107 protein-coding genes and 1 riboswitch (1 of these 108 running past the window's edge) are annotated in these 114,197 nt (G+C 72.6%); of the genes, 72 read left to right on the top strand and 35 right to left on the bottom strand.

Annotated features, from left to right (window positions below; all coding sequences use genetic code 11):
* Together ACH4ZX_RS23745 and ACH4ZX_RS23740 are read right to left on the bottom strand one after the other, a co-directional pair.
* Positions 1-227, bottom strand: partial view of an Lrp/AsnC ligand binding domain-containing protein gene (locus tag ACH4ZX_RS23745; protein WP_324783783.1) — the 5' portion only. The gene continues 55 nt to the left of window position 1, outside the view; only the first 227 of its 282 coding nucleotides appear in the window; it begins with the start codon at positions 225-227; its stop codon lies beyond the left edge, outside the window.
* Positions 224-1,000 (bottom strand): rhomboid family intramembrane serine protease, encoded by a 777-nt coding sequence (locus ACH4ZX_RS23740; RefSeq protein WP_398276096.1) that lies wholly within the window; start codon positions 998-1,000, stop codon positions 224-226. The genes ACH4ZX_RS23745 and ACH4ZX_RS23740 overlap by 4 nt, the downstream gene beginning before the upstream one ends.
* A gap of 134 nt (positions 1,001-1,134) precedes the next feature.
* On the opposite strand from ACH4ZX_RS23740, the gene ACH4ZX_RS23735 reads away from it, so the two are divergent.
* From ACH4ZX_RS23735 to ACH4ZX_RS23715, 5 genes are all read left to right on the top strand, one after another.
* Entirely contained in the window at positions 1,135-1,377 is a 243-nt protein-coding gene (locus tag ACH4ZX_RS23735; RefSeq protein WP_398276093.1) for a hypothetical protein, read from the top strand.
* Positions 1,378-1,416: 39 nt separating this feature from the next.
* Entirely contained in the window at positions 1,417-2,760 is a 1,344-nt protein-coding gene (locus ACH4ZX_RS23730) for an NYN domain-containing protein (RefSeq protein ID WP_398276090.1), read from the top strand.
* A gap of 212 nt (positions 2,761-2,972) precedes the next feature.
* The gene (locus ACH4ZX_RS23725; protein ID WP_398276087.1) at positions 2,973-4,007 is read left to right on the top strand and encodes an NlpC/P60 family protein; all 1,035 of its coding nucleotides are present in this window, start codon (positions 2,973-2,975) and stop codon (positions 4,005-4,007) included.
* 186 nt (positions 4,008-4,193) lie between these two features.
* Complete coding sequence (locus ACH4ZX_RS23720) at positions 4,194-5,207, top strand: NlpC/P60 family protein (RefSeq protein ID WP_398276084.1); 1,014 nt, start codon at positions 4,194-4,196, stop codon at positions 5,205-5,207.
* Between the two features lie 32 nt (positions 5,208-5,239).
* Positions 5,240-6,430, top strand: coding sequence for a hypothetical protein (locus tag ACH4ZX_RS23715; RefSeq protein WP_398276081.1), 1,191 nt, complete (start codon positions 5,240-5,242; stop codon positions 6,428-6,430).
* Positions 6,431-6,510: 80 nt separating this feature from the next.
* Here the strand turns inward: ACH4ZX_RS23715 and ACH4ZX_RS23710 are convergent, their stop codons facing one another.
* Positions 6,511-7,740, bottom strand: a complete 1,230-nt coding sequence (locus tag ACH4ZX_RS23710; protein ID WP_398276078.1) for a glycosyltransferase 87 family protein — start codon at positions 7,738-7,740, stop codon at positions 6,511-6,513.
* A 190-nt stretch (positions 7,741-7,930) separates the two neighbouring features.
* On the opposite strand from ACH4ZX_RS23710, the gene ACH4ZX_RS23705 reads away from it, so the two are divergent.
* Complete coding sequence (locus ACH4ZX_RS23705; protein ID WP_398276075.1) at positions 7,931-9,073, top strand: glycosyltransferase family 4 protein; 1,143 nt, start codon at positions 7,931-7,933, stop codon at positions 9,071-9,073.
* Positions 9,074-9,112: 39 nt separating this feature from the next.
* Positions 9,113-10,744, top strand: a complete 1,632-nt coding sequence (locus ACH4ZX_RS23700) for a GMC oxidoreductase (protein ID WP_398276072.1) — start codon at positions 9,113-9,115, stop codon at positions 10,742-10,744.
* A 34-nt stretch (positions 10,745-10,778) separates the two neighbouring features.
* Here the strand turns inward: ACH4ZX_RS23700 and ACH4ZX_RS23695 are convergent, their stop codons facing one another.
* Positions 10,779-12,575, bottom strand: coding sequence for an AMP-dependent synthetase/ligase (locus ACH4ZX_RS23695; protein WP_398276069.1), 1,797 nt, complete (start codon positions 12,573-12,575; stop codon positions 10,779-10,781).
* A gap of 295 nt (positions 12,576-12,870) precedes the next feature.
* Here ACH4ZX_RS23695 and ACH4ZX_RS23690 point away from each other — a divergent pair, with 295 nt between their 5' ends.
* The 6 genes from ACH4ZX_RS23690 to ACH4ZX_RS23665 all read left to right on the top strand — a co-directional run bounded on the left by ACH4ZX_RS23690 (position 12,871) and on the right by ACH4ZX_RS23665 (position 18,039).
* The gene (locus ACH4ZX_RS23690) at positions 12,871-13,668 is read left to right on the top strand and encodes a metallophosphoesterase (RefSeq protein WP_398276066.1); all 798 of its coding nucleotides are present in this window, start codon (positions 12,871-12,873) and stop codon (positions 13,666-13,668) included.
* A gap of 117 nt (positions 13,669-13,785) precedes the next feature.
* Positions 13,786-14,253, top strand: a complete 468-nt coding sequence (locus ACH4ZX_RS23685) for an SRPBCC family protein (protein ID WP_398276063.1) — start codon at positions 13,786-13,788, stop codon at positions 14,251-14,253.
* A 69-nt stretch (positions 14,254-14,322) separates the two neighbouring features.
* The gene (locus tag ACH4ZX_RS23680) at positions 14,323-15,501 is read left to right on the top strand and encodes an ArsA family ATPase (protein ID WP_398276060.1); all 1,179 of its coding nucleotides are present in this window, start codon (positions 14,323-14,325) and stop codon (positions 15,499-15,501) included.
* A 57-nt stretch (positions 15,502-15,558) separates the two neighbouring features.
* Positions 15,559-16,146 carry a DUF5304 domain-containing protein gene (locus tag ACH4ZX_RS23675; RefSeq protein WP_398276057.1) on the top strand — a complete coding sequence of 196 codons (588 nt, stop codon included), beginning with the start codon at positions 15,559-15,561 and terminating at the stop codon, positions 16,144-16,146.
* Between the two features lie 122 nt (positions 16,147-16,268).
* Positions 16,269-17,222, top strand: a complete 954-nt coding sequence (locus ACH4ZX_RS23670) for an ROK family glucokinase (protein ID WP_351896891.1) — start codon at positions 16,269-16,271, stop codon at positions 17,220-17,222.
* Positions 17,223-17,292: 70 nt separating this feature from the next.
* Positions 17,293-18,039: an endonuclease/exonuclease/phosphatase family protein gene (locus tag ACH4ZX_RS23665; RefSeq protein ID WP_398276054.1), complete on the top strand. Its 747-nt coding sequence runs from the start codon at positions 17,293-17,295 to the stop codon at positions 18,037-18,039.
* Positions 18,040-18,308: 269 nt separating this feature from the next.
* Here the strand turns inward: ACH4ZX_RS23665 and ACH4ZX_RS23660 are convergent, their stop codons facing one another.
* Positions 18,309-18,878 carry a hypothetical protein gene (locus ACH4ZX_RS23660; RefSeq protein WP_398276051.1) on the bottom strand — a complete coding sequence of 190 codons (570 nt, stop codon included), beginning with the start codon at positions 18,876-18,878 and terminating at the stop codon, positions 18,309-18,311.
* On the bottom strand, positions 18,871-19,668 hold the full coding sequence (locus tag ACH4ZX_RS23655) for an alpha/beta hydrolase (RefSeq protein ID WP_398276048.1): 798 nt from the start codon (positions 19,666-19,668) through the stop codon (positions 18,871-18,873). Before ACH4ZX_RS23655 ends, ACH4ZX_RS23660 begins: the two co-directional genes overlap by 8 nt.
* Positions 19,669-19,802: 134 nt before the next feature.
* Here ACH4ZX_RS23655 and ACH4ZX_RS23650 point away from each other — a divergent pair, with 134 nt between their 5' ends.
* The 5 genes from ACH4ZX_RS23650 (at position 19,803) to ACH4ZX_RS23630 (ending at position 24,721) form a co-directional block, all read left to right on the top strand.
* Positions 19,803-20,561 carry a lysophospholipid acyltransferase family protein gene (locus tag ACH4ZX_RS23650; protein ID WP_398276045.1) on the top strand — a complete coding sequence of 253 codons (759 nt, stop codon included), beginning with the start codon at positions 19,803-19,805 and terminating at the stop codon, positions 20,559-20,561.
* 35 nt (positions 20,562-20,596) lie between these two features.
* Positions 20,597-21,856: a MacS family sensor histidine kinase gene (gene macS / locus ACH4ZX_RS23645; protein ID WP_398276042.1), complete on the top strand. Its 1,260-nt coding sequence runs from the start codon at positions 20,597-20,599 to the stop codon at positions 21,854-21,856.
* Complete coding sequence (locus ACH4ZX_RS23640; RefSeq protein WP_398276039.1) at positions 21,853-22,530, top strand: response regulator; 678 nt, start codon at positions 21,853-21,855, stop codon at positions 22,528-22,530. Before macS ends, ACH4ZX_RS23640 begins: the two co-directional genes overlap by 4 nt.
* Before the next feature lie 80 nt (positions 22,531-22,610).
* The gene (locus ACH4ZX_RS23635) at positions 22,611-23,636 is read left to right on the top strand and encodes a 6-phosphofructokinase (RefSeq protein ID WP_398276036.1); all 1,026 of its coding nucleotides are present in this window, start codon (positions 22,611-22,613) and stop codon (positions 23,634-23,636) included.
* 89 nt (positions 23,637-23,725) lie between these two features.
* Positions 23,726-24,721 carry a 2-hydroxyacid dehydrogenase gene (locus ACH4ZX_RS23630; protein ID WP_398276033.1) on the top strand — a complete coding sequence of 332 codons (996 nt, stop codon included), beginning with the start codon at positions 23,726-23,728 and terminating at the stop codon, positions 24,719-24,721.
* Here the strand turns inward: ACH4ZX_RS23630 and ACH4ZX_RS23625 are convergent.
* Positions 24,673-26,553 (bottom strand): anthranilate synthase family protein, encoded by a 1,881-nt coding sequence (locus ACH4ZX_RS23625; protein WP_398276030.1) that lies wholly within the window; start codon positions 26,551-26,553, stop codon positions 24,673-24,675. The two genes, ACH4ZX_RS23630 and ACH4ZX_RS23625, sit on opposite strands and share 49 nt — an antisense overlap.
* A gap of 108 nt (positions 26,554-26,661) precedes the next feature.
* Entirely contained in the window at positions 26,662-26,718 is a 57-nt protein-coding gene (locus ACH4ZX_RS23620; RefSeq protein WP_078912442.1) for a trp operon leader peptide, read from the bottom strand.
* Between the two features lie 237 nt (positions 26,719-26,955).
* Between ACH4ZX_RS23620 and ACH4ZX_RS23615 the strand changes: the two genes are divergently transcribed.
* Complete coding sequence (locus ACH4ZX_RS23615) at positions 26,956-28,311, top strand: class II 3-deoxy-7-phosphoheptulonate synthase (protein ID WP_398276027.1); 1,356 nt, start codon at positions 26,956-26,958, stop codon at positions 28,309-28,311.
* Positions 28,312-28,459: 148 nt separating this feature from the next.
* Positions 28,460-28,693 carry a bacterioferritin-associated ferredoxin gene (locus tag ACH4ZX_RS23610; RefSeq protein WP_398276024.1) on the top strand — a complete coding sequence of 78 codons (234 nt, stop codon included), beginning with the start codon at positions 28,460-28,462 and terminating at the stop codon, positions 28,691-28,693.
* Positions 28,694-28,744: 51 nt separating this feature from the next.
* Here the strand turns inward: ACH4ZX_RS23610 and bfr are convergent, their stop codons facing one another.
* Entirely contained in the window at positions 28,745-29,224 is a 480-nt protein-coding gene (gene bfr / locus ACH4ZX_RS23605; RefSeq protein WP_360745024.1) for a bacterioferritin, read from the bottom strand.
* 174 nt (positions 29,225-29,398) lie between these two features.
* Here bfr and ACH4ZX_RS23600 point away from each other — a divergent pair, with 174 nt between their 5' ends.
* Positions 29,399-30,046 carry a sulfite oxidase-like oxidoreductase gene (locus tag ACH4ZX_RS23600; RefSeq protein WP_398276020.1) on the top strand — a complete coding sequence of 216 codons (648 nt, stop codon included), beginning with the start codon at positions 29,399-29,401 and terminating at the stop codon, positions 30,044-30,046.
* Positions 30,047-30,062: 16 nt separating this feature from the next.
* On the opposite strand, the gene ACH4ZX_RS23595 is transcribed toward ACH4ZX_RS23600, so the two are convergent.
* The 6 genes from ACH4ZX_RS23595 to thiO form a co-directional block, all read right to left on the bottom strand.
* Complete coding sequence (locus tag ACH4ZX_RS23595) at positions 30,063-30,485, bottom strand: DUF4396 domain-containing protein (protein WP_398276017.1); 423 nt, start codon at positions 30,483-30,485, stop codon at positions 30,063-30,065.
* A 312-nt stretch (positions 30,486-30,797) separates the two neighbouring features.
* A complete protein-coding gene (locus tag ACH4ZX_RS23590; RefSeq protein ID WP_398276014.1) occupies positions 30,798-31,676 on the bottom strand; it encodes a deoxyribonuclease IV in 879 nt (292 codons plus the stop codon).
* Positions 31,677-31,710: 34 nt separating this feature from the next.
* Positions 31,711-33,678, bottom strand: coding sequence for a Stk1 family PASTA domain-containing Ser/Thr kinase (pknB, locus tag ACH4ZX_RS23585; protein ID WP_398276011.1), 1,968 nt, complete (start codon positions 33,676-33,678; stop codon positions 31,711-31,713).
* Between the two features lie 122 nt (positions 33,679-33,800).
* Positions 33,801-34,595, bottom strand: a complete 795-nt coding sequence (locus ACH4ZX_RS23580; protein WP_398276009.1) for a thiazole synthase — start codon at positions 34,593-34,595, stop codon at positions 33,801-33,803.
* Between the two features lie 3 nt (positions 34,596-34,598).
* On the bottom strand, positions 34,599-34,799 hold the full coding sequence (gene thiS, locus ACH4ZX_RS23575; RefSeq protein WP_398276006.1) for a sulfur carrier protein ThiS: 201 nt from the start codon (positions 34,797-34,799) through the stop codon (positions 34,599-34,601).
* Positions 34,796-35,950 carry a glycine oxidase ThiO gene (gene thiO / locus ACH4ZX_RS23570; RefSeq protein WP_398276003.1) on the bottom strand — a complete coding sequence of 385 codons (1,155 nt, stop codon included), beginning with the start codon at positions 35,948-35,950 and terminating at the stop codon, positions 34,796-34,798. Before thiO ends, thiS begins: the two co-directional genes overlap by 4 nt.
* A riboswitch (TPP riboswitch) is annotated at positions 35,948-36,059 on the bottom strand. (Overlaps the previous gene by 3 nt.)
* Before the next feature lie 53 nt (positions 36,060-36,112).
* Between thiO and ACH4ZX_RS23565 the strand changes: the two genes are divergently transcribed.
* The 6 genes from ACH4ZX_RS23565 (at position 36,113) to ACH4ZX_RS23540 (ending at position 41,201) form a co-directional block, all read left to right on the top strand.
* Positions 36,113-36,466 (top strand): hypothetical protein, encoded by a 354-nt coding sequence (locus tag ACH4ZX_RS23565; protein WP_398276000.1) that lies wholly within the window; start codon positions 36,113-36,115, stop codon positions 36,464-36,466.
* 28 nt (positions 36,467-36,494) lie between these two features.
* The gene (locus ACH4ZX_RS23560; RefSeq protein WP_398275997.1) at positions 36,495-37,724 is read left to right on the top strand and encodes an NAD(P)/FAD-dependent oxidoreductase; all 1,230 of its coding nucleotides are present in this window, start codon (positions 36,495-36,497) and stop codon (positions 37,722-37,724) included.
* 198 nt (positions 37,725-37,922) lie between these two features.
* On the top strand, positions 37,923-38,288 hold the full coding sequence (locus ACH4ZX_RS23555; RefSeq protein WP_398275994.1) for an Rv2175c family DNA-binding protein: 366 nt from the start codon (positions 37,923-37,925) through the stop codon (positions 38,286-38,288).
* Between the two features lie 155 nt (positions 38,289-38,443).
* Positions 38,444-39,124: a thiamine phosphate synthase gene (gene thiE / locus ACH4ZX_RS23550; RefSeq protein WP_398275991.1), complete on the top strand. Its 681-nt coding sequence runs from the start codon at positions 38,444-38,446 to the stop codon at positions 39,122-39,124.
* A 138-nt stretch (positions 39,125-39,262) separates the two neighbouring features.
* Positions 39,263-40,186, top strand: coding sequence for a methylenetetrahydrofolate reductase [NAD(P)H] (gene metF / locus ACH4ZX_RS23545; protein ID WP_398275988.1), 924 nt, complete (start codon positions 39,263-39,265; stop codon positions 40,184-40,186).
* 55 nt (positions 40,187-40,241) lie between these two features.
* On the top strand, positions 40,242-41,201 hold the full coding sequence (locus tag ACH4ZX_RS23540) for a hypothetical protein (RefSeq protein WP_398275985.1): 960 nt from the start codon (positions 40,242-40,244) through the stop codon (positions 41,199-41,201).
* 48 nt (positions 41,202-41,249) lie between these two features.
* Here ACH4ZX_RS23540 and ACH4ZX_RS23535 read toward each other — a convergent pair whose 3' ends face one another.
* The 4 genes from ACH4ZX_RS23535 to ACH4ZX_RS23520 all read right to left on the bottom strand — a co-directional run bounded on the left by ACH4ZX_RS23535 (position 41,250) and on the right by ACH4ZX_RS23520 (position 46,864).
* A complete protein-coding gene (locus ACH4ZX_RS23535) occupies positions 41,250-42,824 on the bottom strand; it encodes a phytoene desaturase family protein (protein WP_398275982.1) in 1,575 nt (524 codons plus the stop codon).
* A gap of 503 nt (positions 42,825-43,327) precedes the next feature.
* Positions 43,328-43,960: a TetR/AcrR family transcriptional regulator gene (locus tag ACH4ZX_RS23530; protein WP_398275979.1), complete on the bottom strand. Its 633-nt coding sequence runs from the start codon at positions 43,958-43,960 to the stop codon at positions 43,328-43,330.
* 47 nt (positions 43,961-44,007) lie between these two features.
* On the bottom strand, positions 44,008-46,092 hold the full coding sequence (locus ACH4ZX_RS23525; protein ID WP_398275976.1) for a YhgE/Pip family protein: 2,085 nt from the start codon (positions 46,090-46,092) through the stop codon (positions 44,008-44,010).
* Entirely contained in the window at positions 46,064-46,864 is an 801-nt protein-coding gene (locus ACH4ZX_RS23520; RefSeq protein WP_398275973.1) for an ATP-binding cassette domain-containing protein, read from the bottom strand. The genes ACH4ZX_RS23525 and ACH4ZX_RS23520 overlap by 29 nt, the downstream gene beginning before the upstream one ends.
* A gap of 173 nt (positions 46,865-47,037) precedes the next feature.
* Here ACH4ZX_RS23520 and ACH4ZX_RS23515 point away from each other — a divergent pair, with 173 nt between their 5' ends.
* From ACH4ZX_RS23515 to ACH4ZX_RS23505, 3 genes are all read left to right on the top strand, one after another.
* Positions 47,038-47,604: an SAV_6107 family HEPN domain-containing protein gene (locus ACH4ZX_RS23515; protein WP_398275970.1), complete on the top strand. Its 567-nt coding sequence runs from the start codon at positions 47,038-47,040 to the stop codon at positions 47,602-47,604.
* A gap of 174 nt (positions 47,605-47,778) precedes the next feature.
* On the top strand, positions 47,779-48,606 hold the full coding sequence (locus ACH4ZX_RS23510) for a methyltransferase (RefSeq protein WP_398275967.1): 828 nt from the start codon (positions 47,779-47,781) through the stop codon (positions 48,604-48,606).
* Positions 48,607-48,882: 276 nt separating this feature from the next.
* Positions 48,883-49,272, top strand: a complete 390-nt coding sequence (locus ACH4ZX_RS23505) for a DUF3040 domain-containing protein (RefSeq protein WP_324783737.1) — start codon at positions 48,883-48,885, stop codon at positions 49,270-49,272.
* A gap of 569 nt (positions 49,273-49,841) precedes the next feature.
* Here the strand turns inward: ACH4ZX_RS23505 and ACH4ZX_RS23500 are convergent.
* The 4 genes from ACH4ZX_RS23500 to ACH4ZX_RS23485 all read right to left on the bottom strand — a co-directional run bounded on the left by ACH4ZX_RS23500 (position 49,842) and on the right by ACH4ZX_RS23485 (position 55,510).
* A complete protein-coding gene (locus ACH4ZX_RS23500; RefSeq protein WP_398275964.1) occupies positions 49,842-52,268 on the bottom strand; it encodes a DUF3488 and DUF4129 domain-containing transglutaminase family protein in 2,427 nt (808 codons plus the stop codon).
* A complete protein-coding gene (locus ACH4ZX_RS23495; RefSeq protein WP_398275961.1) occupies positions 52,265-53,662 on the bottom strand; it encodes a DUF58 domain-containing protein in 1,398 nt (465 codons plus the stop codon). Before ACH4ZX_RS23495 ends, ACH4ZX_RS23500 begins: the two co-directional genes overlap by 4 nt.
* Positions 53,662-54,699 (bottom strand): AAA family ATPase, encoded by a 1,038-nt coding sequence (locus ACH4ZX_RS23490; RefSeq protein WP_398275958.1) that lies wholly within the window; start codon positions 54,697-54,699, stop codon positions 53,662-53,664. The genes ACH4ZX_RS23495 and ACH4ZX_RS23490 overlap by 1 nt, the downstream gene beginning before the upstream one ends.
* Positions 54,700-54,964: 265 nt before the next feature.
* The gene (locus tag ACH4ZX_RS23485; RefSeq protein ID WP_360744957.1) at positions 54,965-55,510 is read right to left on the bottom strand and encodes a carbonic anhydrase; all 546 of its coding nucleotides are present in this window, start codon (positions 55,508-55,510) and stop codon (positions 54,965-54,967) included.
* A 444-nt stretch (positions 55,511-55,954) separates the two neighbouring features.
* Here ACH4ZX_RS23485 and rsmH point away from each other — a divergent pair, with 444 nt between their 5' ends.
* From rsmH to ACH4ZX_RS23405, 16 genes are all read left to right on the top strand, one after another.
* Positions 55,955-56,914: a 16S rRNA (cytosine(1402)-N(4))-methyltransferase RsmH gene (gene rsmH, locus ACH4ZX_RS23480; RefSeq protein WP_398275955.1), complete on the top strand. Its 960-nt coding sequence runs from the start codon at positions 55,955-55,957 to the stop codon at positions 56,912-56,914.
* A gap of 61 nt (positions 56,915-56,975) precedes the next feature.
* Positions 56,976-57,599: a septum formation initiator family protein gene (locus ACH4ZX_RS23475; RefSeq protein WP_398275952.1), complete on the top strand. Its 624-nt coding sequence runs from the start codon at positions 56,976-56,978 to the stop codon at positions 57,597-57,599.
* 5 nt (positions 57,600-57,604) lie between these two features.
* Positions 57,605-59,575 (top strand): peptidoglycan D,D-transpeptidase FtsI family protein, encoded by a 1,971-nt coding sequence (locus ACH4ZX_RS23470; protein ID WP_398275949.1) that lies wholly within the window; start codon positions 57,605-57,607, stop codon positions 59,573-59,575.
* 161 nt (positions 59,576-59,736) lie between these two features.
* On the top strand, positions 59,737-61,257 hold the full coding sequence (locus ACH4ZX_RS23465; protein ID WP_398275946.1) for a UDP-N-acetylmuramoyl-L-alanyl-D-glutamate--2,6-diaminopimelate ligase: 1,521 nt from the start codon (positions 59,737-59,739) through the stop codon (positions 61,255-61,257).
* 4 nt (positions 61,258-61,261) lie between these two features.
* Positions 61,262-62,677 (top strand): UDP-N-acetylmuramoyl-tripeptide--D-alanyl-D-alanine ligase, encoded by a 1,416-nt coding sequence (gene murF, locus ACH4ZX_RS23460; RefSeq protein ID WP_398275943.1) that lies wholly within the window; start codon positions 61,262-61,264, stop codon positions 62,675-62,677.
* Positions 62,677-63,747 (top strand): phospho-N-acetylmuramoyl-pentapeptide-transferase, encoded by a 1,071-nt coding sequence (gene mraY / locus ACH4ZX_RS23455; RefSeq protein ID WP_324783879.1) that lies wholly within the window; start codon positions 62,677-62,679, stop codon positions 63,745-63,747. Before murF ends, mraY begins: the two co-directional genes overlap by 1 nt.
* Positions 63,729-65,153 carry a UDP-N-acetylmuramoyl-L-alanine--D-glutamate ligase gene (gene murD / locus ACH4ZX_RS23450; protein WP_398275940.1) on the top strand — a complete coding sequence of 475 codons (1,425 nt, stop codon included), beginning with the start codon at positions 63,729-63,731 and terminating at the stop codon, positions 65,151-65,153. The genes mraY and murD overlap by 19 nt, the downstream gene beginning before the upstream one ends.
* A gap of 187 nt (positions 65,154-65,340) precedes the next feature.
* Positions 65,341-66,705: a putative lipid II flippase FtsW gene (ftsW, locus tag ACH4ZX_RS23445; RefSeq protein ID WP_398275937.1), complete on the top strand. Its 1,365-nt coding sequence runs from the start codon at positions 65,341-65,343 to the stop codon at positions 66,703-66,705.
* Between the two features lie 6 nt (positions 66,706-66,711).
* On the top strand, positions 66,712-67,806 hold the full coding sequence (murG, locus tag ACH4ZX_RS23440) for an undecaprenyldiphospho-muramoylpentapeptide beta-N-acetylglucosaminyltransferase (RefSeq protein WP_398275934.1): 1,095 nt from the start codon (positions 66,712-66,714) through the stop codon (positions 67,804-67,806).
* A gap of 106 nt (positions 67,807-67,912) precedes the next feature.
* Positions 67,913-68,707 carry a cell division protein FtsQ/DivIB gene (locus ACH4ZX_RS23435; RefSeq protein WP_398275931.1) on the top strand — a complete coding sequence of 265 codons (795 nt, stop codon included), beginning with the start codon at positions 67,913-67,915 and terminating at the stop codon, positions 68,705-68,707.
* 289 nt (positions 68,708-68,996) lie between these two features.
* Entirely contained in the window at positions 68,997-70,193 is a 1,197-nt protein-coding gene (ftsZ, locus tag ACH4ZX_RS23430) for a cell division protein FtsZ (RefSeq protein ID WP_324783724.1), read from the top strand.
* 10 nt (positions 70,194-70,203) lie between these two features.
* Entirely contained in the window at positions 70,204-70,932 is a 729-nt protein-coding gene (gene pgeF, locus ACH4ZX_RS23425; RefSeq protein ID WP_398275927.1) for a peptidoglycan editing factor PgeF, read from the top strand.
* Between the two features lie 6 nt (positions 70,933-70,938).
* Positions 70,939-71,658, top strand: a complete 720-nt coding sequence (locus ACH4ZX_RS23420) for a YggS family pyridoxal phosphate-dependent enzyme (protein ID WP_398275924.1) — start codon at positions 70,939-70,941, stop codon at positions 71,656-71,658.
* A 129-nt stretch (positions 71,659-71,787) separates the two neighbouring features.
* Positions 71,788-72,429, top strand: coding sequence for a cell division protein SepF (locus ACH4ZX_RS23415; protein ID WP_398275920.1), 642 nt, complete (start codon positions 71,788-71,790; stop codon positions 72,427-72,429).
* 74 nt (positions 72,430-72,503) lie between these two features.
* A complete protein-coding gene (locus ACH4ZX_RS23410) occupies positions 72,504-72,788 on the top strand; it encodes a YggT family protein (protein ID WP_324783720.1) in 285 nt (94 codons plus the stop codon).
* A gap of 53 nt (positions 72,789-72,841) precedes the next feature.
* On the top strand, positions 72,842-74,041 hold the full coding sequence (locus tag ACH4ZX_RS23405; RefSeq protein ID WP_398275916.1) for a DivIVA domain-containing protein: 1,200 nt from the start codon (positions 72,842-72,844) through the stop codon (positions 74,039-74,041).
* Positions 74,042-74,314: 273 nt separating this feature from the next.
* Here the strand turns inward: ACH4ZX_RS23405 and ileS are convergent, their stop codons facing one another.
* Positions 74,315-77,452 (bottom strand): isoleucine--tRNA ligase, encoded by a 3,138-nt coding sequence (gene ileS / locus ACH4ZX_RS23400; protein WP_398275913.1) that lies wholly within the window; start codon positions 77,450-77,452, stop codon positions 74,315-74,317.
* A gap of 612 nt (positions 77,453-78,064) precedes the next feature.
* Between ileS and ACH4ZX_RS23395 the strand changes: the two genes are divergently transcribed.
* The 6 genes from ACH4ZX_RS23395 (at position 78,065) to ACH4ZX_RS23370 (ending at position 83,693) form a co-directional block, all read left to right on the top strand.
* A complete protein-coding gene (locus ACH4ZX_RS23395) occupies positions 78,065-79,111 on the top strand; it encodes a TraR/DksA C4-type zinc finger protein (protein WP_398275910.1) in 1,047 nt (348 codons plus the stop codon).
* A 59-nt stretch (positions 79,112-79,170) separates the two neighbouring features.
* Positions 79,171-79,746 carry a signal peptidase II gene (gene lspA, locus ACH4ZX_RS23390; protein ID WP_398275907.1) on the top strand — a complete coding sequence of 192 codons (576 nt, stop codon included), beginning with the start codon at positions 79,171-79,173 and terminating at the stop codon, positions 79,744-79,746.
* Positions 79,747-79,789: 43 nt separating this feature from the next.
* Positions 79,790-80,734: an RluA family pseudouridine synthase gene (locus ACH4ZX_RS23385; protein ID WP_398275904.1), complete on the top strand. Its 945-nt coding sequence runs from the start codon at positions 79,790-79,792 to the stop codon at positions 80,732-80,734.
* Entirely contained in the window at positions 80,731-81,201 is a 471-nt protein-coding gene (locus ACH4ZX_RS23380) for a GNAT family N-acetyltransferase (protein WP_398275902.1), read from the top strand. Before ACH4ZX_RS23385 ends, ACH4ZX_RS23380 begins: the two co-directional genes overlap by 4 nt.
* An 87-nt stretch (positions 81,202-81,288) precedes the next feature.
* Complete coding sequence (locus tag ACH4ZX_RS23375) at positions 81,289-82,875, top strand: Na+/H+ antiporter (protein WP_398275899.1); 1,587 nt, start codon at positions 81,289-81,291, stop codon at positions 82,873-82,875.
* Between the two features lie 77 nt (positions 82,876-82,952).
* Entirely contained in the window at positions 82,953-83,693 is a 741-nt protein-coding gene (locus ACH4ZX_RS23370; RefSeq protein WP_398275896.1) for an SDR family NAD(P)-dependent oxidoreductase, read from the top strand.
* 12 nt (positions 83,694-83,705) lie between these two features.
* Here ACH4ZX_RS23370 and ACH4ZX_RS23365 read toward each other — a convergent pair whose 3' ends face one another.
* Positions 83,706-84,848, bottom strand: coding sequence for a mechanosensitive ion channel family protein (locus tag ACH4ZX_RS23365; RefSeq protein ID WP_398275893.1), 1,143 nt, complete (start codon positions 84,846-84,848; stop codon positions 83,706-83,708).
* Positions 84,849-84,886: 38 nt separating this feature from the next.
* Between ACH4ZX_RS23365 and ACH4ZX_RS23360 the strand changes: the two genes are divergently transcribed.
* A complete protein-coding gene (locus tag ACH4ZX_RS23360) occupies positions 84,887-85,528 on the top strand; it encodes a dienelactone hydrolase family protein (protein ID WP_398275890.1) in 642 nt (213 codons plus the stop codon).
* Between the two features lie 4 nt (positions 85,529-85,532).
* Here the strand turns inward: ACH4ZX_RS23360 and ACH4ZX_RS23355 are convergent, their stop codons facing one another.
* The 4 genes from ACH4ZX_RS23355 to ACH4ZX_RS23340 form a co-directional block, all read right to left on the bottom strand.
* Positions 85,533-87,203: an alkaline phosphatase D family protein gene (locus ACH4ZX_RS23355; RefSeq protein ID WP_398275887.1), complete on the bottom strand. Its 1,671-nt coding sequence runs from the start codon at positions 87,201-87,203 to the stop codon at positions 85,533-85,535.
* 91 nt (positions 87,204-87,294) lie between these two features.
* The gene (locus tag ACH4ZX_RS23350; RefSeq protein WP_398275885.1) at positions 87,295-88,137 is read right to left on the bottom strand and encodes a thioredoxin domain-containing protein; all 843 of its coding nucleotides are present in this window, start codon (positions 88,135-88,137) and stop codon (positions 87,295-87,297) included.
* A gap of 77 nt (positions 88,138-88,214) precedes the next feature.
* Complete coding sequence (locus ACH4ZX_RS23345; protein ID WP_398275883.1) at positions 88,215-88,907, bottom strand: hypothetical protein; 693 nt, start codon at positions 88,905-88,907, stop codon at positions 88,215-88,217.
* Positions 88,908-88,974: 67 nt separating this feature from the next.
* Positions 88,975-90,324: a DUF2252 domain-containing protein gene (locus ACH4ZX_RS23340; RefSeq protein WP_398275880.1), complete on the bottom strand. Its 1,350-nt coding sequence runs from the start codon at positions 90,322-90,324 to the stop codon at positions 88,975-88,977.
* 257 nt (positions 90,325-90,581) lie between these two features.
* Between ACH4ZX_RS23340 and dnaE the strand changes: the two genes are divergently transcribed.
* Positions 90,582-94,121, top strand: coding sequence for a DNA polymerase III subunit alpha (gene dnaE, locus ACH4ZX_RS23335; RefSeq protein WP_398275877.1), 3,540 nt, complete (start codon positions 90,582-90,584; stop codon positions 94,119-94,121).
* Positions 94,122-94,198: 77 nt separating this feature from the next.
* Here dnaE and ACH4ZX_RS23330 read toward each other — a convergent pair whose 3' ends face one another.
* Positions 94,199-94,360 (bottom strand): hypothetical protein, encoded by a 162-nt coding sequence (locus tag ACH4ZX_RS23330; protein ID WP_360744872.1) that lies wholly within the window; start codon positions 94,358-94,360, stop codon positions 94,199-94,201.
* 225 nt (positions 94,361-94,585) lie between these two features.
* Between ACH4ZX_RS23330 and ACH4ZX_RS23325 the strand changes: the two genes are divergently transcribed.
* The 4 genes from ACH4ZX_RS23325 to ACH4ZX_RS23310 all read left to right on the top strand — a co-directional run bounded on the left by ACH4ZX_RS23325 (position 94,586) and on the right by ACH4ZX_RS23310 (position 98,543).
* Positions 94,586-95,797 carry an NYN domain-containing protein gene (locus tag ACH4ZX_RS23325; protein ID WP_398275874.1) on the top strand — a complete coding sequence of 404 codons (1,212 nt, stop codon included), beginning with the start codon at positions 94,586-94,588 and terminating at the stop codon, positions 95,795-95,797.
* A gap of 167 nt (positions 95,798-95,964) precedes the next feature.
* Complete coding sequence (locus ACH4ZX_RS23320) at positions 95,965-96,939, top strand: ABC transporter ATP-binding protein (RefSeq protein WP_398276159.1); 975 nt, start codon at positions 95,965-95,967, stop codon at positions 96,937-96,939.
* 61 nt (positions 96,940-97,000) lie between these two features.
* Positions 97,001-97,822, top strand: coding sequence for an ABC transporter permease (locus tag ACH4ZX_RS23315; RefSeq protein WP_398275871.1), 822 nt, complete (start codon positions 97,001-97,003; stop codon positions 97,820-97,822).
* A gap of 34 nt (positions 97,823-97,856) precedes the next feature.
* Entirely contained in the window at positions 97,857-98,543 is a 687-nt protein-coding gene (locus ACH4ZX_RS23310; protein WP_398275868.1) for an AAA family ATPase, read from the top strand.
* Between the two features lie 116 nt (positions 98,544-98,659).
* Here ACH4ZX_RS23310 and ybaK read toward each other — a convergent pair whose 3' ends face one another.
* The 4 genes from ybaK to ACH4ZX_RS23290 all read right to left on the bottom strand — a co-directional run bounded on the left by ybaK (position 98,660) and on the right by ACH4ZX_RS23290 (position 102,738).
* Complete coding sequence (gene ybaK / locus ACH4ZX_RS23305) at positions 98,660-99,166, bottom strand: Cys-tRNA(Pro) deacylase (protein ID WP_398276156.1); 507 nt, start codon at positions 99,164-99,166, stop codon at positions 98,660-98,662.
* Between the two features lie 28 nt (positions 99,167-99,194).
* The gene (locus tag ACH4ZX_RS23300; RefSeq protein WP_360744860.1) at positions 99,195-99,935 is read right to left on the bottom strand and encodes an LON peptidase substrate-binding domain-containing protein; all 741 of its coding nucleotides are present in this window, start codon (positions 99,933-99,935) and stop codon (positions 99,195-99,197) included.
* A gap of 11 nt (positions 99,936-99,946) precedes the next feature.
* The gene (locus ACH4ZX_RS23295; RefSeq protein ID WP_398275865.1) at positions 99,947-100,975 is read right to left on the bottom strand and encodes a hypothetical protein; all 1,029 of its coding nucleotides are present in this window, start codon (positions 100,973-100,975) and stop codon (positions 99,947-99,949) included.
* A 185-nt stretch (positions 100,976-101,160) separates the two neighbouring features.
* Positions 101,161-102,738, bottom strand: a complete 1,578-nt coding sequence (locus tag ACH4ZX_RS23290; protein WP_398275862.1) for an oxidoreductase — start codon at positions 102,736-102,738, stop codon at positions 101,161-101,163.
* Between the two features lie 225 nt (positions 102,739-102,963).
* Between ACH4ZX_RS23290 and hisD the strand changes: the two genes are divergently transcribed.
* The 11 genes from hisD (at position 102,964) to ACH4ZX_RS23235 (ending at position 110,679) form a co-directional block, all read left to right on the top strand.
* Positions 102,964-104,286, top strand: a complete 1,323-nt coding sequence (gene hisD, locus ACH4ZX_RS23285) for a histidinol dehydrogenase (RefSeq protein ID WP_398276153.1) — start codon at positions 102,964-102,966, stop codon at positions 104,284-104,286.
* Complete coding sequence (locus ACH4ZX_RS23280) at positions 104,283-105,392, top strand: histidinol-phosphate transaminase (protein ID WP_398275859.1); 1,110 nt, start codon at positions 104,283-104,285, stop codon at positions 105,390-105,392. The genes hisD and ACH4ZX_RS23280 overlap by 4 nt, the downstream gene beginning before the upstream one ends.
* Entirely contained in the window at positions 105,389-105,982 is a 594-nt protein-coding gene (hisB, locus tag ACH4ZX_RS23275) for an imidazoleglycerol-phosphate dehydratase HisB (RefSeq protein ID WP_015661105.1), read from the top strand. Before ACH4ZX_RS23280 ends, hisB begins: the two co-directional genes overlap by 4 nt.
* Before the next feature lie 2 nt (positions 105,983-105,984).
* On the top strand, positions 105,985-106,149 hold the full coding sequence (locus ACH4ZX_RS23270) for a hypothetical protein (RefSeq protein ID WP_360744845.1): 165 nt from the start codon (positions 105,985-105,987) through the stop codon (positions 106,147-106,149).
* The gene (gene hisH / locus ACH4ZX_RS23265) at positions 106,140-106,799 is read left to right on the top strand and encodes an imidazole glycerol phosphate synthase subunit HisH (RefSeq protein WP_398275854.1); all 660 of its coding nucleotides are present in this window, start codon (positions 106,140-106,142) and stop codon (positions 106,797-106,799) included. The genes ACH4ZX_RS23270 and hisH overlap by 10 nt, the downstream gene beginning before the upstream one ends.
* Positions 106,800-106,803: 4 nt before the next feature.
* A complete protein-coding gene (gene priA, locus ACH4ZX_RS23260; RefSeq protein ID WP_398275851.1) occupies positions 106,804-107,529 on the top strand; it encodes a bifunctional 1-(5-phosphoribosyl)-5-((5-phosphoribosylamino)methylideneamino)imidazole-4-carboxamide isomerase/phosphoribosylanthranilate isomerase PriA in 726 nt (241 codons plus the stop codon).
* Positions 107,526-107,918, top strand: a complete 393-nt coding sequence (locus tag ACH4ZX_RS23255) for a RidA family protein (RefSeq protein ID WP_398275848.1) — start codon at positions 107,526-107,528, stop codon at positions 107,916-107,918. Before priA ends, ACH4ZX_RS23255 begins: the two co-directional genes overlap by 4 nt.
* 84 nt (positions 107,919-108,002) lie before the next feature.
* Positions 108,003-108,758 (top strand): imidazole glycerol phosphate synthase subunit HisF, encoded by a 756-nt coding sequence (gene hisF / locus ACH4ZX_RS23250; RefSeq protein ID WP_398275845.1) that lies wholly within the window; start codon positions 108,003-108,005, stop codon positions 108,756-108,758.
* Between the two features lie 67 nt (positions 108,759-108,825).
* Complete coding sequence (locus ACH4ZX_RS23245) at positions 108,826-109,044, top strand: hypothetical protein (protein ID WP_398275842.1); 219 nt, start codon at positions 108,826-108,828, stop codon at positions 109,042-109,044.
* On the top strand, positions 109,041-109,418 hold the full coding sequence (locus ACH4ZX_RS23240) for a hypothetical protein (RefSeq protein ID WP_398275839.1): 378 nt from the start codon (positions 109,041-109,043) through the stop codon (positions 109,416-109,418). The genes ACH4ZX_RS23245 and ACH4ZX_RS23240 overlap by 4 nt, the downstream gene beginning before the upstream one ends.
* Before the next feature lie 10 nt (positions 109,419-109,428).
* On the top strand, positions 109,429-110,679 hold the full coding sequence (locus ACH4ZX_RS23235; protein WP_398275837.1) for an MFS transporter: 1,251 nt from the start codon (positions 109,429-109,431) through the stop codon (positions 110,677-110,679).
* A 2-nt stretch (positions 110,680-110,681) separates the two neighbouring features.
* Here ACH4ZX_RS23235 and ACH4ZX_RS23230 read toward each other — a convergent pair whose 3' ends face one another.
* Positions 110,682-111,317, bottom strand: coding sequence for a TIGR03085 family metal-binding protein (locus tag ACH4ZX_RS23230; RefSeq protein WP_398275835.1), 636 nt, complete (start codon positions 111,315-111,317; stop codon positions 110,682-110,684).
* A gap of 120 nt (positions 111,318-111,437) precedes the next feature.
* On the opposite strand from ACH4ZX_RS23230, the gene hisI reads away from it, so the two are divergent.
* The 3 genes from hisI to ACH4ZX_RS23215 all read left to right on the top strand — a co-directional run bounded on the left by hisI (position 111,438) and on the right by ACH4ZX_RS23215 (position 114,107).
* Positions 111,438-111,881 carry a phosphoribosyl-AMP cyclohydrolase gene (hisI, locus tag ACH4ZX_RS23225; RefSeq protein ID WP_398275832.1) on the top strand — a complete coding sequence of 148 codons (444 nt, stop codon included), beginning with the start codon at positions 111,438-111,440 and terminating at the stop codon, positions 111,879-111,881.
* Positions 111,882-111,892: 11 nt separating this feature from the next.
* Positions 111,893-113,389 (top strand): anthranilate synthase component I, encoded by a 1,497-nt coding sequence (locus ACH4ZX_RS23220; protein WP_398275829.1) that lies wholly within the window; start codon positions 111,893-111,895, stop codon positions 113,387-113,389.
* 76 nt (positions 113,390-113,465) lie between these two features.
* Positions 113,466-114,107, top strand: coding sequence for a TIGR02234 family membrane protein (locus tag ACH4ZX_RS23215; RefSeq protein ID WP_398275826.1), 642 nt, complete (start codon positions 113,466-113,468; stop codon positions 114,105-114,107).
* Positions 114,108-114,197 lie beyond the last annotated feature (90 nt).

Raw genomic sequence — 114,197 nt, 5'->3', positions numbered from 1 at the left:
CGGAAGGCGACGTGCGTGTCCGTCGCCTCCACGCCCGGGATCTTGCTGATGCGTCCCGGGATGACCTCCGCCAGGTCCTCGTGCTGCCTGACCCGCACCATGGCGATCAGGTCGTAGGTGCCGGTCACGGAGAAGACCTCGCTGACGCTCTCCAGAGCGGCGATCGACTCCGCGATCTCGGGGATCCGGTCCACGCTGGTCTTGATGAGGACGATCGCGGTGATCACGGCTGGTTCTCTCCCTCGGTGGCCGGAGCTCGGGCGGACTTCACTTTATCCCCACCCCCGAACCGCACCCAGGCCAGCACGAACCCCAGCCCGAAGCCCATCAGGTGCGCCAGATAGGCCACGCCGGGCCCCTCGGCCGCCCGCCCCGCCGCCACCCACTGCAGGGCCGCCCAGAACGGCAGCACGACCCACGCCGGGAACCGCAGCGGCAGGAACAGCAGGAACGGCAGGAGACTGGTCACCCGTGCCCCGGGGAAGAGGTACAGGAACGCACCGAGGACCGCCGAGATCGCCCCGGACGCGCCGACCAGCGACTGCCCGGAGGCGGCATTGGCCGCCGAGTAGCCCAGCAGGGCGAGGTAGCCGCAGCCGACGTAGAACAGGGTGAACCGCACGCGGCCCATCCGTTCCTCGGTCATCACGCCGAAGACGTAGAGGAAGAGCATGTTGCCCAGCAGGTGGACCCAGCTGCCGTGGACGAACAGGGCGGTGGCCGGGGTGAGCGCGGCCCGCGCCGAGCCCTCGAACAGCTGCGCGGGCACCACGCCCCAGCGGCGGAAGTAGGCCCGCTGGGCGGCGAGCAGTGTGTCCCCGGAGCCGTAGGCGGGGTTCAGGCCCGCCGCCGGGCCGATCAGGAAGATCAGGCAGCACAGGACGATCAGCCCGTACGTCACCGGGGCCGAGGGGGCCCGGATCGCTCTGCGGACGGTCCGGCTCCAGTTGCCGATGATGTCGCCGATCACGAACACAGAGCATGACGTAAGGGGACGCATCAGCCCAGACCGCCTCGCCGCCGTGGACGGACCAGCGGCGACTACCTGCCAGGCCGTAGGGTTACGGCCACACGCCCCGCCGGGCCGGGGCGTCGCCGACAATGGAAGACCCAGAAGGAAAGAGCACAGTCACGATGACGGTTCCCCTGCCGACCGCCACGACGCGGTGGCGCTGCACCCTCTGCGGCAACCTCACGCGTTTCGACGTGACCCGCTCGTCGAAGGTCGTCGAGTACCTCCACCTCGACCTTGCCGGTGAGCCGACGGTCGAGGAGCGCGAAGTGGTCAGTGAGACCATCGAATCGGTGCGCTGCCGCTGGTGCAACGCCGTGGACCAGGTGGAACTCGTGGACAGGCCGGGTGCCGGCTCCTCCTGAGGGGGAGCGGGCCCTCGCACAGCTAGTGGGGTGTGACCGATGGTGGAGACCGCAGGCGGGGGGCCGGGCGACGGCGCCGCTGAGGTGCTCGACCGTCCGCTGCCCGACGGAGTGCGCAAAAAGGTCGTACAGATCGTCTCGGACGGGTTCGGCGGGCTGACGCTCACCGAGCTGCCGGCGCAGCTCAGGCAGTACGCGCGGTTCGCGCCGAACCGGCGGGCGAAGTTCGCCGGCAACGCGATGGCGGCCGCTCTGGAGACCGATCCGCTGTTCCGCCAGCGCATCGGGGAGAAGTTCCGGGAGGCCCAGCCGGAGCTGGCCGGCGCTCTCGACTCCGGTTCCCCGCCCCCGGCCGCGGATCCGCTCGACGTGGCGGCCGCGGCCTATGTGCTGCGCCCCGCCGGCTGGGTGAAGCTGGTGACCGCGGCCGGCGAGGAGGCCCAGCGGGCCGACGCCGAACGTGCCGACGAGGAGAGCCGGGCCGAGCTGGAGCGGCTGCGCGAGGAGCTCGCCCGCGCCCGTGAGCAGACCCGGGCCGAGACCGAGCGGCTGCGCACCGAGCTGGACGCGGCCCGCAAGGAGGCCGAATCGCTTCACCGCAAGCTGCGCGCCGCCCTCAGCGACGTCAAACGCGGCGAGGCGGCGCTGCGCAAGGCGCAGGGCGAGATCGAGGCCGTGCGCGCCGACGGGCACGCCCAGGTGTCCGCCGCGGAGAGCGAGACGCGGCGGCTGAAGGCGCGGCTCGGCGAGGCGGAGGCGGCCCTGGAGGCCACGCGCAAGGCGGCGCGGGAGGGGCGCAGCGTCGAGGACATGCGCGTGCGGCTGCTGCTCGACACCGTGCTGGACGCGGCGCAGGGCCTGCGGCGCGAACTCGCCCTGCCGCCGGTGTCCGTGCGGCCCGCCGAGACCGTCGACGCGGTCGAGCCGGGACGGATGAGCCCGAAGGACATCGCCGCGCGGGCGCTGTCCGAGCACGACCCGGCGATCCTCGACCAGCTCCTCGCGCTGCCGCAGGCGCATCTGGTCGTCGACGGCTACAACGTCACCAAGACCGGCTATCCCCAGATGCCCCTGGAGAAGCAGCGGTTGCGGCTGCTCGGCCAGCTCTCGCAGCTGGCGGCGCAGACCGGCGCCGAGGTGACGTGCGTCTTCGACGGGGCCGAACTGGCCGCGCCGGTGCTGCTGGCGCCGCCGCGCGGGGTGCGGGTGCTGTTCTCCAAGCCGGGTGTCACCGCCGACGAGCTGATCCGCCAGCTGGTGCGCGCGGAGCCGCCCGGCCGGCCGGTCATCGTCGCCTCGACCGACCGCGAGGTGGCCGACGGGGTGGCCCGGGCCGGGGCGCGGCCGGTGGCTTCTGCGGTGCTTCTCAAGCGCCTGTCCTGAAAACGTCAAGGTCGAGGTTCAATGCCCGAATTGACGGGACCGTCACGCAACGTAGCGTCAACCGTGCATCACCTCATGTGAGTTGTGTGCAAAGAATGCATTGCGTGACGGGGTTTTTTGGTGTGAGGATTTGAACTGATCACAGGAACATCACTAGGGTCTGGCCTCGAACCTCCAAGCGGGTGATCCCTCGGAAGAAGGAGTTCGCCTCCGTGGCGTCCCATCGTCGACCCAAGCAGCCGAGCCGGGCACGTGTGACCGTGCTGACCACCGCGGCAGCCGCCGCCGTCGCCATCAGTGCGCAGGCCGCCAACGCCGCGCCGAGCGAGAAGCCGAGCAAGGACGAGGTCAAGGCGAAGGTCGACAAGCTCTACGAGCAGGCGGAGCAGGCCACCGAGAAGTACAACGGGGCCAAGGAGAAGCAGGAGAAGCTCCAGAAGGAGATCTCCACCATCCAGGACGACGTCGCCCGCGGCCAGGAGGAGCTCAACGAGCTGCGCGACTCCATAGGGCTGGCGGCCGCGGCGCAGTACCGCTCCGGCACCATCGACTCCTCCCTCCAGCTGTTCCTGTCGTCCAACCCGGACGACTACCTGGACAAGGCGTCCACCGCCGACCAGCTCAGCGCCCAGCAGGTCGAGGCGCTGAAGAAGATCCAGGAGAAGCAGCGCGAGCTCGCCCAGGAGCGCGCCGAGGCCTCCGACAAGCTCAAGGACCTCGCGGCCACCCGCACCGAGCTGGGCAAGAAGAAGAAGGAAGTCCAGAGCAAGCTCGCCGAGGCGCAGAAGCTGCTCAACTCCCTGACGGCCGCGGAGAAGGCGGCGATCGCCGCGGAGGACGCCCGCGCCAGCCGCTCCGCCAGCTCCCGGGTCGACCTCGGCAACTCCACCCCCGCCTCCAGCCGGGCCGCCGCGGCCTTCTCCGCCGCCCAGAGCAAGATCGGCTCGCCCTACGTCTACGGCGCCTCCGGCCCGAGCTCCTTCGACTGCTCCGGCCTCACCTCGTGGGCGTACGCGCAGGCCGGCGTCTCCATCCCGCGCACCTCGCAGGCCCAGGCCAACGCCGGCACCCGCATCTACAGCCAGAGCGACCTCCAGGTCGGCGACCTGGTCATCTTCTACAGCGACCAGCATCACGTCGGCTTCTACGCCGGCAACGGCCAGGTGCTGCACGCCCCGCGCACCGGCACCGTCGTGCGCTACGAGTCGATCAACAACATGCCGTTCCAGTTCGGCGTCCGGATCTGACACCCGCCTTCCGCCCGAACGGGCGAATCGCGTGATCCCGCGCTGACCCCCACGCCCCGCCCATGACCTGCGCGTCAGAGGCGGGGCGTCACGCTGTGTGGTCGCCCGGGTCTTTGGCCGGGGGCGGGCACGGGGCTACTGTCTGCCGCGTTTCCTCGTCCGCCAGCGGAAGGAGCGCGGCTTCCCGTGGGGTCACATCGCCGCCTTGCACCGTCCGGGTTCGACCGCGGGGCCTGTGTCGCCCTCGGCGTACTGTCCGCCGCGGCCGCCGCCCTCGGCCCCGTACCCGCGTCGGCCGCGCCGCACGACGACGTCCGCGCCGAGGTCGACAAGCTCTACGAGCAGGCCGAGAAGGCGACCGAGGCCTACGACAAGGCCGATGAGCGGGCCGACGCGCTGCGCGAGCAGGTGAGCACGGCGCAGGACCGCGTCGCCCGCGAGCAGGAGCGGATCAACCGCATGCGGGAGGCGCTGGGTGCGCTCGCCGGCGCCCAGTACCGCTCCGGCGGCCTGGACCCCTCGCTGGCCCTGCTGTTCTCCGACGACCCGGAGGACTACCTCGACAAGGCCTCCGTCCTGGACCGCATCGGCGCCCGCGAGGCCGGCGAGCTCAGGAGGCTGCGGTCGGCGATGCGCGAACTCGCCCAGGAGCGCGCGGAGGTGAGCGGGAAACTCGCCGAACTGGACAAGACCCGCAAGGCGGTCGTCGGACACAAACGGACGGTCGAGAAGAAACTCGCCCGGGCGCGGCGGCTGCTCAACTCCCTGCCGTACGCCGAGCGCGTCGCCTACCAGCGCGCCTCCCGCGGCGGCCGCACCGGCGTGCTGGGCCCCGGCGGCGCCGTCCCGTCCTCGGCCCGCGCGGCCGTTGCCGTCGCCGCGGCCCGCTCCGCCCTCGGCAGGCCGTACGTATGGGGCGCCAACGGCCCCGCCGGGTTCGACTGTTCGGGCCTGATGCAGTGGTCGTACGCGCAGGCCGGCGTCGCCCTGCCGCGCACCTCGCAGGCGCAGCGCCACGCCGGCCGGCTGATCCCGCTGTCCCAGGCGCGCCCCGGCGACCTGGTCACCTACCGGTCCGACGCCAGCCACGTGGCGATGTACGTGGGCAACGGCCAGGTGATCCACGCGCCCCACCCTGGCGCGCCGGTGCGCTACGACCCGGTGGACATGATGCCGGTCTCCTCCGTCACCAGGGTCTGACCGGGGCGGCGTCCCGGCCTTACGATCGGCGGGTGAGAGGTCGCGGACGGGCGCCGGCGCGCCAGGTGGTCGCGCTCGCGCTGCTGCTCGGCTGCCTGGTGTCCTGCGGCGGGCGGCCCGCGGCCGACAGCGCCCGGGCCGACGTGCAGCGGATCCTCGACCGGCGGGCGGCCGCGGTCCTCGACCGCGACCGGGCGGCCTTCCTGCGGACCGGCGCCCTGAGCTGGTTCGAGAACCTGCGCGGGGTGCCGTTCGCCGGCTGGTCCTACCGCATCACCGGCCTGCACCGCACCGGCGACCGGGCCACCGCCGACGCCGAGCTGCGCTACAGCGTCCTCGGCTACGACAGGGCCCCGGTCACCGCCGGCCGCACCCTGACGCTGTCCCGGCGGCCGGACGGGCAGTGGTACGTGGACGCCGAGACGCCCGCGAAGAAGTCCGCCCAGCAGTTGTGGGACCAGGGCGAGGTGGACGTCGTGCGCGCCCGGCGCGGGATCGTCCTGGGGGTCGGCCAGTCCGGCGAGGCGCTGCACAGGTACGCCGATCTGGCGGACCGCGCGGTGCCGGCGGTGTCGGCGGCCTGGGGCACCGACTGGGCCCGGCGCGTCGTCGTCCTGGTGCCGAAGTCGCTGGAGGGCATGGCCGGTCTGCTCGGCTCGCCCGCCTCCTCCTACCGCGGGATCGCGGCCGTCACCACGGGCGAGGTGGGCGGCCCGCCCACGGCGCCCGCGGACCGCATCATCGTCAATCCCGACGCCTACGCCGTCCTCGGCGGCCTCGGCAAGCAGGTCGTGCTCACGCACGAGACCACCCACGTCGCCACGCGCGCCCACACCTCCGCCGCGACGCCGCTGTGGCTGTCGGAGGGGTACGCCGACTGGGCCGGCTACCGCGGCACCGGGCGCACCGCCGCGCAGGCGGCGCCCGAACTGGCCCGCGCCGTCGCCGACGGGCACCTGCCGGCCGCGCTGCCCACCGACAAGGACTTCGCCTTCAGCGGGGACGCCGGCGAACTGGCGCGGGCCTACGAGAGCGGCTGGCTGGCCTGCCGGCTGATCGCCGAGCGGTGGGGCGAGGTGCGGCTGCGGGAGTTCTACCGCGCGGTGGGCGACCACGAGCGGCGGGCGGGCGCGGTCGAGGACGCGATGCAGAAGGTGCTGGGGACGACACCGGAGCGGTTCACCGCCCAGTGGCGGGCCTACGCGGAGGACCGGCTCACCTGACCCGCCCGGGCGCCGGCCTCCGCGAGCGGTCTCCGCGAGCCGTGTCCTGTCCGCTCCGGCCCACCCGGCCCGCGGCCCGGTCAGGAGGACGCCGACGTCTCCCGCGGGCGGGTGGTCTGGGCGGGGAGGGACGGGACGGGGGTGCGGGAGGCCGTCGACTGCCACAGCTCCAGGGCCGCCAGCAGGGTGGTGACCACCAGCAGGCCGTTGCGGGCGATCAGCAGGGTCACCCCGAGGGGGTCGCTCGCGACGACGTGCCCGAACCAGACCGGGAACTCCAGCGCCGTCAGGAAGGCCGCGACCAGGACCAGACAGGCCGGCAGCCCCATCCGGCTGCCGCGGAAGCACAGGCAGACGGCCGCCAGCCCGATCAGCCACACCATGTACTGGGGGCTGATCACCCGGCTGGTGACGGTGAACAGCAGCACCGCGGTGAACGCCGCGTCCGCGAGGGTGTGCGGCGCGAAGCGGTTCGCCCGCAGCCGCCACAGCAGCAGCCAGCCGAAGGCGGCCACCGCCAGCCCCAGGGCGGCCGTGCTGACGGCGCTCACGTACGGGCCGAGGAACTCCACCGAGCCGTAGTGGAGCAGCACCTCACCGCGCCAGCCGAACTGCCGGGCCAGGTGGAGGACCAGCGCGCCCAGCGACTCCACCTCCGTGCCGCGCTCCCGCTGGAAGGCCAGGAAGGAGAAGGCCCCGGGCATCGACACGGCGAACACGGCGGCCAGCGCGCAGCCGGTGGCCGCGGCCGCGCCCCAGGCGCTCCGCCCGCGCGCGCCGACCAGCAGCAGCACGGGCCACACCTTGAGCATCGCGCCGAAGCCGGCCAGCGCGCCCATCGCCCGCGGATGCCGGGCGCCCGCGAGCAGCGCGGCCACCGCCACCGCGGTCACCATCACGTCGTAGCGGGCGTACACCGTCGGTCCCAGCAGCGGGACGCCCGCCACCCACACCCAGGCCCCGCGCAGCCGCCTGCCGGGGCGCAGGCCCGCGTACAGCAGCAGGCACAGGACCGTGAGGTCGGCCAGGAAGGCGAGGACGAAGAAGGCCGCGGCGTAGCCCAGGAAGCCCAGCAGGGCGGGGGAGAGGATGGCGAGGGCGGCGGCGGGCGGGTACTGCCAGGTGACGTCGTCGAGCGGGAACGTGCCCTGGCGCAGCACCTCGTACCAGCCGCGGTAGATCACCGACACGTCGGTGGTGACGTCCGGCCCCGGGAAGCGCAGCACCCCGAAGACGAACAGCAGCAGCACCAGCCGGCTCACGGTCCAGGTCCCCAGCAGCCCGGCCAGGGAGCGCTTCGCGCCCGTCATGTCCACCTGTGCCCCTGTTCATCCGTTCCTTGCCCGGGGAGCCATGATGTCCCGCCGGCCTGTGCGCGAGCCATGGAACGCACCGGGAGTCGCGGGCCGCCGCCGGCGCTCGACTCCCAGGGTGGCCGAAAGCCCTGCGTCCGGCCGCCCGTGGGCGCCGTGCGGGTGGCGTTGGATAAGGTCGGCCGCGATGCACAAGACCCTGATAGTGACCAACGACTTCCCGCCCCGCCCGGGCGGCATCCAGGCGTTCCTGCACAACATGGCGCTGCGGCTCGACCCCGAGCGTCTCGTCGTCTACGCCTCCACCTGGAAGCGCGGGCCGGAGGGTGCCGAGGCGACGGCCGCGTTCGACGCCGAGCAGCCCTTCACGGTCGTACGGGACCGTACGACGATGCTGCTGCCGACGCCGGCCGCGACCCGGCGGGCGGCCGGGCTGCTGCGGGAGCACGGCTGCACCTCGGTGTGGTTCGGGGCGGCCGCGCCGCTCGGGCTGATGGCGCCGGCCCTGCGCAGGGCGGGCGCGCGGCGCCTCGTGGCCACCACCCACGGCCACGAGGCGGGGTGGGCCCAGCTGCCGGCCGCGCGGAGCCTGCTGCGCCGGATCGGGGAGTCGACGGACACCATCACCTACCTCGGCGAGTACACCCGCTCGCGGATCGCGGCCGCGCTGACCCCCGAGGCGGCCTCGCGGATGGTGCAGCTGCCGCCCGGGGTCGACGAGAAGGTCTTCCACCCGTCGTCCGGCGGCGACGAGGTGCGCGCCCGGCTCGGGCTGACGGACCGGCCCGTGGTGGTGTGCGTGTCCCGGCTGGTGCCGCGCAAGGGGCAGGACACCCTCATCCTGGCCATGCCCCGGATCCTCGCCGCCGAGCCGGAGGCCGTGCTGCTGATCGTCGGCGGCGGCCCGTACGAGAAGGACCTGCGCGGGCTCGCCGCCGAGACCGGCGTGGCCGGCTCCGTGCGCTTCACCGGCGCCGTGCCCTGGTCCGAGCTGCCCGCGCACTACGGCGCCGGGGACGTCTTCGCGATGCCGTGCCGCACGCGCCGGGGCGGACTGGACGTGGAGGGGCTCGGGATCGTCTACCTGGAGGCGTCGGCGACCGGGCTGCCCGTCGTGGCCGGCGACTCGGGCGGCGCGCCCGACGCCGTGCTCGACGGCGAGACCGGCTGGGTGGTGCCCGGCGGCTCCCCCGCGCAGGCCGCCGACCGCATCGTCACGCTCCTCGGCGACCCCGAACTGCGCCGCCGCATGGGGGAGCGGGGACGGGAGTGGGTCGAGGAGAAGTGGCGCTGGGACCTGCTGGCCGAGAAATTGAAGACGTTGCTCTAGGCACTGGCCGGAGGGCGCCATTCCGCCGATGCTGCGCGCATGACACCAAAACTGATGCAGCGTCAGCTGACGAGACGTCACATCCTCGGCATGGCCGCCCTGCAGACCGCCGCGGCCCTCGGCTTCACCCGCGTCGGCCTCCAGTCGGCCCGGGCCGCCGAGCCCGCCGCGGTCGAATCCGCCCCCGCCGTCGTGGTCGGCTCCGGCTACGGCGGCGCGGTCGCCGCCCTCCGCCTCGGCCGGGCCGGCATCCGCACCCTCGTGCTGGAGATGGGCAAGCTGTGGAACACGCCCGGCTCCGACGGCAAGGTCTTCTGCTCCACCATCGCCCCGGACGAGCGGTCCATGTGGTTCCGCACCCGCACCGAGGCGCCGCTGGCCACCTTCCTGTGGCTGGACGTCGTCGACCGCGACATCAGCCCCTACCCGGGGGTCCTGGACCGCGTGCACTTCGAGAACATGTCCGTCTACGTCGGCCGGGGCGTCGGCGGCGGCTCCCTGGTCAACGGCGGCATGGCGGTCACCCCGCCGCAGGCGTACTTCACCGAGCAGTTCCCCACCGTGGACGCGGCGGAGATGTACGGCACCTACTTCCCGCGCGCCCGCTCCATGCTCGGCGTGAACTCCGTCGACCCGGCGTGGTTCGAGTCGACGGAGTGGTACCGGTTCACCCGGACCTCCCGCAAGGCCGCGGCGAACGCCGGACTGAAGACCACGTTCGTGCCGAACGTCTACGACTTCGATCACATGCAGCGCGAGGCGGCCGGCACCGCCCCGAGATCCGCGCTCGCCCAGGAGGTCATCTACGGCAACAACCACGGCAAGCGCAGCCTCGACAAGACCTACCTGGCCGCGGCGCTCGGCACCGGGAACGTCACCCTCCACACCCTGGAGCGGGTGACCGGCATCAGCCGGGCGGGCGACGGGAGCTGGGTGCTGACCGCCGACCGCATCGACGCCACCGGCGCGGTCGTCGAGACCAAGCAGTACGGCTGCCGCTACCTCTTCCTCGGCGGCGGCAGCCTCGGCACCACCGAACTCCTGCTGCGGGCCCGCGAGACGGGCACCCTGCCGGAACTGGACGCGAGCGTCGGCACCGGCTGGGGCACCAACGGCAACGTCATGCTGGGCCGCGCCAACCACATCTGGGACACCGTCGGCGCCGACCAGTCGACGATGCCGGTCATGGGCATCGACGACTGGGACAACGCCGCCAACCCCGTCTTCGCCGAGATAGCCCCGCTGCCGATGGGGCTGGAGCACTGGGTCAGCCTCTATCTGGCGATCACCAAGAACCCGGAGCGGGGCACCTTCTCGTACGCGGACGGCTCGCTGCGGCTCGACTGGAGCGCCGCCCAGAGCGCCGTCTCCGTCGCCATGGCCAAGAAGCTGTTCGACTGGATCAACGCGGCCAACGCCACCATCTACCGGTACGACCTGTTCGGCTCGACCGGCAAGGCCTTCGCGGACGACTTCTGCTACCACCCGCTGGGCGGCTGCGTACTGGGGAAGGCGACCGACGACTACGGCCGGGTGAAGGGATACCCGAGGCTGTACGTCACCGACGGCTCGCTGGTGCCCGGCTCGATCGGGGTGAACCCGTTCGTGACGATCACCGCGCTCGCCGAACGGACGATGGACCGGGTCCTCGCCGAGGACGCCGCGGCGTGAGCCGCACGACGCGCTGCGAGCCCGGCGGCGCGCCTCACTTGGCGTAGAGGGCCTCGATCTCGTCCGCGTAGTCCTTCGCCACCACGTTCCGCTTCAGCTTCAGCGACGGCGTCAGGTGGCCCGACTCCTCCGTGAACTGGGAGGACAGAACGCGGAACTTCCGCACCGACTCCGCCTTCGACACCGCGGCGTTGCCGTCGTCGACCGCCGTCTGGACGGCCGCCAGCAGCTCCGGGTCGTCGCGCAGCGACGCCGCGGTGGAACCGGCCGGCTTGCCGTGCTCGGCGCACCAGCGGGCCAGGAACTCCTCGTCGAGGGTGATCAGCGCGCCGACGAACGGCCGCCCGTCGCCCACCACCATGCACTCCGCGACCAGCGCGTGCGCCCGGATGCGGTCCTCGATCACGGCCGGGGCGACGTTCTTGCCGCCCGCGGTGACGATGATCTCCTTCTTGCGGCCGGTGATCCTGAGGTAGCCGTCCTCGTCCAGGGTGCCGATGTCACCGGTGTGGAACCAGCCGTCCGCCAGCGCCTCGGCGGTCGCGGCCTCGTTGTTCCAGTAGCCCTTGAACAGGTGCTCGCCGTGCAGCAGCACCTCCCCGTCGTCCGCGATCCTGACGACCGAGCCCGGCAGCGGCTGGCCGACCGTGCCGATCTTCTGCCGGTCCCACGGGTTGAACGCGGTCGCGGCGCAGGACTCCGTCAGGCCGTAGCCCTCCAGGACGGTGAAGCCGATGCCGCGGAAGAAGTGCCCGAGCCGCTCGCCCAGCGGGGCGCCGCCCGAGACCGCGTACTCGCCCCGGCCGCCCAGCACCGCCCGCAGCTTGCCGTAGACGAGCTTGTCGAACGCCTTGTGCTTGATCTTCAGGCCGAGCGACGGGCCCGCCGGCGTGTCCAGCGCCTTGCTGTACGCGATCGCGGTGTCGGCGGCCTTGTCGAAGATCTTGCCCTTGCCGTCCGCCTGCGCCTTGGCCCGCGCCGAGTTGTACACCTTCTCGAAGACCCGCGGCACGCCCAGGATCAGCGTCGGCCGGAAGGCGGCCAGCTCGTCGGTGAGGTTCTTGATGTCGGGGACGTTGCCCAGCTTGATCGGCGCCATCATCGGCGCGATCTGGATGAGACGGCCGAAGACGTGCGCCAGCGGGAGGAACAGCAGCACGCTGCACTCGCCGGTGCGGAACAGCGGGCGCAGCCGCTCGACGACGTTCCCGCACTCGGCGAAGAAGCTGCGGTGGGTCAGCACACAGCCCTTGGGCCGCCCGGTCGTGCCCGAGGTGTAGACGATCGTCGCCGGGTCGTCGGCCTTGGCGAGCGAGCTGCGCTCCTCGACCGTGGCGTCGGTGACGTCCGCGCCGAGCGCGCCCAGCTCCTCGACCGCGCCGGCCTCGATCTGCCAGACGTTCTTGAGGGCGGGCAGCCGGTCGCGCACCGACTCGACGGCGGCCGTGTGGGCGGCCAGTTCCGTGACGCAGGCCGTCGCGCCCGAGTCGGAGAGGATCCACTCCACCTGCTCCGGCGAGCTGGTCTCGTACACCGGCACGGTGATCGCGCCCGCGCTCCAGATCGCGAAGTCCAGCAGCGTCCACTCGTAGCGCGTGCGGGACATCAGCCCGACCCGGTCGCCCGGCTGGACACCGGAGGCGATCAGCCCCTTGGCGGCGGCGCGCACCTCGGCCAGGAAGACCGTGGCGGTGACGTCCTGCCAGACGCCGTCCACCTTGCGGGCGATCACGGCGACGTCGGGATGCTGCGCGGCGTTTCTGCGGACGATGTCGGCCAGGTTGCCGTCCGCAGGGACCTCGTACAAAGCCGGAAGGCTGAACTCGCGCAAGACTGCTGCTCCTCATAGGGCGCCGGCGCCACGACGTTGTGCGATGCGACGGTGCGGTCCACGGCTCGGGCCGTGCTCAGGGATCCACTGGTTGAAATTCTGAGCACGACTGGACGGCCCGGACGTTACCCGCCGGTATAGCTCTTTCGACAGGGGGTCCCGACGATATGTTCGCTGCGTCACACAGATTGGTGTTCCTTTCTGCACGGTAGTCCACCGCCTTCCTGACTGGCCAGTAACCGCAGGTGACGGCGGCATTGTTCACCCGTGCCGCTCGGCCCTACTCTTGATCGCCATGGCAACCGCACCGTCCGGCAACCGAAGGACCCGAGTCCACGTGGTCAGCGACGTGCACGGCAACGCCCGCGACCTGGCCAGGGCCAAGGACGGCGCCGACGCCCTGATCTGCCTGGGCGACCTGGTCCTCTTCCTGGACTACGCCGACCACTCGCGCGGGATCTTCCCCGACCTGTTCGGCAAGGAGAACGCCGACCGCGTCGTCGCGCTGCGCACCGCCCGCCGCTTCGAGGAGGCGCGGGAGTTCGGGGCCCAGCTGTGGGCCGGCATCGGCGCGGACCGGGCCGCGGTGATAGAACGCGCGGTACGCAGACAGTACGCCGAGATGTTCGCCGCCTTCCCGGCGCCGACGTACGCCACCTACGGCAACGTCGACATGCCGCCCCTGTGGCCGGAGTACGCCGGGCCCGGCACCACGGTGCTGGACGGGGAGCGGGTGGAGATCGGCGGGTGGGTCTTCGGCTTCGTCGGCGGCGGCCTGAGGACGCCGATGCGCACGCCGTACGAGCTCACCGACGAGGAGTACGCGGCGAAGATCGAGGCCGTGGGCGAGGTCGACGTGCTGTGCACGCACATCCCGCCCGAGGTGCCGGAACTGGTCTACGACACCGTCGCGCGCCGCTTCGAACGCGGCAGCCGCGCCCTGCTGGACGCGATCCGCCGCACCCGGCCCCGGTACTCCCTGTTCGGCCACGTCCACCAGCCGCTGGTCAGGCGGATGCGGATCGGTCCGACCGAGTGCGTCAACGTGGGGCACTTCGCCGGCAGCGGGAAGCCGTGGGCCCTGGAATGGTGACCCGTCGCGGTGTGCCGGGTACACGGTGAAGTCGGCTGGTCGGAGCGCGGTAGCCTTCACGCTGCACACACGTGCGCACGACCTGATTTCCGGCCCGCATCTGGAGGAGCCACGGCGATGGCGGAACACACCAGCTCGAGCATCACGATCGAGGCGGCACCGGCCGATGTCATGGGGGTGATCGCCGACTTCGCCCGCTACCCCGACTGGACCGGTGAGGTGAAGGAGGCGGAGGTGCTCAAGACCGACGCCCAGGGCCGCGCCGAACAGGTCCGCCTCGTCATGGACGCCGGCGCCATCAAGGACGACCAGGTCCTCGCCTACACCTGGGGCGGCGGCGACGAGGTCTCCTGGACCCTGGTCAAGTCCCAGATGCTGCGCTCCCTCGACGGCTCCTACCACCTCAGGCCGGCCGGCCGGGGCGCCACCGAGGTCACCTACCAGCTCACGGTCGACGTCAAGATCCCGATGCTGGGGATGATCAAGCGCAAGGCGGAGAAGGTGATCATCGACCGCGCGCTGGCGGGCCTGAAGAAGCGCGTGGAGTCCGGGGAGACGTCCGGGGGGATGTTCGAGAAGAAGTAGCCGGAGCCGGGCCGGGAACCGCCCTCGCGGCAGCCCGGCCGGCCGACCGGGTACCGGTACCGTCACCCCATGCGCACCATCCTGATCACGGGCCCAGGCGGTTGTGGACGCACCACCGTCGCCGCCGCCACCGCCCTGCGTGCCGCGGGCGACGGCACCCGCACCCTCGTCCTGAGCGCCGACCGCACCGACACCCTCGGCGCGGCCCTCGGGGCGCCGACGGGCCCGGCCCCGCGGCAGGTCGCACCCAACCTCACCGCCTGGCGCCCCGACGCCGCGGCCGGCTTCCGGGACGACCTGGCCGCCTTCCAGGAGCGCGCCGCGAACGTCCTCGACCTCCTGGGCGCCTCCCGCCTGGACGCCGAGGAGGTCACCCCCCTGCCCGGCGCCGCCGAGCTCGCCCTCCTGCGCGCCCTGCGGGACGCCGCCCTCGCCGAGCGGGGCGAGGCGCACGAACTCCTCGTCGTCGACCTGCCGCCCACCCCGCAGGCGCTCGCGCTGCTGGCCCTGCCCGAGGAACTGCGCCGCTACCTGCGCCGCCTCCTGCCACCCGAGCGGCAGGCGGCCCGCGCCCTGCGGCCCGTCCTCGGCCGCCTGGCCGGCGTCCCCATGCCCGCGGAGTGGCTGTACGAGACCGCCGCCCGCTGGGACCTGGAGCTCGGCGCCGTCGAGGCGGTCCTCACCGACCCGGACACCGTCGTACGGCTGGTCGCCGAACCCGGCCCGGCCGGCGCCGACGCCGTACGCGCCGCCTGCCTCGCCCTCGCCCTGCGCGGTCTGCGCCCCGAGACGCTGGTCGCCAACCGGGTGCTGCCCGAGCACGCCGCCGACACCTGGCTCGCCGGCCCCCTCGCCCAGCAGCGCAAGACCCTGGCGGAGTGGCGGGAGTCCCACGACGTCCACCGCGTCGCCCACCTCGGCCGCGACCCGCGCGGCACCGACGACCTCGCCGCGCTCGCCGTGCCCGGCGTCCACGACACGACCTCCACCGTCGAGTGGCCCGTCACCGACCGGATCGCCGCGGACGGCGTGCTGGTCTGGCACATCCCGCTCCCCGGCGCCATACGCGAGGAGCTGGACCTCATCCGGCGGGGCGACGAACTCGTCGTCAGCGCCGGGCCGTTCCACCGCATCGTCACGCTGCCGTCCGCCCTGCGCCGGTGCACCGTCGACGGCGCCTCCCTGCGGGACGGCCGGCTGCTGATCCGGTTCGCGCCGGACCCGGAGCTGTGGCCCGGCAGGCCCTGAACGCCGTACGGCCATTCGGGTAACGTCGTAAGGACGAACCGTAGTCAGGAGTCCGTGATGAGCGAAGAGCTCCCCCCGTCGGATGCCGGTGGCCGCGAGGCCGACGACGAGGTGCGGGCGACCGACGCCGACGCCTGGGCGACGGCGTGCGCCGAGGACCTCGCGGCCGAGAAGGCCCGCCGCCGCGCGAGTTACGGCCCGCCGCCGGGCTCGGCCGCCGAGGAACTGCGCCGGCTGGTCGACACCGTCGCGGACCGGCTGTCCGCGTTCTCGGGGTTCTCCGGGCTCCGGTCGCCGCTGCTCGGCGCCGTCGCCGGCCCCGCCGCGCAGCAGGCGGTGCGGCAGGTCGTCCAGCAGGCCAAGGCCGCCGTCGAACCCGTCATCGAACGCAACCCGGACGTCTTCGACCACCTGGCCGCGGCCGGCAGCGAACTGCTCGCCGCCTACCGCTCCGCCGTCCAGGCCCAGGAACAGCGCTGGACCCACGGCACGAGCGACCCGCGCAGGGACCGCGAGGACCTGATGGGCAAGGACCGCGAGGACCGGACGGGCAAGGACCGCGAGGACCGGACGGGCAAGGACCCGGACGGGCGTCCCGGCCGGGACGAGGGCACCGGCCCCGGCCAGCGCATCGATCTCGACTGAGGGCCCCCGGGCAGCCCCGACCGCCCGATTCCGGCCTGTCCAGCGGCCGGACGACGGGGAACCGACGGCAGGGCCTCGGGTACGGTTGGCCGTAGCGGGGCTCGACCGGAACTGAGGGATTCATGGGACTCACCATCGGCGTCGACATCGGCGGCACGAAGATCGCGGCCGGCGTGGTCGACGAGGAAGGCAACATCCTCTCGACCTTCAAGGTGCCGACCCCCACCACGCCCGAGGCCATCGTGGACGCCATCTCCTCGGCGGTGGAGGGCGCGCGGGCCGGGCACGAGATCGTCGGCGTGGGCATCGGCGCGGCCGGTTACGTCAACCGGCAGCGCTCCACCGTCTACTTCGCGCCGAACATCGACTGGCGCCAGGAGCCGCTGAAGGACAAGGTCGAGGCGCGCGTGGGCCTGCCGGTCGTCGTGGAGAACGACGCGAACGCGGCGGCCTGGGGCGAGTACAAGTTCGGCGCGGGCAAGGGCCACCGCAACGTCATCTGCATCACGCTCGGCACCGGCCTCGGCGGCGGCATCATCATCGGCAACAAGCTGCGCCGCGGCCACTTCGGCGTGGCCGCCGAGTTCGGCCACATCCGCATGGTGCCGGACGGCCTGCTGTGCGGCTGCGGCTCGCAGGGCTGCTGGGAGCAGTACGCCTCGGGGCGCGCGCTCGTCCGGTACGCCAAGCAGCGCGCCAACGCCACCCCCGAGAACGCCGAACTGCTGCTGTCGCTGGGCGACGGCACCCCCGACGGCATCGAGGGCAAGCACATCTCCATGGCCGCCCGCCAGGGCGACCCGGTCGCCGTCGACTCCTACCGCGAGCTGGCCCGCTGGGCCGGCGCCGGCCTCGCCGACCTGGCCTCCCTCTTCGACCCGTCCGCCTTCATCGTCGGCGGCGGCCTCTCCGACGAGGGCGAACTGGTCCTGGACCCGATCCGCAAGTCCTACAAGCGCTGGCTGGTGGGCGGCAACTGGCGCCCGGTCGCCGACGTGATCGCGGCCCAGCTCGGCAACAAGGCCGGCCTGGTGGGCGCGGCCGACCTGGCCCGCGAGCCCGATCCCATCATGTGACGTCCTCCGGGACGCCCCGAGGGGCGCGGGGTACACCTCGCGCCCCGGCCTGCGGCGTAGATTGATCCGCATGGAGCCGCTTGCCAACTCCCGTACCGAACCCGACGGTTCAGCCGTCGTCCGGGTCCTGAGCTACAACGTCCGCTCGATGCGGGACGACACGGGCGCCCTCGCCCGCGTCATCGCCGCCTGCGCCCCCGACCTCGTCCTGCTCCAGGAAGCGCCCCGTTTCTTCCGCTGGCGCAAGAAGCTCGCCCGGCTGGCGGCGGCCTCGGGGCAGGTCGTCCTCGGCGGCGGCGCGACCGCCGCGGGACCGGCGCTCCTGTGCTCCCTGCGGGCCACCGTCGAGCGCACCGAGGACGTGCTGCTGCCCCTCACCCCGGGCCTGCACCGCCGCGGCCTCGCCACGGCGGTGGTCCGCTTCGGCGGCGCCCGCCTCGGCGTGCTGAGCTGCCACCTCTCCCTCCAGAAGGACGAGCGGTACGAGCAGGGCGGCATGCTGCTGGACCGGCTCGCGGGCATGGGCGTACGGCACGCGGTCGCGGGCGGCGACCTCAACGAGCCCCCCGACGGCCGCACCTTCCGGCGTCTCGCCGGCCCCCTCCAGGACTGCCGGGCCACGGCACCCTGGGGCGGCGAGCACACCTGGACGCGGACCGGGCCGCACCGCCGCATCGACGCGATCTTCGCCACGAAGGATGTCTCGGTGCTCGGCTGCGGGGTGCCTGTCGGTCACCCCGGCGTGACGGAGACGGACCTGAGGGCGGCCACGGACCACCTTCCGGTCCTGGCCGCCCTCAGAATCCCGGCGGGCTGAGCGGCGTCGTGCTGCGCGTGCGGGGCCGTACCGTCGTCGCCTGCCGCGCCGTGGTGGCTGGTCGCGCAGTTCCTCGCGCCCCTTTGGGGGGTGGTCGTCGAGGCTTCCGGTGGGCTGAGCGGTGTTGTGCTGGGCGTGCCGGGCGGTGCCGTCGGTTGCGTGCCGCGCCGTGGTGGCTGGTCGCGCAGTTCCTCGCGCCCCTTGGGGGCGCACCGCCGTGGGCTTCGCCCGGCCCGCTCAGAGTGTCGGAGCCCAGCCGGAGACGGGGCTCACACGACGGCGCCGCGGCCGGGGTCGCCGTCGTCCTCGTCGTCCGTCTTCATCCGCGTCACCAGCGTGGCGAAGCCGCCCAGGAAGCCGCCGATGCCGAGCGTGGCGAGCCACCAGGTCATGTCCCAGCCGAGCAGAACCGCCAGCAGGAGCAGCACCGGGCCGCCGATCACCGCCAGCCAGGCGAACTTCGCGGTCGCGTCCGCGGCGGGCAGCGGCGGCGGCTCCGGCGGGACGAAGTGGTCCTCGTCGTCCTCGTCGAAGTCGTCGTCGGACGCCTCGGGGACCGCCTGGTCCCGCGGGCCGACGCCCGGCGCGAAGGCCACCGACGCGCCCAGCGGCTTCGCGGGCTCGTCCTTCTTCGGCGGGTCGTCACCGCCGTCGCCGTCGTTCGTGACGGTCTCCAGCAGTGCCAGGTCCTCGACCGACTTGAAGGGCTTGGTGCCCGGCGGGTCCGGAGGCTCGTCGCCGTACCCGGCGACGATCGCCGCCCACGCGGCCTCCTCGTCGAACGGCACGCCCTGCTCCTCCGGCTCCCGGTCCTCCCGGTCGGAGTCGTGCTCAGCCACCTGCCGCCGTCCCTTCGTTGCCGACACCGGTCTCCTCGCCGACACCGGTCGCGAGCCGGCCGATGAACGCGAGGCTCTCCGCGAAGATCCGGTCCGCGTCATGGTCCAACGTCGCGACGTGGTAGCTGTGTTCCAGCAGGATCTCCGTCACGTCCAGCGAGGAGACGCGGCCCAGGATGCGCGCCGAGTCGGCCGGCGGCACCACGTGGTCCTGCGGGCTGTGCAGCACCAGCAGCGGCTGGGTGACCTGCGGCAGCTCGCCGTCGACCAGCCGGAAGAAGGCGCGCAGGGAGTGCGCGGCGCCCAGCGGCACCCGGTCGTAACCCAGCTCGGTACTGCCCTCCTTGGCGATGTCGCTGGCGATCCCCTTCGTCGAGCGGACCAGGTGGCGGACGACGGGGAGGGCGTGGGCGGCCAGGCCGTGCATCCGGTTCGCCGGGTTCACCAGCACCAGGCCGCGCACCGCGTCCCCGTGCTTCGCGGCCAGCCGCAGGGCCAGCGTGCCGCCCATGGACAGGCCCGCCAGGAACACCTCCGAGCAGCGCTCCAGCAGGCCGCGCAGCTCCCGGTCCACCTCCGCGTACCAGTCCTGCCAGCCGGTGAGCTGCATGTCCTCCCAGCGGGTGCCGTGCCCGGGCAGCAGCGGCAGTGAGACGGTCAGGCCGCGCGCGGCGAGATGCTCCGCCCAGGGGCGCAGCGACTGGGGGGAACCCGTGAAGCCGTGGCAGAGGAGGACTCCGACCTCGCCGCCCTCGTGGCGGTACGGCTCGGCTCCAGGAAGGACCGGCACCATCGGTCTCCTGTTCGTGGAATGGGGCTGGCACTTGAGGCACTGCAGGACCTTCACCGTACGCGACGGCACCGACACCGACCAGGCCCGTCGACGCCTTCCGGACGGGCCGGGTTAAGGTCTGACCCACGGACATGGGAGGCACTCGGTTGTTGTACGGCGCGATGAAGGTCGCCATCGGGGGACCACTGAAGGTCACCTTCAGGCCCTGGGTGGAGGGTCTGGAGAACATTCCCGCCGAGGGCCCCGCGATCCTGGCGAGCAACCACCTCTCCTTCTCGGACTCGTTCTTCCTGCCCGCGGTGCTGGACCGCAAGGTGACCTTCATCGCGAAGGCGGAGTACTTCACCACGCCCGGCGTGAAGGGCCGGCTGACCGCCGCCTTCTTCAAGGGCGTCGGCCAGCTCCCGGTGGACCGCTCCGGCGCGCGCGGCGCGGGCGAGGCGGCCGTCAGGAGCGGCATCGAGGTCCTTCAGCGCGGCGAACTGTTCGGCATCTACCCGGAAGGCACCCGCTCGCCCGACGGCCGCCTCTACCGCGGCAAGCCCGGCGGCCTCGCGCGGGTGGCGCTGGCGACCGGCGCCCCGGTCATCCCCGTCGCCATGATCGACACCGAGAAGATCCAGCCGCCGGGCAAGGTGATGCCCAAGCTGATGCGGCCCGGCATCCGCATCGGCAAGCCCCTGGACTTCAGCCGCTACCAGGGCATGGAGCACGACCGGTTCGTGCTGCGCGCCGTGACGGACGAGGTCATGTACGAGATCATGAAGCTCTCCGGCCAGGAGTACGTCGACATCTACGCGACCGCCGCCAAGCGGCAGCTCGCGGAGGCGGCGAAGGCCGGGAAGGAACAGGCCAGGGAACAGGCCAAGAAGGACAAGTCCGGGGCGTGACGCCCCGGGCCCGTCCTGGCCGGGGGGTGGGGGACGTGCCGAAGCGCGAGCGGGTCGTGAGAATGTCGGTCGAGCAGCCGCTGTGGCGTGCGCTGACCGCCTACCGGGTGCTGACCATGCTGTACGCGGTCGGCCTGTTCGTCACCGTCTACGACCGCTACGACCGCCCCGCCGTCGCCATCGCCTTCTACGCCGTGCTGTGCGTGTGGACGCTCGCCACCCTGCCGCGCGTGCAGAACGCGGCCGCCTGCACCAAGCGCTTCCTGGCCGTCGACCTCGCCATCGCGCTCACCGGCATCGTGCTCACCCCCCTCGCCGTCAGCGCGCAGCACATCGACGACGGCGGCCCGACCCTGCCGTCGATATGGACCGCCGGCTCGGTGCTCGCCTACGCCATCAAGGGCGGCTGGCGCTGGGCCGCGTTCGCCTCCACCCCGGTCGCCGCCGCCAACCTGATCGAACGCGGCACCCCGGCCCGCGACACCGTCCACAACGTCATCCTCGTCTGGGTCGCCTCCATCGCCATCGGCTACGTCGTCGAGGTCGCCCGCGCATCCGAGCGCACCCTCGCCCGCGCCCTGGAGATCGAGGCCGCGACCCGGGAACGGGAGCGGCTCGCCCGGGACATCCACGACAGCGTCCTGCAGGTGCTGGCCATGGTGCAGCGGCGCGGCGCGGTCATCGGCGGCGAGGCGGCGGAACTGGGCCGGATGGCGGGCGAGCAGGAGGTGGCGCTGCGCACGCTGGTCTCCGGCGGGCTGCTGCCGGCGCCGCGAGTCTCGGTGGACGCCGCCGAGGGCGCGCTCGTGACAGCCGTCGACGAGCCCGACGGACCGGACGGGCCCGGCGAGAACGGCACCGTCGACCTGCGCACGCTGCTCGCCCCGTACGCCGGCGCCAGGGTCAGCCTCGCCGAGCCGGGCGCGCCGGTGCCGCTGGCGCCCGCGGCCGCGCGGGAGCTGGCCGCGGCCGTCGGCGCGGCCCTGGACAACGTCCGCCGGCACGCCGGGGAGAACGCGCGCGCGTGGATCCTCGTCGAGGACGAGCCCGGCGAGGTCGTGGTGACCGTACGGGACGACGGGCCCGGCATCCCCGAGGGGCGGCTCTCCCAGGCCGAGGGGGAGGGCCGGCTCGGCGTGGCCCTGTCGATCCGGGGCCGGCTGCGCGACCTCGGCGGCACCGCCGAGGTGATCTCGGTGCCCGGGCAGGGCACGGAGGTGGAGCTCACGGTGCCGAAGGGCGCGAAGGGCGCGAAGGGCGCGAGGGACCCACGGGGGAAGGCGGAACAGCGATGAGTGAACAGCAGGACGCGATCAGTGTCATGGTGGTCGACGACCACCCCATGTGGCGCGACGCCGTGGCCCGCGACCTGGCCGAGGCCGGCTTCGAGGTGGTCGCCACCGCGGGCGACGGCGAGCAGGCCGTGCGCCGCGCCAAAGCCGCCGCGCCCGACGTCCTGGTGCTCGACCTCAACCTGCCGGCCAAGCCGGGCGTGCAGGTCTGCAAGGAACTCGTGGGCCACGACCCGGCGCTGCGCGTGCTCGTGCTGTCCGCGAGCGGCGAGCACGCCGACGTGCTGGAGGCGGTGAAGTCGGGCGCGACCGGCTACCTGCTGAAGTCGGCGTCCACCGAGGAACTGCTGGACGCGGTGCGCCGCACGGCCGTCGGCGACCCGGTGTTCACGCCCGGCCTGGCCGGCCTGGTCCTCGGCGAGTACCGGCGCCTGGCCGCCGATCCCGCGCCCGCCGCGGACCCCGGCCGGCCGGACGCGCCACGCCTGACCGACCGCGAGACCGAGGTGCTGCGGCTGGTCGCCAAGGGACTGAGCTACAAGCAGATAGCCGAACGCCTCGTCATCTCCCACCGCACCGTGCAGAACCACGTCCAGAACACCCTGGGCAAGCTCCAGCTGCACAACCGGGTGGAACTGGTCCGCTATGCGATCGAACGGGGGCTGGACGACGAGTGAACCGGCCGCCGCGAGCGGGGCGACGCCGATAGCGTGGAGCCACGGGAAACGGAAGCTGGGGCGAAGGGACGGGGAGATCCATGCGTGTCGGAGTGCTCACCGGAGGCCGTGACTGTCCGGGCCTGAACGCCGTGGTGCGGGCGGTCGTCCGCAAGGGCGTGCAGGAGTACGGCTACGACTTCGTCGGCTTCGTGGACGGCTGGCGCGGCCCCCTCGAAGGGGACACCGTCCCTCTGGACATCCCCGCCGTGCGCGGCACCCTGCCCCGCGGCGGCACCCTCCTCGGCACCTCGCGCACCCATCCCCTGGAGCACCCGGACGGCGTCCGCCGCATCCGGGACAACCTCGCCAAGCTGGAGGTGGAGGCCCTCATCACGATCGGCGGCCGGGACACCCTCGGCACGGCGGCCGTCCTCGCCCAGGACCACGGGCTGCCCTGCGTCGCCGTGCCCAAGACCATCGACAACGACCTGCACGGCACCGACCGCACGGTCGGCTTCGACACCGCCGTCGGCGTCGCCACCGCGGCCATCGACCGGCTGCACACCACCGCCGAGTCCCACAAGCGCGTGCTCGTGGTGGAGGTGATGGGCGGCGAGACCGGCTGGATCGCCGTGCACTCCGGCCTGGCCGGCGGCGCCAACGCCATCCTGATCCCCGAGCAGCCCTTCGACGTGGACCAGGTGTGCGCCTGGGTCACCTCCCGCTTCCGCGCGTCGTACGCGCCGATCGTGGTCGTCGCCGACGGTGCCGTCCCCCGGGACGGCAGGCCGGTGCTCACGCCGGTGGCGGGCCCCGCCTCCGGCGTGCGGCTGTCCGGCGTGGGGGAGTGGCTGGCCCGGGAGATCGAGCACCGCACCGGCAAGGAGGCCCGCACCACGGTCCTCGGCCACGTCCAGCGCGGCGGATCGCCCAGCCCCTTCGACCGCTGGCTGGCCACCCGGTTCGGCCTGCACGCCGTGGACGCCGTCCACGACGGCGACTTCGGCACGATGGTGGCCCTGCGCGGCACGGACATCGTCCGCGTCCCGATCACCGCGGCGGCGGCCGGCCCGAAGACGGTCGACCCGGCGCTGTACGACGAGGTCAGCGTGTTCTTCGGCTGATCACCGAGATCAAAGCCGGGCACATATGCCGGGCATATATTCGGTGGGGTGCCCCCGGCGGAGGGGCGCCCCAGCAGAACGGAGAAGTCGTGGAGATTCTCGCCTTCGGCGTGCAGGCGGACGAGAAGCCCCTGATCGAGCAGGCCTTCCAGGGCCACCACGAGGTCCGCTGCCTGGACGTCTTCCTCAACCAGGACACCGCCCCCATCGCGTCCGGCTACGAGATCATCTGCACCAGCGTCAACTGCACCCTGGACAACCACGTGCTGCAGACCCTGGCGGTCGGCGGGACGCAGATGATCGCCCAGCGCTCCACCGGCTTCAACAACATCGACCTCCCGGTCGCCGAACGCCTCGCCATGACGGTCGCCCGGGTGTCGTACTACTCGCCGTACTCCGTGGCCGAGTTCGCCTGGACGCTCGCCATGGCGGTCAACCGCCGCATCGTCCGCGCCTCCATCCGCACCCGCGACTTCGACTTCCGCCTCAACGGGCTGATGGGCCGCGACATGCACGGCCGCACCGCGGGCGTCCTCGGCACCGGCAAGATCGGCGAGGCGTTCGCCCGGATCGCCCACGGCTTCGGCATGCGGCTGCTCGGCTGGGACGTCGCCGAGAACCCGGCCTGCGTCGAACTCGGCATGGAGTACGTCTCCAAGGAGCGCCTCCTCGCCGAGTCCGACCTGATCACCCTGCACGTGCCGCTGATGCCCGCGACCCAGCACCTGATCGACGCCGACGCGCTGAAGACGATGAAGGACGACGCGATCCTGGTCAACTCCAGCCGCGGCGGCCTCATAGACACCGCCGCCCTCGTCGCCGAACTGCGCGAGGGCCGCTTCACCGGCGTCGGCCTCGACGTGTACGAGGCGGAGGCGGGCCTGTTCTTCCTCGACAAGTCCCTCCAGGCCATCGAGGACGACACGCTGGCCCGCCTGGTCACCTTCCCCAACGTCCTGGTCACCTCCCACCAGGCGTACTACACCGTGGACGCCGTCCGGCAGATCATCGACGCCACGGTGCGCAACGTCCTGGACTACACGGAGGGCCGCCGCTCGGAGAACGTGCTCGTGCCGCGCAGCTGACCCATCAGCCGGCCGACGACGGCGGCGCCGTCGAGGGTGAGGACGGACTCGGGGTGGAACTGCACGCCGGCGAAGCCGGGCCCGCGCAGGGCGTGCACCTCCCCGCCCGCGGTCCGCGACACCTCCACGCCGTGCGCGGCCAGCTCCTCGGCCGCCTCGTCGTCGCAGCGCGCCACGAAGCTGTTGTAGAAGCCGACGGTCTCGCTGCGCCCGAACAGGTCGATCGTCGTCTGCGCCCCCTGGTACGGCACCTCCTTGCGCACGATCTCCAGCCCCAGCTCGGCCGCGATCAGCTCGTGCCCGAGACAGACGCCGAGCACGCCGTGCCGGTGGTCGCGCACCACCCGCGCGGTCAGGTCCCGCAGGAACCGCATCTTGGGGTCGGCCAGGTCGGACGGGTCGCCGGGGCCGGGGCCCAGCACGACCGGGCCCGGGTGCGCGAGCACCGCCTCCCGCAGGCCGGGCTCGTCGTAACGCCGGACGGTGACCTCCAGCCCACCGGAACGCAGCACGTGGGCGAGCATCGCCGTGAAGGTGTCCTCGCCGTCGACGACCAGGGCATGACCCTCGAGTTCGTCCGACCGCTCCTGCATCCGCAGCCAGAACGGCGCCAGCGACGCCCGGCGCCCGTCCAGCGCCGCCCGCACCCGGGGGTCGTCGGCCAGCCGGGGGCGCGCGTGCTCCGACCGCGGCCGGGGCGGCCGTACGCCGAGGGCCGCCAGTACGCCCGCCGCCTTCGCGTGTGTCTCCGCGACCTCGCCCGCCGGGTCCGACCCGCGCACGAGGGTGGCGCCGACCGGCACCCGCAGCCGCCCCTCGGCGTCGATGTCGGCGGTGCGGATCAGGATGGGGGAGTCGAGGGTCTGGGCGCCGCCGGAGTCCCGGCCGAGCAGGGCCAGCGCGCCGGCGTAGTAGCCGCGCCCGCCGGCCTCGTGGCGCTCGATGACCCGGCAGGCGTTCTGCACGGGTGAGCCGGTGACCGTCGCCGCGAACATGGTCTCCCGCAGCACCTCCCGGACGTCCAGCGAGGACTTCCCGCGCAGCTCGTACTCGGTGTGCGCGAGGTGCGCCATCTCCTTCAGCCGCGGCCCGACGACGACCCCGCCCCGGTCGCCGACGGTGCACATCATCTTCAGTTCCTCGTCGACGACCATCGACAGCTCCTCGATCTCCTTGCCGTCGGCGAGGAAGCCGAGCAGGTGCTCGGGGGTGGGGCCCTCGGCCGGATACCGGTAGGTCCCGCTGATCGGGTTCATGACGACAGTCCCGCCGGACATCCGCACGTGCACCTCGGGACTGGCACCGACCAGCGTCCGGTCCCCGGTGCAGACGACGAACGTCCAGTACGCGCCGCGCTCCCCCTCCAGCAGGCGCCGGAACAGGGCGAGGGCGTCGGCCAGGCGGAAGCCCGGGATCTCGCCCTGGTACGTCCGCCGGATCACGAAGTTCGCGCCCTCGCCGCGCCCGATCTCCTCGCGGAGCACACGCCCGACGATCCGCGCGTACTCCTCGTCCGGCACGTCGAAGCCGCCGCCGCGGACCTCGACGTCGTGGGCGGGCAGCTGGGCGAGCGCGGTCTCCAGCGGCAGGACGTGCGTCTCCTCGGGCCTGAGCACCGCCAGCGGGGTGCCGTCGTCGCGGACGTCGAAGCCGCGCTCGCGGATCTGCCGGAACGGCACGAGCGCGAGGCCCTCGTCGGGGAGGTCGGCGAGGCGGTCGTGCACCGTGACCGGGCCGAGCAGCAGCTCGACGACGTCCTGGTCGTGGCCGGGGGTGCGGCGGCGCAGCAGGGCGAACGGGCGGGGGTCGTGCAGCAGGTCCGTCAGGTTCATGGGTCCGTGTCCTGTCCTTCTCGGTCTCGATCGACGGAGAGGAACGGCCCGGGAAACGCGGAAGGCCGCCCCTCGGGCGGCCTTCGCGAAGTCTGTGCGTACGCGCAGTCAGTGGGCCGCCGGATGAGCGGTCCACCACCAGTTCTGGGTCGAAAGCGCGAACATGCCAGGCACGCTACACGATGCGACGCGTGACGTGCGCGGCCCCGCGTCGTTGTACGTGGTGTTCCCCGCCGACACGGGGATGGTCCCTGAAGACATTGCTTCAGATGGGTGCGGTCTGCTCCCCGCCGCTGCGGGGACGCCGATCCGCCCGGCCGACCGGCCGGGGCGGATCCGGCTCTCGTCTCATCTGGTGAGCGCGGGAATGGACAGCCGACGTGACCGCGTAGTGTTGAGCGCGTGACCGTGAACGCTGATTCCCGAAGCGTCGCCACTCAGGCGACCTGGCGAAACCTGCCCGCGGCGCAGCAGCCCGAGTACCCGGATGCCGAGGCTCTGCGCGATGTGATCGCCGAGCTCGAAACGTATCCCCCGCTGGTGTTCGCCGGCGAGAGCGACCAGCTGCGCGCGCGCATGGCAGCCGTCGCGAGGGGAGAGGCGTTTCTGCTCCAGGGCGGTGACTGTGCCGAGTCCTTCGACGCGGTGTCCGCCGAGCAGATCCGGGCGAAACTCAAGACGCTGCTCCAGATGGGTGCCGTTCTCACGTACGCGGCCTCCGTGCCGGTCGTGAAGGTGGGCCGCATCGCCGGCCAGTACTCCAAGCCGCGCTCCAAGCCGGTCGAGACCCGCGACGGCGTGACGCTCCCCAGCTACCGGGGCGACTCCGTCAACGGCTTCGAGTTCACCGAGGCCGCCCGCATCCCCGACCCCGAGCGCCTGAAGCGGATGTACAACGCCTCCGCCTCCACGCTCAACCTGGTGCGCGCCTTCACCACCGGCGGCTACGCCGACCTGCGTCAGGTGCACGCCTGGAACCAGGACTTCGTGAAGTCCTCCCCCTCCGGCCAGCGCTACGAGCAGCTGGCCCGCGAGATCGACAACGCGCTGAACTTCATGCAGGCCTGCGGCGCGGACCCGGAGGAGTTCAAGACCGTCGAGTTCTACTCCTCGCACGAGGCGCTGCTGCTGGACTACGAGTCGGCGCTCACCCGCGTCGACTCGCGCACCGGGCAGCTCTACGACGTCTCCGCGCACATGGTGTGGATCGGCGAGCGCACCCGGCAGCTGGACCACGCGCACATCGAGTTCGCCTCGAGGATCCGCAATCCGATCGGCGTCAAGCTCGGCCCGAGCACGACGGCCGAGGAGGCGCTGCAGTACATCGAGCGCCTCGACCCGGACCGTGAGCCGGGCCGGCTGACCTTCATCGTCCGCATGGGCGCCGACAAGGTCCGCGACAAGCTCCCCGAGCTGGTGGAGAAGGTCACGGCGTCGGGCGCGACGGTGGCCTGGGTGACCGACCCGATGCACGGCAACACCTTCGAGGCGGCCTCCGGCCACAAGACGCGCCGTTTCGACGACGTGCTGGACGAGGTCAAGGGCTTCTTCGAGGTGCACAAGGCGCTGGGCACCCACCCGGGCGGCCTCCACATGGAGCTCACAGGCGACGATGTCACCGAGTGCGTGGGCGGCGGCGACGAGATCTTCGTCGACGACCTGCACCAGCGCTACGAGACGGCGTGCGACCCGCGTCTGAACCGCAGCCAGTCGCTCGACCTGGCGTTCCTGGTCGCCGAGATGTACCGGGACCAGTGACGGCTCACCCCGTCACCGGGACATGAGGTGGGGCGCGGATCACATACGATCCGCGCCCCACTCCGCTTTCGCGGGCCGACCCCGACAGGTAAGGTTAGGTTAGCCTCACCGATCAACGGGGGCGGCGTCATCTGGATCCCCTCGGGAAGTGAACCGCGTGTACGTCTGCAGTTGCTTCGGCATCACCGAACAGCAGGTCAAGCAGCACGCGGAAAACGGCGCCTGCACGCCCCGCCGGATCGCCTCGGCCTGCAAGGCGGGCACCGACTGCGGTTCGTGCGTACGGCGCATCCAGGCCATCCTCGGGCGGGGCGCCGTCCCGGAGCGCGAGACGGCCGTCCAGGGCGGACCGCTCCTCACCGGCCTCGACGAGGCGGCCTGACCGGCGCGGACGCCGCGGGCCGGTACACCCAGGCGCCGCGGGTCGGTACGCCTAGCTCTCCGGCTGTTCGATCACCTGGGCGATGTAGAGCGCCTCGCCCAGCTTCTCCACCAGCTCCAGCTGGGTGTCGAGGTAGTCGATGTGGTGCTCCTCGTCCTCCAGGATCGATTCGAAGATGTTCGCGGACGTGACGTCGCCCTTCTCCCGCATCATCCTGATGCCGCGCTTGAGACGGTCGATCGCCTCGACCTCGATCTGCCGGTCGGCCTGGAACATCTCGGTGACGGTCTGGCCCACCCGGACGTGGAAGAGCCGCTGGTAGTTGGGCAGCCCCTCCAGCAGCAGGATCCGGTCGGTCAGCACCTCGGCGTGCTTCATCTCGTCGAACGACTCGTGCCGGGTGTACTTCGCGAGCTTGGTCCAGCCGAAGTTCTCCTGCATCTTCGAGTGCAGGAAGTACTGGTTGATCGCGGTCAGCTCGCCGGTGAGCTGCTCGTTGAGGAATTCGATGACCTCGGGGTCGCCCTGCATCGCGAAGGCTCCTTCCAAGCCGGGGGTCAGGCGGAATGCGCCGCATGATTGCACCGGCGGCGAAGATCGTCCAGTAAGTCTGCGCTTACCACGTAGGTGCATACTTGGCGGTAGTTGCCCGAATTTGAGTGGGGCCCGTCAGGTGCAGCGTCCCCGGTCTGTCAGGATGGAGTCATGGGTCAGCCGGTGGAGCGCGAGTCGGGAGAGCGTGATTCGGGAGGAGTGGCACAGTCCGAGCTACCGCCCGGACAGCGCCTCCAGCGCGGCTGGCCGGTCACGCACTACGGGCCGGTTCCGAAGTTCCGCCCCGAGCGCTGGGAGTTCCGGGTCTTCGGCGCCACCGCGGGCGGCGAGAAGCACTGCTGGAACCACGAGGAGTTCACGGCGCTGCCGTACACCACCGTCGTGGCGGACCTGCACTGCGTCACGCGGTTCAGCATGCTCGGCGCCGAATGGGGCGGGATCCCGGCGCGCACGATCCTCGAGATCGCCCCTCCGGCGCCGGCCGTCACCCATGTGATGGTGTGGGCCGAGTACGGCTTCAGCGCGAACCTGCGCCTGTCGGACTTCGCCTCCGAGCGGACCGTCTTCGCCACCCACAAGGACGGCGAGCTGCTGACCGCCGAGCACGGCTTCCCGCTGCGCCTGATCGTCCCCCACCTGTACGCCTGGAAGGGCCCCAAGTGGGTGCGCGGTGTGGAGTACATGACCACCGACCGCCGGGGCTTCTGGGAGGAGCGCGGCTACCACAACATCGGCGACCCGTGGAAGGAACAGCGCTACTCCTACCAGGAGGAGCCCGGGGAAGGTCCCGAGCTCTGACTCCCGGCGTCCGCCGTCAGTGATGGTGGGCGTGCACCACCGCGTGGCCCTTGCCGCGGCCGATCATCCACTTGTTGACGGGTGTCGTGACCACGAAGGCGATCACCAGGGACAGGGCGAGGGAGATCCAGAACAGCCCGTCGGCGAGTTCCGCGTCCATCGCATTCGGCCACAGCACGATCACGCCGTTGTCGATGAGTTCCATCACGGCGATCGACACGGTGTCCGCGGCCAGTGCCACCCGCAGGGCCGCCCGGAAGCCGAGACCCGCCCGCAGTACCCCGCGCAGGGTGAGCGAGTAGCCGAAGAAGAAGGCCAGCACGACCGCCAGGACGGTCGTCGGGGCGTTGCCCCAGCCGAGCGCGGTGCCGATCACCATGCCGAGCACCTCGCCGATGGCGCACCCGGTCAGGCAGTGCAGGGTGGCCTGCGCGGCCATGGCCCAGCCGGCGGGGGAGCGGCCGTGGTCCGCGTGCGCCGCGTGGTCGTGCGCTGCGGGGTGGTGTGCCGTGCTCCGATGCGCTGTGTGCTGATGCCCCGTGTGCTGATGCCCCGTGTCCTCATGCCCCGTGTGCTCATGCCCCGTGTGCTGATGCGCCGCGTGCTGATGTGCCGCCGTCGCGTGCGTCGCGTGCGTCGCGTGCGCCTCGTGCGCGTGGTGCGCCTCGTGGTCCATGGGTGGCCCCCAATGCCGGGTGACGGTTTCTGTACCGGACAGGAACCAGATACCCCCAGGGGGTATTCCCACGCGTCAGGAGTCGCGGAGTTTTTTCAGCCGCTCCACGTCCGCCGCGTGCCCCTCCTTGCCGCCGGGCGTCTCGATGACCAGCGGCACGCCCGCGGTCGCGGGGTGGGTCATCAGCGCGCGGAAGGGGTCCTCGCCGATGTGGCCGGCGCCGATGTTCGCGTGCCGGTCCTTGTGGGCGCCCGCCACGTCCTTGGAGTCGTTGGCGTGGATCAGCTTCAGCCGCCCCTCGCCGACGGTCTCCACCAGCTGGTCCAGCGTCCGGTGCATGCCGTCGGGACCGGTCAGGTCGTGGCCCGCCGCGAAGACGTGGCAGGTGTCCAGGCAGACGCCCAGCTTCGGATGGGAGTCCAGCGCCTCGAAGTACGGCGCGAAGTCCGCCGTCCGCGAGCACAGGGAGGCGCCCTGTCCCGCGGTCGACTCCAGCAGCAGGTACGGATCGTCGTCGTGGGTCAGCTCGTCGAGCAGCGGCAGCAGGCGCTCGCGCACCTGCGCCAGGGCCACGGCCCGCTCCCGGCCGCCGGTCGCGCTGCCGGTGTGCACCACCACGCCGAGCGCGCCTATCTCCCGCCCGCGCCGCAGGGAGTGCCGCAGCGACCGCACCGAGTTGTCCACCGTCGCCTCGGTGTGCGAGCCGAAGTTGATCAGGTACGGGGCGTGGACGTACGCCGGGATCGACCGCGCCGCGCACGCCGCACGGAACTCCTCGTCCTGCCGCGGATTGCCGACGGGCGTGGCCCAGCCGCGCGGGTTGGCGACGAAGACCTGCACGGCCTCGGCCCCGAGTTCGCGGGCGTAGGCGAGCCCGACGGAGTGCAGACCGCCGGCCACCGGGACGTGGCTGCCGACGGGGTTGCGGGCGGGACCGGGGCGCTGGCTGTTCACCCGTTCAGGGTGCCACGCCGCCGGTCCCGCGCCGTCACCGGATCTCGATGGTGATCGTCGACCCCTTGGGCGCCTTCTCGCCGCCCGCCACGGACTGGCCCTTGACCGTGTCGCCGAACAGGCCCAGCAGACCGCGGTCCTCCTCGACCTTGAAGCCGGCCGCCTCGAGCGCCTTCGTCGCGTCGTCGACGCTGTCGCCGACCACGTCCGGGACCGGCACCATCTCCGGGCCCTTGGACACCGTGAGCGTCACCGTGTCGCCCTCGGCGACCTGCTTGCCGCTCGCCGGTGTCTGCGCGGCGACCTTGCCCTTGTCGTACTCGGAGTTGACCTGTACGGCCGCGACCTTCACCTTCAGGCCCGCGGCCGCCAGGTCCGCCTTCGCCTTCGCCAGGTCCTCGCCGGTGACGTCCGGGACGTCGACCGGGCTGCCCTTGCTGACGGTCAGCGCGATCGCCGAACCCGCGTGCCGGCTGGTGCCCGCCCCCGGGTCCGTGGAGATCACGAAGCCCTTGGGCAGGCTGTCGCTGAACGCGCTGGTGACCATGCCCGGCTCCAGCCCCTCGGCCTTCAGCCGGGCCTTCGCCCTGTCGAGCCGGTCGCCCTGCAGGTCGGGCACCCGCACCAGTTCAGGGCCGTCGGAGATGGTGAGCGACACCGAGGCGTTGTCCCGGACCCGGGCGCCGGGCGCCGGGTCCGAACTGATCACCGTGCCCCGCTTCACGGTGTCGCTGTAGGCGTGTCTGACCTTCCCGAGGTCGAGGCCGGCCTGCTGCAACTGCTGGGTGGCCTGCGTCTGGGTCTTCGCCAGCACCGCCGGGACCCTGGTGAACTGGCCGGAGTTGATGTACCAGACGCCCGCGGTGACGCCGAGCACCAGCAGCACGGCCGCGACGACCATGAGCGGGCCGCGCGCCAGGAGCCCCGGGCGGCGCCGCGGCGGCAGGGGCGGCGACTGCAGCCGGCTGGTGTGCTGCACGGGCCCGGCGGGATCCGCGCCGTTCCCGCCGGCCGGGAGCGGCCACGGCGGGGGCGGTCCCCCGGCGAGGCCGGGCGCGGGGGAGGTCAGCGGGCGCGGGATGACGCTCGTACGGTCGTCGGAGATGTCGCGGTCCTCCGGGCTGAGGGCCCCCGGCGGGACGGCGTCCAGCTGGTCCGCGCTCAGCGCGCCGCGCGCCTGACGGGCCAGCGCGAGCAGCGCCACCGCGTCGTGCGGCCGGGCGTCGGGGGTGCGGGCGGCGGCCGACGCGACCAGCTGGTCCAGCGCGTACGGCAGCCCCGGCACGGCGGCTGACGGCGGCGGGACGTCCTCGTGGATGTGCTTGTACAGCACGGTGGCGGTGGAGTCGCCGGCGTGCGGACGGTCACCGGTCAGCATCTCGTACAGGACGACACCGCACGCGTACACGTCGACCCGGGTGTCGGCGGTGCCGTGCTCGATCTGCTCCGGCGCGAGATAGGAGGCGGTGCCGAGCACGGTGCCGTTCGTGCTGGTGATCGTGTCCACGGCGCGCACCAGGCCGAAGTCGGCGACCTTGACCCGGCCGTCGTCCGCGATCAGCACGTTCTCCGGCTTCATGTCCCGGTGCACGAACCCGGCGCGGTGCGCGGCGCCGAGCGCGGCCAGCACCGGCTCCAGGATGTCCAGCGCGGCGCGCGGCTGCAGCGCCCCGCGCTCGCGCAGTACGTCACGCAGGGTGCAGCCGGGCACGTACTCCATGGCGAGGTAGACGTACGACCCGTCGGCGCCCTGGTCGAAGACCTGCACGACGTTCGGGTGCGCGAGCCGTGCGACCGACTTCGCCTCCCGGATGAACCGCTCGACGAAGGAGCCGTCGGCCGCGAGCGTCGGGTGCATCACCTTGAGCGCGAGCACGCGGTCGAGGCGGGTGTCCAGGGCCCGGTAGACCGTGGCCATCCCGCCGACCGCGATCCGCGCGTCCACGCGGTAGCGCCCGTCGAGCACCTGCCCGACCAATGGGTCCTGAAGGGTCGTATCCACGCAGGTGAGTGTACGAGCCGCAACCGACACGGCCGCCAATTCGCCCGATCCGGGGACGGAATGCAGCAGACCTGTGACTGTTGTGCGACGAGAGCGCCGGGGGTGCTGAGCGTGCGGGGTGTTCAGAACGCGGGGCGCTCGGGATCCAGGCGGGCGCGTCCCCCGGTGGGTGAGGACGCCTCGGCGAAGTGGCGTCGCGGGATGCGTCCCGCCCGGTACGCCAGGCGTCCCGCCTCCACCGCGTGCCGCATCGCCTCCGCCATCAGCCGCGGCTGGTGCGCCCGGGTCACCGCCGAGGCGAGCATCACGCCCGCGCACCCCAGCTCCATCGCCAGCGCCGCGTCGGAGGCGGTGCCGGCGCCCGCGTCCAGGATCACCGGCACGCCCGCGTGCTCGGTGATCAGCTGGAAGTTGTGCGGGTTGCGGATGCCGAGCCCGGAGCCGATCGGCGAGCCCAGCGGCATGATCGCCGCGCAGCCGGCGTCCTCCAGCTTCCGGGCGAGGACCGGGTCGTCGTTGGTGTACGGCAGCACCGTGAACCCGTCGTCGACCAGCGTCTCGGCCGCCTCCAGCAGCTCGATCGGGTCGGGCAGCAGGGTGCGCTCGTCGGCGATGACCTCCAGCTTGACCAGGTCGGTGCCGAGCGCCTCGCGCGCGAGGCGGGCGGTGAGGACGGCCTCCCGGGCGGTGAAGCAGCCCGCCGTGTTGGGCAGCACCCGGATGCCCAGCCGGGTGAGCACGGACAGCACCGAGCCATGCACCGAGGGGTCCACGCGCCGCATGGCGACCGTCGTCAGCTCCGTGCCGGACGCCACCAGGGCGCTCTCCAGCACCTCCAGGCTGGGGGCACCGCCGGTGCCCATGATCAGGCGGGACGTGAACGACGTGCCGCCGAGGACGAAGGGGTCGTCGGCCATGGGTCAGCCTCCTTGGACGGCGGTGAGGACCTCGACCCGGTCCCCCTCGGCGAGGGGGGTCGACGGCCACTGCGCGCGCGGGACGACGGTTTCGTTGAGGGCGGCGGCCACCCCGGAGGACGCCGGGGTGAGCGCCCTGACCACGGTGTCGAGAGCGGTTCCGGGAGCGACCTCGCGGGGCTCGCCGTTGACGGAGATGTTCATGCGGGCTGCTCCGTGCGGGCGAACCGCCGCGGGGTGAAGGGGCGTGCCTCCTCGGGGAGTTCGCCGGTGGTCAGGACGTGTGCCATGGCGTCGCCGGTGACCGGTGCGAGCAGCACGCCGTTGCGGTGGTGCCCGGTGGCCAGCAGCAGCCCGGACAGCCCGCTCGGGCCGAGCAGCGGCGCGTTGTCGGGGGAGCCGGGGCGCAGCCCGGCCCGGGTCTCGGTCAGCGGCAGCTCGGTGATGCCGGGGACCAGTTCGTGGGCGTCGCGCAGCAGCTCGTACACCCCGCCCGCGGTGACCGTGGTGTCCCAGCCCAGTTCCTCGCTGGTCGCGCCGACCACCAGCTCGCCGTTCTCGCGCGGCACCAGGTAGACGTGGCTGCCGCGCACCATGGCCCGGACGGTGCGGCTGAGGAAGGGCGCGTACCGCTGCGGCACGCTCAGCCGCAGCACCTGCCCCTTGACCGGCCGCACCGGCGGCAGCACGTCGGCCGGGACGCCCGCGAGCCGTCCGCTGAGGCTGCCGGCGGCCAGCACCACCCGGTCCGCGGCCAGCGCGGTGCCGTCCGCCGCGGTGACGCCGACGGCCCGGTCCCCGGCGCGGTCGAGCCGCTCGGCCCACACCCGGTGGAAGACCACGCCGGCCCGCTCGCAGGCGGCCACCAGCGCGCGGGTCAGCCGCCGCGGGTCGATCTGGTGGTCGCCGTCGACCCGGAGGCCGCCGCGTACGGCCGGTGCGAGCATCGGCTCCAGACGCCGGCACTCGCGCCCCGACAGCCATTCCGACCCCAGGCCGGACTGCTGCTGCAGGGTGTGCAGTTCGCGCAGGTGGGCGCGGTCGTCGGCGTCCAGCGCGACGGCGAGCGTGCCGCACCGGCGGTAGCCGAGGTCGTGGCCGGTGAGGTCGGCGAGCTCGGCCGCGAAGTCCGGGTAGCGGCGGGCCGAGGCGAGGTTGAGGCCGAGCAGGGTCTGCTCGCCGTGGTGCAGTTCGGTGACCGCGGCCAGCATGCCGGCCGCCACCTGGGCGGCGCCGCCGCCCGGTTCCGGGTCCACCACGGCGGTGGCGAAGCCGCGCTGCGCGGCGCGCCAGGCCGTGACCAGGCCGATGATCCCGCCCCCGACGACGAGGACGTCTGACGTACGTGACGGCATGGGCGTCCAGCCCCTCCCTTCGCCGGCATGACCCGGATCAGGTTCGTACGGTCGGAGGCCGCCAGCCTCCCTCTCAGCCCGGTGCGTCCGGGCTCCCGCGAGTGCTTGTACGGTGGCCACCCTAGCCCGCGCCCCGTCGCCGTCGTAAGGGAGCCTTCCCCCATGCCGCGCTCACTGGACGGCCTCGTCCTCGCCCCGGTCGCCGACCAGGCCCCCGGCCAGGTGGGCATGCGGACCCGCTTCACCTACCACGAGGCCGACGGCGCGATCTGGGCCGAGTACGCGGGCGGCGACGTCGTACACGGCCGTCTGGTGGGTACCCGGGAAGGTGACCGGCTCGACTTCCGCTACGTGCAGCTGAGGAACGACGGCACGACGTCCTCCGGGCACTGCGTGTCGACGGTCGTGGAGCTGCCGGACGGCCGGGTGCGCCTGGAGGAGACGTGGGAGTGGGAGTCCCGGCCGGGCGGCGGCACCAGTGTTGTGGAGCAGGTCACTGACGGGATCCGCGACTGACATGACGTCAGGTGTCTATGGTGATCAGGTGAGCGAGCAGACGCAGGAACGGCAGACGCCCCCGCACCGGCGAGTCGTCGTGGCCGGCGCGGGCATGGCCGGTGTGCAGACCGCGGTCGCCCTGCGCGAACAGGGCTTCGCCGGGCCGGTGACCCTCATCGGCGCCGAGCCCCACCAGCCGTACGACCGGCCGCCGTTGTCCAAGGCCGTCCTGCTCGGCAAGGCCGAGGGGTCCGCCTTCGACATCGACTTCGAGGCGCTCGGCATCGAACTGCGGCTCGGCCGCGAGGTGCTGGGCGTCCGGGTCGCCGACCACGAACTCGACACCGCCGAGGGGTCCGTGCCGTACGACGCCCTGGTCCTCGCGACCGGCGCCGAGCCGGTGCTGCTGCCGCAGACCCAGGGGGTGCCCGGCGTCCATCTGCTGCGCACCCTGGACGACGCCGAGCGGCTGCGGCCGGTGCTCGCCCGGCAGCACGACGTGGTGGTCGTCGGCGCGGGCTGGATCGGCGCGGAGTTCGCCACGGCGGCGCGCGAGGCGGGCTGCGCGGTGACCGTCGTGGAGGCGGCCGACCGGCCGCTCGCGGGCGCGCTGCCCGCCGAGGTGGCCGCCCCGATGGCCTCCTGGTACGCCGACGCGGGCGCCGTGCTGCGCACCCACGCGCGCGTGGCGCGTGTCGAGCCGGGCGAGGTCGTCCTCGACGACGGCACCCGGCTGCCCGCGGGCGCCGTCGTGGTCGGCATCGGCGCGCGCCCGGCCACCGGCTGGCTGGCCGGTTCCGGCATCGTGCCCGGGGCGCACGGCGAGGTCGTCGCCGACGACGGCCTGCGCACCTCGGCGCCGGACGTCTACGCGGTCGGCGACTGCGCGTCGTTCCCGTCCCGCAGGTACGGGGAGCGCCTGCTGGTGCACCACTGGGACAACGCCCTGCAGGGCCCGCGCACGGTGGCCGCGAACATCATCGGCGAGGAGCCCGCCGTCTACGACCCGGTGCCGTACTTCTGGTCCGAGCAGTTCGGCCGGTTCGTGCAGTACGCCGGGTACCACGCGGGCGCCGACACGACCCTGTGGCGCGGCGACCCGTCGGGCCCGAGCTGGTCCGTCTGCTGGCTGCGCGACGGCCGCCTGGTGGCGCTGCTGGCGGTGGGCCGGCCCAGGGACCTGGCGCAGGGCAGGCGCCTGATCGAGGCGGGCACGCCGATGGACCCGGACCTGCTGGCGGACGCGAGCAAGCCGCTGAAGGCCGCCACCGCGTAGCCGGGACGCGAGCGGACCGTGGCCGGGACGCGGCCGGACCGTGGCCGGGACGCAGCCGGACCGTGCCAGGACGCAGCCGGACCGTGCCAGGACGCAGCCGGACCGTGGCCGGGACCACCTGGTCGGACGGGAGCCGGGACCACCTGGTCGGACGGGCCTGGCTTCCGACTGTCGGTGCGGGATGGCAGGCTTGTTTCCGTGACCGAGATTGACGCAAAGATCGATGCTCTCGTCCCCGCCTGGCTCACCCTCCCCGACATCGCCGAAATGCTCGGCGTCGAGGTGACACGTGTGCGGCAGCTGGTCAAGGACGGCCAGCTCATCGCCGTACGCCGTGGTGAGAACCGCGCGCTGCACGTCCCCGCCGCCTTCATCGACGGGGACAAGGTCGTCAAGGGCCTGACCGGCACCCTGACGCTCCTGCGGGACGACGGCTTCACGGACGAAGAGATGATCGAGTGGCTCTTCACCCCCGACCCGACCCTGCCCGGCACCCCCGCGCAGGCTCTGAGCGAGAATCGCGGCACGGAGGTGAAGCGCCGCGCCCAGGCGCTCGCCGTCTGACCAGGTAAGGCCGAACAGCAGGCCCGACAGCGGGCCGTGAACCGTCCGGCGTACGGGCCGGGACGCGCCGGGCCCCGGCGCGGCCCGGCGCGGCCGGACCCGGCCCGCCGGGCCCGTCCCGGCCCGCACGCCGCCGACAACGGGGGGACACCACCATGCCCGGCACCGCCGCCACCGACGACGCCCGCGCGCACCTCGCCGACGCCCGCGTCTACCTCTGCACGGACGCCCGCAGGCGCCAGGGCGACCTGCCCGAGTTCCTGGACGCGGTCCTGGCCGGCGGCGTCGACATCGTCCAGCTCCGGGACAAGGGCATGGAGGCGGCGGAGGAGCTGCGGTGGCTGGAGCTGTTCGCCGACAAGTGCCGCGAGCACGGCAAGCTCCTCGCGGTCAACGACCGCGCCGACGTGGCCCACGCCGCCCGCGCCGCGCACCCCGCGGGCCCCTCGGTGCTCCACCTCGGCCAGGGCGACCTCCCGGTCCCCGCGGCCCGGGCGATCCTCGGGGACGACGTCCTCATCGGCCGCTCCACGCACGCGGAGGCCGAGGCGGAGGCCGCCGCCGTCCAGGAGGGCGTGGACTACTTCTGCACCGGCCCCTGCTGGCCCACCCCGACCAAGCCCGGCCGGCACGCGCCCGGTCTCGGTCTGGTGCGTCACACGGCGGCCCTCGGCACCGACCGCCCCTGGTTCGCCATCGGCGGCATCGACCTCGGCAACCTCGACGAGGTGCTCGACGCGGGCGCCCGCCGCGTCGTGGTCGTCCGCGCGATCACGCAGGCCGACGACCCGGGCGCGGCGGCGGCGGAGTTCGCCAAGCGGCTGCGGCAGCTCTAGGCCGCTCCAGGCCCCGTCCGGCGCCCCCGGGCCCCTGACGAGGGCGGATCTGTCCAAGGAGTGGACAACAAGTCGGCAAATCGGGCAAATGGTCCAGGTTTGGTTGGGTGGCCCGCGGCCCCTGGCTAACCTGCGAGTATGGCCCTCGGCACCGCATCCACCAGGTCGGACCACGCTCGCACCGTGCGCGACATGCTCGCCACGGGCAAGACGACGTACTCCTTCGAGTTCTACGCCCCGAAGACCCCGAAGGGCGAGCGCAACCTGTGGACCGCGCTGCGCCGCGTCGAGGCGGTGGCCCCCGACTTCGTCTCCGTCACCTACGGGGCGGGCGGCTCCACCCGCGCGGGCACGGTCAAGGCGACCGAGGCGATCGCCTCCGACACCACGCTGACGCCGATCGCCCACCTCACCGCCGTCGACCACTCGGTCGCCGACCTGCGCAACATCATCGGGCAGTACGCCGACGCCGGGATCCGGAACATGCTGGCCCTGCGCGGCGACCCGCCCGGCGACCCCATGGGCGACTGGGTGCCGCACCCGCAGGGGCTGACCTACGCCGCCGAACTCGTCGAACTCATCAAGGCGTCCGGCGACTTCTGCGTGGGCGTCGCCGCCTTCCCGGCGATGCACCCGCGCTCCACCGACTGGGACACCGACGTCCGCCACTTCGTCGACAAGTGCCGCGCGGGCGCGGACTACGCGATCACGCAGATGTTCTTCGACCCGGAGGACTACCTCCGGCTGCGCGACAAGGTCGCCGCCGCCGGCTGCGAGACCCCGATCATCCCCGAGGTCATGCCGATCGGCAGCGTCCGGACGCTGGAGCGCATCCCGTCACTGACCAACGCCGCGTTCCCGGACGCCCTGAAAGAGCGGATCCTCACAGCGAAGGACGATCCCGCCGCTGTACGCTCCATGGGGATCGAGTTCGCCACGGAGTTCTGCGCACGGCTGCTGGCCGAGGGAGTGCCCGGACTGCACTTCATCACGCTCAACAACTCCACGGCGACGCTGGAAATCTACGAGAACCTGGGCCTGCACCACCCCCCGCGGGCCTAGACCGGCCGCACGGGTGTACGACACACTCGTAGCGGCGACTGGGAGAGGGGCGTACATGGGCTATACGGTCCTCTACATCGCGTTCGGCATCGTCGCGCTGTGGCTGCTCGGTGAGGTGCTGCTGCAGTACAAGGCGCGCCTGCGCTGGAGGCTGATCGCGTTCGTCGGCTTCCTCGGCGTCGTGCTCGGGGTGATGATCCCGTCCGTCGTCGTCATCGGCCTGGGCGCGGCCGCCTTCGCGGTCGGACAGACCTACGTCACGCTGTCGTTCCGCCGCGGCTTCTCGTCCGGCTGGGCGGTCAAGCGCCCCGACGCGGACGCCGACGGCGGCGGCAGCAAGCGCCGCCGGGGCCGGGCGGACCGTCAGGACCCGACGCTGGAGGTCTCCGACCTGGACGCCGCCGACGGCGGATACGGCTCCTATGCCGGAAGCGACCCCGCCTACGGCCAGGGCGACGACTACGACCGCGACGACGTCTTCACCCCGGTCCGCCAGGCCGAGCCCGCCGCCGCCGAGAACACCGCGGTGTACGAGCCGCAGCCCCTGCCCGACGACACCGGCTCGTACGGCGTCTACGGCGACGACGGTTCGTACGCGGACGCCGACCAGCCCTTCGCCGCCGCCGGCCAGGCCCAGGACCAGTACGCGACGGCCGACCAGGGCTACGCCTACGACGGCTACACGGGCTACGACCAGCAGCAGTACGGCTACGACGCCGGCGGCCAGCAGCAGTACGCCGCCTACTCCGACCCCTACATCGGCACCCAGACCTACGGCGCCGGCTACGACGCGGGTTACGACCAGTACGGGCAGCAGGGCTACGGCCAGGACCAGTACGCCGCCGGCGCCTACGGCGGCGAGACCCCGGCCGGCGGTGTGTGGGTCCCGCAGCAGCGCACCGACGAGTCCTCCGGCGGCGACCTCCCGCCGGAGCAGCCCTACCCCTACCAGGGCGACGGCCAGGGCCAGGGCCCGGGGCAGGGCAACGGCTACGACGAGCAGTACCGCTACTGAGGACGTCCCGGCGGCGGGCGGCCCGCACCGCGGGGCGCCCGCCGCCGTTCACTGCGAGCCGCGGAACTCCGGTCCCTCCACGATCAGTCCGGCCACCAGCGCGCCCGACATGCCCGCGTGCGGGAGCCCCCCGCCGGGATGCGACCAGCCGCCGACCCGGTACAGCCCCGGCAGCCGGGTGGTGTTGGCCGGGTGCAGGAAGCGGGCCTGGCCGGCGGCGAGCGCCGGAGCGGACACGGCTCCACCGGGGGCGCCCGTGGCCTCCTCGCCGTCGAGCGGAGTGCGCACCTCACGCCAGAGCAGACGCTCCCGCAGCCCCGGAATCGCCGCCTCGGCCGCGGCGAGCACCAGGTCCGCGACGCGTTCGCGGGTCTCGGGGCGGCTCCAGTCGGCCCGCGCCGGCACCGTCGCCCACACGACCGCCGACTCGTGGTCCGCGTCGGGACGCAGGTCCGGGTCGTCCGGCCGCAGCACCGTCACCGTGGGCCGCACCGTCACCGTGGGCCGCACCGTCACCGTGGGCGGCACGGGCTCGTCGGACCGCGCGTGCAGCCAGTCCAGTTCGGCCTCCCGGTCGGGGGCGTGCACCACCGTGCGGTGCGCCGCGCCGGCCTCGCGCGGCCCGCGCAGGGCCAGCAGCACCCCGAACCGCCCGGCGCACGGCGCGGTGAGGTCGGCGGACACGTCGCCCGCGGCGTCCAGTTGACGCTCCGTCAGCGCGTGCAGCCGGGCGGGGTGCAGACCGGCGACCACGAAGTCCGCCTCCGCGACCGTTCCTCCCCCAGAGCCGAATGCCTGGGAGGTGCCCCCAGCGAGTTCCACGCCCGCCGCCCGGCCGTCCTTCTCCACGATCCCCGTGACCTCGGCGCCGAAGACGAACTCGACCCTCCGGGCCGTGCAGCGCTCGTACACCGCGCGCGCCAGCTCCCGCAGGCCGCCGCGCACGTACCAGGTGCCGAAGGCGTGCTCCAGATACGGCAGCACGGCCGCGCTCGCCGGGGTGACGCGCGGGTCGAGCCCGAAGGCGAGGGCGTGGCTCTCCAGCAGCGCGGTCAGCCGCGGGTCGCGCAGCTCCCAGGCGCCGACCTCGGCGAGCGTGCCGGCCCGGCGGGTGCGCAGCAGCCGCTTGTGCGGGACGGCGGGATACGGTTCCCGCCCGGCCAGCACCGCCCAGTCCGGCCACAGCGGTTCCTCCAGCAGCGGGCGGCGCGTGCGGTCCCAGGCCTCGCGGGCGCGCACCAGGAAGTCGCCCCAGCGTCCGCCCGCGCCCGCGCCGAGCGCCTCGTCCAGGGCGGCGACCACTCCCGCGCGCGAGGCGTTCGGCAGCGCGACCTCGGTGCCGTCGGCGAAGACGTGCCGCGAGGACGGGTCGACCTGGACCAGCTCGACGCACGCCTCCAGCGGCTCCTTGCCCGTCTTGACGAACAGGTCGCGCCAGACCGCGGGCAGCGGCAGCAGTCCGGGACCGGTGTCGAAGGCGAAGCCGTCCCGCTCGAAGCGGCCGACCCCTCCGCCGTAGGTCTCCGCCCGCTCGTACACCGTCACCCGGTGGCCCGCGACGGCCAGCCGGGCGGCGGCCGCCATCGCGCCCATCCCGGCGCCGATCACCGCAATCCGTCCCATGCCCGCGACTTTATCGACCGCCGCCGGCGCCCCGGCCGCCGAGGTCGGCGCGGCGACCGGCCCGCCGGGCACCGGTCCCGGGGGCTGCGCGCGGAGCTGAGTACCCGTACCTAGGACAGGAGATGAGTACGCGCGCGGATGGGGCCCGGCCCGCCGGGACGAGAGAGTGGGGGCACGGAGACGGGCACGGCCACGGCACCGGCGACACGGGGCGCCGGAACGCGGCGGCCCGCGATCCGCTCCTTCCGCCGGCCGGTGCCGGCGGGAGCGAGGCACGGGGGACCCGGGGGAACGACCACAACGGGGGTCCGACGGGGGAACACGGGGGAACACGGGGGAACACAGGGGGAGCACGGGAAGGCGCCGGTCCGAGGCGGCCCGCGGGGGACGCGGCCACAGCGGACCGGCGCCTTCCCGTGTCATGTCCGGCGGGTCATGTCCTGTGCGTCATCTCCGGTGTGTCATCTCCGGTGTGTCATGTCCGGTGTGTCATGTCCGGTCGGTCACGTCCAGTGGCCGCTCACCCTGCCCTGCAGCAGCCTGGACAGCGACGCGTGGACGTCGTCCAGGGAGCGCTCCGGCTGGAACGACTGCCAGTCCAGCGCGGCCACCAGGACCATGCCGACCAGTGCGGCCGCGGTCAGCGGGACGTCGATCTCGTCGCTGAACTCGCCGCCCGCCACGCCCTCGCGCAGCACGTCCTCGATGACGGCGACCACCTGCTGCCGCACCACCATGAGGGTGGACTGCCAGGCCCGGTTGGTGCGCCACAGCTCGGCCACGTACAGCTGGGTGAAGGACGGGTAGCGGGCGATGAAGGCGAGCCCGGCGCGGATCATCGCGTCCAGGGCGTCGACCCTGCTGCCGCCGTCGCGCGCCGTCTGCTCGGCCGCTTCCTTCAGGGACGCGGTCAGCAGCCCCACACCGTGCCGCAGCAGCTCCTCGAACAGGACGGACTTGCTCGCGAAGTTGTAGTAGACCGTGCCCTTCGCGACCCCGGCACGCTCGGCGATCTCGTCCACCGTGGTGGCGGAGAAGCCCTGTTCGGCTATGAGCGTGACGGCCGCCTCGTAGAGCTTCTGGCGGGTGGCCTCGCGGCGCGTGCTGCCGCCCGTCGTGGCGCTGCTGCTTTCCATGGTCCCGATTCTCACAGGAACCGGGCGCGCGGCACTCCTCTTGCGGATCACAGGCTCAGCTCCGGGTGCAGCCGGGCGGGCGTCCACACCTGCCGGCGGCGCGCCGCCAGCGCGGTGAGGGCCAGGGAGCCCGCCGTGAAGACGACCAGCACGGCGCACGCCGTCCACACCGGCGCCAGGCCGCCGCCGGTGACGAGCCTCCTGAGCGCCTCGACGATGTAGCTCATCGGCAGGAAGGGGTGGATGGCGTTGAAGAAGCCGGGACTGGTCTGTACGGGGTAGGTGCCGCCCGCGGACGTCAGCTGCAGCATCAGCAGGGCGAGCACCAGGATGCGGCCCGCCGCGTCGAAGCGCGCGTTCAGCCACTGCACGATCGCCGCGAAGCACGCCGTCACCAGGAACAGGAAGCCCACCGTGCCGGCCGCCCGCGCCATCTGCAGGCCGATCGCCCAGTGCAGCACCGACATCAGGGCCGCGGTCTGCAGCACCCCGATCGCCACCACCGGCAGCCAGCCCGCGAACGCGATCCGCCAGGCCGAGGCGCCCGCGGCGAGCGCGCGCCGGTTCATCGGCGGGATCAGCATGTACGCCACCATCGAGCCGACCCACAGCGACAGCGGGATGAAGTACGGGGCGAAGCCGGTGCCGTAGTTGGGCGCCCTGTGCAGGTCCCGGGAGGCGAGCCGCACGGGATCGGCCAGGACCTCGGTGCGCCGGTCGCGGTCCTTCCTGTCGTAGTCCGGGATCTTCGCGGCGCCGTCGTGCAGGCCGCCGGCGAGCTTGCCGGAGCCGTCGACGAGCTTGTACAGGCCGCCGTTCAGGTGCTCCGCGCCCGACTTCAGCCTGCCGACGCCCTTGTCGAGGTCCGCCGCGCCGCTGTCGGCCGTGCCGAGCCCCTTGTGCAGCTTCTTCGCGCCCGCGGCGACCTGTCCGGCGCCCTCGTTCAGCTTGTCGATCTTCTTGACCGCGTCGTCGAGGTCCTCGGACAGGTGCGGGGCGCGGTCGGCGAGTGCCTGGGCCTGCTCCTGGAGGACGGCCAGCCGGGCGTCGAGCTTCTTCAGGTCGCCGTCCTGGTCGCCGACCAGCGTGTTCACGTCGTCGGCGACCGTCGCCACGTCCGCGGCCGCGTCCCTGGCCTTCTTCAGGTCGGCGCAGGCGGCGTCCGGCGGTACGGCGTCCTCGCAGCGGGCCGTGTAGACGCGGTCCAGCGTGCGGGAGGCCGTGCGGGCGCCCTTCGCGGCGTCCGGCGCCGTCTTCACCAGGGTGCCGAGGTGCTCGCGGACGATCTTCGCGGAGTCGGCGACGAGCTGGGCGGTGTCCCCGATGGTCTTCTCGTTGTCCTTCAGGAAGGGCCCCACCTCGGCGCCGACCGCGTCGACCTCGTCCGCGAGCGTCTGCGTGCCGTCCGCGACCTGCCGGGAGCCGTCCTGGAGGTCGCCCGCGCCCTTGTCGAGCTTCTTCAGGCCCTTCGCCAGCCTGCCGCTGCCGTCCTTGGCGTCCTTCAGCCCGTCGGCGAGGGCCTTGGAGCCCTTCTCCGCCTTGTCGATGCCGTTCTTGAGCTTGTCGGCCCCGTTCGCGGCCTTCACGGTCGCGCCGTGGATGTCGGAGAAGGAGATGAAGATCCGGTCCAGGTACGACCGCGACGTCCTGGTGGACGCGGCCCGGCGGACCTCGCTGAAGACCGTCCGCGAGATCTGTCCGACGATGTAGTTGTTCGCGTCGTTCGTCCGCACCTGGAGCGCGCCCGTCTCGGGGGAGTCGCCGGCGCTGGAGGCGACGCGCCGGCTGAAGTCGGCCGGCATGGTCAGCGACAGGTAGTACGTGCCGTCCTCCACGCCCGCGCGTGCCCGGTCCGCGCTCACCTCGTGCCAGTCGAACGTCCCGCTGTTCCGCAGGCCCTCGGCGATGTCGTCGCCGGCCGTGATCCGCCTGCCGTCCACGGTGGCGCCCTCGTCGGCGTCGACGAGCGCCACGGGGATGCGGTCCAGCCGTCCGTAGGGGTCCCAGAACGACCACAGGTACAGGGCGCCGTACAGCAGCGGCAGCACCAGCAGCGCCACCAGGGCGGCCCGCGGCAGCCTGCCGCGGCCGAAGCGGCGCAACTCAAGCGCGGCCAGTCTCGGCGAGCGCATCGGCCTCCTCCTTTCCGCGGGCGGCGGATTCCCCGGTGGCCACTGTGACCGTGCCCCCGGCGTCCCCGGGCGCCTCGCTGCACACCGCCACGACCGTGGTGCCGGCCTCGGCGACCGACCTCAGCAGCGCCCACACCTGCGCCCGCTCGGCGTCCGAGAGCTTCAGGTCGGTGTCGTCGACGCCGAGCAGGCCCGGCCGGCCGATCAGCGCGAGGGCGACGGACAGCCGCAGCGCCTCCAGGCGCTCCAGGTCCCGTACGGCGGTGCGGGTGCCCTTGGGCAGGGCCCCGGGGTCGAGACCGGCCGCCTCCAGCGCGGCGTCGATCCGCAGTCTGGCCCGCAGGGCCCGTTCGCCGCGCGGCTGCAGCAGCCCGCGCAGCGAGTCGCCGAACCGCCGCTGCAGCAGCGCCCGTTCACCCAGGTGCTCGCCGACGGTCAGCGCCGGGTCGAGGTCGGTGACCCCGGCGACGTGCGCGAGCCCGCTGACCTGCCGCACGGCCGCCAGCTGCTTCGGCAGCCGCCACTCGCCCACCAGGGCCGACCCCTCCGTGGGCTTCATCCGGCCGGTGAGCGTGAGCAGCAGGCAGGTGCGGCCGGAGCCCGACGGTCCCTCGACCGCGATCAGCGAGCCGGGCTCCGCCTCGAACGTCACGTCGCGGAAGGCCCAGCCGCGCGGGCCCCGGACCCCGAGGCCGTGGGCCGTGACTCCGAGGCCGCCGTCCGTGACTCCGGCGGCCGTGACTCCGGCGGCCGTGACTCCGGTTCCGGGCACGGTCTTCCCCCCACCCCAATATTTGAACTGACTGGTCAGTGCAAAAACTAGCCCGAACTTCAGATCGATGCAAAAGCCCAGGTCGGATCGGATTGTCAGTGGCATACCGCACGATGGGCACATACGGCATCCCGTAGCAGGGCATGCCGTCCGTAGACGACAGGAGGTTCGTCATGGCCAGCTACCACGCAGCCGCCGCCCGTCGGCGCCGCGCCACCGGCCCTGCCCCCTCACTGACCGGACCGGCGAGCGACATCCACCCCGTGCTGCGCCGGGCCACCGCCCCGCCCGCGGCCCTGGACCTGCTTGCCCAGGCCCGCGCCGGACTCGACGAGGCCGCCGTCCTGGAGACGCCGAACGAGCGCTATGCGACGGCGCATCTCGCCGCCCTGCGCACCGCCGCCGCGGTGCTCGCCGCCCGCGGACGCCCGGAGACCACCGCCCGGCGCCGGGCCCGCATCCGGAGCGCCTGGGAAGTGCTCCCCGAGATCGCGCCCGAACTCGCCGAGTGGAGCGCGCTGTTCGCCTCCGGCGCCCGGCGCCGCGCGCTGGCCGAGGCCGGCATCCAGGGCGCGGCCAGCCGCCGGGACGCCGACGACCTGATACGCGACGTGGCGATGTTCCTGCGCCTCGTCGAGCGCATGCTCGTGCTGCAGCCCGTCCTGCCGCAGCCGCGCCAGGACGCCGACCGGCCGGAGCACGGCCCGGACGACCCCCGCGACATGCCGGACGCGGGGTGAGCGGCCCGCACCGGTGCGCGGCGCGGCCGGGCACGCCACCGCGGTGACCAGGGACGGCGGACAGGCAATAGGGTGGAAGACGCCTGAGGCCTTACCGTCCCGCCACCCCGGGCCGGAAGGCAGCCCGTTCGCTCCGCCCCGCACAGGCGGTGCCGCGCCGAGGAGTCAACTGCCGTGTCGGACCCGATGCGCCCGCCCGTCTCCCACCAGCACGCCCACACCGCGTCGCTGCGCTCCGATCCCCCTCGGCCGCGTGCCTCGCTGCGTACCGCCGTGGTCTGGGAGGTCCTCCAGGACGCCCTGGACCGCCTGGTCAAGACCACCGGACGGCAGACGCTGGACGTCCTCGACACCGGAGGCGGCAGCGGCAGGTTCGCGGTGCCCCTCGCCGGCCTCGGCCACCAGGTCACCGTCGTGGACCCCAGCCCGAACGCCTTGTTCGCGCTGGAGCGCCGGGCCGCCGAGGCCGGCGTCGCCGACCGCGTCCGGGGCGTCCAGGGCGACGCCCACGGCCTGTTCGACGTGGTCGAGCGCGGCGGCTACGACGTGGTGCTGTGCCACGGCGTCCTGGAGTACGTCGACGACCCGGCCGAGGGCCTGCGCAACGCGGTCGCCGCCCTGCGTTCCGAGGGCGTCCTGAGCCTCCTCGCCGCCGGCCTCGGCGGCGCCGTGCTCGCCCGCGCCCTCGCGGGCCACTTCAAGGAGGCCAAGCAGGCCCTGGAGGACCCGGCCGGCCGCTGGGGCCAGGGCGACCCGATGCCGCGCCGCTTCACCGCCGGGCAGCTCACGGAGCTGGTCGAGGGCGCGGGCCTGCGGGTGGGCGCGGTGCACGGCGTGCGGGTCTTCGCCGACCTCGTGCCCGGGGTGCTCGTGGACACCGAGCCGGGCGCCCTGGAGGCCCTGCTGAAGCTGGAGGAGGCGGCGGCCGAACTGCCCGCCTTCCACTCCGTGGCCACGCAGCTGCACGTGCTGGGGGAGACGCGGGGGGCAGGCGAGGCCTGAGTGGCTGTGGTGCCGCGCCGCTGATCAGGGACTTGTGTGCGGATGGAGTACGCCACAGGCCACCCGATCGGGCGGTCGGCGCCGTATGATCGGAGGAGACCGCCCGGCATGACGGGTCGGCCGCTGGGGAATGGAAGACTCAGCGAGCCGGGACGTCCATGGCGGGTTCCGGTTGGCCAATTGGCGCAGAGGGGCGGGTTTCACGGGGGCGATTCCCTGCCTATCCTGAAGGGACCCCCCGGGTCGCCCCGGCGACTGCACGATGAGGAGGACTCCGTGCCGCTCTCGGAGCACGAGCAGCGCATGCTCGAGCAGATGGAGCGAGCGCTGTACGCCGAAGATCCCAAGTTCGCGTCGGCGCTCGAGGGAAGCGGGCTGCGTACGTACACCCGGCGGCGGGTCTACCAGGCGGTCGCGGGCTTCCTCGTAGGTATCGCGCTCCTCATGGCCGGAATGGTCGCGAAGCAGGTCTGGCTCAGTGTGGTGGGGTTCCTCGTCATGCTGGGCTGTGCCGTGCTCGCCGTGACCGGCTGGCGCAAGGCCCCCAAACCGGGCGAACACCCCGCCGGCGCGCCGCACGGGCGCCGTCAGGGCCGGCCGAAGCGCTCCATGATGGACCGCATAGAAGAGCGCTGGCAGCGGCGCCGCGACGAGCAGGGCCACTAGCCGCTTCCGGCCGACACATCCCCAGACACCGCAGAGGGGGTGACCACCACGGTGGTCACCCCCTCACGCATACCCCGCCCCGCCGCCGGCCACGGGGACGGAACCCGCCCCGCACACGCAGGCGCGACATCACGCCGCCTACGGCCCGGCGCGAGCTTGTGGCTCGGTGCCTGCGATCCGGTGCCGGTGTTCTGGTGCCTCTGATCCCGTGATCGCGACCCGGCGCCCACGATGCGGATCCCGCAGGCCGGTGCGCTTCGGCCTGCTGCCCGCGATCTGCGTCCGCGGCCCGGACGTCTGCCGGCCCGCCGCCCGTGATGCGGCGCCTGCGGCTCGGTGGCCGTGGCCTGGTGCCTGCGGCCCGGGTGTCCGTGGCTGGCGCCGGCGGTCCGGCGTCGGCGGTCGGGCGCCTGCTGCCCCGGCGTCTGCGAGTCGGCGTCCGCGATGCGGCGCCTGCGGCTCGGGTGTTCGTGGCCCGGCGCCAGCGGTTCAGCGTCGGCGGTCGGACGCCTGCTGCCCCGGCGTCTGCGAGTCGGGGTCTGCCGGGGCGGTGGCCGGGGTGTTGGTGGTCAGTTGGTGTGTTGGCCTGAGAGGCGGTGGGTCAAGGTGGACCAGCGTTCGGCGGTGCGGGTCTTCAGGGCCGTCCATCGGTCGGTGAGTTCCCACAGGGCGCGGACGGCCGAGCGGGGTGCGATCACCGCCCGTACCCGCGTGGTGCGGTCGGCCCGGGAGCGCAGTGCCGCGCGCATGCGGTGGACGGCGTCGGGAAGGCCCGGCACGGCCTGCGGGCGGGGAGCGAACAGGACCTGCTCCACGGCGCCCGCGACCCGGTGCACCGACTCCGCCGCCGTCGGGTCCAGCTGTCCGAGCCGTACGATCCGCGCGGCCGCCTTGCGCGGGGTCAGCGCGTCGTCCGGCACGATGCCGTAGTCCCAGGCCGTGTCGACGAGCTCCCGCCAGACGGCCAGGACATGGCCCGCGGCCGCCTCCGCCGCGTACCCGGCATCCGGCTCGACGCCGCCCGACGCGGCGTGCTGGGCGGACGCCAGCCGCACCGAGCGCCGTCGCAGCCGCCAGACCACGGGCAGCAGCGGCACGGCGACCGCCAGCAGGCCCAGCAGGGCCCAGCCGCCGATCTGGTACCAGGGCGGGCCGGCGTCGTCCTTCTGCGCCGGCCCCGCCGGCAGCGCGCTGCTGCACGCCTCCAGCTTCTTGTCCTCCGCCCCGCAGCCTGCGCTCGCCGAAGGCTCCGCCGACACGGACGCGCCCGCCGACTGCGAGGGCCGCGCCACGTCGGGGAGACTGTTGCCCGGCGTGTCCGTCTGCGTGTACGAGGGAGTCGAGCCCCGGTTCGGGGTCGGCTCGAAGCGGGTCCAGCCCACGCCCTCGAAGTACAGCTCGGGCCAGGCGTGGGCGTCCTTCAGCCCCACCGACACCGAGCCGTCCGCCTGCGGCGTCCCCGGCGCGAAGCCCACCGCGACCCGGGCCGGTATGCCCAGGCTGCGGGCCATCGCCGCCATCGCGAAGGAGAAGTGGACGCAGAAGCCCTCCCTGTCCTTCAGGAAGCGGGCTATCGCCTGCGGCCCGGTGCCGACCTGCACCCGGGTGTCGTAGTCGAAACCGCCGGTCACGGCGAAGTAGTCCTGGAGCCTGACCGCCTGCTCGTAGTGGCTCGTCGCACCGTCGGTGACCTCGCGGGCGGTCCGGGCGACCACCGCGGGCACGGAGTCCGGCAGCCTGGTGTACTCGCGCTTCAGCTCCGCGGCCGGTTCGGGCGCCTCGGCCAGCTGCTGCGCCGTCGGCTCCACGTTCAGGCTCTTGACCAGGTAGGTCTTGCCCCGGGTGGTCTGGCCGTGGTCGCCGACCAGGGTCATGCCGACCGGTTCGTAGCGCCACCTGCCGTCGATCTCCACACCGCTGGGCGGGTAGGGCATCGGCAGCCAGTCCTGTGCGTACCAGTCGGCCGCCGTGATACGGGTCCGGATCTGCGTGCGCCGGACGTCCGCGCCCAGGCCGGCCGGCGTCGGGAACTCGTCCGGCACACCCTCGATGTGCCGCTTGGCCGGCTTCCACGTGCTGCCGTCGAAGTCGTCGAGGGAGACGATCCGCAGGTACAGGTTCGAGATGTCGTCGCTGTCGGTCTTCAGGGACAGGACCTGTCGGTCCGAGTCCACGTTCAGGCTGTCGCGCAGCGACACCAGCGGGTTCACCGCGGAGATCGTCCCGCCGCTCCCGCTGCCGGCGCCCACACCCGTGCCGGCGCCGTCCAGCAGACCGCCGTTCATCGCGGGCAGGGCCAGCGGCACCGCGAGGGCGATGCCCAGTGCGACCGCGCCGATGCGCCGTCCGGTGCGGACCGGCGCCACCGCGCCGCTGTCCCGGCCGGGCGTGCGCGGCACGGTGGCGAAGACGCGGCCCCACTGCGAGAGCCGGTCCCGGCCCTCGGCCAGCAGCAGCATCAGGTAGCCCGCGGCGGCGACGAGGAACCACAGCCAGTCGGCGCCGCCGTCGGACAGACCCGCGGCCACCGAGTACAGCGCCAGCAGCGGCAGTCCGGCCGGGGCGGCGCTGCGGAACGTCACCGCGACGGTGTCCACCGCGAGGCCGATCACCAGGACCCCGCCGATCAGCATCAGCCGTATGCCGGCGGACGTCAGCGGCGCCGGGACGGCGTAGCGCGCGATGTCGTCGGCGCCCTGCCGCAGCAGTTCGGCGAAGTGGCGGAAGGCCTCCGGACCCGGGACGAAGCCGGCCACGGCCTGCGCGCGTGCGAAGACCAGGGTCAGCAGCATCAGCGTCACCAGCGCCTGCGCCGCGATCGTCAGCGGCCGGGCCAGCGGCACCCGCCGGGTCGCCGCGCCCACGCCCGTCTGCACCGCCAGGAGGACGGCCGCCTGAAGGATCCAGGTGGCCGGGTCGACCAGGGGCAGCAGGGCGCACGACGCCATCAGCGTGGCCGCCCAGGCGCACAGCGCCAGTCGTGCCCGCCCGCTCATGAACCCGCCCCCTCCGTGCTTGTCCCGCCCGCCCCCTGCGGGCTCGTCCCGCCCGCCGCGGCCAGGCCCGTGCGCTCACGGTCCGCCTGCCGCCACAGCGCGTCCAGCGAGGCGCCGCGCGGCACGCCCAGCGCCGTCCAGCCCGCCTCCCGCAGCATCCGCAGCCGCTCCCCGCTCCGGTCCGACGCCCCGGGCACGTCGGTCGCCTCCCGCACCCACGAGCCGCTGTCCAGCACGAACGCGAGAGCGCCTCCGCTGCGCCGGCGCATCTTGGCCGCCACCGTGGCCTGCTCCTCGTCGAGGTCGCCGAAGAAGGCCACCAGCAGCCCCTCGTTCCCGCCGCGCAGCACCTCGTACGCCCGCGACAGGCCCGTGCCGTCCGAGTGGTCGATCACCGCGAGGGTGTCCATCATCATCCCGGCCGCGTCGGCCGTCTCCTGGCTCGCGCCGGCGAACCCGTCGGCGCCCTCCCCGGGCACCGAGTTGCCGGTGTCGGTCAGCAGGCGCACCGAGAACCCCCGCTCCAGCATGTGCACCAGGACGGACGCCGTGGCCGAGACGGCCCACTCGAAGGCCGAGTCCGGGCCCGCGCCGCGGAAGGCCAGGCCCCGGGTGTCGAGGAGGACCGTGCAGCGGGCGCGCTGGGGCTGCTCCTCGCGGCGCACCATCAGCTCCCCGTAGCGGGCGGTGGAGCGCCAGTGGACGCGGCGCAGGTCGTCGCCGTGGCGGTAGCCGCGCGGGATGACGTCGTCCTCGCCCGCCAGGGCCAGTGAGCGCTGCCGCCCGTCGCCGTACCCCTTGGACTCGCCGCTCAGCCGCACCGGCGACAGCGCCTCCACCCGCGGGATCACCGTCAGGGTGTCGTACGTCGAGAACGACCGGGTCAGCTCGCACATGCCGAACGGGTCGGTCAGGCGCAGCTGCAGCGGGCCCAGCGGGTAACGGCCGCGCAGGTCGGAGCGGACGCGGTAGGAGACCTCGCGGCGGCCGCCCGGTTCGACCCGGTCGAGCACGAAGCGGGGCCGCGGGCCGAGCACGTACGGCACCCGGTCCTGGAGCATCAGCAGGCCCGTCGGCAGCCGCGAGACGTTGTCCATGCGCAGGTGGACGCGGGCCTCGCTGCCTGCGGGCACACGCTCGGGGGACAGGCGCCGGCTGCCGGCCACCCGGTAGCGGGTGCGGTAGAGGACCAGCGTGCAGACCAGGGGCAGCGTGGCGAGCAGCAGACCGACCCGCAGCAGGTCGCTCTGCCCGAGCACGTAGGCGCAGACGGCGGCCGCGACACCGGCCGCCAGGAAGGAGCGCCCGCGGGTGGTCAGGCCCGCCAGGGCGGCCCGGACGCCGCCCTTCTCGCCGCGGTCGGCCTCCTGGTTCCCGGCCTGGCCGGTGGTCATCACAGCCTCCGCGGCGGCTGCTGGCCGTAGGCCGGGCCGTGGCCGAGACCGCCGAAGCCGTTCTGCTGCTGGGGCGCCGCGGGCACGGGCGTGCGCTGCAGGATCTCCTGGACGACCTGCTCCGCGGTGCGGCGGTTGAGCTGTGCCTGGGCGGTGGGCAGCAGACGGTGGGCCAGTACGGCGACGGCGAGCGCCTGCACGTCGTCCGGCAGCGCGTACGCCCGCCCGCCGAGGGCGGCGGACGCCTTGGCCGCGCGCAGCAGGTGCAGCGTCGCGCGCGGGGAGGCGCCGAGTCTGAGGTCGGGGTGGGTGCGGGTGGCGGCGACCAGGTCCACCGCGTACCGCCGGACCGTTTCGGCGACGTGCACGCCGCGGACGGCCTCGATCAGCTTCACGATGTCGTGCGCGTGCGCCACCGGCTGCAGGTCCTCCAGGGGGGACACCCCGCCGTGCACGTCGAGCATCTGCAGCTCGGCCTCCACGCTGGGGTAGCCCACCGAGACCCGGGCCATGAAGCGGTCGCGCTGCGCCTCGGGCAGCGGGTAGGTGCCCTCCATCTCGACCGGGTTCTGGGTGGCCACCACCATGAAGGGGCTGGGCAGCTCGTAGGTCTGCCCGTCGATGGTGACCTGGCGCTCCTCCATCGACTCCAGCAGGGCCGACTGCGTCTTCGGCGAGGCGCGGTTGATCTCGTCGCCGATCACGATCTGCGCGAAGATGGCGCCCGGCTTGAACTCGAAGTCGCGGCGCTGCTGGTCCCAGATGGACACGCCGGTGATGTCCGAGGGCAGCAGGTCGGGCGTGAACTGGATACGCCGCACCGAACAGTCGATGGACCGCGCGAGCGCCTTGGCCAGCATCGTCTTGCCCACACCGGGGACGTCCTCGATGAGCAGATGGCCCTCGGCGAGCAGCACGGTCAGCGAAAGCCGTACGACCTCGGGCTTGCCCTCGATCACTCCTTCCACGGAACTGCGGACCCGCTCCACAGTGGAAGTCAGATCACCAAGGCTCGCTCGATCGTCATAGGTCGTCACCCGGCCCTCCTCGGCCCGTTCTTTCTCCGGGCCGAAGCGCCGCGACGCGGACCGGCCCACCCCTGGAACACGGACACCACACGTGAATGGTTCCGTGTGACACCCCACCACGCATTCTTGCTGCCGTTACCGATTCGTGTCACTCGCCTGTGGACAAGTGCTTTCGATATGTCGGGTCTTACGACCTTTTGGGCAGCCCGTGGGTGGAATCGGCAACGGAACGACGACGGCGGTGGCGGACGGTGACGAGGGGTGGGAACGGTGCTCAGGACGGGTCGATCTCGCGCAGCAGGCCCGTCTTCACGTCGAAGACGAAGCCGCGCACGTCGCCGGTGTGCAGCAGGAACGGCGAGGTGCGCACGCGCTGCATCGACTGCCGCACGTCCTGGTCGACGTCCCGGAAGGCCTCGACGGCCCAGGCCGGACGCTGGCCGACCTCCATCTCCAGCTCGTGCCGGAACTCCTCGGTGAGGGACTCCAGGCCGCAGCCGGTGTGGTGGATGAGGACCACGCTGCGCGTGCCGAGCGCGCGCTGGCTGATGGTGAGGGAGCGGATCACGTCGTCGGTGACGACGCCGCCGGCGTTGCGGATGGTGTGGCAGTCGCCCAGCTCCAGGCCGAGCGCGGCGTGCAGGTCGAGGCGGGCGTCCATGCAGGCCACGACCGCGACCTGGAGGACCGGGCGGGCGTCCATCCCGGGGTCGGTGAAGGCGGCGGCGTACCGCTCGTTGGCCTCGACGAGGCGGTTGGTGACGGTGTCGCCCGTTATGGCGCTCTGGGGGTTTGCGGGAACCGATGCAGAAGTCGTCATACCCATGACGGTACTGGTCACCCGCTGTCCGGTCGCGGTGTGAGAGTGGGAAAAGAGCGTCATCACGTCCTCTTGTGAGGTAGCCCACAGGGGTGACGGGAGGGCGGCCGTGCGGGTGCTTTTCGCTGATTCGCCGCTTCGCGTGCCCGCCGGACCGCGACGCGCAGGCCGGTTGATTGACCGTGGGACCAGGTGGACTAAAGTGGCGCGAAAGCGGGAGGCGAGGCTCTCCCTGCTGGACTGAAACCCCGGAGACCCCGGCGACCACCCGGAGATCTCCCCACGTGCGCGGCGCGTACGTACGGCTCGGCCTCCTCCCGCTCTCCGGTCGGCTGACGCTTCCGGCGCCGGCGGGCCTCCCCTTCCCGCGGGGGTCCCCGGCGTCAGCCGGGGAGGGCGTGGACCCGGCGGTGCGTGCGGCCCCGCCGGACCTGAGAGGGCCCCTTGAGCAGCCAAAGTCGACACGTCCCGGTGATGCTCCAGCGGTGCCTGGACCTGTTGGCCCCCGCCCTGCAGCGGCCGGGAGCGGTGGTCGTCGACTGCACGCTGGGCCTCGGCGGCCACAGCGAGGCGCTGCTGACCCGGTTCCCGGAGGTTCGGCTCGTCGGTCTCGACCGCGACAAGGAGGCGCTGCGGCTGTCCGGCGAGCGGCTGGCCCCGTTCGGCGAACGGGCCACCCTCGTGCACGCCGTGTACGACGAACTGCCCGAGGTGCTGCGCCGGCTCGGCATCCCGCGGGTGCAGGGCGTCCTGTTCGACCTCGGCGTCTCCTCCATGCAGCTGGACGAGGCCGACCGCGGCTTCGCCTACGCCCAGGACGCCCCGCTCGACATGCGCATGGACCAGACGACCGGCATCAGCGCCGCCGAGGTCCTGAACACCTACCCGCCGGGCGAACTCGTCCGGATCCTGCGGGCCTACGGCGAGGAGAAGCAGGCCAAGCGGATCGTGTCCGCCGTGGTGCGCGAGCGGGAGAAGGAGCCGTTCACCACCAGCGCGCGGCTGGTGGAGGTGATCCGGGACGCGCTGCCGCAGGCCGCCAAGCGCACCGGCGGCAACCCGGCCAAGCGCACCTTCCAGGCCCTGCGCATCGAGGTCAACGGCGAACTGTCCGTCCTGGAGCGGGCGATCCCGGCCGCCGTGAAGGCGCTGGACGTCGGCGGACGGATCGCCGTGCTGTCGTACCACTCGCTCGAGGACCGACTCGTCAAGCAGGTGTTCGCGGCCGGAGCCGCCTCCACCGCGCCGCCCGGGCTGCCCGTCGTCCCGGAGCGCTACCAGCCCCGTCTCGAACTGCTCACGCGCGGCGCCGAACTCCCCACCGAGGAGGAGGTCGCCGAGAACCGCAGGGCGGCCCCGGCACGACTGCGCGGGGCCGTGCGGGTCCGGGAGGCCGCCGAATGAGCCGGGGCACGGGACACCTGAGGAGTGAGTACGGCGGGGAACCGGACTCACTGGAGGGCGCGTGAGCACGAAACCCGAACCCAGGAAACCCGAAGCAAGGAAACCGGAACGCAAGACCCCGGAACGCCGGAAACCCGAGGCGAACAAGCGCGAACCGGGGAAACGCGAACCGGACGAGCCGGGGGCCAAGAGGCCCGAGCCCGGCAGAACGGCGAAGAAGCCCGAGCTGCGCGGCCGGGCGGCCCGGCTCGCGCGGCTCATCCCGGGCGCGACCGCGCAGGGGCACGCCGCCCGCACCCCCTTCGTCCTGCTCGTGGTCGTCCTCCTCAGCGGCGGCCTGCTCGGGCTGCTGATGCTGAACTCCGCGATCAGCGAGGGCTCGTTCAAACTCGACGACCTGCAGAGGGACACCAAGAACCTCACCGACGAGCAGCAGGCGCTCCAGCGGGACATCGACTCCTACTCCGCCCCCGACGCCCTCCAGCGCCGTGCCCGCGAGCTCGGCATGGTCCCCGGCGGCGACCCCGTCTTCCTCGGCCCCGACGGCACCGTGAAGGGCGTCCCCTCCGCCGCCGCCCGGCAGTCCGCGGCCCGCGCGCCCGGCGTCGTGCTCCCGCCCGAGGCCCTCGCCGCGACCTCCGTCCCGGCGGCCGCCCCCGCCCCGACCACTAGCCCCGGCAGGTGACGGAAGTGTCCGACAGGCAACCGCCGCGCCGCCGGGTCCCCGGCCCCGCCCGGCCCGAGCGCTCCCCCCGGCCCGTCGTCGGCCAGCGCCGTCCGGGCCCCGGCGCCCGCCCCGCCCGCCGCCCGGCGCCGGGCCGCGCCACCGCCCCGCGTCCGCTGAAGCTGGGCAATCCCCGCCCCCGCCTGCGCATGGTCGGCGTCGCCCTGGCCCTGGTGCTGACTGCGTTCACCGTCCGGCTGTTGCAGGTGCAGGCCGTCGACGCGAGCACGTACGCGGCCAAGGCCGAGCAGAACCGTTACGTGGGCCACGTCCTGGCCGCCGCCCGCGGCGGCATCACCGACCGCAACGGGGTGGCCCTCGCCACCAGCGTGGACGCGTACGACATCACCGCCGACCCCACGATGTTCACCCGCAAGCAGTTGAAGGTCGGCGACGGCCCCGAGCAGGCGGCCGCGCTCCTCGCGCCGATCCTCGGCCAGGACCAGCGGACGCTCGTCAGGAAGCTGCGCCCGAAGAACAAGAAGCTGCAGTACGTCCTGCTGGCGAGCCGGCAGACCCCGCAGGTGTGGACCCAGATCAAGGACCTGAAGTCGGCGCTCGCCGCGAAGTCGGAGACGGACGCCTCCACCGTCAACGTCCTCGCCGGCGTCTTCTCCGACCCCAGCAGCAAGCGGGTGTACCCCAACGGCGACCTCGCCGCCGGGATCCTGGGCTGGGTCAACGCCGCGGGCAAGGGCGGCGGCGGCATCGAGCAGCAGCTCGACAAGCAGCTCACCGGCAAGGACGGCAAGATCCGCTACGCCCAGTCCGGCGGCCGTCAGGTGCCCACCGCGGGCTCCACCGAGACGCCCGCCGTGCCCGGGGCCGACGTCGAGCTCACCATCGACCGCGACATCCAGTGGGCCGCGCAGCACGCCATCACCGAGCAGGTGAAGAAGTCCAAGGCCGACCGCGGCTACGTCATCGTCCAGGACACCCGCACCGGCGAGATCCTCGCCATGGCCGACTCGCCGGGGTTCGACCCCAACGACCTGACGAAGGCCGACTCCTCCGCCATGGGCAACGCGGCCCTGCAGGACGCCTACGAACCCGGATCCACCGCCAAGGTGATGTCGATGGCCGCCGTGCTGGAGGAGAACGTGGCCACCCCGCTGACGCACGTCGTGGTGCCCAACCGGCTGCACCGCGGCGACCGCCTCTTCAAGGACGACATCGACCACGCGACGTGGAACCTGACGCTCAACGGCGTGCTCGCCAAGTCCAGCAACATCGGCACCATCCTGGCCACCGGCCAGCTCGGCAGCACCCAGCGGCAGGCCAACAAGGTCCTCTACGCGTACCTGCGCAAGTTCGGCCTCGGCAGCTACACCGGGCTGGACTTCCCCGGCGAGACGAAGGGCATCCTCGCGCCGCCGGACCAGTGGTCCACCTCGCAGCAGTACACGATTCCTTTCGGCCAGGGCGTGTCGATCAACGCGATGCAGGCGGCGTCCGTCTACTCGACCATCGCCAACGGCGGCGTACGCGTGGAACCCACCCTCGTGCGCGGCACGAAGGGAGCCGACGGACGCTTCGAGGCCACGCCGAAACCCGCGAAGACACGGGTCATCAGCGCGAAGACGGCCAAGACCCTCGCCGAGATGCTGGAGTCGGTGGTGGACGACCAGGAGGGCACCGGCACCAAGGCACGCATCCCCGGCTACCGCGTCGCGGGCAAGACGGGCACCGCGAACCGGGTGGATCCGGCCACCGGCAAGTACCGCGGTTACACCTCCTCGTTCGCCGGATTCGCCCCCGCCGACAAGCCCCGCGTCACCGTCTACTGCGCCATCCAGAACGCCACCGAGGGAAGCTACTTCGGCGGCCAGATCTGCGGACCCATCTACAAGCAGGTGATGGAGTTCGCGCTGAAGACCCTCCAGGTGCCGCCCACCGGGACCAAGCCCGCCAACCTGCCCGTCAGCTTCACACCCTGATCAGCGCCGACCAGCCAGGACCCTCCGTGACCATGATCACTCCCGACCCCGGGAACCAGACGCCGCCCACGCCCTCGCTTCGCCCGCAGCCGGGTGCGCCCGGTACGCTCACCGCCGTGCCACACGCTGATCAGTCCCAAACCACCCAGAAGGGCGTATCCGTGACATACCCGGGTCCGCCCAGACCGGTGCGGGTCACCGCGACACCCCTCGCGGAACTCGCCGGTCAGCTGGGTACCGCCGTGCCGGAGACGACCGCGGAGGTCACGGGCATCACCCACGACTCACGAGCCGTGCGCCCGGGCGACCTCTACGCCGCGCTGCCCGGAGCCCGGCTGCACGGCGCCGACTTCGTGACCCAGGCGGCCGGCCTCGGAGCCGTCGCCGTGCTCACCGACCCGGCCGGCGCCGAGCGCTCCGCCGCGACCGGCCTGCCGGTCCTGGTCGTCGACGACCCGCGGGGGCGGATGGGCGAACTGGCGGCCACCATCTACGGCCACCCGGGCCGCGACCTGCTCCAGATCGGCATCACCGGCACCTCCGGCAAGACCACCACCGCCTACCTCGTCGAAGGCGGCCTGCGGACCGCGCGGAAGACCGGCCTGATCGGCACGGTCGAGATGCGCGTCGGCGACGAGCGCATCAAGTCCGAGCGCACCACGCCCGAAGCGACCGACCTGCAGGCGCTGTTCGCGGTCATGCGGGAACGCGGCGTGGAAGCCGTCGCCATGGAGGTCTCCAGCCACGCGCTGGTCCTCGGCCGGGTCGACGGCTGCGTCTTCGACATCGGCGTGTTCACCAACCTCAGCCCGGAGCACATGGAGTTCCACTCCGACATGGAGGACTACTTCCGGGCCAAGGCACGGCTGTTCACCCCCGAACGCAGCCGCCTCGGCGTCGTCAACACCGACGACGAGTACGGCCGCCGGCTGGCGAAGGAGGCCGGCGTCCCGGTCGTCACCTACTCCGCCGAGGGCCACCCCGACGCCGACTGGCGCGCCGAGGACGTCGAGATCGGGCAGCTGGACTCGACGTTCACCGTGGTCGGCCCCCAGGGCGAGCGCATCGGTGCCAGGTCGCCGTTGCCGGGCCCCTTCAACGTGGCCAACACCCTCGCCGCGATCGTCGCCCTCGCCGCGGCGGGCCTCGACCCGCAGGCCGCCGCCGACGGCATCGCCGCCGTGCCCGGCGTGCCGGGCCGCCTGGAGCGGGTGGACGCCGGGCAGCCCTACCTCGCGGTGGTCGACTACGCCCACAAGACGGACGCCGTCGAATCGGTGCTGCGCGCGCTGCGCAAGGTCACCGAGGGCCGGCTGCACGTCGTGCTCGGCTGCGGCGGCGACCGGGACCGGACGAAACGGGCCCCGATGGGCGCCGCGGCGGCCCGGCTCGCCGACACCGCCGTACTGACCTCCGACAACCCCCGCTCCGAGGACCCCCTGGCGATCCTCGCGACCATGCTCGAGGGCGCGGCGTCCGTGCCGGCGCACGAACGCGGCGAGGTCCAGGTCTTCGAGGACCGGGCCGCCGCGATCGCCGCCGCCGTCGCCCGCGCCCGGCCGGGCGACACGGTGCTGGTCGCCGGGAAGGGCCACGAGCAGGGCCAGGACATCGCCGGGGTGGTCCGTCCCTTCGACGACCGCCAGGTGCTTCGCGAAGCTATCCAGAAGACCCAGGGATGAACTTGTGATCGCCCTCTCCCTCGCCGAGATCGCAGAAGTCGTCGGCGGGCAGACACACGACATACCGGACCCGTCCGTCCTGGTGACCGCCTCGGTCGTCCGGGACTCCAGGGAGGTGCGGCCCGGGAGCCTGTTCGTCGCCTTCGTCGGCGAGCGCGCGGACGGCCACGACTTCGCCCGGCAGGTCGTCGAGGCGGGCGCGGTGGCCGTGCTGGGCTCGCGCCCCGTCGGCGTGCCCGCGATCGTCGTCGACGACGTCCAGGCGGCCCTCGGCGCCCTCGCGCGGCACGTCGTACGACGCCTCGGCGCGACCCTCGTGGCCCTCACCGGCTCCGCCGGCAAGACCAGCACCAAGGACCTGATCGCCCAGGTGCTGCGCCGCAAGGCGCCGACGGTCTTCACCCCGGGCTCGCTCAACAACGAGATCGGGCTGCCGCTCACCGCCCTCAGCGCCACCGAGGAGACGAAGTTCCTGGTGCTCGAGATGGGCGCCCGCGGCATCGGCCACATCCGGTACCTGACCGGCCTGACGCCCCCCAGGGTCGGCCTGGTGCTCAACGTCGGCACCGCCCACATCGGCGAGTTCGGCGGCCGCGAGCAGATCGCCCAGGCCAAGGGCGAACTCGTCGAGAGCCTGCCCCCGGCGGACGAGGGCGGCACCGCGATCCTCAACGCCGACGACCCCCTCGTGCGCGCCATGGCATCCCGAACCACGGCGAAGGTGCTCTTTTTCGGAGAATCCGACGAAGCGGACGTGCGTGCCGAGAACGTGCGACTCACGGACAGCGGACAGCCCGCCTTCAGGCTTCGCACACCCTCCGGTGCAAGCGATGTGACCATGCGCCTGTACGGTGAGCACCACGTGTCGAACGCGCTCGCCGCGGCCGCCGTCGCCCATGAGCTGGGCATGTCCGCGCAAGAGATCGCCACCGCGCTCTCCGAGGCGGACTCCCTCTCCCGCTGGCGGATGGAGGTCACCGAGCGCCCGGACGGCGTGACCGTCGTCAACGACGCCTACAACGCCAACCCGGAGTCCATGCGGGCCGCGCTGCGCGCGCTGGCCGCCATGGGCCGGGGGCGGCGGACCTGGGCGGTGCTCGGCAAGATGGCCGAGCTCGGGGACGAGGCGCTCGCCGAGCACGACGCGGTCGGGCGGCTCGCCGTCCGGCTCAACGTCAGCAAGCTCGTCGCGGTCGGGGGCAGGGAAGCGTCCTGGCTGCAACTGGGCGCATATAACGAGGGTTCGTGGGGTGAGGAGTCGGTGCACGTGTCCGACGCACAGGCGGCGGTCGACCTGTTGCGCAGCGAGTTGCGCCCGGGGGACGTCGTACTCGTGAAGGCGTCCCGTTCGGTCGGTCTGGAGAGCGTCGCCCAGGCGCTGCTCGCGACCGGTACCGAGGGTGAGGTCGCCGCCCGATGATGAAGCAGATCCTGTTCGCGGGCGTCATCGGCCTCTTCCTGACCCTGATCGGCACCCCGCTGCTGATCAAGCTGCTGGCCCGCAAGGGGTACGGCCAGTACATCCGCGACGACGGCCCGCGCGAGCACGCCAGCAAGCGCGGTACGCCGACGATGGGCGGCATCGCCTTCATCCTGGCGACCATCGCCGCGTACTTCCTGAGCAAGGTCATCACCGGCTACCCCCCGACCTACTCCGGACTGCTCGTCCTCGGGCTGATGTTCGGCATGGGTCTGGTCGGCTTCCTCGACGACTACATCAAGATCGTCAAGCGGCGTTCGCTGGGTCTGCGGGCCAAGGCGAAGATGGCCGGCCAGCTGATCGTCGGCATCGCCTTCGCGGTGCTGTCGCTGATGTTCGCCGACTCGCGCGGCAACACCCCGGCGTCCACCAAGCTGTCGTTCATCACCGACTTCGGCTGGTCGATCGGCCCGGTGCTGTTCGTCGTCTGGGCGCTGTTCATGATCCTGGCGATGTCCAACGGCGTGAACCTGACCGACGGCCTGGACGGCCTGGCCACCGGCGCCTCCGTCCTCGTCTTCGGCGCCTACACGTTCATCGGCGTCTGGCAGTTCCAGGAGTCCTGCGCCAACGCCACCACGCTCACCAACCCGGGCGCCTGCTACGAGGTGCGCGACCCGCTGGACCTGGCCGTCGTCGCCTCCGCGCTGATGGGCGCCTGCCTGGGCTTCCTGTGGTGGAACACCTCGCCCGCCAAGATCTTCATGGGCGACACCGGCTCGCTCGCCCTCGGCGGCGTCCTCACCGGCCTGGCCATCCTCTCCCGCACGGAGCTGCTGGTGGCCATCATGGGCGGCCTGTTCGTCCTCATCACCATGTCGGTGGTCATCCAGGTCGGCTCCTTCCGGCTCACCGGCAAGCGCGTCTTCCGGATGGCCCCGCTCCAGCACCACTTCGAACTCAAGGGCTGGTCCGAAGTCCTCGTGGTGGTCCGTTTCTGGATCATCCAGGGCATCTGCGTCATCGTCGGACTGGGCCTCTTCTACGCGGGATGGGCAGCGGACAAGTGACCGAATGGCAGGGCAAGCACGTCACCGTCGCCGGACTCGGCGTCTCCGGCATCCCGGCGGCCAAGGTGCTGCACGGGCTCGGCGCGAAGGTCACCGTCGTCAACGACGGCGACGACGCACGCGCGCGTGAGCAGGCCGCGGAGCTGGAGGCGCTCGGCGTCACCGTCCGCCTCGGTGACGGCGCGACCCTGCCCGACGGCACGCAGCTCGTCGTCACCGCGCCCGGCTGGAAGCCGGACAAGCCGCTGTTCGCCGCGGCCCGCGCGGCCGGCGTCGAGATCTGGGGCGACGTCGAGCTGGCCTGGCGGCTGCGCGGGCCGGACGCCGCCCCCTGGCTCGCGGTCACCGGCACCAACGGCAAGACCACGACGGTCCAGATGCTGGCGTCGATCCTGAAGGCGGCCGGGCTGCGCACCGCGGCCGTCGGCAACATCGGCGTCTCGCTGCTGGACGCGGTGCTCGGCGACGAGCCGTACGACGTCCTGGCCGTGGAGCTGTCGAGCTACCAGCTGCACTGGGCGCCCTCGCTGCGCGCCCACTCCGCCGCCGTGCTCAACCTCGCCCCCGACCACCTCGACTGGCACGGCTCCATGGAGGCGTACGCCGCCGACAAGGGCCGCGTCTACGAGGGCAACCGGGTCGCCTGCGTCTACAACGCCGCCGACAAGGCCACCGAGGACCTGGTGCGCGCGGCGGACGTCGAGGAGGGCTGCCGGGCGGTCGGCTTCACGCTGGGCACCCCCGGGCCGTCCCAACTCGGCGTCGTGGAGGGCATCCTGGTCGACCGCGCCTTCGTCGAGAACCGGCACAAGAACGCCCAGGAGCTCGCCGAGGTCTCCGACGTCCGCCCGGCGGCCCCGCACAACATCGCCAACGCCCTTGCCGCGGCGGCCCTGGCGCGCGCCTTCGGCGTCCCCGCCAGGGCCGTACGGGACGGCCTGCGGGCCTTCACGCCGGACGCCCACCGCATCGCGCACGTGGCCGACGTGGACGGGGTCGCCTACGTCGACGACTCCAAGGCCACCAACACCCACGCCGCGGAAGCCTCGTTGGCGGCGTACGAGTCCATCGTCTGGATCGCGGGCGGACTCGCCAAGGGCGCCACCTTCGACGAGCTCGTCGCCAAGTCGGCAAAGCGACTTCGCGGCGTGGTGCTCATCGGCGCGGACCGCGCCCTGATCCGGGACGCCCTGGCGCGACACGCCCCCGAAGTACCCGTCGTCGACCTCGACCGGACCGACACTGGGGCGATGCTCCAGGCTGTCCAGGAGGCCGGTCGGCTCGCCGTCCGGGGCGACACGGTCCTGCTGGCCCCCGCCTGCGCCTCCATGGACATGTTCGCCAACTACAACAAGCGCGGTGACGCGTTCGCGGAGGCGGTTCGCGAACTCGGCGCGGGCACCTGACGACCGGCCTCGGCCACGGCGGGTGCCTCGGGACCCTTGGAGGGACGCGTGACTCGGATGTGGCCCGGGTGGGACCGGCGGTCGCCCGCCGGCGGTGCGGGGCGGCGGCCGGCCGCCGGCGTGCCGGAGGAGGGCGTCGCGGGGACCCGTGCGCCACGGTCCGCCGACGGCCGTCCGGGAGCCCGCCGTGCCCGGTAGCCGCACCGGCGGACGCCCGCCCGTCCAGCGGGCCGTCCGGCGCCCCGCCGCCTCCCGGCCGCCCCGCGACAACCCCGTGCGCCGCCTGTACGCCAGGGCCCGGCGCGCCTGGGACCGGCCGCTGACCGCCTACTACCTGATCCTCGGCGGCAGCATGCTGATCACGGTGCTGGGGCTGGTGATGGTCTACTCGGCGTCCCAGGTCACCGCGTTGCAGATGTCCCTGCCGGGCTCGTACTTCTTCCGCAAGCAGCTGCTCGCCGCCGTCATCGGCGGAGTGCTGCTGCTGGCCGCCTCCCGCATGCCGGTCGCCCTGCACCGGGCGCTGGCCTACCCGATCCTCGCCGGAGCGGTGTTCCTGATGGCCCTGGTGCAGGTCCCGGGGATAGGGATGTCGGTCAACGGCAACCAGAACTGGATCTCCGTCGCCGGCCCCTTCCAGCTCCAGCCCAGCGAGTTCGGCAAGCTCGCCCTGGTGCTGTGGGGCGCCGACCTGCTCGCCCGCAAACAGGACAGGAAGCTGCTGACGCAGTGGAAGCACATGCTGGTGCCGCTCGTGCCGGTCGCCTTCCTGCTGCTGGGGCTGATCATGCTCGGCGGCGACATGGGCACGGCGATCATCCTGACGGCGATCCTGTTCGGCCTGCTGTGGCTGGCCGGTGCGCCGACCCGGCTGTTCGTCGGGGTGCTGTCGGTCGCGACCGCGATCGGGCTGGTCCTGATCAGGACCAGCCCCAACCGCATGGCCCGCCTGTCCTGCATCGGCGCCACCGAGCCGCAGTCCGGACCGGTCGACTGCTGGCAGGCCGTGCACGGCATCTACGCCCTCGCCTCCGGTGGAATCTTCGGGTCGGGGCTCGGCGCGAGTGTGGAAAAATGGGGCCAACTCCCGGAAGCGCACACGGACTTCATCTTCGCCGTCACCGGTGAGGAACTGGGCCTCGCGGGGACGCTGTCGGTGCTCGCCCTCTTCGCGGCTCTAGGCTATGCGGGTATCCGCGTGGCCGGACGCACGGAGGACCCCTTCGTCAGGTATGCCGCGGGAGGCGTGACCACCTGGATCATCGCGCAGGCGGTGATCAACATCGGTGCGGTGCTCGGCCTGCTGCCGATCGCCGGCGTCCCCCTCCCGCTGTTCTCCTACGGGGGATCCGCCCTGCTGCCGACCATGTTCGCCATCGGGCTGCTGATCGCGTTCGCGCGTGACGAGCCCGCTGCGCGGGCGGCGCTTTCGATGCGGCAACCTCGCTTTGGTAGAAAGCGGGCGGGAGGCGCCGTGCCGGCACGGGGGCCTCGGAGATGGAACACGATGCGACGGCGTGCCTCGGCGGCGCGCACGTCCGGAGAGCGGTGAATTTCGGTGCATGTCGTACTCGCCGGTGGGGGGACCGCCGGCCACATCGAGCCCGCGCTCGCCCTCGCGGACGCCCTGCGCAGGCAGGACCCGACCGTGGGGATCACGGCCCTGGGCACCGAGCGCGGCCTGGAGACCACGCTCGTTCCGCAGCGGGGCTACGAGCTCGCGCTGATCCCCGCCGTACCGCTGCCCCGCAAGCCGACGCCCGAGCTGATCACCGTCCCGGGCCGGCTGCGCGGCACCATCAAGGCGACCGAGCAGATCCTGGAGCGCACCAAGGCGGACGTCGTGGTCGGCTTCGGCGGCTATGTCGCGCTGCCGGGCTACCTGGCGGCCAAGCGCCTCGGCGTGCCGATCGTGATCCACGAGGCCAACGCCCGCCCGGGCCTGGCCAACAAGATCGGCTCGCGCTACGCGGCCCAGGTCGCCGTCGCCACTCCCGACAGCAAGCTGCGCAACGCGCGCTACATCGGCATCCCGCTGCGCCACTCCATCGCCACCCTCGACCGGGCCGCGGCCCGCCCCGAGGCCCGCGCGCTGTTCGGCCTCGACCCCAACCTGCCCACGCTGCTGGTCTCCGGCGGCTCGCAGGGCGCCCGCCGCCTCAACGAGGTCGTCCAGCAGGTCGCCCCGTGGCTCCAGCAGGCCGGCATCCAGATCCTGCACGCGGTGGGCCCGAAGAACGAACTGCCGCAGGTACAGCAGATGCCGGGAATGCCCCCCTACATCCCGGTAAGTTATCTGGACCGGATGGACCTCGCGTACGCCGCGGCCGACATGATGCTCTGCCGCGCGGGCGCGATGACCGTCGCCGAGCTCTCCGCCGTCGGACTCCCGGCCGCCTACGTCCCGCTGCCCATCGGCAACGGCGAACAGCGGCTGAACGCCCAGCCGGTGGTCAAGGCCGGCGGCGGACTCCTGGTCGACGACGCGGAACTGACGCCCGACTGGGTGCGGGAGAACGTCCTGCCCGTGCTCGCCGACCCGCACCGGCTGTACGAGATGTCCCGTGCCGCCGCCGAGTTCGGCCGCCGGGACGCCGACGACCTGCTCGTCGGCATGGTGTACGAGGCGATCGCCTCGCACCCGCGCCGGTGACACACCGGCGAGCGAGCCGGAGGGGCGCGGGCTGAGGCGCCCCGGTGGTTCTCCCCCGGGCCGGAGGCGGCCGGGGGGAGGGCCGAGCCAGGGAAAGGGAGTGTGCGTGGCCGGATCGACCACCGCCGAACGCGGTGAACGCCAGCAGGAGTCGTCCGCTGCGCTCCTGGTCCGGCGGTTCGGGCCCGGCCGGCCCCGTACGGTCGTCGTCATCGCCGCCGTGGCCGTCGTCCTCGGCGCCGCCACGCTCTGGCTGCTGTACGGCTCGCCCTGGCTGCGCGTGCGGCAGGTGTCCGTCTCCGGGACGGCGGTGCTGACGCCCGCTCAGGTGCGCGCGGCCGCCGACGTCCCGGAAGGGGCGCCGCTGATCTCCGTGGACACCGCGGACGTCGAGGCGCGGCTGCGCCGGGAACTGCCGCGCGTCGACACCGTCGAGGTGGTCCGCTCCTGGCCGCACGAAATCGGGCTGAAAGTCATCGAGCGCACCCCGGTGCTGATGGTCCGAAAAGGTGGAAAATTCGTCGAAGTGGACCAGGAAGGCGTCCGTTTCGCCACCGTCTCCCGGGCCCCGAAAGGCGTTCCCGCGCTCGAATTGCACCTGTCCCGCCCCGGCTCGGCGGCCGCGAGCCTGCGGCGCTTCGACGGGAAGCGGCTGGTGCGGGAGGCGGTCCGGGTCGCGGACGCCCTCCCGGCCGCCGTCGCGCGCGGCACCCGCACGGTCAAGGTGCGTTCCTACGACGACATCTCGCTGGAGTTGGGCGACGGCCGCACCGTCGCCTGGGGGAGCGGCGAGCGGGGCGCCGCGAAGGCCCGCACGCTGGTCGCCCTCATGAAAGCGGCGCCCGGCGCACGGCACTTCGACGTCAGCGTTCCCACCGCCCCCGCGTCATCGGGGAGTTGACGCACATCCGCGCAGGCCAGCACCCTGGTTGGGCAGCGCTATGCCTGATCACATAGGGTGAAAAGAAAAACGGGAGGTTCGGCGTGTTCGTTGAACGCGCGCCACTTGTCGACTTAGTGTCCTGTTCGGAAGACTCCAGCGAACAGTCACACTGGTAACCCTAAACTTCAACGTTAGGGTTCGGGTCGGCGAAACGGACCGTCCCATTCGGCATCAGTCGTCGGATCACGAGGCGCAGCTGCGTCCCGGTGATCCGCCGACACGTAACTCGAGGCGAGAGGCCTTCGACGTGGCAGCACCGCAGAACTACCTCGCAGTCATCAAAGTCATCGGTGTCGGCGGCGGTGGTGTCAATGCCATCAACCGGATGATCGAGGTCGGTCTCAAGGGCGTCGAGTTCATCGCCATCAACACCGACGCGCAGGCGCTGTTGATGAGCGACGCCGACGTCAAACTCGACGTCGGCCGCGAACTCACCCGCGGACTCGGCGCCGGAGCCAACCCGGCCGTCGGCCGCAAGGCCGCCGAGGACCACCGCGAGGAGATCGAGGAGGTCCTCAAGGGGGCCGACATGGTCTTCGTGACGGCCGGTGAAGGCGGCGGCACCGGCACCGGCGGCGCGCCCGTCGTGGCCAACATCGCCCGCTCCCTCGGCGCCCTCACCATCGGCGTGGTCACGCGCCCCTTCACCTTCGAGGGCCGCCGCCGCGCCAACCAGGCCGAGGACGGCATCGCGGAACTCCGCGAAGAGGTCGACACCCTCATCGTCATCCCCAACGACCGGCTGCTGTCCATCTCGGACCGCCAGGTCAGCGTGCTCGACGCGTTCAAGTCCGCCGACCAGGTGCTGCTGTCCGGTGTGCAGGGCATCACCGACCTGATCACCACGCCCGGTCTGATCAACCTCGACTTCGCCGACGTCAAGTCGGTCATGTCGGAGGCCGGATCGGCCCTCATGGGCATCGGCTCGGCCCGCGGCGACGACCGTGCGGTGGCCGCGGCCGAGATGGCGATCTCCTCCCCGCTGCTCGAGGCGTCCATCGACGGCGCCCGGGGCGTGCTGCTGTCCATCTCGGGCGGCTCCGACCTCGGCCTGTTCGAGATCAACGAGGCCGCCCAGCTGGTGAGCGAGGCCGCCCACCCCGAGGCGAACATCATCTTCGGCGCGGTCATCGACGACGCCCTCGGCGACGAGGTCCGGGTCACCGTGATCGCGGCCGGCTTCGACGGGGGCCAGCCGCCTGCCCGCCGGGACACCGTCCTCGGCTCGTCCTCGGCCCCGGCCCGCCGCGAGGAGCCGACTCCGGTACGGCAGCCCGAGAGCCGCCCGTCGTTCGGCTCGCTCGGCAGCGTGACGCCGAAGGAGGAGCCGGAGCCGGTTCCCGAGCCGGTCGCCGACATCCCGGTCGCCCCGCCCGTTCCCCCGTCGCGGTCCTACTCGGACAGCGCGGCAGAGGAACTGGACGTACCGGACTTCCTCAAGTGATCCTTCAGACGTGACCACACAGCGCGACATCGTGAACGGCGCGCACTTCGCCTTCACCGACCGGTGGGGCGGGGTGAGCGCCGTTCCGTACGAGGAGCTCAACCTCGGCGGAGCGGTCGGCGACGACCCCGAGGCCGTGAGGACCAACCGGGCGCTGGCCGCCAAGTCGCTCGGCCTCGATCCGGCCCGGGTGGTCTGGATGAACCAGGTGCACGGGGCGGACGTGGCGGTGGTCGACGGACCGTGGGGCGAGCGGCCCGTGCCGGAGGTCGACGCGATCGTCACCGCCCGCCGCGGACTCGCCCTCGCCGTCCTCACCGCCGACTGCACGCCCGTGCTGCTCGCCGACCCGGTCGCCGGCGTCGCCGCCGCCGTCCACGCGGGCCGGCCCGGCCTGGTCGCCGGGGTCGTCCCGGCCGCCGTACGGGCCATGGCCGAGCTGGGCGCCGAGCCGTCCCGGATCGTCGCCCGCACCGGGCCGGCCGTCTGCGGACGGTGCTACGAGGTGCCGGAGGCGATGCGCGCCGACGTGGCCGCCGTCGAGCCGGCGGCGTACGCCGAGACGAGCTGGGGCACTCCGGCGGTCGACGTGACCGCCGGAGTGCACGCGCAGCTCGACCGGCTCGGGGTGTGCGACCGGGAGCAGTCGCCGGTGTGCACGCTGGAGTCGGGGGATCACTTCTCGTACCGCCGCGAGCGCGCCACGGGGCGACTCGCGGGATATGTCTGGCTGGACTGATGGGGCATGACGGACCGTAAGGACGAACTCGCCGCGAACCTGGCGAGGGTGGAACAGCGCATCGCCGACGCCTGCGCGGCCGCGGGCCGCGGGCGTGAGGAGGTGACCCTGATCGTGGTCACCAAGACCTATCCGGCGACCGATGTGAGGATTCTGTCGGAACTCGGTGTACGGAACGTGGCCGAGAACCGGGACCAGGACGCGGCGCCGAAGGCGGCCGCCTGCTCGGACCTGCCCCTGATCTGGCACTTCGTGGGTCAGTTGCAGACCAATAAAGTGCGTTCCGTGGTCGGTTATGCGGATGTGGTGCAGTCCGTCGACCGTTCCCGGTTGGTGACGGCCCTGTCGAAGGAGGCCGTGCGGGCCGGGCGCGAGGTGGGGTGCCTCATCCAGGTCGCCCTCGACGCCGGGGCGAGCGGGCGGGGGGAGCGCGGGGGCGTGGCGCCCGGCGGAATCGAGGAGTTGGCCGGTCTGGTCGCCGGCTCTCCCGGACTGCGGCTCGACGGGCTGATGACCGTCGCTCCGCTCACCGGCGAGTACGCGGGGCGTCAACGGGCGGCGTTCGAGCGGTTGATGGATTTGTCGACCGACCTGCGCCGAAGCCATCCGGCTGCGAACATGGTCTCGGCAGGGATGAGTGCGGACCTCGAACACGCGGTGGCCGCCGGAGCGACACATGTGCGCATCGGCACCGCGGTACTCGGAGTCCGCTCCGGGCTCGGGTAACGTCGCCAGGAAGTCGGACCACAGCAGAAAATATGGTCAATACCGCCGAAAGGCGGGTGTAAAGACCTCGTGGATCGCGGGCACTTGGCGGTCGTCAGCCGATCCACCACAGAGCGGAGGACTCAGAGCATGGCCGGCGCGATGCGCAAGATGGCGGTCTACCTCGGCCTCGTGGAGGACGATGGGTACGACGGCCGGGGATTCGACCCCGATGACGATTTCGAGCCCGAACTCGACCCCGAGCCCGAACGGGAGCACCGGCGGCACGAGCCGTCCCTCCCGTCACACGGCGCACACCAGTCCCAGAGGGACGAAGAAGTCCGCGTCGTGCAGCCGCCCGCGCCCCGTGAACCGGTCGCTCGGTCCGCTTCGCTGTCCGCGGAATCCGGCCGCCCGGCGCGTATCGCGCCCGTGGCGTCCATCACACAAGAACGCGCAAGCCTGGAGAAGAACGCACCGGTGATCATGCCCAAGGTCGTGTCGGAACGAGAGCCTTACCGGATCACCACGCTGCACCCGCGGACCTACAACGAGGCCCGTACCATCGGGGAACACTTCCGTGAGGGCACCCCGGTGATCATGAACCTCACCGAGATGGACGACACGGACGCGAAGCGACTTGTCGACTTTGCGGCCGGATTGGTGTTTGGTCTTCACGGCAGCATCGAGCGGGTGACGCAGAAGGTGTTCCTGTTGTCGCCTGCTAACGTCGATGTCACGGCGGAGGACAAGGCCCGCATCGCAGAGGGCGGGTTCTTCAACCAGAGCTGAGACGCACAACCGGAAACAGCAGTACACGAGCAGTACCGAGCAGCACGGAAACAGGGGAGAGGGAAGCACCGAACATGGGCGTGGTCCTGGATGTCGTCTACATCGCGCTGATGTGTTTCCTCATCGTGCTCATCTTCCGGTTGGTCATGGACTACGTCTTCCAGTTCGCCCGCTCGTGGCAACCCGGCAAGGCGATGGTGGTCGTTCTGGAGGCCACCTACACTGTCACTGATCCACCGCTCAAGCTTCTGCGGCGGGTGATCCCGCCGTTGCGTCTCGGGGGCGTGGCGCTCGACCTGTCCTTCTTCGTACTGATGATCATCGTCTACATCCTGATCTCGATCGTGAGCCGGCTGTGAGCGATGTGACCTACCGTCTTGCCGAATGCCGACGACTACGTTGAGGTGAAGAGATGCCGTTGACCCCCGAGGACGTGCGGAACAAGCAGTTCACGACCGTCCGCCTCCGAGAAGGCTATGACGAGGACGAGGTCGATGCCTTCCTCGACGAGGTCGAAGCCGAACTGACCCGTCTGCTCCGCGAGAACGAGGACCTGCGCGCCAAACTGGCCGCGGCCACGCGTGCCGCTGCCCAGAACCAGCAGAACATGCGCAAGCCCCCGGAGGGTCCCGGCGGTCCGCAGGATCAGCAGCAGGGTATGCCCCAGCAGGGCGGTATGCCTCAGCAGGGCATGCCTCAGCAGGGCGGTATGCCCCAGCAGGGCATGCGAGGACCCGGCGCTCCGGTGCCCGCCGGGATATCGGGCCCGCCGCAGCAGCAGATGGGTGGCCCCATGGGTGGCCCGCCCCAGCTGCCGAGCGGTGCACCGCAGCTGCCCGCCGGTCCCGGCGGTCAGGGCGGTCCGCAGGGTCCCGGCCCGATGGGTCAGGGTCCCGGCCCCATGGGCCAGGGTCCGGGCATGGGCCAGGGCCCGATGGGTGGTCAGCCCCCCATGCAGCAGATGGGCGGTCCCATGGGCGGCCCGATGGGCGGCCACGGACAGGGCCCCGGCGGCGACAGCGCCGCCCGTGTCCTCTCGCTGGCCCAGCAGACCGCCGACCAGGCGATCGCCGAGGCCCGCAGCGAGGCCAACAAGATCGTCGGCGAGGCCCGCAGCCGCGCCGAGGGTCTGGAGCGGGACGCCCGCGCCAAGGCCGACGCGCTGGAGCGGGACGCGCAGGAGAAGCACCGCGTCGCGATGGGCTCCCTGGAGTCCGCCCGCGCCACGCTGGAGCGCAAGGTCGAGGACCTGCGCGGCTTCGAGCGCGAGTACCGCACCCGCCTGAAGTCGTACCTCGAGTCGCAGCTGCGCCAGCTGGAGACCCAGGCCGACGACTCCCTGGCCCCGCCGCGTACTCCGGCCACCGCCTCCCTGCCGCCGTCCCCGGCGCCCTCCATGGCCCCGGCCGGCGCGAGTGCCCCGTCGTACGGCGGCGGCAACCAGGGGATGGGCGGTGCGCCGAGCCCCGCTGCTCCGTCCTACGGCGGCCAGCAGCAGATGTCCCCGGCGATGACCCAGCCGATGGCGCCGGTCCGCCCGCAGGGCCCGTCGCCGATGGGGCAGGCCCCCTCGCCGATGCGCGGCTTCCTCATCGACGAGGACGACAACTGACGGCGGCGTAGCACGCCTTAGGCGTCGGCAGCGTTCAACAGGGCGGGGCCCCGGATCTGATCCGGGGCCCCGCCCTGTTACGCGTGTTGATCCCTGTGCCGACGGGTGCCGTGCCGTGCCCCGGGGGCCGGTGTCCCGAGGCCGGTGTCGCGAGGCCGGTTGTGCCGACGGGAGCGGTGCCCCGGGGGCCGGTGTCCCGAGGCCGGTGTCGCGAGGCCGGTGTGCCGAGGGCCCGGGCTCCGTGGGGAGACCGGGCCCTCGGGCGCCGTGCGGTTACGCCTTGCGCAGGCGGAAGGTGAGGGACAGGCCCTCGTCGGTGAACGGGTCGCCGTAGGAGCCGTCCGCCTCGCCCTGGGCGAAGTCCGTGGCCAGGACCTCGTCGGCGATCAGGGCCGCGTGCTCGGACAGGGCCGCGATCACCGCCGGTTCCGTGGACGTCCAGCGCAGGGCGATGCGGTCGGCCACGTCCAGGCCGCTGTTCTTGCGGGCCTCCTGGATGAGGCGGATCGCGTCACGGGCGAGACCCGCCCGGCGCAGCTCTTCCGTGATCTCCAGGTCCAGGGCGACCGTGGCGCCCGCGTCGGAGGCCACCGACCAGCCCTCGCGGGGGGTCTCGGTGATGATGACCTCGTCGGGGGCGAGGGCGACGGTCTCGCCGTCGACCTCCACCGCGGCCGTGCCCTCGCGCAGGGCCAGGGACAGCGCGGCCGCGTCGGCGTTCGCGATGGCCTTCGCCACGTCCTGCACCCGCTTGCCGAACCGCTTGCCCAGGGCGCGGAAGTTGGCCTTGGCGGTGGTGTCCACCAGGGAGCCGCCGACCTCGGACAGGGTCGCGAGGGCGCTGACGTTCAGCTCCTCGGTGATCTGCGCGTGCAGTTCGGGGTGGAGGGACTCGAAGCCCGCGGCCGCCACCAGCGCGCGGGACAGCGGCTGGCGGGTCTTGACGCCCGACTCCGCGCGCGTGGCGCGGCCCAGTTCGACGAGACGGCGGACCAGGACCATCTGCTTCGACAGCTCCGGGTCGATGGCCGACAGGTCCGCCTCGGGCCAGGACGCCAGGTGGACGGACTCCGGGGCGCCGGGCGTGACCGGCACGACCAGGTCCTGCCACACCCGCTCGGTGATGAACGGGGTCAGCGGGGCCATCAGCCTGGTGACCGTCTCGACCACCTCGTGCAGGGTGCGCAGCGCGGCCTTGTCGCCCTGCCAGAAGCGGCGGCGGGAGCGGCGCACGTACCAGTTCGACAGGTCGTCGACGAAGGCCGACAGCAGCTTGCCGGCCCGCTGGGTGTCGTACGCCTCCAGGGACTGGGTCACCTGGTCGGTCAGCGCGTGCAGTTCGGACAGCAGCCAGCGGTCCAGGAGGGGGCGGTCGGCGGGGGCCGGGTCCGCCTCGGACGGCGCCCAGTCGGAGGTGCGGGCGTACAGGGCCTGGAAGGCGACCGTGTTCCAGTAGGTGAGGAGGGTCTTGCGGACCACCTCCTGGATCGTGCCGTGGCCCACCCGGCGGGCCGCCCACGGGGAGCCGCCGGCCGCCATGAACCAGCGGACCGCGTCGGCGCCGTGCCGGTCCATCAGCGGGATCGGCTGCAGGATGTTGCCCAGGTGCTTGGACATCTTGCGGCCGTCCTCGGCGAGGATGTGGCCCAGGCACACGACGTTCTCGTACGACGACTTGTCGAAGACCAGCGTGCCGACCGCCATCAGCGTGTAGAACCAGCCGCGGGTCTGGTCGATGGCCTCGGAGATGAACTGCGCCGGGTAGCGGCTCTCGAACAGCTCCTTGTTCTTGTACGGGTAGCCCCACTGCGCGAACGGCATCGAACCCGAGTCGTACCAGGCGTCGATGACCTCCGGCACGCGCGTGGCGGTCTTGGCGCACTTCGGGCAGGCGAAGGTGACGTCGTCGATGAACGGGCGGTGCGGGTCCAGGTCCGACTGGTCGGTGCCGGTCAGCTCGGTGAGTTCCGCGCGGGAGCCGACGCAGGTGAGGTGGTCGTCCTCGCACCGCCAGATCGGCAGCGGGGTGCCCCAGTAGCGGTTGCGGGACAGCGCCCAGTCGATGTTGTTGTTCAGCCAGTCGCCGTACCGGCCGTGCTTGACCGTGTCCGGGAACCAGTTGGTGTTCTCGTTCTCCTGCAGCAGGCGGTCCTTGATGGCCGTCGTGCGGATGTACCAGGACGGCTGCGCGTAGTAGAGGAGCGCGGTGTGGCAGCGCCAGCAGTGCGGGTAGCTGTGCTCGTACGGGATGTGCTTGAACAGCAGGCCGCGGCTCGCCAGGTCCTCGGTGAGCTTCTCGTCGGCCTTCTTGAAGAAGACGCCCCCTACCAGCGGGACGCTCTCGTCGAAGGTGCCGTCCGGGCGGACCGGGTTCACCACGGGCAGTCCGTAGGCGCGGCAGACCTTGAGGTCGTCCTCACCGAAGGCGGGGGACTGGTGGACCAGACCCGTACCGTCCTCGGTCGTGACGTACTCGGCGTTGACCACGTAGTGGGCCGGTTCGGTGAACTCCACGAGCTCGAACGGACGCCGGTACGTCCAGCGCTCCATCTCGGCGCCGGTGAAGGTCTGCCCGGTGCTCTCCCAGCCCTCGCCGAGCGCCTTGCCGAGCAGCGGCTCGGCGACGACGAGCTTCTCCTCGCCGTCGGTCGCGACGACGTAGGTGACCTCCGGGTGCGCGGCGACCGCGGTGTTGGACACCAGGGTCCAGGGGGTGGTCGTCCAGACGAGCAGCGCGGCCTCGCCGGCGAGCGGGCCGGAGGTGAGCGGGAAGCGGACGTACACGGACGGGTCCACGACCGTCTCGTAGCCCTGCGCCAGCTCGTGGTCGGACAGGCCGGTGCCGCAGCGCGGACACCAGGGGGCGACGCGGTGGTCCTGGACCAGCAGCCCCTTGCTGAAGATCTCCTTCAGCGACCACCAGACGGACTCGATGTACTCCGGGTCCATGGTGCGGTAGGCATCGTCGAGGTCGACCCAGTAGCCCATGCGGGTCGTCAGCTCGGTGAAGGCGTCGGTGTGCCGGGTCACCGACTCGCGGCACTTCGCGTTGAACTCGGCGATGCCGTACGCCTCGATGTCCTGCTTGCCGGAGAAGCCCAGCTCCTTCTCGACCGCCAGCTCCACCGGCAGGCCGTGGCAGTCCCAGCCCGCCTTGCGGGCCACGTGGTAGCCGCGCATGGTGCGGAAGCGGGGGAAGACGTCCTTGAAGACGCGCGCCTCGATGTGGTGGGCGCCCGGCATGCCGTTCGCGGTGGGCGGACCCTCGTAGAACACCCACTCGGGGCGGCCCTCGGACTGCTCCAGGGTCTTGGCGAAGATCTTCTGCTCGCGCCAGAATTCGAGCACCGCGTGCTCGAGCGCGGGCAGGTCGACCTGGGCGGGCACCTGGCGGTACGTCGGCGTTGTCATCAGCGAGCTTCCTCCGGCGGACTTGCTGCCTTCCGTCCGGAGGGACGAGAGCGACGACTGCGCGTACGTCCTGCCGTACGCCGTCCACGCCGGTCTCGGCGCGCTCCCGCGGTACCACCCTCCTTGGCTCCCGGCGCGTTCCGCACGCCGGTGAGCCCCCTCATTGGGGTCGCGATGCCGGTTCTACTGGCCTGTCGGGCGTTCTTCCGGCGGCTCCGGGGTGATCTTCACGTCGCGCTCGCCCCCGGGCTCCCACCGTCCCCGGGTCGCTCTGGGCTGCGTACGCCGCTACTCGTCCCCATCCACGCTTTTCGCTGCGCCCAGTGTACGGCGCCGCGGGGACAGCGGCCGACCGGTTTTCCGGCCCCGGGCACGGGGCGTGCCGCGGGGGCGGGGGCGACCCGAACGGGGGCGTGCGGGCCGGTCCGCGATGCGGGACCCGAGTCCCGGCGGATTACCCGGCGGGGAGCTGGGCACAACGGATGCAGGCTCGCCGCGCGCGTGTGCGAGCCGGGCGAATCGGGCGGTGTGCCCCGTTGCCGCGGGACGCAAGTCGATTTATCGTCCCAGCACGATTCGCGAGCTAGATCACGTATGTGAAGGGACGCGGCCATGGTGGCGAAGAAGACCGCCGTACAGCAGCCGGCGTCCGGCAGGTCCACACGTGCCTCCGGCCGTGCGGCCAAGGACGTGAGCGGGGCGAAGAGCGGGCGGGCGGGCGCCACGGCGGGTACGGCGAAGCCGGCCGCCGGGACGGCTCCCGCGAAGAGGACGGCGGCGGGGAAGGACGCCACGAAGAAGCCGGCGAAGAGGTCGGTGACGAAGGCCACGGAGAAGTCCGTGACGAAGGCCACGGAGAAGCCCGCGGCGAAGGCCACGGAGAAGCCCGCGGCGAAGGCCACGGAGAAGCCCGCGGCGAAGGCCACGGAGAAGCCCGCGGCGAAGAAGGCCGCCGAGAAGGGCGCGGCCGAGCGGAACGCGGTCGCCAAGGCCGCCACCGGGAAGGACGCGGCCGGGAAGAGCGCGGTCGCCGGGAGCGCGACCACGACGGCCACGGCAGGGAAGAGCAAGGCCGGGAAGAGCACGGCCGGGAAGAGCAAGGCCGAGAAGAGCACGGCCGGGAAGAGCACGGCCGAAACGGCGGGCGCGGCCGAGGCCGCGAAGCAGACGGGAGCCACGACAGTGGTTGCGAAGAAGACTCCTGGCACGGCCACGGCGGCGACGACCGGCCTGCCCAAGGCGCGGATCGCCACGGTGGAGCCGGGCGAGCTCGCGGTACGCCCCGGTGAGGACCCCTGGACCCCGGAGGAGGTCGAGGAGGCGCGCACGGAGCTGCTGTCCGAGGACGCCCGGCTGCGCGCCGAGATCAGCTCCTCGGAGGCCTCCCTCGCGGGCCTGATGCGGGACTCCGGGGACGGTGCCGGCGACGACCAGGCGGACACCGGCACCAAGAACATCACGCGCGAGCACGAGCTGGCCCTCGCGGCCAACGCGCGCGAGATGCTCATCCAGACCGACCGGGCGCTGGAGAGGCTCGAGGCGGGCACCTACGGCCTGTGCGAGAACTGCGGCGACCCCATCGGCAAGGCGAGGATGCAGGCGTTCCCGAGGGCCACGCTGTGCGTGGAGTGCAAGCAGAAGCAGGAACGCCGGTACTGAGGGCGCCCGGGGACGTGCCGTACCCTCGTCCTCAGTCAGGTACTAGGCGAGGGACTCACGTGGCAGAGGCGGAGCGCATCATCGGTACGCCGGACACCCCAGAGGCGGCGGGGACCGGGCCGGAGCAGGACGAGACCGCTCGCCCCCGGGGCAGGCGCCGGATCGCCGTGCTGTTCGCGGTGGCCGCCCTGGCGTACCTGCTCGATCTGGGCAGCAAGCTGCTCGTGGTGGCCAAGCTGGAGCACCACCCGCCGATCGAGGTCGCCGGCGACTGGCTGAAGTTCGAGGCGATCCGCAACGCGGGCGCGGCCTTCGGCTTCGGCGAGGCCTTCACCGTGATCTTCACGGTGATCGCGGCGGCCGTGATCGTGGTGATCGCGCGCCTCGCCCGCAAGCTCTACAGCCTGCCGTGGGCGGTCGCGCTCGGCCTGCTGCTGGGCGGCGCGCTCGGCAACCTCACCGACCGGATCTTCCGTTCGCCGGGGATCTTCGAGGGCGCGGTCGTCGACTTCATCGCGCCCAAGGGCTTCGCCGTCTTCAACCTGGCCGACTCGGCGATCGTGTGCGGCGGCATCCTGATCGTGCTGCTGTCCTTCCGGGGCCTCGACCCGGACGGGACCGTCCACAAGGACTGAGCGCGCGTACGGGACTGTCTCACCCGTCCGGCATACTCGACGGGTGAGCACGATTCCCGAGATCCGTACCCTGCCCGTGCCCGACGGCCTGGAGGGCGAGCGCGTCGACGCCGCCATCTCCCGCATGTTCGGCTTCTCCCGCACCAAGGCCGCGGAGCTGGCCGGGGCGGGCAAGGTGCTGGTCGACGGCGCGGTCGTCGGCAAGTCGGAGCGGGTGCGCGGCGGCGCCTGGCTCGAGGTCGAGATGCCGCAGGCGCCCGCCCCCGTGCAGGTCGTCGCGGAGCCGGTCGAGGGCATGGAGATCGTGCACGACGACGACGACGTGGTCGTGATCGTCAAGCCGGTGGGCGTGGCCGCGCATCCGTCGCCGGGCTGGACCGGGCCGACGGTCATCGGCGGGCTGGCCGCGGCCGGGTACCGCATCTCCACCTCCGGCGCCGCCGAGCGCCAGGGCATCGTGCACCGCCTCGACGTGGGCACCTCGGGCCTCATGGTGGTCGCCAAGTCGGAGTACGCGTACACCTCGCTCAAGCGCCAGTTCAAGGAGCGCACGGTCGACAAGCGCTACCACACGCTCGTGCAGGGCCACCCCGATCCCACCAGCGGCACCATCGACGCGCCCATCGGCCGCCACCCCCAGCACGACTACAAGTGGGCGGTCACCGCCGACGGCAAGCCCTCCGTCACGCACTACGACCTCATCGAGGCGTTCCGCGCGGCCTCCCTGCTCGACGTCAAGCTGGAGACCGGCCGCACCCACCAGATCCGCGTCCACATGGCCGCCCACCGCCACCCCTGCGTCGGCGACCTCACCTACGGCGCCGACCCGACCCTCGCCAAGCGGCTGCATCTGACCCGGCAGTGGCTGCACGCCGTGCGCCTCGGCTTCGAGCACCCCGGGGACGGGCAGTGGGTCGAGTTCGCCTGTGACTACCCGGCCGACCTGCAGAGCGCCCTCGACCAGGTCCGCGAGGAGACCTACCGGTGAGCCTGCCGGCGTACGAGGTGCGGGTCGCCGAGGACGCCGCGGACCGCGAGGCCTGCTTCGCCCTGCGCAAGGAGGTCTTCGTCCGCGAGCAGGGCGTGCCCGAGGACCTGGAGTACGACGAGTACGACGCCGTGGCCGTGCACCTGCTGGCGGTGCGGGAGGACGGGGTCGCGCTCGGCACGGGACGGCTGCTGTACGGCGAGGCGGCCGCGGCGAAGACCGGCGGCGATCCGTCGGTCGGGTCCCTGGGGCGGCTCGCCGTGGCCGCTCCGGCCCGCGGACTGGGCGTCGGCGTCGCGCTGGTGCGGGCCGTCGAGGAGGCCGCACGCGCGCGCGGGCTGGCCGCGGTGGATCTGCACGCGCAGACCCACGCCCTGGGGTTCTACGAGCGGCTGGGGTACGAGGCGTACGGACCCGTGTACCCGGAGGCGGGGATACCGCACCGGGCGATGCGGCGCCCGGTGTAGCCGGAAGGCCGAAATCGCTGGTCGCGGCGGCGGCGTGGCAGGCTGGAGGTCTGCCGTCCGCCCGTCGACCCGCCCGGAGCGCTGACCGTGGACCAACTGGCCCTGCTGTTCGTGCTCTTGCTCGGGGCCCTGGTGAGCGTCCCCGTCGGAGACCGGTTCGGTCTGCCGGCGCCGGTGCTGATGACGCTGCTCGGGATCGTCCTCGCCGTGCTCGACTTCGTCCCGAACGTCGACGTGCGGCCCGAGCTGATCCTGCCGCTGCTGCTGCCGCCCCTGCTGTACGCGGCGGTGCGGCGGACGTCCTGGCGGCAGTTCACGGCCAACCGGCGGCCGATCTTCCTGCTGGCCGTGGCGCTGGTGTTCGTCACCATGGCCGCGGTGGCCGGCGTGGCCGCCGCGATCGTGCCGGGGCTGCCGGTCGCCGCCGCCTTCGCGCTCGGCGCGCTGGTCGCGCCGCCCGACCCGGTCGCCGCGACCGCGGTCGCGGGACAGCTGGGGCTGCCGCGCCGGCTGGTGTCCATCCTGGAGGGCGAGGGCCTGTTCAACGACGTGACGGCGATCGTGCTGTACCACGTCGCGATCACCGCCGTCGTCACCGGTTCCTTCTCGCCCTGGCGGGCCGGGCTGGACCTGGTGCTGTCCGCCGTCGTGGCCGTCGTGGTGGGGCTGGCGCTCGGCTGGGGCGCCAACAAGCTGCTGGACCTGCTGGGGGACGCCACCCTGCAGATCGGGCTCACGCTGCTGGTGCCGTACGCCTCCTACGTGCTCGCGGAGGAGCTGCACGGCTCGGGCGTGCTCGCCGTGCTGACCACCGCGCTGTTCCTCGCCGAGTACGCCACCGACGCCGACGACGTGATGATCCGGCTCGCCGGGCACACCTTCTGGAACATCGTCGACACGCTCGTCACCGGTGTGGCGTTCGGGCTGATCGGACTGGAACTGACCACCGCGATCCGGACGGCGTCCGGACGGTGGGGCGAGATGCTCGGCTGGGCGGCGGCGGTCGTGGTCGTCGTGGTGCTGGTGCGGCTGGCCTGGCTGCTGCCGGCCACCTGGCTCACCAAGCGGCTGCACGCCCGGCGGGACCACGACGAGGACATCCCGGCGAGCTGGCGGGAGACCGTCGTCATGTGGTGGTCCGGGATGCGGGGCGTGGCCTCCGTGGCGCTGGCGCTGGCGATCCCGCTGACGACCGACGACGGCTCGCCCTTCCCGGACCGCGACGAGATCGTGTTCATCGCCTTCGGGGTGATCATGGCGACCCTGGTGCTCCAGGGGCTGACGCTGCCGTGGCTGGTGAAGCGGCTCGGGGTGCGCGCCGACACCGAACGCGAGAAGGACTTCGAGAAGGCGCTCGCGACCCGGGCGGCGAAGGCGGCGAAGCGGCGGCTGCGGGAGATCGAGCAGGTGGAGGAGTTGCCGGACGAGCTGTCCGAGCAGATGCAGCGGCGGGCCTTCGACATCGGACTGCGCATCAGCCCGGATATCGGGGAGGACGAACGCCGTGAGGACCACGAGATGCGGGTACGGCGGCTGAAGCGGGTGCGGCGCATCCAGAACGAGATGCTGAGCGCGGCGCGGCACGAGGTGCTGGCGGCGCGCAGCGAGCCGGGGGCCGATCCGGAGGTGGTGGACCGGGTGCTGCGCCACCTCGACGTGCGCAGCATGCGGTGAGGCGGCGGGCGCGGCACCGGCGTGGCCGACGGCGAAGGTGCTCGCCGTCGGCGGCCGGCCGTTTGTAGGGTCTGTCCATGGCTCGCAACGTGGTGATCAGTGGTGGCGGTACGGGGATCGGGCTCGCCGCGGCCCGCGTCTTCGCCGAGGACGGGGACCGGGTGCTGCTGGTCGGGCGACGGGGCGAGGTGCTGGAGCGGGCGGACGTGCCCGGCGCGTCCACGTACGCCGCCGATCTCAGCGATCCGGGCGCCGTGCGCGGACTCGCCGCCCACGTGGAGCGGGAGTTCGGCGCCGTCGACGTACTGGTGCACGGGGCCGGGGGCAACGGGCAGCTCGAGGAGCCGGCCGGCGGCGACGACCCGCTCGACCGCGTCGCGCACGAATGGACCGTCAACTTCCGGCTCAACACCCTGACCGCGGCGCTGCTCACCGAGGGACTGAAGGACCGGCTGGCCTCGCCCGGCGGACGGGTGCTGTTCATCAGCTCCATCGCCGCCTACCGGGGCTCCGGCAGCGGGGCGTACGGCGGGGCCAAGGCCGCGCTGCACCCCTACGCCCACGACCTGGCCCGCACGCTGGGGCCGCGCGGGATCACCGTGAACGTGGTCGCGCCCGGCTACATCGAGGGCACCGGGTTCTTCGGCCCGCGCATCGACCCGGCCCGCCGCGAACGGCTGGCCGGCGAAACCCTGGACAAGCGCGTCGGCACCCCCGGAGACGTCGCCGCGACGCTGCACTGGCTCGCCTCCCCGGGCGCCGGGCACATCACCTCGCAGATCGTCCAGGTCAACGGCGGCGCCGAACGCGGGCACTGAGCCCGCGCCCGCTCAGCCCCGGCCGGTCCGCGGCGTCTCGTGGGCGCGGCGCACGGCGGCGCCGTCCCGGGCCGCGCCGTCCCGGGCCGCCCGCAGGATCCCGTCCGGGGACGTCCGGGGCGGCGGCAGCGCCGCGTCGGCCGTGTTGACGCGGGGCAGCGCGTAGGGGTGGTGCTCGCTCAGCCAGGTGATCATCCGCTCGCGGACCGTCACCCGCACCGTCCAGATGTCGTCCGCGTCCTTGGCCGTCACCAGCGCCCGCACCTGGATGGTGTTCGGGGTGGAGTCCGTGACGGCCACGCCGTAGTCGCGGCCGTCCCAGGCGGGGCAGGAGCGCAGGATGTCGCGGAGCTGCTCGCGCATCGCCTCCACCGGCGCGGAGTGGTCGAGGTGCCAGTAGACGATGCCGGTCATCTGGGTGCTGCCGCGCGACCAGTTCTCGAACGGCTTGGAGGTGAAGTACGACACCGGCATGGTGATCCGGCGCTCGTCCCACGTCCGCACCGTCAGGAACGTCAGCGTGATCTCCTCGACCGTGCCCCACTCGCCGTCCACCACCACCGTGTCGCCGAGGCGCACCATGTCGCCGAAGGCGATCTGCAGCCCGGCGAACATGTTGCTCAGCGTGGACTGCGCGGCGACACCGGCGACGATGCCGAGGATGCCGGCCGAGGCCAGCAGCGAGGCGCCGGCCGCCCGCATCGCCGGGAACGTCAGCAGCATCGCGGCCACGGCCACCACGCCCACGATCGCGGAGACCACCCGCATGATCAGCTCGACCTGGGTGCGGACCCGCCGGACCCGCGCCGGGTCGCGGTGGACGCGGGCGTAACGGCTGTACGACGTCTCGACGACCGCCGCCGCGATCCGGATCACCAGCCAGGCCGCCGACCCGATCAGCACCAGGGTCAGGGTCCGGCCGACGCCGACCCGGTGCTGCGGCAGCAGGTCCGCCTGGTCGTAGGACCCTCTGAGCAGGGCCGCGCACAGCACGAGCTGGTAGGGCACGCGGGCACGGCGCAACAGACCCCACAGCGGGGTCTCGTGGTGCCGCCCGTCGGCCTTGCGCAGCAACTGGTCGGTGACCCAGCCGATGGCCAGCGTCAGCACGACCGAGCCGCCGAGCACGATCAGCGGACGCAGTACGTTCTCCATGCCGTCGAACCTAACCGGCACCGGGCGGGCACGAACATGTGAGTTTCACGCGTTCCTGGGTACGGCCGCGAGCACGCGTTGTCAGACCCCGCTGGCACCATGGCCCCATGAACCTCATGCTCTTTCACTCCACCTACGGCCTCCGGCCCGCGGTGCGCCAGGCCGCTGACCGACTGCGCGACGCCGGCCACGAGGTGTGGACCCCGGACCTCTTCGAGGGGCGCACGTTCGACACGGTCGAGGAGGGCATGGCCTGCAAGGACGAGATCGGCCAGGACGAGCTGCTGAAACGGGCCGTGCTGGCCGCCGCCCCCTACTCGGAACGGGGACTGGTGTACGCCGGGTTCTCCCTCGGCGCGGCCGTCGCCCAGACCCTGGCGCTCGGCGACGAGAAGGCGCGCGGGCTGCTGCTCCTGCACGGCACCTCCGACGTCGCGCCGAACGCCTCCGCGGACGGCCTGCCGGTCCAGCTGCACGTGGCCGAGCCGGACGCGTTCGAGCCCGACGACTGGCTGAGCGCCTGGTACCTGCAGATGGGCAGGGCGGGCGCCGATGTCGAGGTGTACCGGTACGCCGGGGCCGGTCACCTGTACACCGACCCCGGCCTGCCGGACTACGACGAGGAGGCGGCCGAGGCCACCTGGCGGACCGCGCTCGGCTTCCTGGACTCGCTCCGGTGATCCGCTACACCGGGTCGTAGGTCCGTTCCACCTTCTGCGTGCCGCTGCGGGTGCGGTACGAGCGGGCCCACGACGAGGTCGCGTTCGCGGACGTGCGGTCGGACAGGACGTAGTAGTCCATCTGCGCGCGCTCGGCCGTGACGTCCAGGACGCCGTAGCCGTGGCGGTCGGTGTCGACCCAGTGGACGTGCCGGTTGGCGGCCTTGATGACCGGCGCGGCGATCGCGGAGACCGTGCCCTCGGGGACCTTCACGATGTCGTCGAGGTTGTCGGAGGTCACCGAGGTGACCACGAACTCCGTGGCGGCCGAGGCGGACAGCGGGTAGGTGCCGGCGTCCACGGGCACGTCGTTGGCCCACGCCATGTGGATGTCGCCGGTGAGGAAGACGGTGTTGCGGATGGCGTTGGACCGCAGGTGGGCCAGCAGTTCCCGCCGGTCGTCGGTGTAGCCGTCCCACTGGTCGGTGTTGAGGGCGAGGCCCTCCTTCGGCAGCCCGAGCAGCTCGGCGAGCGGCTTGAGCAGGTCGGCGGAGAGGGAGCCGACGGCGAACGGCGAGATCATCACCGAGTTGCCGACCAGCCGCCAGGTGGTGTCGGACGTCTTCAGCCCCGCCTTCAGCCAGTCGAGCTGGGCGCGCCCGGTGATCGTGCGGTCCGGGTCGTCCACCGAGCCGTTGCCGACCTTGACCTGCTGCGAGCGGAACGAGCGCAGGTCGAGCAGGGACAGGTCGGCGAGTTTACCGAAGCGCAGCCGGCGGTAGGTGGTGCCGGCGGTCGCCGGGCGCACCGGCATCCACTCGAAGTAGGCCTGCTTGGCCGCCGCCTGACGGGCCGACCAGGTGCCCTCGGCGCCCTCGGTGTGGTTCTCGGCGCCGCCCGACCAGGCGTCGTTGGCGAACTCGTGGTCGTCCCAGATCGCGATGACCGGCGCCTTGTGGTGCAGCGCCTGCAGATCGGGGTCGGTCTTGTACCTGCCGTGGCGGGTGCGGTAGTCGGCGAGGGTGAGGATCTCGTGGGTGGGCGCGTGCGGCCGTACGACGGTCCCGCGCGTGCCGTAGTCGCCGCTGCCGTACTCGTAGATGTAGTCCCCGAGGTGCAGCCAGGCGTCCAGGTCGCCGCGGGCCGCGAGGTGGCGGTACGCCGAGAACCAGCCGGCCTCCCAGTTGGCGCAGGAGACCACGCCGAAGCGCAGGCCGGAGACCGCCGCGTCCGCGGCCGGCGCGGTGCGGGTGCGCGCCGGCGGGGAGTCGGTGCCGCCCGCGGAGAAGCGGAACCAGTAGTCGGTGGCCGGCTCCAGGCCGCGGACGTCGGCCTTGACGGTGTGGTCGGAGGCGGCGGTCGCGTTCACGGATCCCGTGGCGACGACGTCCGTGAACGCCTTGTCCCGGGCGACGACCCAGCCGACCTCGGTGTCCGGGCCGAGCCCGGAGCCGGGCACGGCCTCGGCGATGGGGGTCACCCGGGTCCACAGCAGGACGCCGTCGGGCAGCGGGTCGCCGGAGGCGACGCCGTGCAGGAAGGCGGGGGTGCCGGCGGCCGCGCGGGCGGGCAGCGCGGCGGCCAGCGGACCGGCCAGAACGGCGGTGGCCGCGGCGGCCTTGACGATCGTACGGCGGCGCGGCGAAAGCGAGTTGACGCTCTCGGCGGGCGCGGATGCTCTGTATCGACTGGTCACGACCGATCAGGTTACTGATCGGTATGAACGGGAGCGGGCGAACTCGGAAAGTTCGCCCGCTCTTCCGCTGAAAGTCGCCTCGGACGGTCCGTCAGCCCTTGAGGGCCGCGCCGACCACCTGGTTGAACTGGTCCACCGTCATGGGCGGGTTGCCGTTGCCGTCGGCGGTGAGCATCTTGCCGTTCATGACCAGGCTCGGGGTGCCGGTGACGCCGTCCTTGTTGGTGTCGAAGGTCTTCGACATGGCGAGCGCCCAGGCGTCGTAGGTGCCCTTCTTCACCGCGTTCTGGAAGCCGGCGTTGTCCTTCAGGGCGGGAACGGTCTGGGCGACCTTGATCAGGTAGTCGTCGCTCTTGAACTTGTCGTCCGACTCCTCGGGGTGCCACTTCTTGGAGTAGAGCGCGGTCTTGTACTCCAGGAACGCCTCGTCGCTGACGTTCAGCGCGGCGCCCATGGCGCTCATCGCGTTCTTGGAGCCCTCGCCGCGCGAGCCGATCTGGCCCTTGCCGAGGGAGTCGCCGTCGAGGAACGTGCCGCCGACGTACTGGAGCTTGTACTTGCCGCTGTCGAGGTCCTTCTTCACGGTCGGGCCCACGGTTTCCTCGAACTGGGCGCAGATCGGGCAGCGGGGGTCCTCGTAGATCTTCAGCGTCTTCTTGGCGCTCGCCTTGCCGATGACGACCGTCGTGCCGTTGGTGCCGGTGGTGTTGGCCGGCGCGACGACCTTGTCGTCCTTCACGGCCTCCCAGTGGCCGGGCTTGTTCGCCTGGACGAAGGCGTAGCCTATGCCGCCGGCCGCGGCCAGCACGGCGACGACCGAACAGGCCACGATGACCTGCCGCTTGGCCTTGGCCCGCTTGGCCTGGCGCTCGCGCTCCTGACGCAGCCGCTCACGGGCCGCCGTCTTCGCCGCCTGGCTGTTCCGATTGCTCATGTTGGTGATCTCCATGTGGGACGCGCATGTGTCGTGCGCGGGATACGTGTGGGGGTCTGCTGGTACTCAGCTGTGGTTCAGGCGAACGCGGCCGAGCACGGCGGTCCACGCCGCCCCAGGGAGTGCACGAGAAGCCGGTCGCGGACGACGGCGGACCGGCGGACGGGACGCCGCGGGCGCCCCTGCGCCTCGGCGGGCCGGACGGCCACCGCGGCCACCGCGAGCAGCAGCGGCCGGAACGTGGTCGCGGCGACCGCCCGCAGCAGCTGGGCCAGGGCCCGCTCACCGCGGCGCAGCCAGGCGGCGGCGAGCAGCCCGACGGCGACGTGCGCGCCGAGCAGCAGCCAGGCGGTCGCCGGGTCGGCGTGGGCGAGCAGCACCGCGAGCCGGTCGGCACCGGTGCCCGTCACGTGCGCCAGCGGGCTGCCGACCTCGGTGCGGTTGCCGCACAGCACGTCGAAGCCGACGGAGCGCAGGGGGCCCGCGACCGGGCCGCCCGCGCGGCCGTAGCAGAGGTGCTGGCCGGTGGTGAAGACCGTGTCGGCGGCCAGCTCCAGCGGGACCAGCGCGGCGGCGATGCGCCCGAAGCCGCGCTCGCCGCCGGCCAGCGCGTAGGCGGCCGTGAACACGGCGGCGGCGACCGCGGCCACCGTGCTCAGCGGCAGCGGGACCCGTGACAGCAGCACGTGCGACGCGGTGCTGAGCGTCACGACGAGCGCCGTGAACACGGCCGCGCGCACGGCTCTCAGCGGGGTCCCGGATATGTCCATAGCGCAGGAGAGTCTGTCACGCCGTGCCGTAAGGGACCCCTAAAGGGTCCCTGTGAGGCACGACCCGTCACAGACCCGGGATCCGGCCGTTGCGGAACAGGTCCACGAAGATCTGGTGGTCGGCACGCGCGCGTGCGCCGTAGTCGTGCGCGAAGTCCACCAGCAGGCCCGCGAAGCCGTCCTCGTCGGCGGCGATCGCCGCGTCGATCGCCCGCTCGGTGGAGAACGGCACCAGCGACTCGCCGGAGGTGTCGTCCGCCGCGGAGTGCATGGTCGCCGTGGCCCGGCCGAGATCGGCCACCACCTGGGCGATCTCCTCCGGGTCGTCGATGTCGCCCCAGTCCAGGTCCACGGCGTACGGCGAGACCTCGGCGACCAGCTGGCCCGCCCCGTCCAGCTCGGTCCAGCCCAGCCAGGGGTCGGCGTGCTGCTGCAGGGCGCGCTGGGAGATCACCGTGCGGTGGCCCTCGTGCTGGAAGTAGTCGCGGATCGCCGGGTCGGTCACGTGGCGGGAGACCGCCGGGGTCTGGGCCTGCTTGATGTAGATCACGACGTCGTTCTCCAGGGCGTCGGTGTGCCCCTCCAGCAGGATGTTGTACGACGGCAGCCCGGCCGACCCGATGCCGATGCCGCGGCGGCCGACGACGTCCTTGACGCGGTAGGAGTCCGGGCGGGCCAGGGACGCCTCCGGCAGCGTCTCCAGGTAGCCGTCGAAGGCCGCCAGCACCTTGTAGCGGGTGGCGGCGTCCAGCTCGATGGAGCCGCCGCCCGGCGCGAAGCGGCGCTCGAAGTCGCGGATCTCCGTCATCGACTCCAGCAGCCCGAAGCGGGTCAGGGAACGGGCGTCGCGCAGCGCGTCCAGCAGCGGGCCCTGCGCGGTGTCCAGGGTGAAGGGCGGCACCTCGTCGCTCTTGGCGCCCGTGGCCAGGGCGTGCACGCGCTCGCGGTACGCCCCCGCGTAGATCCCCACCAGCTCGCCGATCTGGCCGTCGCTGAGCGCCTTCGCGTAGCCGATCAGCGCGATCGAGGCGGCGAAGCGCTTCAGGTCCCAGGTGAAGGGGCCGACGTACGCCTCGTCGAAGTCGTTGACGTTGAAGATCAGGCGGCCGTTGGCGTCCAGGTAGGTGCCGAAGTTCTCCGCGTGCAGGTCGCCGTGGATCCACACCCGCGAGGTGCGCTCGTCCAGGTACGGGCCGCTGAAGGTCCGCCCGTCGCCGCGCCCGGCGTGCTCCGCGTCCAGGTCGTGGTAGAAGAGGCAGGCCGTCCCCCGGTAGAACGCGAAGGCCGAGGACGCCATCTTCCGGAACTTCACGCGGAACGCGGCCGGATCGGCGGCCAGGAGCTCGCCGAAGGCGGTGTCGAAGACGGCGAGGATCTCCTCGCCGCGCTGCTCGTCGCTGAGCTGGGGGACCGACATCGCTGGGTGCCTCCTGGTGCATGACATGGGTGACGAGAGAGTCGTCACGTCCAACGGGCGAAGATACGCGGGAGTGCCCGCGACCCACGCATGAAGGTACGCGGCGCGGGCCCGCGCGTGTCAGTGCCGGGGCATAGACTTCGACGCTGACCCCAGGACTGTCCGCCAGCCCGTCGCCTAGCGCCCACCCGTCGCCCGACCACCACCCCTCAACGAGGCGCTTCGCGCCGCAGCGCTTAACTTTTGGAGGCCGCCCCGTGTCGAAGCCGCCGTTCACGCACCTGCACGTCCACACCCAGTACTCGCTGCTGGACGGTGCCGCGCGGCTGAAGGACATGTTCAACGCCTGCAACGAGATGGGCATGACGCACATCGCCATGTCCGACCACGGCAACCTCCACGGCGCGTACGACTTCTACCACTCCGCGAAGAAGGCCGGGATCACCCCGATCATCGGGATCGAGGCGTATGTCGCCCCCGAGTCCCGGCGCAACAAGCGCAAGATCCAGTGGGGCCAGCCGCACCAGAAGAAGGACGACGTCTCCGGTTCCGGCGGTTACACCCACAAGACGATGTGGGCGGTGAACAAGACCGGCCTGCACAACATCTTCCGGCTCTCCTCGGACGCCTACGCCGAGGGCTGGCTGCAGAAGTGGCCCCGGATGGACAAGGAGACCATCGCCCAGTGGTCCGAGGGCATCGTCGCCTCCACCGGCTGCCCCTCCGGCGAGCTCCAGACCCGCCTGCGCCTCGGCCAGTACGACGAGGCGCTGAAGGCGGCCGCCGACTACCAGGACATCTTCGGCAAGGACCGCTACTTCCTGGAGCTGATGGACCACGGCATCGAGATCGAGCGCCGGGTCCGCGACGGCCTCCTCGACATCGGCAAGAAGCTCGGCATCCCGCCGCTGGTCACCAACGACTCGCACTACACGTACGCGCACGAGGCCGGCGCCCACGACGCCCTGCTGTGCATCCAGACCGGCAAGAACCTCTCCGACCCCGACCGCTTCAAGTTCGACGGCACCGGCTACTACCTGAAGTCCACCGACGAGATGTACGCCATCGACTCCTCGGACGCCTGGCAGGAGGGCTGCCGCAACACCCTGCTGGTGGCCGAACAGGTCGACACCACCGGCATGTTCGAGAAGCGCGACCTCATGCCCAAGTTCGACATCCCCGAGGGATACACCGAGGTCACCTGGTTCAAGGAGGAGGTCCGCCGCGGCATGGAGCGCCGCTACCCGGGCGGCATCCCCGAGGACCGCCAGAAGCAGGCCGACTACGAGATGGACGTCATCATCTCGATGGGCTTCCCCGGCTACTTCCTCGTCGTCGCCGACTTCATCATGTGGGCCAAGAACAACGGCATCGCGGTCGGCCCCGGCCGAGGGTCCGCGGCCGGCTCGATCGTCGCCTACGCCATGGGCATCACCGACCTCGACCCGATCCCGCACGGTCTGATCTTCGAGCGGTTCCTCAACCCCGAGCGCATCTCCATGCCCGACGTCGACATCGACTTCGACGAGCGCAGGCGCGTCGAGGTGATCAGGTACGTGACGGAGAAGTACGGCGCCGACAAGGTCGCCATGATCGGCACCTACGGCACCATCAAGGCCAAGAACGCCATCAAGGACTCCGCGCGCGTGCTGGGCTACCCGTACGCGATGGGCGACCGCATCACCAAGGCCATGCCCGCCGACGTCCTCGGCAAGGGCATCCCGCTGTCCGGCATCACCGACCCCGCCCACCCCCGCTACTCCGAGGCGGGCGAGGTGCGGGCGATGTACGAGAACGAACCGGACGTGAAGAAGGTCATCGACACCGCCAAGGGCGTCGAGGGCCTGGTGCGGCAGATGGGCGTGCACGCCGCCGGCGTGATCATGTCCAGCGAGACCATCACCGAGCACGTGCCCGTCTGGGTCAGGCACACCGACGGCGTGACCATCACCCAGTGGGACTACCCGAGCTGTGAGTCGCTCGGCCTGCTGAAGATGGACTTCCTCGGCCTGCGCAACCTGACGATCATGGACGACGCCGTCAAGATGGTGAAGTCCAACAAGGGGATCGACATCGATCTCCTGTCCCTCCCGCTGGACGACCCCACGACCTTCGACCTGCTCCAGCGCGGTGACACGCTCGGTGTCTTCCAGTTCGACGGCGGCCCCATGCGCTCGCTGCTGCGCCTGATGAAGCCGGACAACTTCGAGGACATCTCCGCCGTCTCGGCCCTGTACCGGCCGGGCCCGATGGGCATGAACTCCCACACGAACTACGCGCTGCGCAAGAACAAGCAGCAGGAGATCACGCCGATCCACCCCGAGCTGGAGGCGCCCCTCGAAGAGGTCCTGGCCGTCACCTACGGCCTGATCGTCTACCAGGAGCAGGTGCAGAAGGCCGCCCAGATCATCGCCGGCTACTCGCTCGGCGAGGCCGACATCCTGCGCCGCGTGATGGGCAAGAAGAAGCCCGACGAGCTGGCCAAGAACTTCACCATCTTCCAGGCCGGCGCCCGCAAGAACGGCTACAGCGACGAGGCCATCCAGGCGCTGTGGGACGTACTGGTCCCCTTCGCCGGCTACGCGTTCAACAAGGCGCACTCGGCCGCGTACGGCCTGGTGTCGTACTGGACCGCCTACCTCAAGGCGAACCACCCCGCCGAGTACATGGCGGCACTGCTGACCTCGGTGAAGGACGACAAGGACAAGTCGGCGGTCTACCTCAACGAATGCCGCCGCATGGGCATCCGGGTGCTGCCGCCGAACGTCAACGAGTCCGAGGCCAACTTCGCCGCCCAGGGCGACGACGTGATCCTCTTCGGCCTCTCCGCCGTCCGCAACGTCGGCACCAACGTCGTCGAGTCGATCATCAAGTGCCGCAAGGCCAAGGGGAAGTACGCCTCCTTCCCCGACTACCTCGACAAGGTCGAGGCGGTGGTCTGCAACAAGCGCACCACGGAATCGCTGATCAAGGCCGGCGCCTTCGACTCCCTGGGCCACACCCGCAAGGGGCTGACGGCGCAGTACGAGCCGATGATCGACAACGTGGTCGCGGTCAAGCGCAAGGAGGCCGAGGGACAGTTCGACCTCTTCGGCGGGATGGGTGAGGAGCAGAACGACGAGCCCGGCTTCGGGCTGGACGTGGAGTTCGGCACCGACGAGTGGGACAAGACGTACCTGCTCGCCCAGGAGCGGGAGATGCTCGGTCTCTACGTCTCCGACCACCCGCTGTTCGGCCTGGAGCACGTGCTGTCGGACAAGGCGGACGCGGGCATCGCCCAGCTCACCGGCGGTGAGCACGCCGACGGCGCGGTCGTGACGATCGGCGGCATCATCTCGGGCCTGCAGCGCAAGATGACCAAGCAGGGCAACGCCTGGGCGATCGCCACGGTCGAGGACCTCGCCGGCTCCATCGAGTGCATGTTCTTCCCGGCCACCTACCAGCTGGTGTCGACCCAACTCGTCGAGGACGCGGTCGTGTTCGTCAAGGGCCGCCTCGACAAGCGCGAGGACGTGCCCCGGCTCGTCGCGATGGAGCTGCAGGTCCCCGACCTGTCCAACGCGGGCACCAACGCGCCCGTGGTGCTCACCATCCCGGCGGTGAAGGTGACCCCGCCGATGGTCAGCCGCCTCGGCGAGATCCTCAGCCACCACAGGGGCGACAGCGAGGTCCGCATCAAGCTTCAGGGCCCGACCAGGACGACGGTCCTGCGCCTGGACCGGCACCGGGTGAAGCCGGACCCGGCGCTGTTCGGCGACCTGAAGGTGCTGCTCGGGCCGTCCTGCCTGGCGGGCTGAGCGATCGAAGCGCGCGAGGGGCGCACCCGGTGCGGGTGCGCCCCTCGTCGGCCATGCCCGGGCGGGGGCGGGCCCGGCTAGTTGTGGCCGAGCTTCTTCGGCTTGCGGCCGTGCTCGACGACGTCTGCGGGGCTGGACGCCTCGGTGGCCACCGCGGTCTGCTGCTCGGCGCGCTCGGGAGCCTGCCGCTGGCTGCGCATCTGGTTCCCGCCCTGCTTGCGGTTCTTGTTCTTGGCCATGGAAATCTGCCTCCTTGTGGGGCATCTGGGGGCCAGGGACGGGATCAGATTCACATAGCCTTACAAGGCGCGCATGTCGGACAATTACCGTGCGTGACAGGGGTCATGGGAGCGCGCGGCCCCGAAACGCCACGCCGAAGATCGAGTTCCGGCCGTTTACCCCCGTGCTGTCGGGCAGACTCGAAGCAAGCCCGAAGCAAACCTCCCGGAAAGAGGGTGGATCGCGTGGACCGCTGCATCGTCCTGGTGGACGCCGGGTATCTGCTGGGGGCCGCCGCCAGTCTCCTCGCCGGGGAGCCCTCCCGGTCGCGGATCACCGTCGACCACACCGCTCTCATCCAGGGGCTGCGCGAGCGCGCCGAGTCCGAGACGGAACGGCCGCTGCTGCGCATCTACTGGTTCGACGGCGCCCCCGACCGCGTCCCGCAGCCCGAGCACCGCAGACTGCGCGTGATGCCCCGGGTCACCGTCCGGCTCGGCGCGCTGACCCGCAGCGACGGACGCTGGGCCCAGAAGGGCGTCGACGCCGCCATGCACGCCGAGCTGACCGAGCTGGCCCGCAACCGCGCCTGCTCCGACATCGTCCTGGTCACCGGCGACGGCGACCTGCTGCCGGGCATGATGGCGGCCAAGGAGCACGGGGTCGCCGTGCACCTGTGGGCCGTGCAGGCGGCCGACGGCGACTACAACCAGTCCGAGGACCTGGTCGCCGAGGCCGACGAGCGGCGCGTCCTGGACCGCACCTGGATCACCAAGGCCTTACGGGCCAAGGAGGTCGGCGGGGTCTGCGCGCCGCCGCCCGCGCCGCGGCCGGAGATCGCCGCGATCCTGTCCGCGCCGCTGCCGGAGTCCGCGCTCGGGGCCGCCGAGCGGCCCGCCGAGGCGGGCGAGCACCCCCCGGCGGCCGCCGCCTCCCGGAACGGCACGCAGGAGCGGGCGTCCGCGCCCAAGGGCGTGCCGACCCCCAAGGACCTGGCGGCGATGCGCGCCCCCGGCGTGCAACCCGCCCCGCAGCCCGCGAGCGCGACGCTGCGCTGGTCCTCCGACCGGGGGTGGGTCGACCGGCCGGCCGTCGAGCCGCCCGAGGCCGCCTCCATGCCGACCCTGGCGCAGCTGACCACGGCGGAGCAGCGGTGGGCCGACCGGGAGGAGGACATCACCACGGTCGGCGGCGATCCCTACGAGGTCGGACAGGTGTTCGCCCGGCGGTGGATCGGGCGGCTGGGGGACCAGAGCCATCTTCAGCGGCTGTCCGGCATGTACCCGCGCATCCCGCACCGGATCGACGGGGAGCTGCTGCGCTACGCGGCGCGGTTCGGGCTGCTCGCCCACAAGGACGACCAGATCGACGAGCACGACCGTTACGCCATCCGGGCCGGCTTCTGGCGGGAGCTCGACGCCCGGACGGGCACCGAGCGCGCGCCGGCGGCCGAGTAGTTCTCCCCCCGTGCCTCCCCGTTCTGGACCGCCCTCCACCGGCGGTTCTTTACCGGCGCATGCGCTGTTGTCGACCGACCCGAGACCTGGTGGGGCGCGCCGACCACGTACCCTCGTCCTTTGTGAGTACGCGCGCGGCACAGGCACTTCGGCACGGCGGCGATGTCGTGTGCGCGGTGCGCGGGCTGACCAAGACCTACCCGGCGGTGCGCGGACGGCGGGGCGCTCCCGGAACACCCGCGGTGCGGGCCGTCGACGACGTGCGGCTGGACATCCGGGGCGGCGAGATCTTCGGGTTCCTCGGGCCGAACGGCGCCGGCAAGTCCACCCTGGTGCGGCAGCTGACCGGGCTGATGCGTCCCGACGCGGGGAGCGTCGAGATCCTCGGCCACGACATCGTGCGGCACCCGGAGCGGGCGGCGCGCATCCTCGCCTACCTCGGGCAGGAGTCGACCGCCCTCGACGAGCTGACCGTGGCGCTGGCCGCCGAGACGACCGGGCGGCTGCGCGGGCTCCCGGCCCGGCAGGCGCGGGCCGAGCGGGACGACGTCCTCGACGAACTGGGCCTCGCGCCCATCGCCGGGCGGCCGCTGAAGAAGCTCTCCGGCGGGCAGCGGCGGCTGGCGTGCTTCGCCGCCGCGCTGGTCGGCAGGCGGCCGCTGCTCGTGCTGGACGAGCCGACCACCGGGATGGACCCGGTCGCGCGGCGCGCCGTGTGGGCCGCCGTGGACCGGCGGCGGGCCGAACACGGGGCGACCGTGCTGCTCGTCACCCACAACGTCATCGAGGCCGAGACCGTCCTCGACCGGGTCGCCGTCCTCGACCGGGGACGGGTGATCGCCTGCGACACCCCCGTCGGGCTCAAGGAGCAGGTCGCCGGGGAGGTCCGCGTCGACCTGGTGTGGCGCGAGAAGGCCCCGCTGCACGTGCCCGAGGTCGCCGCGCTCCGGGAACGGGCCACCGAGTCCGGCCGCCGCTGGACCCTGCGGCTCGTGCCCGAGGAGGCCCGCGCGGTCGTCGCCACCGTCACCGGCGGGGCCGCCTTCGCCGCGCTGGACGACTTCACGCTGGCCACCCCGAGCCTGGAGGACGTGTACCTGGCGCTCGGCGGCGCCGCGCGGCAGGGACTGGTGAAGGCATGAGCACACGGGCCGTCGCATCCGTAGTCGACAGGGCCGCCGGAGCGAAGAGGAGCAGCACGACGTGAGTGTCGTACCCGCCGATGTCGCGCCGGGCGCGGCCGTGGGCGAGCAGGAGTCCGCCCGCGGCGCGGCCGAGCTGGGACCGCGGGCGCGGCTGTGGCCGTCCCTCGTGGCCGTGTACCGGGCGCAGCTGTCGCGCGCGCGGGTCGCGCGGATCCCGCTGCTGTTCGTGGCGACCTTCCAGTCGGTCGGGATCATGATCCTGATGCGGGGGGTGGTGAGCGGCGGCGGTGAGGCCAGGTCGGTGGTGGCCGGGTCGTCGGTGCTCGTCGTGGCGTTCGTCGCGCTGAACCTGCTCGCGCAGTACTTCGGGCAGCTGCGGGCCGGCGGCGGGCTCGACCACTACGCCACGCTGCCGGTGCCGCCGGCGTCGGTGGTGCTGGGGGCGGCGGGGGCGTACGCGTCGTTCACCGTGCCGGGGACCGTGGTGACCGCCGTGTTCGGCTGCGTGCTGTTCGGGCTGCCGCTGACCCACCTGTGGGTGCTCGCCGCCGTGATCCCACTGGCCGGGGCGGCGCTGGCCGGGCTGGGTGCCGCGCTGGGGCTGCTCGCGCCGCGGCCGGAGCTGGCGACGCTGCTCGGCCAGTTGGGCATGTCCGCGGCGCTGCTGCTCGGGGTGCTGCCGGCCGACCGGATGCCGGAGGTGGTACGGCTCGCCCGCGACCTGCTGCCGTCGACGTACGGGGTGGAGGCCCTCGCCCGGACCTTCGGGGCGCACCCCGACTGGGCGTTCGTCCTCGGCGACCTCGCCGTCTGCGGGGTGGTCGGCGTCCTGTCGCTGGCGGTGGCCACCTGGGCGTACCGCAGGGCGGCCGTCCGGTGACGCGCCGTCCCGACACGCCTGGCACGATGGCGGGGTGACCGCACCGTTGACTCCGCCTCCACCGCCGCATGAACACTCCCCGCACGACGCATGGCAGGCCTCGCCTCCCGGACGCACGGCTTCGGCGCCCGAGGCCGCCGGGTACGGCACGTACGGACAGGACGGCCCCGGAATGAAGACCGAAGTGCGGGAGGCCGCCGTCGTCGCGGTGGCGGTGGCGCTCGGCGGGGTGCCGCTCGGCCTGCTGTGGTGGTGGCTGGCGCCGCACGTGCCCCTGGTCGGGGACGCCGTCGACAAGAGCTGGGTCGTCTACCTCGCCGACAGCGAGGGGGAGCAGGCGATCGGCGTCGACGGAACGTTCACCCTGCTCGCGCTGGCGTTCGGCGCGGTGAGCGCCGCCGCGGTGTTCCTGGCGCGCAGGCGCGGCGGAGTGCCGCTGACCGTGGGGCTGGGGGTCGGCGGGCTGCTCGGCTCCCTGCTCGCCTGGCGGCTCGGCGTCTGGCTCGGGCCCGCCCAGGACGTGATCGCCCACGCCAAGCAGGTGGGCGAGGGAGTCAGGTTCTCGGCGCCGCTGAAGCTGGGGGCGAAGGGAGCGCTGCTGGCGTGGTCGCTGGCGGCGCTGCTGGTGCACCTCGGGCTGACGGCGCTGTTCGGGCCGCGGGACCCCGAACCGTACGAGCAGGGCCCCGCCCGGAAGGACCCGTACGCTCCGCAGCCGTGAGTCGGGCGGGCGGGCGGGCGGCGCCCCCGTCCAGGGGTCACGCCCGTCCAGGGGTCATGCCCAGGGGGTCACGCTCGCCCAGGGGTCATGCCCAGGGGGTCACGCTCGCCCAGGGGTTACGCCCGCCCGATCGGCGCCACGACCGCCTCCGTGAGCCCGGCCAGGTCCGCGGGGGACAGCTCGATCTCCAGGCCGCGGCGGCCCGCCGACACGCAGATCGTGGCGTGGCCGTGCGCCGAGGCGTCCAGGACCGTGGGCAGCTTCTTGCGCTGGCCCAGCGGGGAGATGCCGCCGCGGACGTAGCCCGTGGTGCGTTCGGCGAGCGCCGGGTCCGCCATCGCGGCGCGCTTGCCGCCGACCGCGGAGGCGAGCGCCTTGAGGTCCAGCTGGCCCGCGACCGGGACGACGGCCACCGTCAGCCGGCCGTCCACGTCCGCCACCAGCGTCTTGAACACCCGCTCCGGCGACACGCCCATCGCCTCCGCCGCCTCCTGCCCGTAGGAGGCGGCGGAGGGGTCGTGGTCGTAGGAGTGGACCGTGTACGGCACGCCCGCGGCGGCGAGGGCCACCGTCGCGGGCGTGCCTCCGGACTGCTGTTGCTGTTTCTTCGACTTCTTCGCCATCCCGGCCTTCACGGTCCTCAGGGTTTCGTCAGTTGAGGCTGGTCGGACCACGGGTGAGGTCCGCCGCCGGCAGTGACGGCAGACTACGGAGGACCGCCGTCTCGGAGCGAAGCAGTTTCAGCTCGTCACGCAGCCGGGACGCGGTGTCCGGAGCCTGCAGCAGCCGCTGCTTGGTCGGCGTGTCCAGCACCATCGCCGCCGCCACCAGGTACGACACCACGGACGGCTCGTCCGGCAGCTCCGCACCCGTGGCCAGCGACCGTTCCCGGGCGCCCGCCAGGCGCTTCTGGTACTGCCGGAAGGCGCGCAGCACGCCCTCGGCCAGGGCCCCGGCCTCGTCGCCAGGCTGCTCCTCGAGCGTCTCCAGCTCCGCCGTCAGGAACGGACCCGACGCGTCCACCGACAGCAGGCGCACCCGGGTGGTGCCCGTCGCCAGCACCTCGAAGGTGCCGTCGGCGCGTTCGCGGACGGTCGCCGCGTCCGCCACACAGCCGATCCGGTGGAACGACTTCGCCGGGTCGGGGCCGAAGCCCGCCGTCGGGCCGCGCTCCGGCAGCGCGGTGGGGTCCGGCATGCCGGGCGCGCTGAGGGCCACCTCGTGGCCGTCGCGGATCGCCACGACGGCGAACCGGCGTGGTTCCTCCTCGGGCGTCTTCAGCAGTTCGCGCATCATGGCGCGGTAGCGCTCCTCGAAGACGTTGAGAGGCAGCACCAGCCCCGGGAACAGAACCGAGTTCAGGGGGAAGAGCGGAAGCCGGACGGTGGTCACGGCGCAGAAGCCTAATGGCCGCGGGGGCGTGCGCGTCCGGCACGCCCACCGAGTGGATGCCCGGACGGCTGTGCGGGACCCGCCGAATGGATCTCGTCGCGTGCTCTCAGGAAGGCGGCCAGGGGGTCGTCCGAGACCCGGTCCCAGGGGTAGGACGTGGCGTACGGGCCGATCAGGCCGAGCTGGGCGCGGGCGTCCTCCCAGCGCTCCAGCCGGAGCAGGACGTACATCAGTTTGTTACGGATCTCGGCCGGCCAGGGGTCGGCGGCCGGGAAGCGGGCGGACAGCGCGATCGCGCGGTCGGCCGCCGCGTCCAGCCGCTCCCGCGCCACCCCGGAGCCCGAGCCGTCGGCCAGGTACGACAGGGCCGCCCGCGCGGGCAGCGCCTGCACGAGGGAGTCCGCGGGGGCGTCCTGGGCGGCCAGGTCGGCGAAGTCGAAGCACTCCGGGTGGGAGCCGCGCCAGGAGTCGGCGAGGTAGCACAGGGCCGCCACGTGGCAGCCGTAGTGGAGCGGGGCGCGGCGGATCGCGGCCTCCCACAGCTCCTCGAAGTACGTGTGCCCGGCCCGCGCGCCGCGCGCGTGGTCCAGTGCGATCCGCCAGGGCACCGGGTCGCGGTCGTCGCCGCGCGCGGCGGCCGTGATCAGCGGGCTCACCTCGCGCAGCAGCTCAGCCCGCGCCGGGGAGTCCCAGGCGCGGTCCACCGCCAGCTGGGCCTCGACGAGCAGCGCGTCCGGGTCCTGCGGGGCGGCGGCGCGCCAGGCCTCCAGCCACTCGCCGCGGGAGCGCGCGAAGCCCGCGAGCCGTCTCGTGTACCGGTCGCGGCTCTCCCAGTCGGCGTCCGCGCGGGTGGCGGCGAGCAGCGCGGAGGCGGGTCCGTGCTCGCCGCGCGCGGCCGCGACCAGCGCGGGTGCCAGCCGGTCGTCCGGCACGTCGAGCAGCACCTCGTCGTCGGCCGGCACCGCGGTGGCGGGGCGGGGGGTCCGGTGCATCCGGCCCGGGCGGATGAACGGGGGGAGCGCAGCCATGGTGTCGACCATTGAAAGACCGCAGGTCAGCCTCGCGCCAGAGGGCATCGGCAAGTCATGGAAGGTTGTACACGAGAAAGTCAAGGGAGGGTAAAGGGTGGCTGTTGGGTGCCTCTCCGGTGCCCTTTCGGTGCCTGTGCGGCGCCTGTTCGCCACCTGTGCGGGCCCGTTCTCGGCTCCGCTGTCCGGGCGTGCCCTCAGTTCCGGCGCAGCATCCGTGTCGCGCCCGCCGCCACCGTCGTCGCCAGCACCCAGCCCAGCAGGATCATCGCCGCCGCCAGCCACTGCCAGCCGCCGTGCAACTGCCAGGAGCCGGCCTGGCCGAGGTCGATCACCGGCAGCAGCAGGTCCAGGGCGAACAGGGCGGGGTTCCAGACCGGGGACTCGGCACCCCCGGCCGGCGGATGGCTCGCGTGCGCGAAGGCCAGGGACCCCGCCGCCCACAGCACCGCCATCCACACCGCGGCCCGGCCGGGGCGGTAGCCGTAGGCCACCGTCCAGTCCTGCGCGTAGCCCCACAGCTTGGCCGCGGGCGGCAGGGTCTCGCGGCGCCGGCGCTGCTTGGCCAGCAGCACCTCGCGGGCGTCCTCGTCCTCGCCGCCGGCCCGCAGTACGGAGGCCAGCCGCTCGTACGGCTCCGGGTTGTACTCGGCGGTCGCCGCGGCCACCCAGTCCAGCCGCTCGGCCAGCGGGAACGTGCCCCTGGGCACCAGGTTCTCGTACGAGAAACCGCCCATCTGCAGGTTGCCCGGGCCCGGCCAGGCGCTCGCCCGGTCGACCAGGTTGACCAGCCGCGCGCCGGACAGCACGACCTTGCCCCGTGACGGTGCCTCGCCGAGGAAGCGCAGCTCGGGCGTCTGCACCCGGCGCAGCGACAGCTCCTGGTCGTCGGTGAAGACGAACCGGGCCCGCTCGAAGTCGACCGCGTCCCCGAACCGCCCGTCGTCCAGCCGCACCCCGCCCAGGCACTCGAACCGCTGGATCCGGGTGCCGCGCTCCGGGGTCGTGCCGCTCAGCAGCGGGCTGCCGACGCCCGCCGGGGTCAGGTACAGCGTGCGCTCCACGGTCAGCTGCGGGGCGTTCAGCGCCAGCCGCGCGGTGGGATTGGCCAGCCTCGCGCCGCGCAGGCTCAGCGACACGCCGATCTTCGCGCTGCGCAGGCTCAGCTCGCCGTGCGACTCCAGCAGCTCCGCCTGCAGGTCCTGGCCCACCGACAGCCCGTCCCCGGCGATCGAGCGGCCGCTGCGGTCGCGGTGCACGACGGCCTGGTTGAGCATCAGGTCCGTGCCGATCCGGGCGTCGGTGAGCCGCACCCCGCCGCGGAACCGGCACCTCGGCAGGTGCAGGTCGCCCTCCGTGTGCACCCGGGCGGCCTCCAGGCGGGGCACGGAGCAGTCGATCAGCCGTACGGTCGTGAAGCGGGCCTCCGGCAGCAGGACCTCCCGCTCGAATCGGCAGCCGCGCATCTCCACGTACGGCACCACTATGCCGCCGGCGAGGTCCAGGGTGCCGCTGATCCGCACCCCGGACAGCTTCAGCGAGGACACCCGGCCGGCCAGCGCGGGCGGGCCGTCCAGCAGCAGCCAGCACACGATGCGCGCCCGGACGGTCCGCTCGGGCCCCCACGGGTGCCCGCCGTGCGGGTCGTCGACGACCGCGTCCCCGCTGCTGAGGTCGTACATGCTGCCGTTGCGGAAGGCCTGCCACATGCCGGCCTCCGCGACGCTCAGGTCGTCCGGTAATTCTCCGGCGCGCACACCGGCCCCTTCGGTCACGTCCGTCGCATCTCCCTCGTCCCGCTCCATGGACACCGCACATCTGTTCCTGCCTCCGTGATGCCCGTTCCGTGACCGGACGAACACTCAAAGTGACACTCGAAGTGAGGAAGAATGCCGGGGATCCGTCACGGTCTGTAGCAGCCTCCGTATCAGCCATTGATACGCGCGGACGACGCCCGACGCGGGTCTGCGAGAATTGACCCCGTGCTGCAACATTCCTTCCTGGCCCGAATCGATCTGCGCGGCGACGCCCTTCCCGAGGGCCCCGCCCTGCGCGACCTGCTGCCCCGAGCCGACTTCGATGTTCAGGCCGCCCTCGAGAAGGTGCGTCCGATCTGCGAGGCCGTGCATCATCGGGGCGACGCGGCGCTGATCGACTTCGCCGAGAAGTTCGACGGCGTCAAACTCGACCGGCTCCGGGTTCCCGCCGAGGCCCTCACTCGCGCCCTGAAGGAACTCGACCCGGCCGTGCGCGCGGCCCTGGAGGAGTCCGTGCGGCGCACCCGGCTCGTCCACCGCGCCCAGCGCCGCTCCACCCACACCACCCAGGTCGTGCCCGGCGGCACGGTCACCGAGAAGTGGGTGCCGGTCGGGCGGGTCGGCCTGTACGCGCCCGGCGGCCGGTCGGTCTACCCCTCCTCCGTGATCATGAACGCGGTGCCCGCGCAGGAGGCCGGCGTCAAGTCCATCGCGCTCGCCTCCCCGGCCCAGGCCGACTTCGGCGGACTGCCGCACCCCACGATCCTCGCCGCCTGCGCGCTGCTCGGCGTCGACGAGGTCTACGCGGCCGGCGGCGCCACCGCCGTCGCGATGTTCGCCTACGGCACCGAGTCCTGCCCGCCCGCCGACATGGTCACCGGCCCCGGGAACATCTGGGTCGCCGCCGCCAAGCGGTACTTCACCGGCAAGATCGGCATCGACGCCGAGGCCGGTCCCACCGAGATCGCGATCCTCGCGGACTCCACCGCCGACCCGGTGCACGTCGCCTCCGACCTGATCAGCCAGGCCGAGCACGACCCGCTCGCCGCCGCCGTCCTCGTCACCGACTCCGTGGAACTCGCCGAGGCGGTGGAGAAGGAACTCCAGCCGCAGGTGGCCGCCACCAAGCACGTCGAGGACCGGATCCGCCCGGCCCTGGCCGGCCGGCAGTCCGCGATCGTGCTGGTCGACGGCGTCGAGGAAGGCCTCAAGGTCGTCGACGCCTACGGCGCCGAGCACCTGGAGATCCAGACCGAGCACGCCGTCGAGGTCGCCGACCGGGTGAAGAACGCCGGCGCGATCTTCGTCGGGCCCTGGGCGCCGGTGTCGCTGGGCGACTACGCGGCCGGCTCCAACCACGTCCTGCCCACGGGCGGCTGCGCCTGCCACTCCTCGGGCCTGTCCGTGCAGTCCTTCCTGCGCGGCATCCACATCGTGGACTACACCAAGGACGCCCTGGCCGAGGTCGCGCACCACGTGGTGACCCTGGCGGAGGCGGAGGACCTGCCCGCGCACGGCGCGGCGATCAAGGCGCGGTTCGGATGGAAGGTACCGGCGAGCAAGTGAGCTTCACCATCGACGACCTGCCCGTACGGGACGAACTGCGCGGCAAGTCCCCCTACGGCGCGCCCCAGCTGGACGTGCCGGTACGGCTGAACACCAACGAGAACCCCTACCCGCTGCCCGAGCCGCTGGTCGAGCGGATCGCCGAGCGGGTGCGCGACGCGGCCCGCGACCTCAACCGCTACCCGGACCGCGACGCCGTCGAGCTGCGCACGCGGCTCGCCGAGTACCTCACCGACACGACCGGCTACCAGGTCGGCCCGGCCAACGTCTGGGCCGCCAACGGCTCCAACGAGGTCATCCAGCAGCTGCTGCAGACCTTCGGCGGGCCGGGCCGCACCGCGCTCGGCTTCGAACCGTCGTACTCGATGCACAGCCTCATCGCGCGCGGCACCGGCACCGGCTGGGTCTCCGGTCCGCGCCACGAGGACTTCACCGTCGACCTGCCCGCCGCCGAGCGGTGGATCGCCGAGCACGCGCCCGACGTCGTCTTCGTCACCACGCCCAACAACCCCACCGGCAACGCGGTCGCGCCCGAGACGGTCGTCGCGCTGTACGACGCCGCGCAGGCGGCGAAGCCGTCGATGGTGATCGTGGACGAGGCGTACGTCGAGTTCAGCCACCACCCGTCGCTGCTGCCGCTGCTCGACGGCCGGCCGAACCTGGTGATCTCCCGGACGATGTCGAAGGCGTTCGGCGCGGCCGGCCTGCGCCTGGGCTACCTCGCCGCGCACCCGGCCGTCGTGGACGCCGTCCAGCTCGTCCGGCTGCCCTACCACCTCTCCGCCGTCACCCAGGCGACCGCGCTCGCCGCGCTGGAGCACACCGACACGCTGCTGGGCTACGTCGAGCAGCTGAAGGCGGAACGCGACCGGCTGGTCGCCGAGCTGCGCGCGCTCGGCTTCGAGGTCACCGAGTCCGACGCGAACTTCGTGCAGTTCGGGCGGTTCGAGGACTCCCACGCCGCCTGGCAGCGGATCCTCGACCGAGGTGTCCTGGTCCGGGACAACGGCGTACCGGGATGGCTGCGGGTCACCGCCGGCACCCCGCAGGAGAACGACGCGTTCCTCGACGCGGTACGTGACATGAAGAAGGAGCAGAGCGCATGAACCGCGTGGGACGCGTGGAACGGGTCACCAAGGAGACGTCGGTGCTCGTCGAGATCGACCTCGACGGCAGCGGCAAGGTCGACGTGTCGACCGGCGTCGGCTTCTACGACCACATGCTCGACCAGCTCGGCCGGCACGGCCTGTTCGACCTCACCGTGAAGACCGAGGGCGACCTGCACATCGATTCGCACCACACCATCGAGGACACCGCCCTCGCCCTGGGCGCCGCCTTCAAGCAGGCGCTCGGCGACAAGGTCGGCATCTACCGCTTCGGCAACTGCACCGTCCCGCTGGACGAGTCCCTCGCCCAGGTCACCGTCGACCTCTCCGGCCGCCCCTACCTCGTGCACACCGAGCCCGAGAACATGGCGCCGATGATCGGCGAGTACGACACCACGATGACCCGGCACATCCTGGAGTCCTTCGTCGCCCAGGCCCAGATCGCGCTGCACGTGCACGTGCCCTACGGGCGCAACGCCCACCACATCGTGGAGTGCCAGTTCAAGGCGCTGGCGCGGGCCCTCAGGTACGCCTCCGAGCGCGATCCGCGCGCGGCGGGCATCCTGCCGTCCACGAAGGGCGCGCTGTAGCCGTGAACGGACTGTCCACCGTACTGATCGTCGTCGGCCTGTTCCTCATCGGCGGCGTCATCTCCTTCGTCAAGCAGCAGATGCCCAAGAGCCTGATCGTGCTGCTGTCCATCGGCGCCGCCATGTGCCTGGCCGCCGGAATCCTGCGGCTGGAGGTGTGGAGTTGAGCACGCCATCGACCAAGGCGAAGAAGGTCGTCGTCTTCGACTACGGCTTCGGCAACGTCCGCTCCGCCGAGCGCGCCCTCGCACGGGCCGGCGCGGACGTCGAGATCACCCGCGACTTCGACCGGGCCATGAACGCGGACGGCCTGCTGATGCCCGGCGTCGGCGCCTTCGCCGCCTGCATGCGGGGTCTGAAGGACGCCCGCGGCGACTGGATCATCGACCGCCGGCTGGCCGGCGGCCGCCCGGTCATGGGCATCTGCGTCGGCATGCAGATCCTCTTCGCGCGCGGCATCGAGCACGGCGTGGAGACCGAGGGCCTCGACGAGTGGCCCGGCTCGGTCGAGCCGCTGCAGGCCGACATCGTGCCCCACATGGGCTGGAACACCGTCGACGCGCCGGCCGGCTCGGAGCTGTTCGCGGGCCTGGAGGCGGACGCGCGCTTCTACTTCGTGCACTCCTACGCCGTCCACGACTGGTCGCTCGAGACGCACAACTCCACGATGCACGCCCCCAAGGTCACCTGGTCGACGCACGGCAAGCCCTTCGTGGCGGCCGTGGAGAACGGCGCCCTGTGGGCCACGCAGTTCCACCCCGAGAAGTCCGGCGACGCCGGAGCGCAGCTGCTCACCAACTGGATCGGAACCCTGTAGAGACATGGCCAAGCTCGAACTCCTCCCCGCCGTCGACGTCCGTGACGGCCAGGCCGTCCGCCTGGTGCACGGCGAGTCCGGCACGGAGACCTCGTACGGCTCCCCGCTGGAGGCGGCCCTCGCCTGGCAGCGGTCGGGCGCCGAGTGGCTGCACCTGGTCGACCTGGACGCCGCGTTCGGCACCGGCGACAACCGCGCCCTGATCGCGGAGGTCGCCGGGGCGATGGACATCAAGGTGGAGCTGTCCGGCGGCATCCGGGACGACGACACCCTCGCCGCGGCCCTCGCCACCGGCTGCACCCGGGTCAACCTTGGCACGGCCGCGCTGGAGACCCCCGACTGGGTCGCCGGGGTCATCGCCGAGCACGGCGACAAGATCGCCGTCGGTCTGGACGTACGGGGCACCACGCTCCGCGGCCGCGGCTGGACCCGCGACGGCGGCGACCTGTACGAGACGCTGGCGCGGCTCGACAAGGAGGGCTGCGCCCGCTACGTCGTCACCGACATCGCCAAGGACGGCACCCTGCAGGGCCCCAACCTGGAGCTGCTGCGCAACGTCTGCGCGGCCACGGACCGCCCGGTCGTCGCCTCCGGCGGGGTCTCCTCGCTGGACGACCTGCGGGCCATCGCCGGCCTGGTGCCGCTCGGTGTCGAGGGGGCCATCGTCGGGAAGGCCCTGTACGCGAAGGCGTTCACCCTGGAAGAGGCCCTGGAGGTTGTCTCGTCATGACGTCCGAAGCCGTGCGGCGTGTGCAGAGCGGAAGTCCCTGGGAAGAGTCCTTCGGTTTTGCGCGCGCCGTCGCGGCGGGAGACCGGGTGGTGGTGGCGGGCACGACGTCCTTCAAGGGCGACGTGCTGTACGGGGAGGGCGACCCGTACGAGCAGGCCAAGGTGGCCTTCACCAGCGCGGTCGAGGCGATCGGCGAGTTCGGGCTCGGCATCGGGTCCGTGATCCGCACGCGCGTCTACCTGACGCATCAGCGGGACGTCGACGAGGTGGGCCGGGCGCACAAGGAGCTGTTCGACAGCGTCCGCCCGGCCGCCACCATCCTGGTGGTGGAGGGCTTCGTCGACCCGCGCGTGCTGGTGTCGGTGGAACTGGAAGCCTTCCGAGGCTGAAGCCGTTTTCTGCGCGTAGGCGCATTCGTGCATTCGTGCATTCGTGCATTCGTCATTCGTGCATTCGTAAGGAGCCGTGGATTCATGACCCTGGCGGTCCGAGTCATCCCCTGCCTGGACGTGGACGGCGGCCGGGTCGTCAAGGGCGTCAACTTCCAGAACCTGCGCGACGCGGGCGACCCCGTCGAGATGGCCAAGGTGTACGACGCCGAGGGCGCCGACGAGCTGACCTTCCTGGACATCACCGCGTCCTCGGGCAACCGCGAGACCACGTACGACGTGGTGCGCCGCACCGCCGAGCAGGTGTTCATCCCGCTGACGGTCGGCGGCGGCGTGCGGACGGCCGAGGACGTCGACAAGCTGCTGCGGGCGGGCGCGGACAAGGTCGGCGTCAACACCGCGGCCATCGCCCGCCCCGACCTCATCCGGGAGATCGCCGAGCGCTTCGGCCGGCAGGTCCTGGTGCTGTCCGTCGACGCCCGCCGGACCCCGTCGGGCGGCTTCGAGGTGACCACCCACGGCGGCCGCCGGGGCACCGGCATCGACGCCGTCGAGTGGGCGCACCGGGCGGCCGAACTGGGCGCGGGCGAGATCCTGCTGAACTCGATGGACGCGGACGGCACCAAGGACGGCTACGACCTGGAGATGATCTCCGCGGTCCGCAAGCACGTCACCGTCCCGCTGATCGCCTCGGGCGGCGCCGGCAAGCTGGCCGACTTCCCGCCGGCCATCGCCGCGGGCGCCGACGCCGTCCTCGCCGCGTCCGTCTTCCACTTCGGCGACCTGCGCATCGGCGAGGTCAAGCAGACCCTGCGGGAGGCGGGACACCCCGTGCGCTAGTTCGACGGTTCAACCCTGGTAGTGGCAACGGTAGTGATCATGGTTGCCGCACCTCTATGGTGCTCGTATGCCTGGGATCACGATCGAGTTCACCGAGGAAGAACTGGCCGAACTGCGCGCGGAGGCCAGGGAACAGGGTGTCGCGATCAAGCGACTGGCTCACGACATACTGACCGAGGACGTCGTACGCAGGCGGCAGCGGCAGCGGTTCGTGGAGGGAGCCACCCAGAAAGCCCACGAGATCATGGCCGACTTCGAGGAGAGGTTCCCGGCGGGACTCCGGTGACGCCGCTCTACGTGGACGCCGGGTGGGTCCTGAACGTCCAGGTCAACGTGTCCCCGGCGAACACGCCGATCCGCGACTGGGGTGCCCTCGGCTGCATGGCCGAGCGGCACAAGTACGAGCGTGTCGCAGGGGAGCCGTACTACGAAGAGGTGCCGTCCCGGGCGGCGACGTTCCTGCACACCGCCCTGAGACTGAGGCCGTTCAGCGATTACAACGCGTCGATCGGCGTCGCCTGTGCCTGGGAGTACATGGAGCAGTCCGGCATGCCGTTCGAGCTCCCGTACGGCGAGGTGGCGAAGCTCGTCGCCGACATCCGCAGCGACGAGGCCGACCTCGCGGAGACCGCCAGGCTGCTGCGCGACTGGGCCGGGTGAGCCGCTGACCGTGTCCACGGACACCAGCGCTTCCCCGGCGTACGTCGCCACCGACCGGCCCGCTCACCGCGACGGGAACGTGCTGCGCTGGCTCGCCGCATACACCTGTTCGATGCTCGGCGACAACGTGTACTACCTCGCCCTGTCCTGGGCCGCCGTGCAGGCCGGCACGCCCTCGCAGGCCGGAGTGGTGATGTCGGTGAGCGCGCTGCCGCGGGCGCTGCTGATGCTGGGCGGGGGAGTGGTCGCCGACCGGTTCGGGCCGCGCCGGGTCGTCATCGGCAGCGACGCCGTGCGCTGCGCGGCCGTGCTGGCGGTGGCCGCCCTGCTGCTGTTCACGCGGCCCGGCCTGTGGCCGCTCGCCCTGCTCGCCCTGGTCTTCGGCACCGTGGACGCGGTGTTCATGCCCGCCGTGGGCGCCCTCCCCGCGCGCGTGACGAGCCGCGGCCAGCTCGCGCGCGTGCAGGGCATGCGGGGCCTGGCGATCCGGTTCGCGGGCGTCGTCGGCGCCCCCCTCGGCGGCCTCGGCGTGGCCACCGGCGGCGCGCCGGCCGCCTTCGGGCTGGCGGGCCTGCTGATCGCGGCGTCGCTGCCGCTGCTGGTGTGGGTACGGGTGCGGGAACTGCCCCCGGACGACGGCCGGCCGGCGGCGACCGCCTGGGGCGACCTCGTCGACGGCCTGCGCCACATCCGCCGCCACCGCGTGCTCGCCCCGCTGATGCCGGCCATCGCCCTCGGCGACCTCGGCTTCGTCGGACCGCTCAACGTCGGACTGGCCCTGCTGGCCGACGAACGCGGCTGGGGCGCCTCCGGCATGGGCGGCGTGCTCGCCGGGTTCGGCGCCGGGGCGGGGGCCGCCTCGCTGCTGCTGACGGTACGCGGGCGGCTGCCGCGCGCCGGGCTGGTCGCGGCGTACTCGATCCTCGCCGGTTCCGTCGCCATCGGCGCCCTGGCCTACGTGCCCGTTCTCGCCGCGGCCGTCACGACGGCGCTGTTCATCGGGCTGCTCGCCGGGCTCAGCGGCGCCATGTGCGCGGCGCTGCTGCAGACCCTCGCCGAGCCCGCCTACCTGGGCCGGGTCGCCGCCGTCGCCGGCCTGGCCAGCCTCGGGCTCGCCCCGCTCAGCATGCCGCTGTCGGCGGCCGCGATCGGGGTCTGGGGGACCGGCCCGGTCTTCGTCGGCAGCGCGGGCGTGTGCGGACTCGGCGGGGTCGTCGCCCTGTGCGTGCCCGGTCTGCGCCGCGCCGAACTGCCCCGCTGACCTCAGATACCGAGCTCCTTGGTGGCGCCGAGCTTGGCGATCGCGTCCTTGTCGCCCTCCACCTCGACCTTGGCGACGCTCTGCCGGCCGTAGGAGTACAGCAGCAGCTCGGACGGCTCGCCGGTCACCGTCACCACCGGCGTGCCCCGGTGCGCGACCGTCGTCTGGCCGTCCGGGCGGCGCAGCACCAGACCGGTCGGGATGCCGCGGCCCAGCAGGCGGGCGGAGCGCTCCAGGCGGGACCACAGGGCGTCCTGGAAGACGGAGTCGAGCTCGCGCGGCGTCCAGTCGGGCCGGGCGCGGCGGACGTCCTCGGTGTGGACGTAGAACTCGACGGTGTTCGCCATCTCGTCGACCTGCTTGAGCGAGAACGGCGAGAAACGCGGAGGGCCGGTCCGGATGAGCTGGATCAGCTCCTCGTACGGCTTGGCGGCGTACTCCGCCATCACCCGCTCCAGCCGTGGCGCGAGCGGTTTGACGAGGACGCCGCCGGCGGCGTCGGGCCGGCGCTCGCGCACCACCACGTGGGCCGCCAGGTCACGGGTCAGCCACCCCTCGCAGAGGGTCGGAGCCTCCGGACCCGCGGTTTCCAAGAGGTCGGCGAGCAGAAGCCGTTCACGCTTGGCAAAGGTCGACATGCAGTCAGCCTACGACCGCGTGCCCGGCCACCACCCGTCGGGAACGGCCGTTTGCGCCGCGCTGCCCATCACGTGGACAAAGTCCGGGAGCTGTCCGCCCCGCGCGGCACAATGGGCCTCATGAGCAGCACGCCCGCCCGCCACCCGGCCGCCACCCCTGATCGAGGCGCTTCGCGCCACAGTGCTCCGCCCAGCAACCTCGACCCGGAGATCGCCGCGCGCCTCAGGCGCAGCGCCGACGGCCTCCTGCCCGCCATCGCCCAGCAGTACGACACCGGAGAGGTGCTGATGCTCGGCTGGATGGACGACGAGGCGCTCCACCGCACCCTGACCACCGGCCGCTGCACGTACTGGTCGCGCAGCCGCCAGGAGTACTGGGTCAAGGGCGACACCTCCGGCCACGTCCAGTGGGTGAAGTCGGTCGCGCTGGACTGCGACGCGGACACCGTGCTGGTCCGGGTCGACCAGGTCGGCGCCGCCTGCCACACCGGCGACCGCACCTGCTTCGACGCCGACGTGCTGCTGAAGGACGCCGTTTCCGGCGTACCGGGCGCGGATCAGTAGGGTCGGCCGTCATGGACCTCGAGACGTTCCGCAAGCTGGCCACCGACCGCCGTGTCATCCCGGTCACCCGCAAGCTCCTCGCCGACGGCGACACCCCGGTCGCGCTCTACCGCAAGCTCGCCGCCGAACGCCCCGGCACCTTCCTGCTGGAGTCCGCCGAGAACGGCCGTTCCTGGTCCCGGTACTCCTTCGTGGGCGTCCGCTCGGCCGCCACCCTCACCGAGCGGGACGGGCGGGCCCACTGGCTCGGCACCCCGCCCGTCGGCGTCCCGGCCGACGGCGACCCGCTGGCCGCCCTGCGCGCCACGATCGAGGCCCTGCACACTCCCCGCCAGGACGGACTCCCGCCCTTCACCGGCGGCATGGTCGGCTACCTCGGCTACGACATCGTGCGCCGCCTGGAGAAGATCGGCCCCGGCGAGCGGGACGACCTGAAGCTGCCCGAGCTGACCATGCTGCTCACCAGCGACCTCGCGGTCATGGACCACTGGGATGGCTCGGTCCTGCTGATCGCCAACGCGATCAACCACAACGACCTCGACACCGGCGTCGACGAGGCGTACGCGGACGCGGTCGCCCGCCTGGACGCCATGGAGGCCGACCTCTCCCGCCCGGTCGCCCAGCCCCCGGCCGTCCTGCCGCCCTCCGAGCTCCCCGAGTACACCGCGCTGTGGGGCGGACCCGACTTCCGGGAGGCGGTCGAGGACATCAAGGAGCGCATCCGCGCGGGCGAGGCCTTCCAGGTCGTCCCCTCGCAGCGGTTCGAGACGCCGTGCACGGCGAGCGCGCTGGACGTGTACCGGGTGCTGCGGGCGACCAACCCCTCGCCGTACATGTACCTGTTCCGCTTCGAGGGCTTCGACGTCGTCGGCTCCTCCCCGGAGGCCCTGGTCAAGGTCGAGGGCGGGCAGGCGATGGTGCACCCCATCGCCGGCACCCGGCCGCGGGGAGCGACCCCGCAGGAGGACCAGGCCCTCGCCGAGGAACTGCTCGCCGACCCCAAGGAGCGCGCCGAGCACCTGATGCTCGTCGACCTCGGACGCAACGACCTGGGCCGCGTCTGCGAGCCGGGCTCGGTCGAGGTCGTCGACTTCATGTCCATCGAGCGGTACTCGCACGTGATGCACATCGTGTCCACCGTCACCGGCCGGGTCGCGGCCGGCCGTACCGCCTTCGACGTGCTGACGGCCTGCTTCCCGGCGGGCACCCTGTCCGGCGCGCCCAAGCCGCGCGCCATGCAGATCATCGACGAACTCGAGCCGTCCCGGCGCGGGCTGTACGGCGGCTGCGTCGGCTACCTCGACTTCGCGGGCGACTCGGACACCGCGATCGCCATCCGCACCGCCCTGCTGCGCGGCGGCACGGCCTACGTCCAGGCCGGAGCCGGCATCGTCGCCGACTCCGACCCGGTCGCGGAGGACGACGAGTGCCGCAACAAGGCGGCCGCCGTCCTGCGCGCGGTGCACACCGCGGGCCGGCTCGGCCGGCCGGGCACGGCCACCGACTGAGGTCATCGCCCGACGGTCATCGCCTGTCCGGCGCCCGACGGCCCCGGTTGACGCGCCGGGCGCCGGACAGGCGATAGTGGAGCACGTGACTGCCGTACCGCACCCCCGTTCCGAAGCAGCAGGACCCGCCAGGGCCGGCCGCCTGAGTCTCGCGCTGGCCCTGCTGTGCGGCGCCCTCGGCGCCGCCGTGGCCCTGCTGTCCACCCGACAGCGCTGGTCGGAGGGGACCGCGACGGTGGCCGGCGGCTCGTTCCCGCTGACCGCCAGGGGCAGCGACGTCACCGGCGTCCCCGCGGCCCTCGCCATAGTGGGCCTGGCCGCGCTCGTCGCGGTCTTCGCCGTCCGCAGGTCCGGGCGCCTGCTGGTCGCCGCCCTGCTCGCGCTCTCCGGGGCCGGTACGATCGCCGCGGCCCTGCTCGGCGCCTCCGACGGCTCCGCGCTGGACGACAAGGCGGCGCAGGCCGCCGGAGACACCTCGGCCACGGTGGCCGGCCTCAGCCACACCGCCTGGCCGTACGTCGCGGCCGTCGGCGGCGCGCTGATCCTGCTGGCCGGGCTGCTCGCCCTGCGCTACGGCCGGCTGTGGCCCGCGATGTCCGGCCGCTACGAGCGAGGCGGCGCCCCGAGGTCCCGCCGCACGGCCCCGGCCGTCGACCCCGACCGGCCCGAGGACCTGTGGAAGGCCCTCGACCGCGGCGAGGACCCGACCGGCACCTAGACGAGTAAGTCCGATCTCCGGTCAGTGGTCATAGGCGATCAGTGACCGGGTGATCGGTGCGTTGGTTGCGTTGTTGTGCCAGATCGCGGC

The organism is Streptomyces sp. NPDC020490 (genome assembly GCF_044335305.1).
In the GTDB taxonomy this organism is placed as follows: domain Bacteria; phylum Actinomycetota; class Actinomycetes; order Streptomycetales; family Streptomycetaceae; genus Streptomyces.
Note: the sequence above shows the minus strand (reverse complement) of the source record. Positions and strands in the feature narration are given on the sequence as shown.

Coding starts and splice junctions, on each gene's coding strand:
- ileS (WP_398275913.1), bottom strand. CDS start 77,452: ATGACAACGCCGACGTACCGCCAGGTGCCCGCCCAGGTCGACCTGCCC.
- ACH4ZX_RS23415 (WP_398275920.1), top strand. CDS start 71,788: ATGGCCGGCGCGATGCGCAAGATGGCGGTCTACCTCGGCCTCGTGGAG.
- ACH4ZX_RS23740 (WP_398276096.1), bottom strand. CDS start 1,000: ATGCGTCCCCTTACGTCATGCTCTGTGTTCGTGATCGGCGACATCATC.
- ACH4ZX_RS23540 (WP_398275985.1), top strand. CDS start 40,242: ATGGGCTATACGGTCCTCTACATCGCGTTCGGCATCGTCGCGCTGTGG.
- thiO (WP_398276003.1), bottom strand. CDS start 35,950: ATGCCGTCACGTACGTCAGACGTCCTCGTCGTCGGGGGCGGGATCATC.
- ACH4ZX_RS23635 (WP_398276036.1), top strand. CDS start 22,611: ATGCGTGTCGGAGTGCTCACCGGAGGCCGTGACTGTCCGGGCCTGAAC.
- ACH4ZX_RS23595 (WP_398276017.1), bottom strand. CDS start 30,485: ATGGCCGCGCAGGCCACCCTGCACTGCCTGACCGGGTGCGCCATCGGC.
- bfr (WP_360745024.1), bottom strand. CDS start 29,224: ATGCAGGGCGACCCCGAGGTCATCGAATTCCTCAACGAGCAGCTCACC.
- ACH4ZX_RS23675 (WP_398276057.1), top strand. CDS start 15,559: ATGAGCGAAGAGCTCCCCCCGTCGGATGCCGGTGGCCGCGAGGCCGAC.
- ACH4ZX_RS23340 (WP_398275880.1), bottom strand. CDS start 90,324: ATGTCGGTCCCCCAGCTCAGCGACGAGCAGCGCGGCGAGGAGATCCTC.
- ACH4ZX_RS23730 (WP_398276090.1), top strand. CDS start 1,417: ATGGTGGAGACCGCAGGCGGGGGGCCGGGCGACGGCGCCGCTGAGGTG.
- thiE (WP_398275991.1), top strand. CDS start 38,444: ATGCCCGGCACCGCCGCCACCGACGACGCCCGCGCGCACCTCGCCGAC.
- ACH4ZX_RS23640 (WP_398276039.1), top strand. CDS start 21,853: ATGAGTGAACAGCAGGACGCGATCAGTGTCATGGTGGTCGACGACCAC.
- ACH4ZX_RS23245 (WP_398275842.1), top strand. CDS start 108,826: ATGCCTGGGATCACGATCGAGTTCACCGAGGAAGAACTGGCCGAACTG.
- ACH4ZX_RS23670 (WP_351896891.1), top strand. CDS start 16,269: ATGGGACTCACCATCGGCGTCGACATCGGCGGCACGAAGATCGCGGCC.
- ACH4ZX_RS23345 (WP_398275883.1), bottom strand. CDS start 88,907: ATGGACATATCCGGGACCCCGCTGAGAGCCGTGCGCGCGGCCGTGTTC.
- ACH4ZX_RS23330 (WP_360744872.1), bottom strand. CDS start 94,360: ATGGCCAAGAACAAGAACCGCAAGCAGGGCGGGAACCAGATGCGCAGC.
- thiS (WP_398276006.1), bottom strand. CDS start 34,799: ATGAACATCTCCGTCAACGGCGAGCCCCGCGAGGTCGCTCCCGGAACC.
- ACH4ZX_RS23735 (WP_398276093.1), top strand. CDS start 1,135: ATGACGGTTCCCCTGCCGACCGCCACGACGCGGTGGCGCTGCACCCTC.
- ACH4ZX_RS23515 (WP_398275970.1), top strand. CDS start 47,038: ATGGCCAGCTACCACGCAGCCGCCGCCCGTCGGCGCCGCGCCACCGGC.
- ACH4ZX_RS23500 (WP_398275964.1), bottom strand. CDS start 52,268: ATGAGCGGGCGGGCACGACTGGCGCTGTGCGCCTGGGCGGCCACGCTG.
- ACH4ZX_RS23405 (WP_398275916.1), top strand. CDS start 72,842: ATGCCGTTGACCCCCGAGGACGTGCGGAACAAGCAGTTCACGACCGTC.
- ACH4ZX_RS23485 (WP_360744957.1), bottom strand. CDS start 55,510: ATGACGACTTCTGCATCGGTTCCCGCAAACCCCCAGAGCGCCATAACG.
- ACH4ZX_RS23680 (WP_398276060.1), top strand. CDS start 14,323: ATGCGCACCATCCTGATCACGGGCCCAGGCGGTTGTGGACGCACCACC.
- ACH4ZX_RS23525 (WP_398275976.1), bottom strand. CDS start 46,092: ATGCGCTCGCCGAGACTGGCCGCGCTTGAGTTGCGCCGCTTCGGCCGC.
- ACH4ZX_RS23580 (WP_398276009.1), bottom strand. CDS start 34,595: ATGGCCGACGACCCCTTCGTCCTCGGCGGCACGTCGTTCACGTCCCGC.
- mraY (WP_324783879.1), top strand. CDS start 62,677: ATGAAGCAGATCCTGTTCGCGGGCGTCATCGGCCTCTTCCTGACCCTG.
- priA (WP_398275851.1), top strand. CDS start 106,804: ATGGCCAAGCTCGAACTCCTCCCCGCCGTCGACGTCCGTGACGGCCAG.
- metF (WP_398275988.1), top strand. CDS start 39,263: ATGGCCCTCGGCACCGCATCCACCAGGTCGGACCACGCTCGCACCGTG.
- ACH4ZX_RS23530 (WP_398275979.1), bottom strand. CDS start 43,960: ATGGAAAGCAGCAGCGCCACGACGGGCGGCAGCACGCGCCGCGAGGCC.
- ACH4ZX_RS23395 (WP_398275910.1), top strand. CDS start 78,065: ATGGTGGCGAAGAAGACCGCCGTACAGCAGCCGGCGTCCGGCAGGTCC.
- ACH4ZX_RS23255 (WP_398275848.1), top strand. CDS start 107,526: ATGACGTCCGAAGCCGTGCGGCGTGTGCAGAGCGGAAGTCCCTGGGAA.
- ACH4ZX_RS23495 (WP_398275961.1), bottom strand. CDS start 53,662: ATGACCACCGGCCAGGCCGGGAACCAGGAGGCCGACCGCGGCGAGAAG.
- ACH4ZX_RS23565 (WP_398276000.1), top strand. CDS start 36,113: ATGCCGCGCTCACTGGACGGCCTCGTCCTCGCCCCGGTCGCCGACCAG.
- murD (WP_398275940.1), top strand. CDS start 63,729: ATGGGCAGCGGACAAGTGACCGAATGGCAGGGCAAGCACGTCACCGTC.
- ybaK (WP_398276156.1), bottom strand. CDS start 99,166: ATGGCGAAGAAGTCGAAGAAACAGCAACAGCAGTCCGGAGGCACGCCC.
- ACH4ZX_RS23705 (WP_398276075.1), top strand. CDS start 7,931: ATGCACAAGACCCTGATAGTGACCAACGACTTCCCGCCCCGCCCGGGC.
- ACH4ZX_RS23420 (WP_398275924.1), top strand. CDS start 70,939: ATGACGGACCGTAAGGACGAACTCGCCGCGAACCTGGCGAGGGTGGAA.
- ACH4ZX_RS23665 (WP_398276054.1), top strand. CDS start 17,293: ATGGAGCCGCTTGCCAACTCCCGTACCGAACCCGACGGTTCAGCCGTC.
- hisB (WP_015661105.1), top strand. CDS start 105,389: ATGAACCGCGTGGGACGCGTGGAACGGGTCACCAAGGAGACGTCGGTG.
- ACH4ZX_RS23370 (WP_398275896.1), top strand. CDS start 82,953: ATGGCTCGCAACGTGGTGATCAGTGGTGGCGGTACGGGGATCGGGCTC.
- ACH4ZX_RS23690 (WP_398276066.1), top strand. CDS start 12,871: ATGGCAACCGCACCGTCCGGCAACCGAAGGACCCGAGTCCACGTGGTC.
- ACH4ZX_RS23295 (WP_398275865.1), bottom strand. CDS start 100,975: ATGGTCGACACCATGGCTGCGCTCCCCCCGTTCATCCGCCCGGGCCGG.
- ACH4ZX_RS23685 (WP_398276063.1), top strand. CDS start 13,786: ATGGCGGAACACACCAGCTCGAGCATCACGATCGAGGCGGCACCGGCC.
- ACH4ZX_RS23220 (WP_398275829.1), top strand. CDS start 111,893: ATGGACCTCGAGACGTTCCGCAAGCTGGCCACCGACCGCCGTGTCATC.
- hisF (WP_398275845.1), top strand. CDS start 108,003: ATGACCCTGGCGGTCCGAGTCATCCCCTGCCTGGACGTGGACGGCGGC.
- ACH4ZX_RS23710 (WP_398276078.1), bottom strand. CDS start 7,740: ATGACGGGCGCGAAGCGCTCCCTGGCCGGGCTGCTGGGGACCTGGACC.
- ACH4ZX_RS23410 (WP_324783720.1), top strand. CDS start 72,504: ATGGGCGTGGTCCTGGATGTCGTCTACATCGCGCTGATGTGTTTCCTC.
- ACH4ZX_RS23535 (WP_398275982.1), bottom strand. CDS start 42,824: ATGGGACGGATTGCGGTGATCGGCGCCGGGATGGGCGCGATGGCGGCC.
- ACH4ZX_RS23365 (WP_398275893.1), bottom strand. CDS start 84,848: ATGGAGAACGTACTGCGTCCGCTGATCGTGCTCGGCGGCTCGGTCGTG.
- ACH4ZX_RS23700 (WP_398276072.1), top strand. CDS start 9,113: ATGACACCAAAACTGATGCAGCGTCAGCTGACGAGACGTCACATCCTC.
- ACH4ZX_RS23625 (WP_398276030.1), bottom strand. CDS start 26,553: ATGAACCTGACGGACCTGCTGCACGACCCCCGCCCGTTCGCCCTGCTG.
- ACH4ZX_RS23230 (WP_398275835.1), bottom strand. CDS start 111,317: ATGTCGACCTTTGCCAAGCGTGAACGGCTTCTGCTCGCCGACCTCTTG.
- ACH4ZX_RS23350 (WP_398275885.1), bottom strand. CDS start 88,137: ATGAGCAATCGGAACAGCCAGGCGGCGAAGACGGCGGCCCGTGAGCGG.
- ACH4ZX_RS23600 (WP_398276020.1), top strand. CDS start 29,399: ATGGGTCAGCCGGTGGAGCGCGAGTCGGGAGAGCGTGATTCGGGAGGA.
- ACH4ZX_RS23650 (WP_398276045.1), top strand. CDS start 19,803: ATGGGAGGCACTCGGTTGTTGTACGGCGCGATGAAGGTCGCCATCGGG.
- hisI (WP_398275832.1), top strand. CDS start 111,438: ATGAGCAGCACGCCCGCCCGCCACCCGGCCGCCACCCCTGATCGAGGC.